The following is a 115,343-nucleotide window of genomic DNA, read 5'->3' on the forward strand; positions in this document are numbered from 1 at the left end:
GAGGGATGGGGGCATCGCAGTGGGCGGCAACGGCGCGAGCGGTACGGCTGCGGACAAGCGTCCCAATGAGCTGCTCGGCTCGTGGTTCGTGCGAAGTGGCTGGTCGAAGGGCGAGCTGGCGCGTCAAGTGAACCGCCGGGCACGGCAGTTGGGTGCCAGTCACATCTCCACCGACACCTCGCGGGTGCGCCGGTGGCTGGACGGCGAGAACCCGCGTGAACCGATTCCGCGGATCCTGTCCGAACTGTTCTCCGAACGCTTCGGCTGCGTGGTCGCGGTGGAGGACCTCGGCCTGCGCGCCGCCCACCAGTCGCCCTCCGTGTCCGGGGTCGACCTGCCGTGGACCGGACCGCAGACCGTGGCGCTGCTCGGGGAGTTCTCCCGCAGCGACCTGATGCTCGCCCGGCGCGGCTTCCTCGGCAGCTCGCTCGCTCTCGCGGCCGGGCCGTCCCTGGTCGAACCGATGCAGCGCTGGCTGGTGCCCACGCCCGGTGGCGGCGGCGCCCAGGCGGCCGATTCCGCCGGTGCCCGCCGCGGCGGCAAGCTCTCCCCGCCCGAGCTCGAACTCCTGGAATCCACCGCCGTGATGTTCCGCCAGTGGGACGCCCAGTGCGGCGGCGGCCTGCGCCGCAAGGCGGTCGTCGGCCAGCTGCACGAGGTCACCGACCTGCTCCAGGAGTCCCAGCCCGAGCCCACCGCGCGGCGCCTGTTCAAGGTCGCGGCCGAACTCGCCGAACTGGCCGGGTGGATGAGCTACGACGTGGGCCTCCAGCCCACCGCCCAGAAGTACTTCGTGCTCGCCCTGCACGCCGCGAAGGAGGCGGGCGACAAGCCGCTCGGCTCGTACATCCTGTCCAGCATGAGCCGCCAGATGATCCACCTCGGCCGTCCCGAGGACGCCCTGGAGCTGGTGCACCTGGCGCAGTACGGCAGCCGCGACTGCGCGGGCCCGCGCACCCAGGCCATGCTGCACGCGATGGAGGCGCGGGCATACGCCAACATGGGCCAGCCCGGCAAGTGCAAGCGTGCGGTGCGGATGGCCGAGGACACCTTCGAGGACGCCGAGGAGTTCACCGAACCCGAGCCGGACTGGATCCGCTTCTTCTCCCGCGCCGAACTGCACGGCGAGAACGCCCACTCCTACCGCGACCTCGCCTATGTCGCGGGCCGCAGCCCCACCTACGCCAGCCTCGCCGAGCCGGTGATGGCGAGGGCGGTGGAACTGTTCGGCAAGGACGAGGAGCACCAGCGTTCGTACGCGCTGAACCTCATCGGCATGGCCACCGTGCATCTGCTGCGGCGCGAGCCCGAGCAGAGCGCGGACCTGGCGGCGCAGGCCATGACCGTCGCCCGCAAGGTCCGCTCGGAACGCGTCAACACCCGGATCCGCAAGACCGTCGACACCGCGGTGCGCGAGTTCGGCGACGTCACCGAGGTCGTCCAGCTCACCGAACACCTCGCGCTTCATCTGCCCGAGACGGCCATGGCCGTCTGACCCGAGCACCACCCCCACGGCGCGCGGCCCGGCCCGCGCGCCACCCCCCGGCCCCGGCCGCGGCGGCCTCACCTACGGACCGACTCGGCTCCCCCGCCAGTCACCCGAGGCCCGCCGCGGCCGGTCGGCGTTCACGTACGGCCGCCTTCGTAAACACCCTCGGCCCCGTTCGTATGCGGTCGGCCCGCTGCCGCATCCCGGGCCCACGCCCGGCGAGCCGCTCCGATCCGCGCACTCAAGGTTGCGCCACGATAACGATCGGCGGTCGTACCCTCCGGCGGTTCATCCACGCGTAACACCGCCGCTCCCTTCGTCACCGCGGCGAAACATCGAGCGGCATCGTCCGAAACGGCGCTGCGCGAATCTCGACCGTCATAACCGGCCCGCCCCATCCGCTCAGGCATCCCCGCACGGGCCGTACGACAACGAGGAGACGCCGATGCCCCCAGGCATCACGCTTGCCGCAGACACGCCGCAGCTGTCTGCCGCCAACACCGGGTTCATGCTGATCTGTTCCGCCCTGGTGATGCTCATGACCCCGGCCCTGGCCTTCTTCTACGGAGGCATGGTCCGCGTCAAGAGCACCCTGAACATGCTGATGATGAGCTTCATCAGCCTGGGCATCGTCACCCTCCTGTGGGTGCTCTACGGGTTCTCGATGGCCTTCGGCACCGACAAGGGCAGCCTCATCGGCTGGGAGTCCGACTACGTCGGTCTCAGCGGCATCGGCCTGAACCAGCTGTGGGACGGCTACACGATTCCGGTCTATGTCTTCGCGGTCTTCCAGCTGATGTTCGCGATCATCACGCCCGCCCTGATCAGCGGTGCGCTCGCGGACCGGGTGAAGTTCACCGCCTGGGCGCTGTTCGTCGCGCTGTGGGCCACGATCGTCTACTTCCCCGTCGCGCACTGGGTCTGGGGCACCGGCGGCTGGGCCTTCGAGCTCGGCGTCATCGACTTCGCCGGCGGTACCGCCGTGCACATCAACGCCGGTGCGGCCGCCTTCGGCGTGATCCTGGTGATCGGCAAGCGGGTCGGCTTCAAGAAGGACCCGATGCGCCCGCACAGCCTGCCGCTGGTCATGCTCGGCGCCGGTCTGCTGTGGTTCGGCTGGTTCGGCTTCAACGCCGGATCCTGGCTCGGCAACGACGACGGCGTCGGCGCGCTGATGTTCCTCAACACCCAGGTCGCCACCGCCGCCGCCATGCTGGCCTGGCTCGCCTACGAGAAGATCCGCCACGGCGCGTTCACCACACTCGGCGCCGCCTCCGGCGCGGTCGCCGGTCTCGTCGCGATCACCCCGTCCGGCGGCTCCTGCTCCCCGCTCGGCGCGATCGCCATCGGCGCCATCGCCGGTCTGCTGTGCGCCATGGCCGTCGGCCTGAAGTACAAGTTCGGCTACGACGACTCCCTCGACGTCGTCGGCGTCCACCTGGTCGGCGGCGTGGTCGGCTCCGTACTCGTCGGCTTCTTCGCCACCGGCGGCGGCCAGTCCGACGTGGCCGGCGTGTTCTACGGCGACCACGAGTTCGACCAGCTGTGGAAGCAGCTCGCCGGAGTCGGCGGCGTCCTGGCCTACTCCTTCGTGGCCTCCGCGATCCTCGCCTTCCTCGTCGACAAGGCGATCGGTATGCGCGTCAGCGAGGACGACGAGGTACTCGGCATCGACCAGGTTGAGCACGCCGAGACCGCATACGACTTCAGCGGTGCGGGCGGCGGCGCCTCCCGCGGCGTGGCCCCCGCCCAGGCGGCAGACTCCAGGAAGGTGGACGCATGAAGCTCATCACCGCGGTCGTCAAGCCGCACCGGCTCGACGAGATCAAGGAGGCCCTGCAGGCCTTCGGGGTGCACGGGCTGACCGTCACCGAGGCCAGCGGATACGGCCGCCAGCGCGGTCACACCGAGGTCTACCGGGGCGCGGAGTACACCGTCGACCTGGTGCCCAAGATCCGTATCGAGGTCCTCGCCGAGGACGGCGACGCCGAACAGCTCATCGACGTCGTCGTGAAGGCCGCCCGTACCGGCAAGATCGGAGACGGAAAGGTCTGGTCCGTCCCCGTCGAGGAGGCGGTACGGGTGCGCACCGGCGAACGCGGACCGGACGCCCTGTAGGCCCTGCCGTCAAATTCCCGCCTGCCCCGCGACGCCTGGCACGCACTCTCGGCGCACCGGCCAAAAGCCCAAGTAGGTCCACTACGAGGGCATTCGGCCGGCACGCCGAGAGCACGCACCAGACGCCGCAGAGCCGCCCTCCGGGCGACGGCGGGAATGTGACGACAGGACCTAGGACCCACAACCGAAACGGGAGTCGCCAGGTGACGAGTGTGCGGGAAGGTACGGAAGACACCGGCATGACTGCGGACGAGACGAACCACGGCGACACCCCACCCGGCTATGCGGCGGCCCGGCTGCTCCTCCTCAACCAGGAGGAGCAGCAGGGGCCGCCGCGGCGCGCGGCCCTGGCGGAACTCACCGACACCTGGCTGCAGCAGCTCTTCGCCCAGGCCGCGGACGGGCTGCGCGGCGTCAGCCTGCTCGCCGTCGGCGGCTACGGGCGCGGCGAACTCTCCCCGCGCAGCGACCTCGACCTGGTGCTCCTGCACGACGGCAGCGCCGACCCGGCCGCGCTCGCCGCCCTCGCCGACGGCCTCTGGTACCCGGTCTGGGACCTCGGCCTCGCCCTCGACCACTCGGTACGCACCCCCGCCGAGGCCCGCAAAACCGCCGCCGAGGACCTCAAGGTCCAGCTCGGCCTGCTGGACGCCCGCCATCTCGCGGGCGACCTCGGCCTCACCGCCTCGCTGCGCACCACCGTCCTCGCCGACTGGCGCAACCAGGCCCCCAAACGACTGCCCGAACTCCAGGAACTGTGCGCCGAGCGGGCCGCACGCCAGGGCGAACTCCAGTACCTCCTGGAGGGCGACCTCAAGGAGGCCCGCGGCGGACTGCGCGACGCCACCGCCCTGCGCGCGGTCGCCGCCTCCTGGCTCGCCGACGCACCCCGCGGCGGACTCGACGAGGCCCGCCGCCACCTCCTCGACGTACGCGACGCCCTGCATCTGGTCACCGGGCGGGCCACCGACCGGCTCTCCCTCCAGGAACAGGACCAGGTCGCCGCCGCCCTCGGACTGCTCGACGCCGACGCCCTGCTGCGCCAGGTCTACGAGGCCGCCCGCACCATCTCCTACGCCAGCGACGTCACCTGGCGCGAGGTCGGCCGGGTCCTGCGCGCCCGCTCCGTACGCCCCCGGCTGCGCGCCCTGATCGGCGGCAAGCAGACGCCCGAGCGCTCACCGCTGGCCGAAGGCGTGGTCGAGCAGGAGGGCGAGGTCGTCCTCGCCCGCGGCGCACGGCCCGAACGCGACCCCGTACTGCCGCTGCGCGCCGCGGCCGCCGCGGCACAGGCCGGGCTCCCGCTGTCCCTGCACGCGGTGCGCCGCCTGGCCGCGGGCACCGCCGCGCTGTCCACGCCATGGCCCGCCGAGGCCCGCGAACAACTCGTGACACTGCTCGGCGCGGGCCGCCCCACCGTCCAGGTCTGGGAGGCGCTGGAGGCCGAGGGACTGATCAGCAAACTGCTGCCGGACTGGGAACGCGTGCGCTGCCGCCCGCAGCGCAACGCCGTGCACACCTGGACCGTCGACCGGCATCTGGTCGAGACAGCCGTACAGGCCGCCGAGCGCACCCGCCGCGTCCACCGGCCCGACCTGCTCCTGGTCGCCGCGCTGCTGCACGACATCGGCAAGGGCTGGCCCGGCGACCACAGCGAGGCCGGGGAGATCATCGCCCGGGACGTCGCCGCCCGCATCGGCTTCGACCCGGCCGACGCCGCCGTCCTCGCCACCCTGGTCCGCCACCATCTGCTGCTCGTGGAGACCGCAACCCGCCGCGACCTCGAGGACCCGGCGACGGTACGCGCCGTCGCCGACGCCGTGGGCACCACCTCCACCCTGGAACTGCTGCACGCGCTGACCGAGGCCGACGCCCTCGCCACCGGCCCCGCCGCCTGGTCCGCCTGGCGCGGCTCCCTGGTCGGCGAACTGGTGCGCCGGGCCGCCGCCCTGCTCAGCGGCGAGGAGGTGCCGGCGGTCGAGGACCCGGCGCCGACCGCCGAACAGGAACGCCTCGCGGTGGAGGCCCACCGCACCGGCGGTCCCGTACTCGCCTTGCGCGCCCACAGCGAGACCCCGCCCGCCGCCGGCAACGCCAGCAACGCCGACAACGCCGACAACTCTGACCCGCCGCCCGCCGGACCCGAGCCGCTCGGCGTGGAGCTGATCATCGCCGTACCCGACCAGCCGGGCGTACTGCCCGCCGTGGCCGGGGTGCTCGCCATGCACCGGCTGACCGTACGAACCGCCGAGCTGCGCGCCCTCGACCTGCCGGAGCAACTAGGAGGCGGGGGCCGCGAGAGCCGGGCGACGGCGGACTGGGCCGACCGAGCAGGCGGGACCGGCGGCGCCACCGGGACCGGCGACAACGCCTCCGGCGCCCCGGTGCTGCTGCTCGACTGGCGGGTCGCCGCCGAGTACGGCTCGCTGCCGCAGGCCGCGCGGCTGCGCGCCGACCTGGTGCGCGCCCTGGACGGCTCCCTGAACATCGCCAGCAGGCTCGCCGAACGCGACGCCGCCTATCCGCGCCGCCGGGGCACCGTCGCCCCGCCGCCGCGCGTGAGCCCCGCCTCGGACAGCTCGCACCGCGCCACCGTCATCGAGGTCCGCGCCCACGACGCCCCCGGGCTCCTGCACCGCATCGGCCGCGCCCTGGAGGAGTCCGGCGTACGGGTACGCAGCGCGCATGTGTCCACCCTGGGCGCGAACGCCGTCGACGCCTTCTACGTGACCGGGGCCGACGGCCGTCCGCTGGGCGACGACCAGGCCGCCACCCTGGCCCGCGACCTGGAGAAGACTTTGCGTTCCTGACCTCCTCCGGCGGTTGTGAGGAATCCGGCCGTGCACGGGGTGCAGACCGCTTCCCGGACGGCCGGATACCCTGGAGGACGACCTGTACGTCCTGTCAGCTTCCCGAGCCCTGAAACCGGGGCGGGTAGGCGCCTTCGACCCGAGGATTCGCGACCGCCGTGTTCGACACTCTTTCCGACCGCCTCGCAGCGACATTCAAGAGCCTCCGCGGCAAGGGGCGCCTCAGCGAGGCGGACATCGACGCCACGGCGCGCGAGATCCGTATCGCCCTGCTCGAGGCGGACGTCGCGCTGCCGGTGGTGCGGGCCTTCATCAAGCAGATCAAGGAACGCGCGCTCGGCATCGAGGTCTCGCAGGCCCTGAACCCGGCCCAGCAGGTCATCAAGATCGTCAACGAGGAACTCGTCGGCATCCTCGGCGGGGAGACGCGGCGCCTGCGCTTCGCCAAGCAGCCGCCCACCGTGATCATGCTGGCGGGTCTGCAGGGTGCCGGTAAGACCACCCTGGCCGGCAAGCTCGGCCGCTGGCTCAAGGGCCAGGGCCACGCCCCGCTCCTGGTGGCCTGTGACCTCCAGCGCCCGAACGCCGTCAACCAGCTCGCGGTGGTCGCCGAGCGCGCCGAGGTCGGCATCTACGCGCCCGAGCCGGGCAACGGCGTCGGCGACCCGGTGCGGGTGGCGCAGGACTCGATCGAGTACGCGCGCACCAAGCAGCACGACATCGTCATCGTCGACACCGCGGGCCGCCTCGGTATCGACCAGGAGATGATGCAGCAGGCCGCGGACATCCGGGACGCGGTCAAGCCGGACGAGATCCTGTTCGTCGTCGACGCGATGATCGGTCAGGACGCGGTCAACACCGCCGAGGCCTTCCGCGACGGCGTCGGCTTCGACGGCGTGGTGCTCTCCAAGCTCGACGGCGACGCCCGCGGTGGTGCCGCGCTGTCCATCGCGCACGTCACCGGCCGCCAGATCATGTTCGCCTCCAACGGCGAGAAGCTGGACGACTTCGACGCGTTCCACCCGGACCGGATGGCCTCCCGCATCCTCGGCATGGGCGATGTGCTCACGCTGATCGAGAAGGCGGAGCAGACCTTCAGTCAGCAAGAGGCCGAGAAGATGGCCTCCAAGCTGGCGAGCGCCAAGGGCAAGGACTTCACCCTCGACGACTTCCTGGCCCAGATGGAGCAGGTCAGGAAGATGGGCAGTATCAGCAAGCTGCTCGGCATGCTCCCGGGCATGGCCCAGGTCAAGGACCAGATCAACAACCTCGACGAACGCGATGTGGACCGTACCGCCGCGATCATCAAGTCGATGACGCCCGGCGAGCGCCAGGAACCGACGATCATCAACGGTTCGCGCCGTGCCCGTATCGCCAAGGGCTCCGGTGTCGAGGTCAGCGCGGTCAAGAACCTCGTCGAGCGCTTCTTCGAGGCGCGCAAGATGATGTCGCGGATGGCCCAGGGCGGCGGCATGCCGGGAATGCCCGGGATGCCGGGCATGGGTGGCGGCCCCGGCCGTCAGAAGAAGAAGCAGAAGCAGGCCAAGGGCAAGCAGCGCTCCGGCAACCCGATGAAGCGCAAGCAGCAGGAGCAGGAGGCCGAGCTGCGCCGCCAGCAGGCCGCGGAGAACGGCGGGGCCTTCGGCCTCCCGGCCGGCGAGCCCGGCAAGGACTTCGAACTCCCCGACGAGTTCAAGAAGTTCATGGGCTGAGTCGGGCCGAGTCTGGCTGAGTCGGGCTGAGTCCGCCTGGCGGGAGCGCGTCGTGCGGTGCGTGCGGCTCGCTCTCGCGGGTGGTCGGCGGCGAAGTTGTCATTTGTTGCCAACTTCGCGGCGCCGTACGGCCGTTGTCGTACGACCCTCGTCTGCCCGTACGAGCCCTCCCGGGCGCCGGACCGCGCCCTGCGGCGTGCGTCCGATGGGGAGTGCGCCGTCGAGTGCGCGCCCGCCCTGTGCTCCGATGCGCCGGTGCCTCTGACCTGGGGTGGGAGGCGGCCGTGGAGCGGGCGGCGCGGGCGTTCGCCGGATGGCCGGAGTGCGAGGGGTGAGTTGGTGCGGCCGGGGCCCCGGCCGGTACCCTCTGCGTCTGGCCATGACCCCGGAATCGCAACCTCCGGACATCCGTGCAGGCAGGAGCCTTGCGGCGGTGTGCGGGGTGGTCCGGACGCCGGTCCGGAATGCGGAGATGCGGCCCTTGTCGGCGGATGGATGCGCCTACGTACGGGCCTGCCCCGGAGCGTGCCGGTTGCGGAGCCCCTCGGGCAAGCGTGCGGTCTCGGCGCAAAGACGCCAACTGACTGGTAGGTGCAAAATATTTGGGATGGCCCGGAATAGGAACACGAAGGCCTCCCCGCTCGTTGTCACGACGTGAGCACGACACCACCTGTTCTCGCAGCGGAACTGGCACAGGCGTGGGCCGACATTCAGAGGTTCCACCCCGAGCTGCCGGACCTGGCTGCGCCCGAGTCCCTGATCGGAGAGTCCTCGTCCGCCTGCGGCGCCGAGCTCTCCTTCGAGAGGCTGCTCCATGAAGCAGTCCATGGCATTGCCGCGGCCCGCGGAGTGCGTGACACCTCACGTGCGGGCCGCTACCACAACCGCAGATTCCTGTCCGTGGCCGAGGAACTCGGCCTGGACCACCCGGCCGAGCCCCACCCGAGCAGCGGCTTCTCCCTGGTGACCCTCAACGCCGAGGCGCGCAGACGCTACCGCCCCACCATCGAGCGGCTGCAGAACGCGCTGCGGGCACACCGTGCGGCCACCGCCGCCGACAGCCCGGCCGGATTCCGCGGGCCGGCGGCACGGCACGGCTCCTCGGGCGGCGGCGTACGCGTCAAGGCGGTCTGTGACTGCGGACGCAACGTACGCGTCGTCCCCTCTGTCCTCGCCCAGGCGCCCATCGTCTGCGGCGGCTGCGGAAAGCCCTTCCGTATCCCCGAGGTGGTCGGAGCGGGCGCCCGCTGACACCTCTCGGCCGGGGCTCGTTCCATACGGACGGCCCCCGGCCGGGCCTGCCGTGGTGCGCGACGGCCCGGGAAGTCGGACCTTTTCCGTGTGGCACAATGGGCAGCTGTACTCGACAGCCGCACAGGACCCCTCTCTCCTCCGGCTGACGCGTCCATCGGGCCATCGGGTACCGCAACCCCACGCGGCATCCCGCTGTGCTCAAACACGTCAAAACCAGGAGAATCCACTCCCGTGGCAGTCAAGATCAAGCTGAAGCGTCTGGGCAAGATCCGTTCGCCTCACTACCGCATCGTCGTCGCCGACTCCCGTACCCGCCGTGACGGCCGGGCCATCGAGGAGATCGGTCTGTACCACCCGGTGCAGAACCCCTCGCGCATCGAGGTCAACGCCGAGCGCGTGGCGTACTGGCTCTCCGTCGGCGCCCAGCCGACCGAGCCCGTGCTCGCCATCCTGAAGAAGACCGGCGACTGGCAGAAGTACAAGGGCGAGCCCGCCCCGCCGCCGCTGCTGCAGCCGGAGGAGAAGGCCGCGCGTCCGGTCTTCGAGTCCCTCAGTGGTGAGGACGAGCCCAAGGGCGAGGCCATCACCCAGAAGGCGAAGAAGGCCGACAAGAAGGCGGACGAGGCCGCCTCGGCGGACGCGTCCACCGAGTCGACCGAGGCCTGAGCATGCTCGAGGAGGCTCTCGAGCACCTCGTGAAGGGCATCGTCGACAACCCCGACGACGTGCAGGTCGCTTCGCGCAACCTGCGCCGAGGGCGCGTCCTCGAGGTCCGGGTCCACCCCGACGACCTCGGCAAGGTGATCGGCCGCAACGGCCGCACCGCGCGCGCACTGCGCACCGTCGTCGGCGCCATCGGCGGCCGGGGAATCCGCGTCGACCTGGTTGACGTAGACCAGGTCTGAGACGCCGCCCGTGGCACTGTGCCGCGGACGCGTTTCGAGCAAGGCTGAAGTTCGGGGCCGGAGGCAGTTCGCTGCCTCCGGCCCCTTTCTTCGACAGCGGTGACAGCAACGACAGCAGCAACAGCGGTGACAGCCGCGTCAACGTCGGCAGCATCGACGGCAGTAACAGCAACGACAGCAGGAGAGCAACCCAGGTGCAGCTTGTAGTAGCGCGGATCGGGCGCGCCCACGGCATCAAGGGCGAGGTCACCGTCGAGGTGCGCACCGACGAGCCCGAACTGCGGCTCGGCCCCGGCGCCCGCCTCACCACCGACCCCGCCTCGGTGGGACCGCTCACCATCGAGTCGGGCCGGGTGCACAGCGGACGCCTGCTGCTGCGCTTCGTCGGCGTCGCCGACCGCACCGCCGCCGAGGCCCTGCGCAACACCCTGCTGATCGCCGACGTCGACCCGGAGCAACTGCCCGAGGACCCCGAGGAGTTCTACGATCACCAGTTGATCGACCTCGACGTGGTCACCACCGACGGCACCGAGATCGGCCGGATCACCGAGATCTCCCACCTGCCCTCGCAGGACCTGTTCATCGTCGAGCGGCCCGACGGCAGCGAGGTGCTGATCCCGTTCGTCGAGGAGATCGTCACCGACATCGACCTCGGCGAACAGCGCGCCGTCATCGACCCGCCGCCCGGCCTCATCGACGACCGCGCCGAGATCGCCTCCGCGCGCGGCGACGACTCCGCCGCCCCCGAGCCCGCGGCCGACGCGCACGAGGCCGCCGCGCAGGAGGCCGACGGGGCGAACCGGGACGGCGACTGATGCGGCTCGACGTCGTCACCATCTTCCCCGAGTACCTGGAACCGCTGAACGTCTCCCTCGTCGGCAAGGCCCGCGCCCGCGGCCAACTCGGCGTCCACGTCCACGAACTGCGGCAGTGGACCCACGACCGGCACCACACCGTCGACGACACCCCCTACGGCGGCGGCCCCGGCATGGTCATGAAGACCGAGCCCTGGGGCGAGGCCCTCGACGAGGTCATCGCCGACGGCTACGAGGACGGTGCCACCGAGCCCCTGCTCGTCGTGCCCACGCCCAGCGGCCGCCCGTTCACCCAGGAACTCGCCGTCGAACTCTCGGCACGGCCCTGGCTGATCTTCACGCCCGCACGCTACGAGGGCATCGACCGACGCGTCATGGACGAGTACGCGACCCGGCTGCCCGTCTGCGAGGTGTCCATCGGCGACTACGTGCTCGCCGGGGGAGAGGCCGCCGTACTCGTGATCACCGAGGCCGTCGCCCGGCTGCTGCCCGGCGTGCTCGGCAACGCCGAGTCCCACCGCGACGACTCCTTCGCCCCCGGCGCGATGGCCAACCTCCTCGAAGGCCCCGTCTACACCAAGCCCCCCGAGTGGCGCGGCCGTGCGATCCCGGAGGTGCTGCTCAGCGGCCACCACGGGAAGATCGCCCGCTGGCGCCGCGACGAGGCCCTGCGCCGCACCGCCACGCACCGCCCCGAGCTCCTGGAGCGCTGCGAGGCAACCGCCTTCGACAAGAAGGACCGCGAGACACTCGGCATCCTGGGCTGGTCCCCGGACGCCGAGGGCCGATTTTGGCTGAGGCCGAAGGCCGTGGAAGAATAACCAGCTGCTGTACGTCGTCCGGCGCGCGCCCCTGCCACAGGGGGACACGACGCCCGCCCCGACGCGGACAGCCCCGCGAACTCATCACCTCTCCCGTCGATGACCTGTGGCATCGGCGAAGAAAGCAGACGAACATGTCCCACCTGCTCGACACCGTCGACGCCGCGTCGCTGCGCAGCGACATCCCGGCCTTCCGCCCGGGTGACACCGTCAACGTCCACGTGCGCGTCATCGAGGGCAACCGCTCCCGTGTGCAGCAGTTCAAGGGCGTAGTCATCCGCCGCCAGGGCGCCGGTGTCCGCGAGACCTTCACGGTCCGCAAGGTCTCCTTCTCCGTCGGCGTCGAGCGCACCTTCCCGGTGCACACCCCGATCGTCGAGAAGATCGAGCTCGTCACCCGCGGTGACGTGCGTCGCGCCAAGCTCTACTACCTGCGCGACCTGCGCGGCAAGGCCGCGAAGATCAAGGAGAAGCGCGAGAACTGATCTCGCGCCGGTGTCACAGCGAGGCCGGATACCATCTCGCTGCCATGGACACCGAAGCACAGCACACGGAGCGCGACCGCTCGTGCGAACCCACCGCCCCCGGCGGCTGCGAGGACCTCTCCCCGCAGCCCCCGAGGGCCGGACAGGACGCCGAACGGTCGTGCTCCGCTTCGGTTTCCGGTGACGGCCCCTCGGATGGCGACGCAGATGACCACGCGGACGGTGACGCCACGGCCGAGGACGGGAACCCGGCCCTCGAGCAGGGCGCGGACAAGGACGAGCAAGAGGCCTCCGTGCCCGCGGGCCTGCTCGCCCGGCTGCCCGGCGGACGGCTGACCCTGGCCTTCCTGCTCGGCCTGGTGCTCCTGGCCGCCGCGTCCCTGTTCGTCGTACAGCCCTTCCAGATCCCGAGCGATTCAATGGAACCGGCCTACCGCGACGGTGATCGCGTACTCGTCAACAAGTTGGCGTACCGTTTCGGGGCGGACCCCGAACGCGGAGACGTCGTCGTCTTTGACGGCTCCGGCTACTTCGGGAACGGCGACTACATCAAACGCGTTGTCGGCGTGAGCGGCGATCGTGTGACCTGCTGCGACGGACGGGGGAGGATCGCGGTGAACGGCCGAGCGGTGGACGAGCCCTATCTGTACCCGGGCGACAGGCCCTCCAAGGTGCCCTTCGACGTCGTCGTGCCCGAGGACAGCCTGTTCGTCCTCGGCGACCACCGCAGCGCCTCCCGCGACAGCCGCGACCACCTCGGCTCACCCGGCGGCGGCATGATCCCCGTCGACCAGGTCGTCGGCCGCGTCGACTGGACGGTGTGGCCGCCGTCCCGCTGGACCTCCCACGACCGGCCCGATGCCCTCACCCGGGTACCGGCACCGGGCGGTGCCCATGGGTAAGCGCGGCATACCGCGCGGCGGCGGACACCGCAAGGGAAGCCCGCCGCCGAGCGCTCCGGACAGCGGCGGCCGGGCCGAACGGCGCCGCCTCGCCCGTAAGGTCAAACGCCGCCGCAGGCGCAATACGATCCGTGAGATCCCGCTGCTCATCGGCGTGGCCCTGTTGATCGCCCTGCTCCTGAAGACCTTTCTGGTGCAGGCGTTCGTGATCCCCTCCGGCTCCATGGAACAGACCATCAAGGTCGGCGACCGGGTACTGGTCGACAAACTGACACCGTGGTTCGGCTCCAAGCCCGAACGCGGCGACGTCGTCGTCTTCAAGGACCCCGGCAGCTGGCTCGACAGCGAGCGCCGCAACAAGAAGAAGAAGGACGACCCCGTCGTCATCAAGCAGGTCAAGTGGGCGCTGACCAACGTCGGCCTGCTCCCCTCCGACGACGAACGCGACCTCATCAAACGGGTCGTCGGCGTCGGCGGCGACACCGTGAAGTGCTGCGACAAACAGGGCCGCGTCACCGTCAACGGCACCCCCCTCAAAGAGCCGTACCTGCACCCCGGGAACAAACCCTCCGAGTTCTCCTTCGAGGTCAAGGTCCCCAAGGGCCGCCTCTTCGTGCTCGGCGACCACCGCGCCAACTCCGCCGACTCGCGCTACCACCGCTCCGAGAAGTTCGGCGGCACCGTCTCCGAGGACGAGGTCGTCGGCCGCGCCATGGTGATCGCCTGGCCCTTCGGGCACTGGCGCAGCCTGGAGGAGCGGGCGACCTACGCGCATGTGCCGGACGCGGACACCGTCGCGTCGGGAGCCCCCGCCCCGTCGCATAGGCTGGGATCAGCGGAACGAAACGGATTGATCCCGCTCCCGATCCCTGCGGAACTCCCGCTCGTTATGGGAGTGGTGGGCCTTCGTCTCACCTGGAACAGACAGCGCAACGGACTGAGGAGTGGATGTGGGGGATTTGGCGGTCGGCGCACGATCCGGACACGAGGGCCCCGAAGAGCGGCCCGAGAACCGGCAGGATCCGCCCCTGACGCCCCCACCGAGCGAGCAGGGCAGGGGAAGCGCTGAATCCGCTCACGACGTCCCCGGCGCCTCGGTGCCCGGCCCCGCCGCGGAGTTCGCGGCGGGAAACCCCGGCGAGCCCGCCCCGGAGCCGGCCGACGACGGCGAAGGCGACGGCCGGGCCGCGCGCCGCAGGAGGAGGCAGACCCGCTCCTTCTGGAAGGAGCTCCCGCTCCTCATCGTCATCGCGCTGGTGCTCGCCCTGGTGATCAAGACCTTCCTGGTGCAGGCCTTCTCCATCCCCTCCGACTCGATGCAGAACACCCTCCAGCAGGGCGACCGGGTACTCGTCGACAAGCTGACCCCCTGGTTCGGCTCCGAACCCGAGCGCGGCGAGGTCATCGTCTTCCACGACCCCGACAACTGGCTGGCCGGGGAACCCACCACCACCCCCAACGCCCTGCAGACCGTCCTCAGCAAGATCGGCCTGATGCCGTCGGCGGACGAGAAGGACCTGATCAAGCGGGTCATCGGAGTCGCCGGGGACACCGTCGAATGCAAGGGCACCGGACCGCTGAAGGTCAACGGCAAGCCCCTCGACGAGCCGTACATCTACCCCGGGAACACCCCCTGCACCGTCGACGAGCTCGGCGGACAGTTCAAGGTCATCGTGCCCAACGGCAAGGTCTGGGTGATGGGCGACCACCGCCAGAACTCCCTCGACTCCCGCTACCACCAGAAGGACAAGTACCGCGGCATGGTGCCCGTCGACCAGGTCGTGGGCCGCGCCGTCGTCATCGCCTGGCCGCCCACCCGGTGGGACACCCTCCCCGTGCCGGACGCCTTCGACAAGCCCGGCCTCAGCAGCGCGATGGCCACCGCCCCCGGCGCGGTCGGCCTCGCCGGTGCGATCCCGCTGGTGCTGTGGCGCAGGCGACGACTCCTCGCACGTGACAGCAGGGTTTCTGCTACGAGTACCGCCGGGTAGGGTGCCGTCCCAGAACGCCGATGGCCCGCGCCGCGCCGCGGGCCGGGCCGCAAAACTGGGGGAGCACCTCGATGACCAGCGCAGCACGAACCCCTCAGGGCCGCGGGCGGCTCGGCAGCAAGCTGTCCGGAATCGCCGTGGCCCTGGGCTGCGTCCTGTTCCTCGGCGGCTTCGTCTGGGGCGCGCTCCTGTACCAGCCGTACACCGTTCCCACCGACTCCATGTCGCCCACCATCAGTGCCGGTGACCGGGTCCTGGCCGAACGCATCGACGGCTCCGAGGTACGCCGCGGCGACGTCGTCGTCTTCAAGGACAAGAACTGGGGCGACCTGCCCATGGTCAAGAGGGTCGTCGCGGTCGGCGGGGACCGGGTCGCCTGCTGCACCGACGGCAAGCTGACGGTCAACGGCAAACAGATCGACGAGACCTACCTGAAACCCGGAGAGCCCGCCGCGACCAGCGGGATCCCGACCGTGACGGTGCCCGAGGGCCGCCTCTTCCTCCTCGGCGACGAACGCAGCGGCTCCCTGGACTCCAGCGCGCACCTCAAGGACGTCGGCCACGGCACGGTCGAACGGGCCAACGTCGACGCCCGCGTGGACGCCGTCGCCTGGCCCCTGGACGGCATGCTGCCCAGCCCCGACGGCTTCGCCGACCTCCCCGGCGGCACCTCGCAGCCCGGACCGCTGCGGCTCCTGGTCGGCGCGGTCGTCCTCGGCGCGGTGCTCGTCCTCGGCGGCGCGGCCTACGGCCCGATCGCGGGACGGCTCGGACGGCGGCGGGCAGGAACGGAGAGGGAACTCGCCGGTGTCGGCTGACAGCGAGGCGTCACCTCACCGCGCGCGAACCCGGACGCCGCGGGGAGTCGGAGACGCGGAACCGGCCGGTTTTCCCGGCGACGAGGGACGGCCGCTGCGCCAGGTCTCCCGAGTGATCCTCCTCGACGCACAACAGCGCATCCTGCTCCTGCACGGCCACGAGATCGACGATCCGACCGACGACTGGTGGTTCACCCCCGGCGGCGGGCTGGAGAACGGGGAAACCCGCGAACAGGCCGCACTGCGCGAGCTCGCCGAGGAGACCGGGATCACAGACGTCCGCCTGGGGCCCGTCCTGTGGCGCAGGATCTGCTCCTTCCCCTTCGCCGGACGGCGCTGGGACCAGGAGGAGTGGTACTACCTCGCCCACACCACCCAGACCGCCGTCACCGCCCACGCCCTCACCGACCTGGAACAACGCAGCATGTCCGGTGCCCGCTGGTGGACCTGCGAGGAACTGACACAGGCACATGAGACGGTGTACCCGACCAGACTCGCCGGGCTGCTGCGCAGGCTGCTCGACCACGGCCCTCCGGCCAGTCCCGAGGTCCTCGACACCGAAATCGTCTAGAGGCCGCCCGGGCTGGCGCACAATGGGGGGACGCACGGCTGAAGGGGAACATGCCATGAGCGCCGAGGACCTCGAAAAGTACGAGACCGAGATGGAGCTGAAGCTCTACCGGGAGTACCGCGACGTCGTCGGACTGTTCAAATACGTCATCGAGACCGAACGCCGCTTCTACCTCACCAACGACTACGAGATGCAGGTGCACTCGGTCCAGGGCGAGGTCTTCTTCGAGGTCTCCATGGCCGACGCCTGGGTCTGGGACATGTACCGGCCCGCGCGCTTCGTCAAGCAGGTGCGGGTGCTCACGTTCAAGGACGTGAACATCGAGGAGCTCAACAAGAGCGACTTGGAGTTGCCGGGCAGCTGAGCGGTTCGGCGGGTGTGGGGCTGAACGGCGGCTCGCTGAGGCTGAGCGGTGAATGGGCCGATCAGCGATGCCCCTGTTCGGACGCGGAGGGCGGGGCGCGGCTGTGCTTGACGACCCGCGCTTGATCGGCCTGTGCTTGATCGATCTGTGGTTAGACCTCGTGGGCAGCTGATCGCGGGGTGCTGATCACGGCGGGGTGTCGAGCGGGTGGAGTCCTGATCAGTTGGGGTGATGATCAGACGCAGGGACAGTCGGTGGGCTGCGGAGTCAGCTTACGGCTGGGTGGGCGAGGGTTTTGACCGTCCTCGGCTCGGGCTTCGGCCCCGGCGAGGGTCCGCCACAGCGGCTTTGGCCCTGGCTCAGCGGTTCGGGCGTACGGTCGGTGCCCACATAGCGTCGGCGCGTGGCGAGGAACGGACTCACCGGAACGAGTGACGGAGTTATCCACAGTCGGCCGGTTATCCACCAAGATCAACAAGGTTTTCCCTTCCGGGCCAAAGTGAGCGCCGGAGGTGGACCCATGACCAAACAGATCGCAGCGCAGACACAGACCACTGCAAAGACCACCGCACAGACCTCAGCGAAGACCGTGGCGCGAAGCTCGGCGCTCACCCGCGACGTCCACACGGATGTAAGGGATGTAGCGGATGTACACGACAGCGCAGGCACGGCTGCACGCACTGAGGGCACACGCAGGGTGGCACGCACCGAGGGCGAACGTACGGCGGCTCGCACCGAAGGTGCACGTACGGCCGCACGTCCCGACAACACCCGCCCCGACGCCGCACGCCGAGATGTCGTGCGCCAGACCCCCGCGCCCCCGGGCAGCCCGACCCGTCGAGCCCTCGGCGCCTACGGCGAGGACCTCGCCGCCCGGCTGCTCACCGACGCCGGAATGACCATCGTCCGGCGCAACTGGCGCGCCGGGCGCATGGGCGAGATCGACATCGTCGCCACCGACGGCGACACCCTCGTCGTCTGCGAAGTGAAAACCCGCCGCGACCAGGGCTTCCAGCACCCCATGGCCGCCGTCACCCCGGCCAAGGCACAGCGACTGCGGCTGCTCGCCGAACAATGGCTGCACCAGAACGGCGGCCCGCCACCGGGCGGCGTCCGTATCGACCTCGTCGGCATCACCGTCCCCCGCCGAGGCGCACCTCTCGTCGAACACGCGAGCGGAGTGGCCTGATGGGATTCGCCCGTGCTTGTTCCGTTGCCCTAGTCGGCGTCGAAGGGGTCGTCATCGAGGTCCAGGCCGACCTCGAACCGGGCGTTGCCGCCTTCACCCTCGTCGGACTGCCCGACAAGAGCCTCAGCGAAAGCCGCGACCGCGTACGCGCCGCAGTCGTCAACTCCGGTGCCGAATGGCCCCAGAAGAAGCTCACCGTCGGCCTCAGCCCCGCCTCCGTCCCCAAGAGCGGCAGCGGCTTCGACCTTGCCGTCGCCTGCGCGGTGCTCGCCGCCGCGGAACGCCTTGACCCCAAGGCCCTCACCGACATCGTCATGATCGGCGAACTCGGACTCGACGGGCACGTCCGGCCCGTACGGGGCATCCTGCCCTCCGTACTGGCCGCCGCAGAGGCAGGCTGCCGACAGGTCGTCGTCCCCGAGAGCGCCGCCGCCGAAGCCGCCCTCGTCCCGGGCGTCTCCGGCCTCGGCGTCCGCAGTCTGCGCCAGCTCATCGCCGTACTCAACGACGAACCCGTACCCGACGAAGACCCCGCCCCCTACTCCCTCTCCACGACCGGCCCCCTCGGCGCACCCGGCCTCGCCACCCTCGGCACCGGGCTCGGCGGACCCGGCAACCGCGCCGCCAAAGACCTCGCCGACGTGGTCGGACAGCACACGGCACGCCTCGCCATGGAAGTCGCCGCGGCAGGCGGCCACCACGTCCTGTGGACAGGACCGCCCGGTGCCGGCAAGACCATGCTCGCCGAACGCATGCCCGCGATCATGCCGCCCCTGACCCGCGTGGAATCCCTCGAAGTCACCGCCGTGCACTCCATCGCCGGGATCCTGCCGCCCGGCAAACCCCTCGTCGACACCCCGCCGTACTGCGCCCCGCACCACTCGGCGACCATGCAGTCCCTCGTCGGCGGCGGACACGGCGTGGCCAGACCCGGAGCCGTCTCCCTCGCCCACCGAGGCCTCCTCTTCCTGGACGAAGCCCCCGAGTTCAGCGGACACGCCCTCGACTCCCTGCGCCAGCCCCTCGAATCCGGCCACGTCGTCATCGCCCGCAGCGCCGGAGTGGTACGGCTGCCCGCCAAGTTCCTCATGATGCTCGCCGCCAACCCCTGCCCCTGCGGACGCAGAGGCAGCGGCCCCGGCGCCGGGTGCGAATGCCCCACCGCGGCCGTACGCCGCTACCAGGCGCGCCTGTCCGGACCGCTCCTCGACCGAGTGGACCTGCGCGTAGAAGTCCGGCCGGTCACCCGGGCCGAACTCGCGGGCACGGGCATTCCCGGCGAATCCACCGCGACCGTGGCGGCCAGGGTCCTCGCCGCCCGCGAACGCGCGGCGGCCCGCCTCGCCCACACCCCGTGGCGCACCAACAGCGACGTGCCGGGACACGAAATGCGCACCCAGTGGCCACCTGCCCCGGGAGCCATGCACAAGGCGGAGGCCGGTCTCGAAACCGGACGGCTCACCGCCCGAGGACTCGACCGAGTCCTGCGCGTCGCCTGGACCGTCGCCGACCTCACCGGACACGACCGCCCCGACGAACAGGACGTCGCCCTCGCCCTGCAACTGCGCACCGGCATCCCCCAAGGCGTCCCCCTGACCCTCGGGGCCCGGCCATGACCACCGCACACAGCGAGGAACGCGCTGCCCGCGCCCTGCTCACCCGCGTCGTCGAACCGGGCGACGAGACCGGCGGCCGCTGGATCCGACACTTCGGCGCGGTCACCGTCTCCGAGCGCCTCGCCGACACCGACCGGCCGCTGCCAGGAGTGACCCGCGCCCGCTGGGACGGCCTGTGCAACCGCGCCGCCCACGCCAGAACACTCGACGACCTCGGCACCGCCCGAGCCCTCGGCATCCGGCTCGTCTGCCCCGGCGACAGCGAGTGGCCCGCCCAGCTCGACGACCTCGGCGACACACGCCCCGTCGCCCTGTGGGTACGCGGCCTGCCCTCCCTGCGCATGTGGGCACTCAAGTCCGTGGCCCTGGTCGGAGCGCGGGCCTGCACCGAATACGGCGCCCACATGGCGGCCGCCCTCGCCTCGGGCCTCACCGAACGAGGATGGGTCGTGATCTCCGGCGGGGCCTACGGGGTGGACGGCGCCGCACACAGGGGAGCCCTGAGCGCCGACGGCGCGACCGTCGCCGTCCTGGCCAGCGGCGTCGACCAAGCCTACCCGCGAGGCCACACCGAACTCATCAGCCGCATCGCGGGACAGGGACTTGTCGTCAGCGAACTCGCGCCCGGCGACCACCCCACACCGAGCCGCTTCATCCTGCGCAACCGCGTCATCGCGGCACTCACCCGCGGCACCGTCGTGGTGGAGGCCGCCCACCGCAGCGGAGCCCTGGCGACCGCACGCAGCGCGACGAGACTCGGCCGTATGACGATGGGAGTACCGGGACCGGCCACCAGCGCCCTCTCCGCAGGAGTGCACCAGCTCCTGCGCGGCGAGGCCGCCCTGGTCACCGACGCTGCGGAGATCATCGAACTCGTCGGCGACATCGGCGAACTGGCCCCCGAACACCGCGGCCCCGTCGTCCCACGCGACCTCCTCGCCCCGGCCACCGCCCGCGCCCTCGCCGCACTCCCACCGGCGGGCACGGCCACCACCGAGGACCTCGCACGCGCGGCGGCCTCCACCCCCGACGAAGTCACGGGTCGGCTCTACGAACTGCGGTCACTGGGTTTCGTCGAACGGGAGGGCGGGGGCTGGCGATTGACGGGGCGTGGGCGGGGTGCGGGGCGGGTTGGAGTGGGTGAGGTGGCTGAGGTGGCTGAGGGAGAGGGGGAGTAGTTGGAGTGAGCGGGGTGGGGGCGGCAGGGGTGGGCGGGAGCTGGGAGTGCGGTGAGGTGGGGGTGCGGAGAGGGGCTTGGGCGTGCGGTGTTGATGGGGTGGGGGCGGTGGGGCAGAGGGGATGAGGGCGGAGGGGAGGGAGGGGGAGGGGGAGGGGCGGCCCCCTGCGCGATTGACTGCGCCTTCGGGGCGTTCAGCCAAGACCGCCTCCCACTCGTACGTGAGCGCGTACGCACCCCCCGTTCCCCGAGGAGAGTCATTCGCCCGCCGACCACCTGCTCGAACGACACCACGGCAATGGGTAGTTGACACGCCGGGTGGAACTGTCGGACTGCGGTGGTGCTCAGGTTGACCATGACCGAACGTGATGCGCCATCCGGATGAACTCCGATTCCCTTGGGATTTCCGGCAGTTGGCGGCACGCGGTGATCACTCAAGGTGACGCGTCGGGTGGTCGGGGGTCCTCGGCGGAACGTATCTGCGTACCAGGAACGCAAGCTTCCTCGCACATTGCGACCCGCCAGTCACGCTACGCTCACGACCATTCGGCACGACAATCACGCAAGACCCCGTCCGGCCGACAGGCAGCGGACATCGGCGAGTTCACGGCAGAACGGCACAAGGCGACGCATGCCCCAGCACACTTCCGGTTCTGACCGGGCAGCAACTCCACCTGCTGCCCGTTCCGGCGTGCAAGCTCCCGCCCCCTCGACCCTCGACGAGCTGTGGCGGTCGTACAAGTCCACCGGCGACGGCCGACTGCGTGAGCAGCTGATCCTCCACTACTCGCCCCTCGTCAAATACGTCGCCGGCCGTGTCAGCGTCGGCCTGCCGCCCAACGTCGAACAAGCCGACTTCGTCTCCTCCGGAGTCTTCGGACTCATCGACGCCATCGAGAAGTTCGACCTGGAACGGTCCATCAAGTTCGAGACGTACGCGATCACCCGTATCCGTGGCGCGATGATCGACGAACTGCGTGCGCTCGACTGGATCCCCCGCTCGGTGCGCCAGAAGGCACGCAACGTCGAACGCGCTTACGCCACACTCGAAGCCAGCCTGCGCCGTACGCCCTCCGACACCGAGGTCGCCGCCGAAATGGGGGTGAGCCTCGACGAACTGCACGCGGTGTTCAGCCAGCTCTCGCTCGCCAATGTCGTCGCCCTGGAGGAACTGCTCCACGTCGGCACCGAGGGCGGCAGTCGGCTCAGCCTCATGGACACGCTCGAGGACACCGCGGCCGACAACCCCGTCGAAGTCGCCGAGGACCGCGAACTGCGCCGCCTCCTCGCCCGGGCCATCAACACCCTGCCCGACCGCGAGAAAACCGTGGTCACGCTCTACTACTACGAAGGCCTCACGCTCGCCGAGATCGGCCACGTGCTGGGCGTCACCGAGAGCAGGGTCAGCCAGATCCACAGCAAGTCGGTACTGCAACTGCGAGCCAAGCTGGCCAGCTTCGGACGCTGACGCAGTCCATGGTCGAAGTGGTCGGCGTCCGTGGCTCCAGTGGGCTGGGAGTGGGAGGCCGAGCGGACAGCGAGGGAACCGGTCGGGGTGCGGTGGGCGGGTGGCCGCGGGTCGGCGACAATCATGATGTCGGTGACGCTGCGTTCGCTCGCCGAGAGGCGTGGGTCGGCGAGCAAGGGCTCGGGTTCTGCGTACGGGACTTGGCGGTACGCGGCGGCCCGTACCGCCCGAAGCCTTCGGGGGCGGTGCTCCCGGACTACGGCGTCTCCCGAACCGGCGGCTCAATCCGTAAAGTGGACGGGTGCCAAGGATTCGAGCGGCCTCCGTGGCCGAGCACCGGACGATGCAGCGCGACGCCCTGCTGGACGCCGCCCGGACTCTCCTGTCCGAAGGCGGCACCGAGGCGCTGACCTTCCCCGCCCTCGCGGAGCGCACCGGGCTGGCCCGGTCGTCCGTGTACGAGTACTTCCGGTCCCGCGCCGCGGTGGTGGAAGAGCTGTGTGCCGTCGACTTTCCTGTCTGGGCGGCGGAGGTCGAGAGCACGATGAGGCAGGCGGCCGACCCGGAAGCCAAGGTCGAGGCCTACGTACGCAAGCAGTTGGCGCTCGTCGGCGACCGGCGGCACCGTGCCGTGGTCGCCATTTCCGCGAGCGAGCTCGACGCGGGAGCGAGGGAGAAGATCCGCGCCGCCCACGGCGGGCTGATCGCGATCATCGTCGAGGCCCTCGGTGCGATGGGGCACGCCGAGCCCCGACTCGCGGCGATGCTGCTCCAGGGAATCGTCGACGCGGCGGTACGCCGTATCGAGCTCGGCGCGGCGGAGGACCCCGAGGTGATCACCGAAGCAGCGGTGGGCATGGCGCTTCGAGGGGTCGGGGGCTGACGGGCTGGGCGATGGGAGGGGCGGTCAAGTCGGTCGCGGATGAGCCGGTTGGACGGGTGGATCGGCCTGGGGGCGTGGGTTGGGGAGCTGAGGAATGAGGTGCTGACGCCTCGTCCCGCGCAAATTTTGGACCGTGTCCCCTGGGCCCCTCCCCCCCGCCCCCTCCCCACCCCACCCACGCCTCACCACCTCCCCCAGCCCGCCCATGACGGACCAGCCTCCAACGCCCCTCCACCCCACCCTCACTCCCGCAGCTCTCCACCCGCTGCGCGCCTACCTGCCCACCCGCCCCGCAACCGCACTGCTCAACCCGCCCAGCCCCTCACCCCTCCACCGCCACCCCCCAAACCGGCAACAACCGCGACGGCCCCTTGCACAGCAGCCACGGCGGCATGATGGACAACGGGTCCAGGTACCGCGTGCCACGGCGTAGCCCCCAGTGCAGGCAACTCGTGCCGCCGCAGTGTGAACCCGGCCGTTGCAGGACACCGAGCCGTTGCCCGGCGGCCACACGGTCCCCCTTATGGACCTTCGCCGTCACTGGCTCGTAGGTCGTCCGCAAGGCTGGGGCGCCCGTGTGCGCCAGGTCGACCGCCACGACGCCGCGTCCCGCCACCACTCCCGCGAAGGTCACGGTGCCCTCCGCGACAGCACGTACCGGGGTCCCGGCGGCACCGGCCAGGTCCACGCCGCGATGGCCGCGGCCGTACGGTGTCGCGGGCGGATCCCAGCCGCGCAGGACCGCGGGCCGCACGCCGACCGGCCACACTCGTGCCACCTTCGGGACATTCTCGGCGGAGGATTCCTGCTCAGGGCCGGCGGACGGCTCCCTCTCAGGATCAGCGGCTGCCCTTGCCCCGGGCCCAGCCGGTGCATCCTCCCCAGGCTCGACAGCTGCCCCCTCCGAAGCTGCCCCCTCCGAAGCAGCCACCCCAGCGACCCAGGCCCTCCCCGCCTCACCATCCCGCCCGTCCCGACCCACCACCTCCGCTGGCACACCCACCGAACCGGCACCCACCGAACTGACACTCACCGACCCCACACCCACCGCACCAACCACACCCACACCCAACACAGCCCTCGCCAACAACCCCCCGCCCCGTAAGCCAGCCCCTGCCGTACCCCGCCCTACCGCATTCCGCACCGCCCTCCACCGCACCGCCGTAGTCCGCACCGCGCTCCTCCGCACCGCCGTATTTCGCATGCCAGGAGGATGAGGCAAGGACAGGGAGCAAAGGGGATCTTGGTCGTGATCTGTGGATTACTGGCGGGTTGTGGACAACGGCGTCACCCGGTGCCTCCTGGGTCCCGTACACTTCTGATGGCGATCCGGGTCACCGGGTCGACTTCGCACGCCCCGACATTCAGCCCTTGTGGCGATGTCCGCGCTCCTCGGTCCCTTGTGGCACAGCGCGCCGGGGCGTCAGGCGCACCGGCCGTCCGGGTGGTGCGACAACCGAGCACATAGGAGAACACGGCCATGGCCGTCGTCACGATGCGGGAGCTGCTGGAAAGCGGCGTCCACTTCGGTCACCAGACCCGTCGTTGGAACCCGAAGATGAAGCGTTTCATCTTCACGGAGCGCAACGGCATCTACATCATCGACCTGCTCCAGTCGCTGTCGTACATCGACCGCGCCTACGAGTTCGTCAAGGAGACCGTCGCCCACGGCGGCACGGTCATGTTCGTCGGTACGAAGAAGCAGGCGCAGGAGGCCATCGCGGAGCAGGCCACCCGCGTCGGCATGCCCTACGTCAACCAGCGCTGGCTGGGCGGCATGCTCACCAACTTCTCGACCGTCTACAAGCGCCTGCAGCGCCTGAAGGAGCTCGAGCAGATCGACTTCGAGGATGTGGCCGCGTCCGGCCTCACCAAGAAGGAGCTCCTGGTTCTCTCCCGCGAGAAGGCCAAGCTGGAGAAGACCCTCGGCGGTATCCGCGAGATGCAGAAGGTGCCCAGCGCCGTCTGGATCGTGGACACCAAGAAGGAGCACATCGCCGTCGGCGAGGCGCGCAAGCTCAACATCCCGGTCGTCGCCATCCTCGACACCAACTGCGACCCCGACGAGGTCGACTACAAGATCCCGGGCAACGACGACGCGATCCGCTCCGTCACCCTGCTGACCCGTGTGATCGCCGACGCCGTCGCCGAGGGCCTGATCGCCCGTTCCGGCGCCGGTAAGGCCGAGGGTGAGAAGGCCGCGGGCGAGCCGCTCGCCGAGTGGGAGCGCGACCTGCTCGAGGGCGAGAAGAAGGCTGACGAGAAGCCGGCCGACGAGGCCGCCGAGAAGCCGGCCGAGGCCGCTGCCGAGGCTCCGGCCGAAGCCGCTGCCGAGGCTCCCGCCGAGAAGCCGGCCACGGACGAGCAGGCCTGACCCGTACAGGTTCGGTAGCTGACGGCGGGGGCTGCCTCACAAGGGCCCCCGCCGTTGCTCCGTGGATCCGCGCGGAGTGCGCGGATCTCGATGTTCCAGACTTCGAGGAAAGATTCTCTTCAATCATGGCGAACTACACCGCCGCTGACGTCAAGAAGCTCCGTGAGCTCACCGGCGCCGGCATGATGGACTGCAAGAAGGCGCTGGACGAGGCCGAGGGCAGTGTCGAGAAGGCTGTCGAGCTGCTCCGCGTCAAGGGCCAGAAGGGCGTCGCCAAGCGCGAGGGCCGTTCGGCCGAGAACGGCGCGGTCGTCTCCCTCATCGCCGACGACAACACCTCCGGCGTCATCGTCGAGCTGAAGTGCGAGACCGACTTCGTCGCCAAGGGCGAGAAGTTCCAGAGCGTGGCCAACTCCCTTGCCGCGCACGTCGCCAAGACCTCCCCGGCCGACATCGAGGCGCTGCTCGCCTCCGAGATCGAGCCCGGCAAGACCGTCCAGGCGTACGTCGACGAGGCCAACGCCAACCTCGGCGAGAAGATCGTCCTGGACCGCTTCGCCCAGTTCTCGGGCACGTACGTCGCCGCGTACATGCACCGCACGATGCCCGACCTGCCGCCGCAGATCGGTGTTCTGGTCGAGCTGGACAAGGCCGACGCCGAGACCGCCAAGGGCGTCGCGCAGCACATCGCCGCCTTCGCGCCGAAGTACCTGTCCCGCGAGGACGTTCCGGCCGAGGTCGTCGAGACCGAGCGTCGCGTCGCCGAGGAGACCACCCGCGCCGAGGGCAAGCCCGAGGCCGCCCTCCCGAAGATCGTCGAGGGCCGGGTCAACGGCTTCTTCAAGGAGGCCACCCTCCTTGGTCAGCCGTACGCGCTCGACAACAAGAAGTCCGTCCAGAAGGTCCTGGACGAGGCCGGTGTCACCCTGAAGCGCTTCTCGCGCATCAAGGTCGGCATCTGAGTCCTGGCCGCGATTGCTCCGGGACCCCGCTAGGGTTCTGGACAGTCGCCCGCGTACGGACCGCCGCACGCGACGGACGACCGCAGATCTGACGAGGAGGCCATTGCCGCGCATGGGTTGCGAACGACACCCCACCGGCAGTGGCCTTCTTCGTATGCGCACCACGAGGAGAACCCCATGACCAAGGCCGACAAGGGCGAGAACACCGACGGCAAAGTAGCCGGCCGTTTTCTGCTGAAGCTCTCCGGTGAGGCGTTCGCCGGTGGCGGTGCGCTCGGCGTGGACCCCGACGTGGTGCACGCCATCGCCCGGGAGATCGCCGCGGTGGTACGGGACGGTGCGCAGATCGCCGTCGTCATCGGCGGCGGCAACTTCTTCCGCGGCGCCGAACTGCAGCAGCGGGGCATGGACCGTGCCCGCTCCGACTACATGGGCATGCTCGGCACCGTCATGAACTGCCTGGCCCTCCAGGACTTCCTGGAGCGGGAGGGCATCGACTCCCGCGTCCAGACCGCCATCACGATGGGGCAGGTCGCGGAGCCGTACATCCCGCTGCGCGCGGTGCGGCACCTGGAGAAGGGCCGTGTGGTCATCTTCGGCGCCGGTATGGGCATGCCGTACTTCTCGACGGACACCACCGCCGCGCAGCGCGCCCTGGAGATCGACGCCCAGGCACTGCTGATGGGCAAGAACGGTGTGGACGGCGTCTACGACTCCGACCCGAAGACCAACCCCGACGCGGTGAAGTTCGACGCCCTCGGTTATGGCGAGGTCATCACCCGCGACCTGAAGGTCGCCGATGCCACGGCCGTCACGCTGTGCCGGGACAACAAGCTGCCCATCCTCGTCTTCGAGCTTCTGGCCGAGGGCAATATCGCCCGGGCCGTGAAGGGTGAGAAGATCGGCACGCTCGTCGGCGACCAGAGCACCCGCAGCTGACCCGCCGGGGGATGGACAACCCCCTGCCGGTCCGACACCGTGCAGGGAAAGACGCGACGCAGCCTGCCGCCCAGTGGACGGCGGACCCACTCAAGACACGCAGGAGCCAGTGGTGATCGAAGAGACCCTCCTCGAGGCCGAGGAGAAGATGGAGAAGGCCGTCGTGGTCGCCAAGGAGGACTTCGCCGCGATCCGCACGGGACGTGCGCACCCGGCGATGTTCAACAAGATTGTGGCCGACTACTACGGCGCGCTGACCCCGATCAACCAGCTCGCCTCGTTCTCCGTGCCCGAGCCGCGGATGGCCGTGGTGACCCCGTTCGACAAGAGCGCGCTGCGCAACATCGAGCAGGCGATCCGCGACTCCGACCTCGGCGTCAACCCGAGCAACGACGGCAGCATCATCCGGGTGGTGTTCCCCGAGCTGACCGAGGAGCGCCGCAAGGAGTACATCAAGGTCGCCAAGGGCAAGGGCGAGGACGCGAAGATCTCGATCCGTTCCGTGCGCCGCAAGGCCAAGGAGTCCATCGACAAGCTGATCAAGGACGGCGAGGTCGGCGAGGACGAGGGCCGCCGCGCGGAGAAGGAGCTCGACGACACCACCGCGAAGTACGTCGCCCAGGTGGACGAGCTGCTCAAGCACAAGGAATCCGAGCTGCTCGAGGTCTGATGAACGACTCTCCTTGGGGCGCGCCGTCGCGCACCGGCCACCCCTCGGCGTGGCCGGAGCCCGGGCAGGACACCGCCTGGGGGGCAGCACCGGCGGGTCCCCCCTACGAAGCGGGGGGAGCCCATCAGACTCGGCCCATGCCCACCGTGCCCGAGGTGCCCGCGAACGGCCGAGACGGGGAGGACGACCCCGGGGCTGCCGCGCCGGGCGGCCCGCTGTTCAGGGAAGACCCGTCCCAGCCCGCCCGCGACGGCACACCGCCGTCGCGCCCGACCACGCATCAGCCGCAGGAGCCCATGTCCACCGCGACCCCCTCCGCTCCGGCCCCGCAGAAGAAGAGTGCGGGCCGGGACCTCGGCGCGGCGATAGGGGTCGGGCTCGGCCTCGGCGCGGTGATCCTGACGTCGCTGTTCATCGTGAAGGCCGTCTTCGTCGGTGTGGTGGCCGTCGCCGTGGTCGTCGGGCTGTGGGAGCTCACCTCCCGTCTGAAGGAACGCAAGGACATCCACGCGCCGCTGGTGCCGCTGGCGCTCGGCGGCGCCGCGATGGTCGTCGCCGGATACGTCAGCGGGGCCGAGGGCGCCTGGGTGGCGATGGCGCTCACCGCGCTCGCCATCCTGGTGTGGCGGATGACCGGGCCGCCCGAGGGTTATCTCAAGGACGTCACCGCGGGCGCGTTCGCCGCCTTCTACGTGCCTTTCCTGGCGACCTTCGTCTCGCTGATGCTCGCCGCCGACGACGGCTCCCGCCGGGTGCTGACCTTCATGCTGCTCACCGTCGTCAGCGACACCGGCGCCTACGCCGTCGGCTGGCGTTTTGGCCGCAACAAGCTCGCCCCGCGCATCAGCCCCGGCAAGACCCGCGAGGGCCTCGGCGGTGCGGTGCTGTTCGCGATGGTGGCGGGCGCGCTGTGCATGGAATTCCTGATCGACGACGGCGCCTGGTGGCAGGGCCTGGTCCTGGGCCTGACCGTCGCCGTCACCGCCACCCTCGGCGACCTCGGCGAATCCATGATCAAGCGTGACCTCGGCATCAAGGACATGGGCACCCTGCTGCCCGGCCACGGCGGCATCATGGACCGCCTGGACTCCCTGCTGCCGACCGCGCCCGTGGCATGGCTGCTGATGGTGCTGTTCGTGGGGTCGGGCTGAACCGCCCGGGCCACCCCCACACTCCGAACCCGCGCGCCGGGTCCGCTCCGCGACAGGCGGCGGGCCCGGCGTCCGTGTGAGCGGAGCAAGGCTCGTGCGCCCGCGCTCACGCTCGCGTACGAGCCCGCGCGTACGACCGTAAAACGCTTGTCCCCGCCCCCTCCCGCGCCCCTACGCTGGCCGTCATGATCACTGCGACCGTCCGCGACTGGTACGAGGAAGAGGGCTGGGGCGTCCTCGACTGCCCCGAGACTCCGGGGGGCTGTTTCGCCCACTTCTCCCACATCGAGATGTCGGGGTTCCGCTCACTCACCAAGGGGCAGGTCGTCGGTCTGGAGTGGGAGGCCCTCGACTTCAAGCAGGACGGGTACGACTACGCGGCGATCCGCGTAGTGCTCCAGACCTGAGCCCGCCACCTGCCACCCACACCGCTTTGCACCCGGCCCGCGCACCCTTGTCCACAGGCGGCACGGCCCACCCCCGACGATCTGCGACACTGGTGCAGTTATGCCTGCACCCGGAGAACTCACCTTCATCGCGCCCCGCGGAGCCAAGAAGCCGCCGCGGCACCTCGCCGATCTCTCGCCCGCCGAGCGCAAGGAAGCGGTGGCCGGGATCGGGGAGAAGCCGTTCCGTGCCAAGCAGCTTTCGCAGCACTACTTCGCGCGGTACGCGCACGACCCGGCGCAGTGGACGGACATTCCCGCCGGGGCGCGCGACCGGCTCAAGGAAGCGCTGCTGCCCGAGCTGATGAGTGTGGTGCGGCACATCAGCTGTGACGAGGACACCACCCGCAAGACGCTGTGGCGGCTGTTCGACGGGACGCTCGTCGAGTCGGTGCTGATGCGCTACCCGGACCGCGTCACCATGTGCATCTCCTCGCAGGCGGGCTGCGGCATGAACTGCCCGTTCTGCGCCACCGGACAGGCCGGTCTGGACCGGAACCTGTCCACCGCGGAGATCGTCCACCAGATCGTCGACGGTATGCGCGCCCTGCGCGACGGCGAGATCCCCGGTGGGCCGGCGCGGCTGTCGAACATCGTGTTCATGGGAATGGGCGAGCCGCTGGCCAACTACAACCGGGTCGTCGGCGCGATTCGCCGCCTGACCGACCCCGAGCCGGACGGGCTCGGCCTGTCCCAGCGCGGCATCACCGTCTCCACGGTCGGCCTGGTGCCCGCCATGCACCGCTTCGCCGACGAGGGCTTCAAGTGCCGCCTCGCCGTCTCGCTGCACGCACCCGACGACGAACTGCGCGACACCCTCGTCCCCGTCAACACCCGCTGGAAGGTCCGCGAAGTCCTCGACGCCGCCTGGGAGTACGCGGCGAAGTCGGGACGCCGGATCTCCATCGAGTACGCGCTCATCCGCGACATCAACGACCAGGCCTGGCGCGGCGACCTGCTCGGGCGGCTCCTCAAGGGCAAGCGCGTGCACGTCAACCTGATCCCGCTCAACCCGACCCCGGGCTCCAAGTGGACCGCCTCGCGCCCCGAGGACGAGCGCGCCTTCGTCGCCGCGATCGAGGCCCACGGTGTGCCGGTGACCATCCGCGACACCCGCGGCCAGGAGATCGACGGCGCCTGCGGACAGCTCGCCGCCGCCGAACGCTGAGCGCCCGCCGACCACCAGGGGCCGCCCGGTACCCTGGGCGGCGTACAACCGCATAAGCACACCCGCCTTTCACTTTCCGACAGGGGAGCGCCACAGCGCTGAGAGTGCGGCACGGCTCACGTCCCACCCAGCCGTCGGCCGCAGACCCTCTGAACCTCGCCCGGGTCATTCCGGGTAGGGAGTTCGGACGTAACTCGAGCTGTTGCGCCCTGCCCCGCGAGCCCCGGCCGCGGGGCAGGGCCGCGTCTCTTCCTGGAGCGCCCAGGAGGAATCGAAGTTGAGCACCGTCACCAGCCGCACCACATACGTGGGCGTCGCCCTCGCCGCCGCCGTGGGCCTCACCACGCTGACCGCCTGCGGCGACTCCGAGGACTCCTCGTCCGGCGGCAAGTCCAAGGACGTCACCCTCGTCACCCACGACTCCTTCGCCGTCTCCAAGGACGTACTGAAGGAGTTCGAGCGCCGCACCGGCTACAAGGTGCACCGCCTCAAGGACGGCGACGCCGGACGTGCCGTCAACAAGGCCCTGCTCACCAAGGACAACCCGCAGGGCGACGTCTTCTTCGGCGTCGACAACACCCTCTTGTCGCGGGCCCTGGACGGCGGCCTGTTCCAGCCCTACCGCACGCCCGAGCTGTCCTCGCTGGACGCGGCGACCCGGCTCGACAAGGAGCACCGGGTCACCCCGGTCGACACCGGCGACATCTGCGTCAACTACGACAAGAAGTACTTCGACGAGCACCGGATCAAGCCGCCGAAGACCCTCGAGGACCTGACCCGTCCCCAGTACAAGAACCTCCTGGTCACCGAGAACGCGGGCAGCTCCTCGCCCGGCCTCGGCTTCCTGCTCGGCACGGCCGCCGCCTATGGCGACGAGGGCTGGCCCACGTACTGGAAGAAGCTCAAGGCCAACGGGATCAAGGTCGTCGACGGCTGGGAGCAGGCCTACAACCAGGAGTTCTCCGGCTCCGCGGGCGGCCGCAAGGCCGGTGGCGAGCGCCCGCTGGTCGTCTCGTACGCGTCTTCGCCGGTCGCCGAGGCCGTCTACGCCGACACCCCGCCCAAGACCGCGCCGACCGGCGTGGCCACCGGCACCTGCTTCCGCCAGATCGAGTTCGCCGGACTGCTCAGCAACGCGAAGAACCCCGAGGGCGGCAAGGCCCTCATCGACTTCCTCGCCTCCAAGCGGTTCCAGGAGGACGTGCCGCTGAACATGTTCGTCAGCCCGGTGCGCGGCGACGCCAAGGTGCCCGCCGAGTTCACCAAGTACGGGACCGTCGTGCGCGAGCCGTACACCATGGCGCCCGACAAGATCGCCGACAAGCGGGACGACTGGGTCAAGTCGTGGAACACGCTCGTCCTGAAGTGACCGCCGCGCGCAAGGCTGCCCGGCGGCTGTGGCCGAAGGGGAGCGCGGCGCGGCTCGGCCTGGCCGCCGTGCCCGCCGCGTTCTTCGCGCTGTTCTTCGCCTACCCCGTGACCGCCATCGTCCTGCGCGGGCTGCGGGAGGGCGGCCACTGGCAGTTCGGGCGCCTCGGCGAGGTGCTCGGCGATCCGGGGATCCGGCACGTCCTGTGGTTCACCACCTGGCAGGCGCTGGCCTCCACCGCGCTCACCCTGCTCGTCGCGCTGCCCGGCGCCTATGTCCTGGCCCGGCTCGACTTCCCCGGCAAGGCGCTGCTGCGCGCCCTGGTCACCGTGCCGTTCGTGTTGCCCACCGTCGTCGCGGGCAGCGCCTTCCTCGCGCTGCTCGGGCGTGGTGGCCTGCTCGACGACCTGTGGGGCCTGCGCCTGGACACCACCGTGTGGGCGATCCTCCTCGCGCACGTCTTCTTCAACTACGCCGTCGTCGTACGCACCGTCGGCGGCCTGTGGGCGCAGCTCGACCCACGCCAGGAGGAAGCCGCGCGGATGCTCGGCGCCTCCCGCCTCACCGCCTGGCGCACCGTCACCCTGCCCGCGCTCGGACCCGCGGTGGCCGCCGCCGCGCTCATGGTCTTCCTGTTCACGTTCACCTCCTTCGGCGTCGTCACCATCCTCGGCGGACCCACCTACGCCACCCTCGAAGTGGAGATCTACCGGCAGACCGCCGACGTCTTCGACCTGCCCACCGCCGCCGTGCTCAGTCTGATCCAGTTCGCCGCCGTCGCGCTGATCCTGCTCGTGCACGCGTGGACGGTGCGCCGCCGGGAGTCCGCCCTGCACCTCGTGCCGCCGGCGGCCACCGCCCACCGGCCGCGCGGCGCCGCGCAGTGGACGCTGCTCGCCGGTGTCCTGCTCACCGTGCTCGTGCTGCTCCTGCTGCCGCTCGCGGTGCTCGTCCAGCGGTCCTTCGACACCGGCGGCGGGCCCGGTCTCGGCTACTACCGGGCCCTGACCCGCAACGACGACGAGGTCTTCCTCGTGCCGCCCGTCGAAGCCATCGGCAACTCCCTGACCTACGCGCTCGCCGCCACCGCGATCGCCCTGGTCATCGGCTGCCTCGCCGCCGCCGCGCTCACCCGGCCCGGCGGCGCCGGACGCCTGCTGCGCGGATTCGACGCACTGCTGATGCTGCCGCTCGGGGTGTCCGCCGTCACCGTCGGCTTCGGTTTCCTCATCAGCCTGGACGAACCCCCGCTGGACCTGCGCGCCTCCTGGATCCTGGTGCCGCTCGCCCAGGCCCTGGTCGGGGTGCCCTTCGTGGTGCGGACCATGCTGCCCGTACTGCGCGCCATCGACCCGCGGCTGCGCGAGGCCGCCCGGGTCCTGGGCGCGGCCCCGCACCGGGTGTGGCGGGAGATCGACCTGCCGCTCGCGGCGCGTGCCCTGCTCGTCGCCGCGGGCTTCGCCTTCGCCGTCTCCCTCGGCGAGTTCGGCGCCACCGTGTTCATCGCCCGCCCCGACAACCCGACCCTGCCGGTCGCCGTGGCGCGACTGCTCGGACGGCCCGGAGAGTCCAACTACGGGCAGGCGATGGCCCTTTCCACCCTCCTCATGCTGGTGTGCGCGCTGTCGCTGCTGCTGCTCGAACGCGTCCGGCCCCGCGGCCGCGACGCCGCCGACCGTCCGGCCGTCCCCACCGGAGAGATGTGACCATGCTCCAACTCGACCGCGCCACCGTGCAGTTCGGCGACCGCCCCGTCCTCGACCGAGTGGACCTCGACGTCACGGCCCACGAGACCGTGTGCGTCCTCGGCCCCAGCGGCAGCGGCAAGTCGACCCTGCTGCGCGCCGTCGCCGGACTCCAGGAACTGACCGCCGGACGCGTCCTGTTGGACGGCCTCGACCAGCGCGGCGTACCCGCCCACAAGCGCGGCGTCGGCCTGATGTTCCAGGACCACCAGCTCTTCCCGCAGCGCGACGTCGGCGGCAACATCGCCTTCGGACCCCGCATGCACGGCGCCCCGCGCGGTCAACAACGCGCCCGTGTACGGGAGTTGCTCGACCTGGTCGGACTCGCGGGCGCCGCGAGCCGCCCCGTCGGACAGCTCTCCGGCGGCGAACAACAGCGCGTCGCCCTCGCCCGTGCCCTGGCGCCGAGCCCCCGGCTGCTCATGCTCGACGAGCCGCTCGGCCAGCTCGACCGCTCCCTGCGCGAACGTCTGGCTGTCGAACTGAGGGAGCTCTTCCACCAGTTGGGCACCACCGTGCTCGCCGTCACCCACGACCAGGGCGAGGCCTTCACCCTCGCCGACCGCGTCGTGGTCATGCGCGAGGGCCGTATCGCCCAGTCGGGCACGCCACTCGAGGTCTGGCAGCGTCCCGCGGACGCCTTCGTCGCCCGCTTCCTCGGCTTCCACAACCTCACCGAGGCGACGGTACGCGGCGAGCGGGCCCACACCCCCTGGGGCGAGGTGCCCGTACCCAAGGGCGCCGCACAAGGCCCCTGCACCGTGCTCGTACGGCCCACCGGGATCCGGCTCGACCCCGCAGGCGAGGGCCTGGACTGCACCGTCACCGCCCGCACCTTCCTCGGCAGCCATGTCGCCGTCCACCTCCAGCCCGAGGGCGCCCCACGCCTCGAAGCCGCCTGCCCCCTGCACGGCGCACCCGAACCGGGCACCCGCACCAAGGCCGTCTTCCACGGCGCCGACCTGGGAGAAATCGTGGTGCTCGCGCCGTCGGCCGCCGCATAGGGTGCGCCCATGACGCCACTCCCGTACGAACGCTACTGCGCCGAAATCCTCACCCAGACCGAGGAATTGAGGGCGGTGGTCACCTCCGGCACCCCCCTGACCACCACGGTGCCCACCTGCCCCGAATGGACCCTCGAAGACCTCGTACGGCACACCGGCGGCGCGCTGCGCTGGGTCGAACACCTCGTCCGTACCCGGGCCGAGAACAACGTCCCCGACGAGGAGATCCCCGGCTTCGGCGGACCCGCCGAACACACCCCCGAGGCGCTCGACCAGTGGCTCGCCGAAACCGGCGACGCCCTCGTACGCACCCTGCGCGAGGCCGGACCCGACCTCAAGGTGTGGACCTGGTCCTGGCAGCACGACAGCGGATTCTGGGCCCGCCGCATGACCCACGAACTCGTCGTCCACCGCGCCGACGCCGCGCTCACCGCGAAGGCCGACTACCGGCTCGCCCCCGAGATCGCCGCCGACGCGATCGACGAATGGCTCCGGATCGTCGAGTACGTACAGGAGATCGACGCCAAGGACAGCGCCGCCGAACTGCGCGGCGCGGGACGCAGCATCCACCTGCACGCCACCGATGCCCCCGAGGGACTCGACGCCGAGTGGCTCATCGACTTCGAGGAAGAGGGCTTCACCTGGCGCCGCGACCACGCCAAGGCCACCGTCGCACTGCGCGGCCCGCTCACCGAGGTCCTGCTCGCCTTCTACCGCCGTCAGGCCCCCGCCTCCGGCGGCCTCGAAGTCCTCGGCGACCGCGCGCTGTTGGACTTCTGGCTCGAACGCGCCTCATTCGCCTGACACCAACGCGCCGAGTTCGCCGGCGAGTTGGGCGGGCGCGGCACGCAGGCCCCGCCTGGCCGGGGCCTCAGCTTTCGGCCAGGCGGGCCAGCGCCGCGGGCACCTCGTCCACCGAGTCGACCAGGGCGATCCGGGTGTCCATCGACCGCTCCCGCGCCAGCGAGCACAGCAACGGCCAGGCCGGCAGCCGCTCCGTCCAGTGGGCCCGGTCGACCAGGACCATCGGGGTCGGCTCGCCCCGGGACTCGTAGTAGTTCGGCGTCGCGTTGTCGAAGATCTCCTGCACCGTGCCCGCGGCGCCCGGCAGGAACACCACACCCGCGGTGGAGCGGGCGAGCAGCCCGTCCTCGCGGGTGGCGTTGGAGAAGTACTTCGCCAGGTGCGAGGCGAACGCGTTCGGCGGCTCGTGCCCGTAGAACCAGGTCGGAATACCCACCGAGACGCCGCCGCGCGGCCAGCGCGCACGCACCTCGAAGGCGGCCGCGGCCCAGTCGGTCACCGAAGGCGTGAACGACGGTGCCTTGCCGAGGAGTTCGAGGGACTCCTCCAGCATCTCGTCGGCGAACGGGGCCGCGTAGGCGCCCAGATTCGCCGCCTCCATCGCACCCGGACCGCCACCCGTGGCCACGGTGAGAGAGGCCCGCGCCAGCGAGCGGCCGAGCCGTGCGGCGCCCGCGTAGGCGTCCGTGCCGCGCCGCATCGCGTGACCGCCCATCACGCCCACCACCCCTGCGCCGACGAGGAGTTCGTCGAGGGCGTCGGAGATGGCGTCGTCGTGCGCGGCGCGCAGCATCGACGAGAAGATGTCGCCGTCGGACCCGGTCCGGCGGAACCAGTCGTAGCAGCGCGCGTCGGGCGTTCGCTCGTAGCCCTCGTCGAGCCCGGCGAACAACTCCCCTGGCGTGTAAAGGAATCCGCGGTACGGATCGAAGGGCAGCCCCGGCACGGGCGGGAAGACCAGAGCGCCCGCGGCACACACCCGCGCCACCGCCTCGGGGTCCATCGCGCAGCCGAGGAAGACGGCGCCGTCGACCGGGACGCTCAGCAACGCCTCGGTCCGTGCGGTCAGATCGACGGCCTGGACCCGGAGGCCCGCCAGCGAACCGAACGCGGCGAGCCTGCTGTCGAACTCCACGAGCGACTCGACCTCACGGTCCTCGCCGCCGTCCAAGTCGGGCCCAGCATGGGCGGGTTGAGGTATGTGCACCCGCCCATGCTAGGCGTGCCCGGCCCCGGGTCGAGCTCAGCCCTGCTCCTCCACGGCGGAGGTGTCCATCCACATGACCTCCCAGGTGTGGCCGTCCAGGTCGTCGAAGGAACGCCCGTACATGAAGCCGTGGTCCTGGGCCCGGTCGTTGTCCTTGCCGCCCGCGGCGATCGCCGCGTCCACCAGCTCGTCGACCTTCTCGCGGCTCTCGGCGCTCAGACACAGCAGCACCTGGCTGCTCTTCGTGGCGTCGACGATCTCCTTCTTGGTGAAGTCGGCGTAGCGCTCGTGGCTGAGCATCATCGCGCCGATCGTGTCGCTGACGATCACGTAGGCGCAGTCGTCGGTGGTGAACTGCGGGTTGAGCTCGTAGCCGAGGGCGGTGAAGAACTTCTTCGAGCGCTCCACGTCCTTGACGGGAAGGTTCACGAAGATCATCTGCCGGTACTCGTACATGGGGTGTCTCCTTGCGGGGCCGGTTCCGGATGCGTCGTGGGCCGCTGTCGTTGCGAGCCCTTCGCGTCATCCTCGCTTGCTTTACACACCTCAGACCGTGGGACCCGAAAGAACTCATCGCTGCCGGGGAAAAAATTTTCGACGATGTGCGAACCGGGCTCCCCGAGCGCCGCGTTGGGGCGGCGGTCGGACCGGATCCGAGGCCCGTCGGGACGGGCCGGGCGGCCGGTCCGCTCATGCTCCGGCGGCCCGGCCGCTCACGTCAGCGGCAGCGCGGCCAGCACCGCGACCAGCCACGTCACCGGGCCGAAGACGGCCAGCAGCGTGCCCGCCCGCAGCAGTACGGCGCCCCGCAGCAGGGTCGGCGCGGCGCCCAGGTCGAGCAGCGCCGCCCGGAACGGCTCGCGCTCCTGGCGGGCCTCGGCGACCGCGGTGAGCAGGGCCGCGAGCGCGCACACCGCGACGAGCAGTGCGCCGAGAGCGCCGAGCGGGCCGGGCCCGGGGCCCCGGTCGGTGTACAGCGTGGCGGCGGCGAAGCCCGCCGAGGCCACCGCGCACAGCACACCCAGCGGCCTGCCCACCCGCGCGGCCTCCTGTTGCAGCACCCGCCCGGCCAGCAGCCGCATCGCGCCGGGCCGCACCGCCTGCAGGGCCCGCCCGCACTGGTACGCGAGCCCCGGCCCGGCGAGCACCAGACCCACCGTGGTCAGCGCCCAGCCGCCGACGACCCCGGCCGGGCTGTCCGCGAGCGCGCCCGGCACCAGGGCCGAGGTGTCCGGCGAACCGTGCGTGTAGGCCTCCACCGCGAGACCGGCGGCGAGCAGGGCGACACCCCAGGGCAGCCCGGCGGGCGCGGAGTCGGGGGCGGGCGCCTCGTCGTCGTCCGCGGCCGCCTCCGCGCCACGGGACCGGGCCCGCAGCGCGAGTCGGCAGGCGGCGCCGACCGCGACCGGCGTGACCAGCAACAGGGTTCCGATGGCGGCCAGCGGGAGCGGGCGGTCGTGCGCGAGCAGGCCGGAGGCGGCGCCGCTGTAGGGGAGCGAGGGGAGATCGCCGCGCAGCAGCAGGAACAGGAACAGGGCGAGCGCCGAGCCGAGCGCGCAGGCGACGCCCGCCGACACGGCGGCCAGCAGGGCAAGGCCGCTCGGGCCGAGCCCGGCGGCGCTCAGCGCGGAGCGGGGCCGTACCCCGGGATCGGTACGGGCCACGGCCAGCGCGTAGTGGACCGTCGCCGCGAGCGGCACCGCGCACCAGGCGAGACGGAGCGCCGCTTCGGTCGCCGAGGCGGGGTGGCCCATCGCCCAGCCGAGCGCGCACAGGAGCAGGAAGCCGGTACCCGCCGAGGCCGTCGCGAGCAGTGCGCGGCGCAACTGCACGAGCGGGCGGGCGCCTCGGGCTAGACGGAGAGCGAGCACTCGGCCCGGCCTTCCGACTCGCTGCCGGTGGCCTCCACGGCGGCCACCCGCTGCCCGTCCACCAGGGCGATGTGCCGGTCGGCGAACTCGGCGGTGACCGCCTCGTGGGTGGCGAGCACGACGGTGATGCCGTGCGAGCGGGCCGCCGTCGTCAGGGTGCGCAGCGCGTGAGCCCCGTCCGCGCGGTGCAGCGGCGCCGTCGGCTCGTCCGCGAAGAGGACCGCGGGCTGGCCGGTCAGCGCGCGGGCGATCGCCACCCGCTGCCGCTGCGCGCGGGTCAGCGCGTGCGGCCGCTTGCGTGCCACGTCACCGGCGTCGAGCCGCTCCAGCCACTCGTGCGCCGCCGCCCGCGCCGCCCGGTGCGAGGTGCCGCGCAGCAGTAGTGGCAGCGCGGTGTTCTCCCAGGCCCGCAGTTCCGGTACGAGGCGCGGCTGCGGTCCGATCCAGCCGAACCGGTCGCGCCGCAGCCGCTCGCGCAGGAGCGGCCCCATGGTGTGCACGGGGGAGCTGTTGAACCAGACCTCGCCCTCCTGCGGCACCAACTGGCCGGACAGACACCGCAGCAGGGTCGTCTTGCCGCAGCCGCGGGGGCCGGTGACCGCGAGGATCTCCGCCTCGCGGACACCGAGCGAGACCCCGGCGAGTGCCGGAGTGCCATTGAGGTCCACGTGCAGGGCACGAGCCCACAGCACGTCGTTGTCCGGCGGGGCCACCATGAGCGAACACCTCGGTTCTGGTCGGATTCCTACCCCCGTCCGGGGGAACGAAGACGCGGGCGATCGGTCACTGGGCACCGTAGGTATTCGCCGCCGAGCGGCCACGCAGCACGCGGCGGCCCCGGCCGCCATCACTCGAAGGTGTGGGCTGCTTCGGCGTGGCGGGCGGCTCATTGCCGTACGTGGGGGAGCGGCGCACCGCGGCCCGCCGGACCGGATCCGGCTACTTCTCGCCAGCTCTTGTCCGCCCGTCGCGTTCGCCCGACCTGTCGACGGGCGGACAAGAGCGCAGCGCGGGCGCGCGCCTCGGTCCGCCGTCAGTGCGCGCTGCACGCCCGCGCCCGAGCCCGGCGCGCACAGAGCGCGGGCGCCCGTGCACTCGCGGGCGCCCACGCCCTCGCGCGGGTGTGGTGCGCGCCGGGCGGGGGAAGGTTGTCCACGCCCCGTACCACCCCCGTCACCGCACGTGTCGCCCGTGCCACCCCGCCCCCGCGCCAACCTTGCTCCCGAACCCGTACCTGGAAATGGTTTGTGCGCCGAAACCGAGCTCGTACGGGAAATTCTTCGCCGAAATCGCCATCGGGCCACCGCTGCCTATGTCGCCGATGGCCGCTGCGGGCTAGGGTGGAGATCTCATTCACTGGACACCGTCAGGAGGGGCCGGAGTGACCACCGAGACCGGTCGGCTGCGCAAGCTTCGCAATTACATCGGCGGCGAGTTCCGCGACGCCGCCGACGGACGGACCTTGGAGGTCGTCAACCCCGTCACGGGCGAGGCGTACGCGACCGCGCCGCTGTCCGGGCCGTCGGACGTCGACGCCGCCATGAAGGCCGCCGCCGAGGCGTTCCCGGCGTGGCGGGACCTGATCCCGGCCGAGCGCCAGAAGTACCTGCTGAAGATCGCGGACGCCTTCGAGGAGCGCGCCGAGGAGCTCATCGCCGCCGAGGTAGAGAACACCGGTAAGCCCACCGGTCTGACCCGCACCGAAGAGATCCCGCCGATGATCGACCAGATCCGCTTCTTCGCGGGCGCGGCGCGGATGCTCGAAGGGCGCTCGGCCGGTGAGTACATGGACGGCCTGACCTCGATCGTGCGCCGCGAGCCGCTCGGCGTCGTCGCCCAGGTCACCCCCTGGAACTACCCGATGATGATGGCGGTCTGGAAGTTCGCCCCCGCGCTCGCGGCGGGCAACACGGTCGTCCTCAAGCCCTCCGACACCACCCCGGCTTCGACCGTGCTGATGGCGGACATCATCGGCTCGGTCGTACCCAAGGGCGTCTTCAACGTCGTCTGCGGCGACCGCGACACCGGCCGCGCCATGGTCGAGCACCCGGTGCCCGCGATGGCCGCCATCACCGGTTCGGTGCGCGCCGGTTCCCAGGTCGCCGAGTCGGCCTCCAAGGACCTCAAGCGCGTCCACCTCGAACTCGGCGGCAAGGCCCCGGTCGTGGTCTTCGACGACGTACGCGGCGAGCACCTCGCCAAGGCCGTCGAGGACATCAGCGTCGCCGGGTTCTTCAACGCCGGTCAGGACTGCACCGCCGCCACCCGCGTGCTGGTCCACGAGTCGCTGCACGACGAGTTCGTCCAGGCCCTCACCAAGGCCGCCGCCGAGACCAGGACCGGCCTGCCCGACGACGAGGACGTGCTGTTCGGCCCGCTGAACAACGCCAACCAGCTCGCCCAGGTCTCCGGCTTCATCGACCGGCTGCCCGCGCACGCCCGGGTCGAGACCGGTGGTGAACGCGTCGGCGACAAGGGCTACTTCTACGCCCCGACCGTCGTCTCCGGCCTCAAGCAGGACGACGAGATCATCCAGAAGGAAGTCTTCGGACCGGTCATCACCGTCCAGTCCTTCCGCGACGAGGCCGAGGCCATCGCCTTCGCCAACGGTGTCGAGTACGCCCTGGCCTCCTCGGTCTGGACCCGCGACCACGCCCGCGCGATGCGGCTGTCCAAGGCGCTCGACTTCGGCTGTGTGTGGATCAACACCCATATCCCGCTGGTCGCCGAGATGCCGCACGGCGGCTTCAAGAAGTCCGGCTACGGCAAGGACCTCTCCGGCTACGGCTTCGAGGACTACACCCGCGTCAAGCACGTCATGACGTCCCTGGACTGACCCACGGCGCACAGCCCGCGGACACGCAGGTCACAGCCTGCCGAGACGCAGGCCGAGGGCCCCGGACGGTTTCGCGTACGCACGTCTCGTACGCGCAGCCGCACCGGGGCCCTCGGCGTGTCCGGTCGGTCCCAACGCGCGCCGGGGCGCCCGGAGTTCGGGCGCCCCGCGACTCACCGACCGGCAACCGCCCCCGCGCGCAGCGACAGGAGTGTGTCGAGCCGGTTCGTGGTGATCGAGTCGACGCCGAGGGCGAGCAGACGGCGCATCGTACGGCGCATGTCCGGGGTCCACACCGACAGCAGATGGCCGCCGTCGTGGACCCGCTTGGCGAGGTCCCGGTCGACAAGGCCGAAGCGGTAGTTGAGCCAGCGCGGGGCGATGGCGTCCAGCACGGCGGGGCGCGGCGGGGCCAGCGTCGTCCAGGTCAGCGCGATCTCGGCCTGAGGGTCGGCCGCGCGGACATGGAGCATCTGCTGCGCCGCCGCCGTGTAGTAGGAGCGCTCTGCCGCCCCGCACTCGTGCACCACGGACACGATGTGGCGTACGTCCACCGCCGTGGCGCCCGGCACGTCGAGCATCACCCGCGACCTCCCGGTCGCCTCCAGCGCCTCGGCGAGCGTCGGCACCCGGCCGCCGGTCAGTTCCGCGACCTCCTTGGCCGTCAGCGACCGCAGCGCACGCTTGTGCCCCCACAGCCGTTCCAGCGTCTCGTCGTGGAGCACCACCGGGAGCCGGTCGCGGGTCAGACGTACGTCGAACTCCACCGCGTCGGCACCCATGTCGAGCGCCAGACGCAGCGAGTCGAGGGTGTTCTCACGGGCAAGGTAGGGCACACCGCGGTGGGCCACGGCAGTCACGGTCGGCATGAGCGCATTGTGCCCGCCGCGCGGCTCAGGGCGTGAGCCAGCCCGCCGTGTAGGTGTCGATCTCGGTGACCAGGCGGTTCTTGCCCGCCGTGTCCAGGAAGGAGAACTCCACGGCGTTCTTGGCCAGTTCGGCGAGCCCGCGCTCGTCGAGGCCGAGCAGCCGGGCCGCCACCGCGTACTCGGTGTTCAGGTCGGTGCCGAACATCGGCGGATCGTCGGAGTTGATCGTCACCGGGACGCCCGCCTCCACCATCCGCGCCAGCGGGTGTTCCTCCAGGCTCGGCACCGCCCGCGTCGCCACGTTCGACGTCGGGCACACCTCCAGCGGGATGCGGTGCTCGGCGAGGTGGGCGAGCAGCTTCGGGTCCCGGACACTGCTGGTGCCGTGCCCGATCCGCTCGGCGCCGAGGTCGTTCAACGCGTCCCAGACCGTCTGCGGCCCGGTGGTCTCGCCGGCGTGCGGCACCGAGCGCAGGCCCGCCGCGATCGCCTGGTCGAAGTACGGCTTGAACTGCGGCCGGGGCACGCCCACTTCGGGCCCGCCGAGACCGAAGGAGACCAGACCCTCCGGGCGCAGACTCTCCGTCACCGCGAGCCGCACCGTCTCCCTGGCCGATTCCAGACCCGCCTCGCCCGGGATGTCGAAACACCAGCGCAGGACCACCCCGAGTTCCGACTCGGCCGCCTTGCGCGCGTCCTCGATGGCGTCCATGAAGGCGCGCTCGTCGATGCCGCGCCGCGTCGAGGACCAGGGCGTGATGGTCAGCTCCGCGTACCGGATGTTCTGACGTGCCATGTCCCGCGCGATCTCGAAGGTCAGCAGCCGCACGTCGTCGGGGGTGCGCACCAGGTCCACCACCGACAGGTACACCTCGATGAAGTGGCCGAAGTCGGTGAACGTGAAGTAGTCGACGAGCGCCTCGGGGTCCGTGGGCACCTTGGAGTCCGGGTGGCGGGCGGCGAGCGCGGAGACGATCCGCGGCGATGCCGAGCCCACGTGGTGCACGTGCAGTTCTGCCTTTGGCAGTCCGGCGATGAAGGCGTGCAGATCGGTCAAGGCAGGTCCTCCGCGATGCGGGCGCCCTCGGGGCGCGGGTGATCGGCTGATCGGTGGTACGGGCACCATCGTACGGCGGTGCGTGGGGCGGCAGAGGCGCCCCGTAACATGACGAACACGCACCGTTGAAGGGAGCGGCCGATGGCCGTGGATCCGCAGCAGCCGGGCATGCGCGGCTCCGCCGAGGGACCGGAATACCTCGACACCTCCGCACCCGCACCCGTACCTGCGGCCGAGCCACAGGACGCCCCGCCACCCGGCTACGGAGCCGGGTACACCGAGCCCGGCATTCCCACCGACGCGATACCCGGCGCCGGGGCCGTCGCGGAACCCGAGGACCCGGTCGGGGGCGGCCCGTTGACGGACTCCGTGGGCGGTGGCGACGATGCGCGGTCGGCGGACCCGCCGGACGACACGAGTGTGCACAGCCAGCCGACCTTGACCGCCCTGCCCATCGACGGTCAACTCCTTTCGGGCGGGGGACAGTTGCCCGGGCACTCGGGCAGCGGCTCGCCCGGCTCCACCGGACACACACCACCGCCGGGACAGCAGTCCGGGGCGCCCGCCTCCGGCACGCACGCCGTCCCGGCCGCGCACCTCGCGCACGGCACGCACACCGGTCCCGGCACCTCCGGCAACTCCGGCTGGGCGGCGCCCGCGTACCCGTCCACGGGCGGCTACGGCTCCGGACAGTTCGCCCCCGTGACCTCCGGGCACGCTGCTGCGCAGCCGCCGATCGCGCCGGGCGGCCCCGGTCCTGCGGCACCCCCGCTCGGTGGACCGTTCCCCGGGGCACCGGCGGGATACGGCTACCCCGCCGCCGGTCCGGGTCAGGTTCCGTACGGTCCCGGTCAGGTTCCCTACGGGGCCTACGCCACGCCCTACCCGCCGAGCCCGTACCACTGGCACGGACCGCTGCCCGCCCCGCCGAGCGACGGCATGGGCACCGCCTCCCTGGTCACCGGGCTGCTCTCGGTCCTCGGCTTCTGCCTGTGGCCGGTGTCGATCCTGCTCGGCATCTGTGCCGTCGTCTTCGGTGTCGTGCAGCGCGGCAAGGTACGCAGGGGAGAGGCCACCAACGGCGGTCACGCGCTCGCCGGAATCATCTGCGGAAGCGTCGGCGCCTCACTGGCGCTCATCTTCCTGATTCTGCTGATTTCGTCGGGGAGTCTGGTCTGAGCGACCAGATCCCCCTCAACTCCCTTTGTCGGACGCCTGCTTGTGCCCCCGGGCCACGGCTCCGATACTCCAGGTGACATCTCGGTCCGCCGCCGCGCTCGTAGGACGCGCACCCTCGCAGACCACGGCGCCGCAGCTCGTCCGGACACGCCTGGCTCACCTGTCCCGGATCACGGAGCACTTGGGCAACCCCCGCCCGTCGGTCCGGTGACGACCCACCGGGAGGCACTCATGCGACTCAGACCCACCCCTCTGCTCGCCGCGACCGCCGCCGCGTTGATGACAGCGACGCTCCTGCTCGTCCCCGGAGCGGCCGCCGCGCCCGGGCAGCCGCACCGGCAGCCCGGCGCCGCCGCGACCGGTGCGATCGCCGAACAAGCGGCGGACGCCGTACGGTCCGCCGACGTCCGCGGCACCGCCTGGGCCGTGGACCCCGCCACGCGACGGCTCCGGGTCACCGCCGACTCCACGGTGAGCCCCGCCGACCTGGACCGGCTCCGCCGTGCGACCGCCCCGTACACCGACTCGGTGCGGATCACGCGGATTCCCGGTCGGCTGCGGCCCCATGTATCCGGCGGCAGCAGTGTGTTCAGCACCGCCGGACGGTGCACCGCGGGGTTCAACGTCCACAGCGGGAGTACGTACTACTTCCTTACGGCGGGCCACTGCACCTCGGGTGCCCAGAACTGGTACGCCGACCCGGCACGCACCGTCCTCATCGGGCCCACCGCGGGATCGAGCTTCCCGGGCAACGACTACGGCCTGGTGCGCTACCAGAACCCGGCCGTGCCGCACCCCAGTGACGTCCGCAACGCCACCGGCGTGGTCACCCAGATCACCGGTGCCGGGCACGCCACCGTCGGCCAGCGGGTCTGCACCACCAACGACCAGATGACCGGCGTCCTCTGCGGGACCGTCACCGCGCTGAACGCGACCGTCAACTACGGCGACGGCACGGTCGTTTCGGGTCTCGCCCAGACCACCCTCTGCTCCCAGCCGGGCGCGAGCGGCAGCCCGGTGTTCTCCGGCACCACGGCGCTCGGCCTCATCTCCGGCGGCTCCGGCAACTGCACCAGCGGAGGCGTCACGTACTACCAACCGGTCACGGAGGCGTTGAACGCGTACGGGCTCACCATCTGACCGTCCCCGCGCCGACCGTCCGTACGCGTACCCGGGTTCGGTGCAAGGCGCTGTAATACCCGCCCGGCCCGGAGCGTGAAGTGCCCCGGGCGGGTGGGGTGTTCGGACCCGCCCGGCGACCGTACCCCCGTACCGGTCGCCGAGCGGGCCTGTTTCATGGGCCCCGTCAGGGGCCGGGTATCTCCTCCGGGCGCGGGGCGCCGGAGAGATCGGGTGCGCGCAGCCGGTCGCGCGCGACCATCAGGGCGAAGCCGAGGAGGTTGGTGCCGGGCCAGCGCCCGGGATCCGCGGCGGCTTCGTCGTCCGCGGCGAGACCGATGCCCCAGATCCGGTCCGTCGGGCTGGCCTCGACCAGGACCTTGTCGCCGGTGGCGAGCAGGAAGTCGCGCAGCTCCGGATGGGCGGCGAACTTGTGGAAGCTGCCCTCCACGACCAGCCCGAAGCGGTGCCGGGACCATGCCGTTTCATCGAAGTCCCGCACCAGTCGGCCCACATGCTTCGCGGCGCCGGGGCTCGACGCCCGCAACACCTCGCGCTCTGCCTCGGCGTCGCCGAAGAGCCGGGCCTTGCCCGCCATCATCCAGTGCTCGGCCGTCGCGTACTCCACGCCGTCGACCGTGAACGGCGCGGGCCACCACTGACTGAGGCAGCCTGCCCCGATCCGTCCGTCCGGCCGCGGCCGGTGGCCCCAGAAGTGCAGATACCGCACGTCGGCGCCCGCCCGGACCGACCCGGCCAGCCGCTCGCGCAGCCCCAGTCCGTCCTCGATGGTCACCATGCCCGCGAGTCTGCCAGCCGCCACTGACAACGCCCCGGGAATTTTCGCTGAGCAGACGGCCGGAGGGGATTTTCCGAACTCGCGTAATGCCCCGCCCCCTTGGCGCTCTCTACTCAGTGACCGCACACGAAGGCGCAGGTCGGCACGGACCGGGCGGCGCCCAACGGAAGGGATGGTGGCTGAAGATGACCGGCTCGGGGGCGGGTTCCGCGGTGGACTGGCTGGTGTCCGCGGCGCCGGATCCGCAGCGCTGCAAGCGACTGTGGGAACGCGACCCGCTCGGGGTCGTCCTGCTGCCCGCCGGACGCCTGTGGGACGTACTTCTGCTGCCGGGCGAACTGGGCCGCCCCACCCTCGACGTACTGCTGCGCTGCACCGACCGGCCCGGGCCCGTCCTCGCGGGGACACGCGACGCGCGCACCTGCTTCTTCGTCCCGCCGGGCACCGCCGACCGCTGGCTCGGCAAGGGAGTCCGCAGCGCGGGGGAGGGCACCTGGATCGCGGTGCCGCACCCCGAACGCCTGGCCACCGCCGTGCGCTGGCTGGTCCTGCCGGACGGCGACGGCAGCCTCAACGACCCGGCACTCCTCGAACTGGCCATGCACGAGGCGGCCGCGTCGGGGGCGCTGCGCCGGGGCCGGTGACCGGTCGGCCCGTACTCCCGACCGCGATCGACAGTCGCCGGGGTCGGCAGCGTGGAGGATGCGCCGCCCGGGTCAGGGCCGTGTGAACCGGGCGCACGCCCCGGCGAACGCGGCCAGGATCAGCGGGCAGAGCAGCCAGCTGCCGACCACGTCGAGCGGCCAGTGGTAGCCGCGCAGCACAAGACCGCAGCCGACCGCCAGATTGAGCAGGACACCTGCCGCCAGGAGCAGGCGCCGCCACAGGGCGCGCAGCAGCGGGAGGGCGAGGAGTACGGCGATCCCGTAGGCGACCATCGCCGTCGCGGTGTGGCCGGAGGGGTAGTAGCCGCCGGAAGGGTCCGTGCCCGTGCCGGTGCCCGGCGGGCCCGGCCGGTCGATGAGCGCCTTGAGCGGCGCGACAAGCAGCGGCACCGCCGCCATGGCCAGGGCCCCGGCCGCCGCGGGCAGCCACCAGCGGCGGGCGCCCCGCGCGCGGGCGTGCAGGGCCGACGCGAGCAGGACGAGCAGCAGGAAGGGGCCCGCGACCAGGACGCCCCCGAGGTCCGCGAAGAACTCCGCGAGGCCGCCGGGGCCCTCACCGGACAGCGCACGGCCCAGCTTCTCGTCGGCCGTGATCAGCGGGCCGCCGACCGCGACCGCCACGCTGAGCAGGACGAACAGCAGGCCGGAGGCGGCGAGGAGTCCATAGACGTAGTACGGCCGCCCTGGAACGGGGGGGAAGGTTCCGGGGCGGCCGTCCTGACCGGTCAGCCGCGCGCCCCGGGGGGTCTGGGGCGGGCGGCGGTCCGATCGGTGAGGAAATCCGGAGCCGGATGCCCCGGTTGCGTGCGCGAAGGCACGGCCGGTTCGTGACTGGGGAGGCCACGCGCCGGAGTCGCCCGCAGAGCCCCGCGGGCGGGGTGATTCACTCATCTGAGCCAAAGCTACTTCAGGGTCAGGACGGACGACAGGGGCAGCGGAAAGCCGCCATGTTGCTCCCACACCTTCTTCACACCGTCTGCGACGGGGCGGAGACTGTGAAGCGGACGAGCCGCCCCGCCGAGCCCGGCCCCGGCGCGGTTCGCGCTGGTCCAGGGCGTGCGGGGCGGCCGCGCCTCACAGCTCTGTGAACGCGCCCTCGAGGATGTCGAGGCCTTCCTTGAGCAGGTCCTCACCGATCACAAGCGGCGGCAGGAAACGCAGCACATTGCCGTACGTGCCACAGGTCAGCACGAGCAGTCCGGCCGTGTGACAGGCCTTGGCCAGAGCCGCCGTCGCCTCCGGGTTCGGCTCCTTGCCCGCCCGGTCCCGTACGAGTTCGATCGCAAGCATCGCGCCGCGGCCGCGGATGTCGCCGATGATCTCGAACTTCTCCTGCATGGCGGCCAGGCGGCCTTTCATGACCTCCTCGATGCGCTGGGCGCGGGCGTTGAGGTCGAGCTCCTTCATCGTCTCGATCGCCCCGAGCGCGCCGGCGCAGGCCACCGGGTTTCCGCCGTACGTACCGCCGAGCCCGCCGGCGTGCGCGGCGTCCATGATCTCGGCGCGGCCGGTCACCGCGGCGAGCGGCAGGCCGCCCGCGATGCCCTTGGCGGTGGTGATGAGGTCCGGCACGACGCCCTCGTCCTCACAGGCGAACCACTGGCCGGTACGGCAGAAGCCGGACTGGATCTCGTCCGCCACGAAGACGATGCCGTTCTCCGAGGCGAACCGGCTCAGCGCCGGCAGGAAGCCCTTCGCGGGCTCGATGAAGCCGCCCTCGCCGAGCAACGGCTCGATGACGATCGCGGCCACGTTGTCCGCGCCGACCTGCTTGACGATCTGGTCGATGGCCTGCTTGGCCGCCTCGGGGCCGCAGTTCTCGGGGCCGGTCGGCCAGCGGTAGCCGTAGGCGACCGGAACCCGGTACACCTCGGGCGCGAACGGCCCGAAGCCGTGCTTGTACGGCATGTTCTTCGAGGTCAGCGCCATGGTCAGGTTCGTACGGCCGTGGTAGCCGTGGTCAAAGACCACCACGGCCTGCCGCTTGGTGTACGCACGGGCGATCTTGACGGCGTTCTCGACGGCCTCGGCGCCGGAGTTGAACAGCGCGGACTTCTTCGCGTGGTCACCGGGCGTCAGCTCCGCGAGCGCCTCGGCGACGGCCACGTAGCCCTCGTAGGGCGTCACCATGAAACAGGTGTGGGTGAAGTCGGCGAGCTGCGCGCTCGCCCGGCGCACCACGGCTTCGGCGCTCGAGCCCACCGAGGTGACGGCGATGCCGGAGCCGAAGTCGATGAGCCGGTTGCCGTCGACGTCCTCGATGATGCCGCCGCCGGCCCGCGCGGCGAACACGGGCAGCACCGAGCCCACGCCCGCGGCGACGGCGGCACTGCGCCGGGCCTGGAGTTCCTGGGACTTGGGGCCGGGGATGGCGGTGACGACGCGGCGCTCCTGCGGGACTGCGGTCATGAGGGGCTCCCGGGGGTGTGGGCCAGTGGCCGAGGCGTGGCGGGCTCCGAGCCCGCTCGCTGTCTGTGTCTGTCTGCTGTCTGGTGCGTGTCTGCTGACGTGTTGTCTGCTTTGTGGGCAGGCTAGGGCCGCGCCCGCACCCCGGGCATGCTCCAGTGGGGCGTTTTTCCCCGGTGTCGTTGTCCGCCGTGGACATGGCTCGAACCCGGCGCCCGGCCCCGTATGCGGTGAACTCCCCACCCGCTGGCACTAGATTGACCTGCGAACTCAACAGACCGGCTGGTCAGGGGGCAGGCCATGCACACCGACGGCACCGACGGCACGCAGGACGCACGGGGTACGCATGAGCGCGCGGTGCCGCGGCCTGCGGGCGAGCCCCGGCCGCCCGCCGCCCGACCGCCTTCCGCCCGAGTCCCCGAAGAGCCGCCCCCGCCGCCCGCGCTGCCCCCACGGCCCGCCGCGGCGCCCGGCCACATGGGCGAGCCGGAGTCCTCTTTTGTCGACTGGCTGCGCACGCCGCGCCCCGCCGCCGCCCCCGGCGTGTGGCGGCTCGGCTACGAGCCCAGGCCCGAGGTGGAGCCCGAGGTCACCCCGGCCCGGCAGCTGGTGAGCGGCGCGCTGATCGCCTTCCTGGTGGGCTGGCTGATCTGGTCGCTGCTGTGGAACGGATACCTGGGGAGCTGGTGGCTGCTGCCGCTGTTCGCGATGATCCCGGACTCCTGGGCAGAGCCGCACTCCTTCGCCTCCGTCGTGGTGGTCTACGCGTACTACGCGGCGGTCGGCCTCGGCATCGTCATCGGCGTCGGCCGCCTTGGCCGGTGGGGCGAGCTGTGGCGGCGCTTCGGCTACCCGGCGTGGACCAGTGCCGCCCGCCCTGCCGCTCCCGTCGCCCCCAGCCCCGAGGAAGACCCCGCCGCCTGGCCGCGACTGCGCTCCGCCGGCGCACAGGAGGCCGCCGACCGGCTCGCCGCCGACGCACGCGCCGGTCGGATGAGGGACGTGGACGTGGCCCGTATCGCCCGGGCCTGGCAGGGCGTACGCAGCGGCAGGCACAGCATGGCGACGTTCACCTCGGCCGTGCTGCGCGAGGGTGCCGCCGCCTGCCCGCATCCGTCGGGCGCCCGCGACCTCTCCGGTCGCTTCGCCACGCACGACATGGTCACCGCGCAGGTGCGGATCGGCAGGTCCGCGGACGACGCGCGCAATCCGTACCAGTACCGCGGCGTCGCGCTCGCGCTCGGCCCCGACCTGCTCGCCACCTCGCTGCTCGCGGTCGGACCCTCCGGCTCGGGCAAGACCGGCAGCCTGATGTGGCCGCTCGCCGAGTCGCTGTGCCTGGGCGCGCTCGCCGGGCGTGCGGCAGTCGTCGTGGTCGGCGCGGCCGGTTCCGGCCTCGGCCCGGAGGACGCCTACGACGTGGTGATCCGCATCGGCCACCCCGACTCGGTGCACGACCTCGACCTGTACGGCGGCGCCTCGGATCCCGACGAGGCCGCCGCCGTCCTCGCCGAGGCACTGGTCGGCGACCTGACCGACCCGCACCCCGGCAGCGACAGCCGCCGCTCCACCACCGTGCTCGCCCAACTGCTCGGCCCCTACCGGGCGGTCCACGGCCGCTTCCCGTCCGTGCCCCAGCTGCGGCGCCTCCTCGACGGCGCGCCCGACGAGATCGCCGCGCTGCGCAAGGCGCTCACCGACTCCGGGCAGGGCGCGATGGTGCGTGAACTCGACGCACGGGAGCGGCAGTCGGCGCACCCGGGCGATGTGGCGGCGGTGCTCGCGGACCGGGTGGCGCTGCTCGACCGCCCGGCCTTCGAGGGCTTCTTCGACACCTCGGATCGCAGCAGGCCGTTCTCGCTGCAGGCACTCGACCACCCGGTACGGGTACGGATCGACCTGCCGCGGCGTGGCCACGCCGACGCCTCGCGGATCCTCACCCGGCTGGTGCTCGCCCAGTTCACCGCCGGCGTCACGGGCCGTGAGGACCGTTCGCTGTTCGCCTGTCTGCTGCTCGACGACGCCTCGGGTGTGATCACACCGGAGGCCGTACGCGGTGTGCAACGGCTGAGGTCCGCCAACGCCGGTGCGGCGCTGGCCCTGCGCACCCTCGACGACGTACCGCGTCCGCTGCGTGGGCCGCTGCTCGGCGCGGTCGGCTGCCGGGTGGCGCTGTCCGGCCTCACCCCCTGGGACGGGCAGGACTTCGCGGAGGTCTGGGGCAAGGAGTGGACGGAGGCCCGCGACGTGACCGACCGACAGATCATCGCCGAGACCCCGCTCGGCAAGACCGTGCACGCACTGCGTCGCGCCATCACCGGCCGCGCGCCGACAGCACGCGCGGTCACCGTCCGGCAGGTCGAGCGCGAGCGCTGGTCCGCCTCCGAACTCGCGCACGCGGTGCCACCGGGGCACGCGGTCATGTCCCTGATGAACGCCCGTGGCGAGCACGCACCCCCGCTCCTGGTAGACCTCCACACCTGACCCACCCCGCGACGCCCGCCCCCCTCCCCCGAAGTGGGACACCCCCGCCCCCCCAGCGCCGCTCACCGATCGGTGTTCCCGCCGGTGCTCTGCCGACCCCGCGAGGCTGCGTCGCTGGTGAGGGGCATGTGAAGGCTGTGGTTCCGGTGCGAAGGGCGGGCGCTCGGTGCCAAACCGTCGCGAGGCGTGCACCAATGCTCATACAGTGAGGCAGAATCGGTAGCAGCCGTTCATACGTGGCGGCGAAATGATCCGGCTTCGTCCTGCCTGCCCGGACACCGACAGCAGTGCGACAGCATCGACGGCGCTCCATGACATCGATGACGCCGACGGTGCACAGGCGTCGAGGTGGTACAGCGCCGACCGCCGCCGAGCTCAGCAACCTCCGTAGTCCCGAAATCCCGCAGTCTTCGTAGTCCCCCCAATCCCGCAGCCATGGCAGTTCCAGCATTCTCCGCAGTCTCAGAAGGGCCCATGCCTCCGACGCTCGCCTCGCTCGTCCAGCACACCGCCCTCAAGCTCACCGTGCGCGCGGGCGAGGACCGGCTGGAGACACCGGTCCGCTGGGCGCATGCCAGTGAACTCGCCGACCCCGTCCCGTACATGGAGGGCGGCGAGCTGCTGCTGATCACCGCGCTCAACCTGGACGCGGAGGACCCGGCGGCCATGCGGCGCTACGTGAAGCGGCTCGGCGCCGCGGGGGTGGCCGGACTCGGCTTCGCCGTCGGGGTGCACTACGCCGACATCCCCGCCGCCCTCGTCGAGGCGGCCACCGAGGAGGGGCTGCCGCTGCTCGCGGTGCCGCGCCGCACGCCGTTCCTGGCCATCAGCAAGGCCGTGTTGGCGGCCATCGCGGCCGACCAGTACCGGGCGGTGACAGCCGGATTCGCCGCCCAGCGCGAACTGACCAAGCAGACCCTGCAACGCGGTCCCGAGGGCCTGCTCACCGCGCTCTCCGGTCAGGTCGACGGCTGGGCCGCGCTGTACGACGCCGCCGGGACCGTCGTCGCCGTGGCCCCGGACTGGGCCCAGCGCCGCGCCGCCCGGCTGACCCCGGACGTGGAACGGCTGCGCGAGCGGCCCGCCCCGGCCAGCGCGGTCGTCGGGGGCGCCGAGGACCGGATCGAGGTGCACACCCTGGGCACCGGACGACTGCCGCGCGCCGCACTCGCGGTGGGCACGGCCGGGGCGCTCGGGACCGCGGAACGGTACGCCGTGCACGCCGCCATCGCCCTGCTCACGCTCACCACCGAACGCTCCCGCTCGCTGCACCGGGCCGAACAGCGCATCGGCGCCGCCGTCCTGCGCATGCTCCTCGCGGGCGAGCCGGACCACGCCCGCGCGGTCGCGGGCGACCTCTACGGCTCGCTGCTCGACGCCCCGTTCCGGATCATCATCGCCGAGCCGGTGACGGCCGCCCGCAAGGAACCGGAGATCCCCCACGCCGCCGCCCGCCGCCCCCAGAGCGACTCCTCGGGCGGACCGCTCGCGGAGCTGTCGGATGTCGTGGAGTCGGCCGCGGCACGCGCGGGCGAGGCGTTGCTCGTGGTGCCCGAGGGCGAGCGTCTCGTGCTGCTCGCCGTGGACGGGGGAGCGGCGGTGGCCGCCTGCGGCACGTACGCGGCGAGCCTGGACGGGGACGGCGAGGACGCCACCGACCCCGGGCAGCAGGACGAGGGCCTGGTGGCCGGACTCTCCGCGCCCACCGGACCGATTGCCGCCCGGTCCGCGTACAAGCAGGCCGACCAGGCACTCTCGGTCGCCCGCCGCCGGGGCCGCAGCCTGGTCGAGCACGAGGAGGTCGCCGCGGGCTCGGTGCTGCCGCTGCTCGCGGACGACGCGGTACGCGCCTTCGCCGACGGGCTGCTGCGCGCCCTGCACGAGCACGACGCCACGGGGCGCGGCGACCTGGTGGCCTCGCTGCGCGCCTGGCTCTCGCGGCACGGCCAGTGGGACGCGGCGGCAGCCGACCTCGGCGTGCACCGGCACACCCTGCGCTACCGCATGCGCCGGGTCGAGGAGATCCTCGGCCGCTCCCTCGACGACCCGGACGTCCGTATGGAGCTGTGGCTCGCCCTGAAGACGACGGCGCCGGACTGAACGGCGCGACGGGGTGCGCGCCCGGCGCGTCCGCTCGCGTGGTGCGCTCCCGCCGGAACACGCCCGCCCGCACCACCCCCGCGCCTCTCCCACCCGCGCCGTGCACGCCCCGGCGCCCACCGCCCGGCTGAGGCCGCGCAAGCCTTCCCCCACACCGCCCGGCCCAGACCCCGCATGCCCCTCACCTCCACCCCCCTGCCAAAGCGTCGAAGACCCCCGCGCCACTCCTCCGTACCGGACAAACTCACAAGCGGACCCGCAGCCCTACGGTGGAGGCACGGGCTCCGCACCCGAGAGCCGCACCACCCGCACCACAAGCACCACGCACATCACCCGCACCACACATCACCCGCACCACCCACCACTGACGACTTCGCACACCACGACCGCGGAAGGGCCGGGATCCGAGATGGAGAATCAGGCAGCCACGCACGCCTTCTGGCTGGCCGGACGCCGGACGGCCGGGGAGGAACTCCTCGATGTGACCTCTCCGTGGGACGGGCGGCTCGTGGGCCGTGCCGCGGTGCCCACCGAGGCCGAGGTCGAAGAGGCCGTCGCCGCGGCGTACGCGGTGCGCGAGGAGTTCGCCGCGACGCCCGCGCACGTACGCGCCGCCGCCCTGGACCACGTCTCGCGCCGGCTCGCCGAGCGCACCGAGGAGATCGCCGCGCTGATCTCCGCCGAGAACGGCAAGCCGATGAAGTGGGCGCGCGGCGAGGTCGGCCGCGCGGTGTCCGTCTTCCGGTTCGCCGCCGAGGAGGCCCGCCGCTTCAACGGAGGTGAGGCCCAGCGTCTGGACACCGACCCGGGCGGCGCGGGGCGGCTTGCCTTCACCCGCCGCTTCCCGAAGGGCGTCGTCCTCGGTATCGCGCCGTTCAACTTCCCGCTGAACCTCTGCGCGCACAAGATCGCCCCGGCCCTCGCGGTCGGCACCCCGATCATCCTCAAGCCCGCGCCCGCCACCCCGCTGTCCGGACTCCTGCTCGGCGAACTGCTCGCCGAGACCGAACTCCCGGCCGGTTCCTGGTCGGTGCTGCCGGTGCCCAACGACCGGATGCCCGCGCTCGTCCAGGACGAGCGGCTGCCGGTGATCTCCTTCACCGGCTCCGACAAGGTCGGCTTCGCGATCATGGACTCGGTGCCGCGCAAGCACTGCACCCTGGAGCTCGGCGGCAACGGCGCGGCCGTCGTCCTCGGTGACTGGTCCAGCGACGGGGACCTGGACTGGGCCGCCACCCGGATCGCGGCCTTCGCCAACTACCAGGGCGGCCAGTCCTGTATCTCCGTCCAGCGGGTCGTCGCCGACGCCGCGCTGTACGACCGGCTGGTGCCCCGCATCGTCGAGGCGGTGGCCGCCCAGGTCACCGGCGACCCCTCCGACGACGCCACCGATGTCGGCCCGCTGGTCAACGAGGACGCCGCCCGCCGGGTGGAGTCCTGGGTCGAGGAGGCGGTCGCCGCGGGCGCCAAGCTGCTCACCGGCGGCAAGCGGGACGGTGCCGCGTACGCGCCCACCGTGCTCGTGGACGTCCCCGGCGATGTCACGCTCTCCTGCGAGGAGGTCTTCGGACCGGTCCTGACGGTGCAGCGCGCGGACACCGAGGCCGCCGCCTTCGCCGCCGTCAACGACTCCAAGTACGGCCTACAGGCAGGGGTGTTCACGCACGACGTGCAGACTGCCTTCCGTGCGCACCGCGCCCTGGAGGTCGGCGGCGTGATCGTCGGCGACGTGCCCTCCTACCGCGCGGACCAGATGCCCTACGGCGGCGTCAAGCAGTCCGGTGTGGGCCGTGAGGGCGTGCGCTTCGCCATGGACGACTACACCTACGAGCGCGTGATGGTCCTGACGGGCCTGGACCTGTAGGACCGGACCTCCAGGACCGGACCCGTAGGACAACGGGCCGCGCGGGCCGGCGCGGACCGACCGAGGGCAAGGGGCCGGAACTCCCGTACGGGGGTTCCGGCCCTTGTCGTACGGCCGGACCCGCCGTATGCCGAGGGCCCGCGAAACGGAGTGCGGCCGCTCGGCCGAACGGCCGCGCGAAATCTGGTGGGGCGCGGCGGAATCGGGTACATACGACCGGGTAGCACCCTGTAAGCGGAACACCGGACGGTATCCGCCGGACCGGTCCCGAACAGCCGATTCGCGGCGAGGTGAGCCCTCATGACCGCAGCAACCACACCCCCGACGCCGACCGACAGGCCGACCGTCACCGAGCAGGAGGCGCGACGCGTGGCCGAGGCCGCGCGCGAGAGCGACTGGCGCAAGCCGAGCTTCGCCAAGGAACTCTTCCTCGGCCGGTTCCGGCTCGACCTGGTGCACCCGCACCCGCTGCCCGCCGAGGAGGACGTACGGCGCGGCGAGGAATTCCTGAACCGTCTGCGCGAGTTCTGCGAGACCAAGATCGACTCGGCCCGGATCGAGCGCGAGGCGCGGATCCCCGACGAGGTCATCGCCGGACTCAAGGAACTCGGCGCGCTGGGCATGAAGATCGCCCCCGAGTACGGCGGCCTGGGCCTCACGCAGGTGTACTACAACCGGGCCCTCGCGCTTGTCGGTTCGGCGAACCCGGCGGTCGGCGCGCTGCTCTCGGCGCACCAGTCCATCGGTGTCCCGCAGCCGGTCAAGATGTTCGGCACCGAGGAGCAGAAGAAGGCCTTCCTGCCGCGCTGCGCCCGCAGCGACATCTCCGCCTTCCTGCTGACCGAACCCGACGTCGGCTCCGACCCGGCACGCCTGGCCACCACCGCGGAACCGGTGGGCGCGACCGGTGCCGGGGAGCCCGAGGAGTACGTCCTCGACGGGGTGAAACTCTGGACGACCAACGGCGTGGTCGCCGACCTGCTCGTCGTGATGGCCCGGGTGCCCGCCCGCGAGGGGCACAAGGGCGGCATCACCGCCTTCGTCGTCGAAGCCGACAGCGAAGGCATCACCGTCGAGAACCGCAACTCCTTCATGGGCCTGCGCGGCCTGGAGAACGGCGTCACCCGCTTCCACCGGGTACGGGTGCCCGCCGCGCACCGTATCGGCCGCGAGGGCGCGGGCCTGAAGATCGCCCTGACCACGCTGAACACCGGCCGTCTCTCGCTGCCCGCGGTGTGCGCGGGCGCCGGGAAGTGGTGTCTGAAGATCGCCCGCGAGTGGTCCGGGGCCCGCGAGCAGTGGGGCAGGCCGGTGGCGCGGCACGAGGCCGTCGGCGCCAAGCTCTCCTTCATCGCGGCGACCACCTTCGCACTGGAAGCCGTTCTGGAACTCTCCTCGCAGATGGCGGACGAGGACCGCAACGACATCCGTATCGAGGCCGCCCTCGCCAAGCTGTTCGGCTCCGAGATGGCCTGCAAGATGGCCGACGAACTGGTCCAGATCCGTGGCGGGCGCGGCTACGAGACCGCCGAATCCCTCGCCGCCCGCGGTGAACGTGCCGTCCCCGCCGAGCAGTTGGTCCGGGATCTGCGCATCAACCGCATCTTCGAGGGCTCCACCGAGATCATGCATCTGCTGATCGCCCGCGAGGCCGTCGACGCCCATCTCTCGGTCGCGGGCGACCTCATCGACCCGGACAAGTCCCTCTCCGACAAGGCGAAGGCGGGCGCGAAGGCGGGTGGCTTCTACGCCCGCTGGCTGCCCAAACTGCTCGCCGGACCCGGCCAACTCCCGGTCAGCTACCAGGAGTTCCACCCCTCCGGCCACGCCGACCTGGCCGTGCACCTGCGCTACGTGGAACGCACCGCCCGCAAACTGGCCCGCTCCACCTTCTACGCCATGTCGCGCTGGCAGGGCCGGATGGAGACCAAACAGGGCTTCCTCGGCCGCATCGTCGACATCGGCGCGGAGCTGTTCGCGATGAGCGCCGTCTGCGTCCGCGCCGAACTGCTGCGCAGCCGTGGGGAGAACGGCAAGGAGGCCTACCAACTCGCCGACGTCTTCTGCCGCCAGGCCCGCATCCGGGTCGAGGAACTCTTCGGCAGGCTCTGGACCAACACCGACGACCTCGACGGCAAACTGGTCAAGTCCCTGATGAAGGGCGCCTATACGTGGCTGGAGGAGGGCGTCATCGACCCCAGCGGCGAAGGCCCCTGGATCGCCGACGCCACCCCCGGACCCTCCACGAAGGAGAACGTCCACCGTCCCATCCGCTGAACCCACGCTCCCCGGCCCCTCCCTGCGGAACTCCACACGTGCCCCAACCACCCCTGGCAGTACGGCACTTGGGCGTCGAATCCGTGTACGTACGTACCGGCAAAGGCAGTTAGCCTTGCTCACCGTCACAGCGGATCGACGCAGGGTTCCCGGGAGGGGGCCGGGGGAGAGCATCGTGGGAACGGCAGACGAACGGCACGCGGCTGCGGTCGAGCGGGATACTCGGGAGCGCCACCGCACAGCCGGGACGATCACGTACCCGCGCGGCGCCTTCGGTCTCACGGTGCGGGAGCAGCCGGCCCGTACGGACAGCGCATGACCGTGCGGGTGCCGGCGGCACGCCGTACGGCGACCCGGCGAAGGTCAGGAATGGGTGACACCTGGGGACGGACCGTCACGGCGGCCGCGGCCGCACGACACAATGGAGCAATGAGCGAAAGCCCTGCCCCTCTCGCGGACCCGCATCTCGTCTTCGACCCCGTCGACGGACACCGGGACATCGTCATCCTCGGCTCGACCGGCTCGATCGGCACACAGGCCATCGACCTCGTGCTGCGCAACCCCGAGCTCTTCCGGGTCACCGGGATCTCCGCCGCCGGCGGCAAGGTCGCTCTGCTCGCGGAGCAGGCATACCGGCTGCGCGTCAACACCGTGGCCGTGGCCCGCGAGGACGTGGTGCCCGCGCTGCGCGAGGCGCTCGCCGAGCAGTACGGGGGCGAGCCGCTGCCCGAGATCCTGGCCGGACCCGACGCCGCCACCGCGCTCGCCGCCTCGCCCTGCCACACCGTTCTCAACGGCATCACCGGCTCCATCGGGCTCGCCCCGACCCTCGCCGCCCTGGAGGCGGGCCGCACCCTCGCGCTGGCCAACAAGGAGTCGCTGATCGTCGGCGGCCCGCTGGTCAAGGCGCTCGCCAAGCCCGGCCAGATCATCCCGGTGGACTCCGAGCACGCCGCGCTCTTCCAGGCGCTGGCCGCCGGGACCCGGGCCGAGGTGCGCAAGCTCGTGGTGACCGCCTCCGGCGGCCCGTTCCGCGGCCGCGGCAGGGCCGACCTCGCCGGGGTCACCCCCGAGCAGGCTCTCGCCCACCCGACCTGGGCGATGGGCCCGGTGATCACCGTCAACTCCGCGACCCTGGTCAACAAGGGCCTCGAGGTGATCGAGGCGCATCTGCTGTACGACATCCCCTTCGAGCGCATCGAGGTCGTCGTCCACCCGCAGTCCTATGTGCACTCCATGGTCGAGTTCACCGACGGCTCCACGCTCGCCCAGGCCACCCCGCCGGACATGCGCGGGCCGATCGCGATCGGTCTCGGCTGGCCCTACCGGGTGCCGGACGCGGCCCCGGCCTTCGACTGGTCCAAGGCCTCCACCTGGGAGTTCTTCCCGCTGGACACCGAGGCCTTCCCCTCGGTCGGGCTCGCCCGGCACGTCGGCACCCTCGGCGGCACCGCCCCGGCGGTGTTCAATGCCGCGAACGAGGAGTGTGTGGACGCGTTCCTGGCCGGGTCACTGCCCTTCAACGGCATCATGGACACTGTCACGGAGGTCGTCGCGGAACACGGCGTGCCCGCCGCGGGAACTTCCCTGACCCTCGCGGACGTCCTCGAAGCGGACACCTGGGCAAGGGCCCGGGCGCGCGAACTGACCGGCAAGGCGACCAGCAAGGACCGCGTATGACGGCACTGATGATGATCCTCGGCATAGTCGTCTTCGCGGTCGGCCTGCTCATCTCGATCGCCTGGCACGAGCTGGGGCATCTGTCGACGGCCAAGATGTTCGGGATCCGGGTGCCGCAGTACATGGTCGGCTTCGGGCCGACCATCTTCTCGCGGCACAAGGGCGAGACCGAGTACGGCATCAAGGCCGTCCCGCTCGGCGGCTACATCCGCATGATCGGCATGTTCCCGCCCGGCCCGGACGGACGGGTCGAGGCCCGCTCCACCTCGCCCTGGCGCGGCATGATCGAGGACGCCAGGTCCGCCGCCTTCGAGGAGCTCAAGCCCGGCGACGAGAGCCGCCTGTTCTACACGCGCAAGCCCTGGAAGCGCGTGATCGTGATGTTCGCGGGCCCGTTCATGAACCTGATCCTCGCCGTCGCGATCTTCCTCGGCGTGATGATGACCTTCGGCATCCAGACCCAGACCACCTCGGTCGGCAAGGTCTCCGACTGCGTCATCCAGCAGAGCGAGAACCGCACCACCTGCGAGAAGGGCGACCCGGCCGCACCGGCGAAGGCCGCGGGCCTGGAGCCCGGCGACAAGATCGTCGCCTTCGACGGGCAGAAGATCGACGAGTGGGGCGCCCTCCAGGAGAAGATCCGCGCCAACCCGGGCAAGGAGATCACGCTCACCGTCGAACGCGACGGCGCGGTCAAGACCCTCGAGGCCAAGCTGATCCGCAACCAGGTCAGCAAGACCGACGGGGACGGCGGCTACGTCGAGGGCAAGTACGTCACGGCCGGGTTCCTCGGCTTCACCCCCGCCTCCGGCATCGTCCAGCAGGGCTTCGGCGACTCCGTCGAGCGCATGGGCGACATGATGGAGAACGGCGTCGAGTCGCTGATAGCGCTGCCCTCCAAGATCCCCGCGCTGTGGGACGCCACCTTCGGCGACGGGGAACGCGAACAGGACTCCCCGATGGGTGTGGTGGGTGCCGCACGCGTCGGCGGTGAGGTCTTCACGCTGGACATCCCGCCGGAGAACCAGATCGCGATGATGCTGTTCCTGGTGGCGGGCTTCAACCTCTCGCTGTTCCTGTTCAACATGCTGCCGCTGCTGCCCCTGGACGGCGGCCACATCGCGGGCGCCCTGTGGGAGTCCGTACGTCGGCACACCGCGCGCGTCTTCAAGCGCCCCGATCCGGGCCCGTTCGACGTGGCGAAGCTCATGCCGCTCGCCTATGTGGTCGCGGGGATCTTCATCTGCTTCACGCTCCTCGTGCTCATCGCGGACCTCGTGAATCCGGTACGGATCTCCTGACCCGCGCCACAAGTGCGCCCCCGCGCCCCCGAGTCCATCGAACGAGTGGAATCGGGGGCGCGGCCTTGTCCGGCCGCCCGGCTCGGGCGACGGTCTGACGACCGGCCCGGGCACCGTCACCTCCGGCTGCCCTCGCCGGGCGGTGCACCGGGTAATCTCGGTGGCCGGAGCCCGCTGATGCGGGACCTCGATCCACACCTTGGGGTTGCACAGCAGATGACCGCGATTTCTCTCGGCATGCCGTCCGTTCCGACCAAGCTCGCCGAACGCCGCAAGAGCCGGCAGATCCAGGTCGGAACCGTGGCGGTGGGCGGCGACGCCCCCGTCTCGGTCCAGTCGATGACGACCACCCGTACCTCCGACATCGGTGCCACTCTCCAGCAGATCGCGGAGCTCACCGCCTCCGGCTGCCAGATCGTGCGGGTGGCCTGCCCGACCCAGGACGACGCCGACGCGCTGGCGACCATCGCCAGGAAGTCGCAGATCCCGGTGATCGCCGACATCCACTTCCAGCCCAAGTACGTGTTCGCCGCGATCGAGGCGGGCTGCGCGGCCGTCCGCGTCAACCCGGGCAACATCAAGCAGTTCGACGACCAGGTCAAGGAGATCGCCAAGGCCGCCCGCGACGCGGGCACCCCGATCCGGATCGGCGTCAACGCGGGCTCCCTGGACAAGCGCCTGCTCCAGAAGTACGGCAAGGCCACCCCCGAGGCACTCGTCGAGTCGGCGCTGTGGGAGGCGTCCCTCTTCGAGGAGCACGACTTCCGCGACATCAAGATCTCGGTCAAGCACAACGACCCGGTCGTCATGGTCAACGCCTACCGGCTGCTCGCCGAGCGCTGCGACTACCCGCTGCACCTCGGCGTCACCGAGGCGGGCCCCGCCTTCCAGGGCACCATCAAGTCGGCGGTCGCCTTCGGCGCCCTGCTCAGCGAGGGCATCGGCGACACCATCCGCGTCTCGCTCTCCGCGCCGCCCGCCGAGGAGGTCAAGGTCGGACTGCAGATCCTGGAGTCCCTCAACCTCAAGGAGCGCGGCCTGGAGATCGTCTCCTGCCCCTCCTGCGGGCGCGCCCAGGTCGACGTGTACAAGCTGGCCGAAGAGGTCACCGCGGGCCTGACCGGCCTGGAGGTCCCGCTGCGCGTCGCGGTGATGGGCTGTGTGGTCAACGGTCCCGGCGAGGCCCGCGAGGCCGACCTGGGTGTGGCCTCCGGCAACGGCAAGGGCCAGATCTTCGTCAAGGGCGAGGTCATCAAGACCGTTCCCGAGTCGAAGATCGTGGAGACCCTGATCGAGGAGGCGATGAAGATCGCCGAGCAGATGCAGGAGGACGGCGTGGCCAGCGGCGAGCCCGAGGTGGCCGTCAGCTGACGCCCGCGCACATCCGAACCCCGCCGGAGACGGTCCGGCGGGGTTCGGCGTTCTGGCGGCGCACGCGAGGTCCTGCACGCACACTCCGCGACCGGCCGTTCGCTGTCCGCCGTAGCCTGAGCGGCCCGGCGGACCTGCGGGTACAGTTCCAGGACCAGCAGACCGCAGTGATGAGGCCCCATCGACCGTGTTGACGCAGACCACCAGCAGGGTCCTCGAACCCAGTGACCTCGACGCCGCCCTCGTGGTGCTCGACCGCGATCCGGTCGCCAATGCCTTCGTGACCGCCCGGGTGCAGGTCGCGGGCCTCGACCCGTGGCGTCTCGGCGGCGAGATGTGGGGCTGGTACGAGGACGGCATGCTGGTGTCGCTGTGCTACGCGGGCGCCAATCTGGTCCCCGTGTGCGCCACCCCCGAGGCGATCCGCGCCTTCGCCGACCGGGCCCGCAGGGCGGGCCGCCGCTGCTCCTCGATCGTCGGCCCTGCCGAGCCCACCGCCCTGCTGTGGAAGCACCTCGAACCGAACTGGGGACCGGCCCGCGAAGTCCGCGCGCACCAGCCGCTCATGGTCACCGACCGGCTCCCGGCCGACATCGAACCTGACCCCTACGTCCGGCGCATCCGCAAGGACGAGATGGAAACGATCATGCCGGCCTGTGTCGCCATGTTCACCGAGGAGGTCGGCGTCTCGCCGCTGGCCGGTGACGGCGGACTGCTCTACCAGGCCCGGGTCGCCGAACTCGTCGGCGCGGGACGGTCGTTCGCCCGGATCGACGAGGACGGCAAGGTCGTCTTCAAGGCCGAGATCGGCGCCGCCACCGGCAAGGCTTGTCAGATCCAGGGCGTGTGGGTGGCCCCCGAACACCGTGGCAAGGGCCTGGCCGCCCCCGGCATGGCCGCCGTCCTGCGCTACGCGCTCACCGAGGTCTCCCCGGTCGTCAGCCTCTACGTCAACGACTTCAACGAGGCGGCCCGCGCCACCTATCGCAGGACCGGCTTCGAGGAGATCGGCTCCTTCATGAGCGTCCTGTTCTGACCTGCGCGGACGGCTCCCGGCACCTGACCGGTGCCGGGGGCGCGAGGTACCCTCCGGGCATGCTGCGCATCTGTGCCCCCGGCAGGGCCTCGGACATCCTGATCGGACCGCTGGACCTCGCGGCCCGCGTGGACGAGGCGCTCGCGGTCCAGGCGGAGGCCTTCGGCCTCGGGCCCGAGGAGGTCGGCGTGCGGCGGCAGATCGTCCTGCGGCACATCACCTTCCCCGGCGCCCGCGCCCTCGGCGCCACCACCGAGGACGGCACACTGGTCGGTTTCGTCTACGGCATGCCCAACGACCGCGGGCACTGGTGGTCCACCGTGGTCGAGCCGTACCTGCACACGCAGGGGCAGGCCCACTGGCTCGACGACTCCTTCGTCATCACCGAACTGCACGTCCACCCCGCGCATCAGAAGCTCGGTATCGGACGCGCACTGATCACCCGTATCACCGACGGGGCCGCACAGCCGCGGTCGATCCTCTCCGCGATCGACGTGGAGAGCCCCGCCCGCGGCCTGTACCGCTCCCTCGGCTACCAGGACCTCGCGCTGCGCGTGCACTTCCCGAGCGCGCCGCGGCCGTACGCGGTGATGGGCGCGCCGCTGCCGCTGCGCAGACGGTGAATCCCTGCCCACGGGCCGGGCGCGGGAGCGGATTTGATTTCGTCGGGGAGCGGTGGCCCGGCTAACCTCTCGCCATCACCCTTTCCCAGCAGGAGTTCACCATGGCCCAGGTCCAGCGCATGTCCCGGTTGATGATCAAGACGTTGCGCGACGACCCGGCGGACGCCGAGACGCTGAGCCACAAGCTGCTCGTGCGCGCGGGCTACGTACGCCGTCAGTCCGCCGGTGTGTGGACCTGGCTCCCGCTCGGCATGAAGGTCCTGGAGAACATCTCGCGCGTGGTGCGCGAGGAGATGGACGCCATCGGCGCCCAGGAGGTCCTCCTCCCGGCGCTGCTGTCCAAGGAGCCCTACGAGCAGTCGGGCCGCTGGGAGGAGTACGGCGACCTGCTCTTCCGCCTCAAGGACCGCAAGGGCGCCGACTATCTGCTCGGCCCCACCCACGAGGAGATCTTCACCCTCCTGGTCAAGGACCAGTGCACGTCCTACAAGGACCTGCCGGTGATGCTCTACCAGATCCAGACCAAGTACCGTGACGAGGCCCGTCCGCGCTCGGGTGTGCTGCGCGGGCGCGAGTTCCACATGAAGGACTCGTACTCCTTCGACACCACCGACGAGGGGCTCGTCGAGTCCTACCGGCTGCACCGCGAGGCCTACCGCCGGATCTTCGAGCGGCTCGGCCTGGACTACCGCATCGTCTCCGCGGTCTCCGGCGCCATGGGCGGCTCGGCCTCCGAGGAGTTCCTGGCCCCGGCGGCCGCCGGTGAGGACACCTTCGCCGACTGCCCGAACTGCGACTACGCCGCCAACACCGAGGCCGTCACCTTCGCCGTGACGCCCGTCGAGGGCGCCTCGCACCCCGCCGTCGAACTGCTCGACACCCCGAACACCCCCACCATCGAGAGCCTCGCCGACCACCTCGGCGTGCCCGCCTCGGCCACCCTGAAGAACCTGCTCGTCAAGGTCGACGGCGAGATCGTCGCGGTGGGCGTGCCCGGCAACCGCGAGGTCGACCTCGGCAAGCTCGGCGAGCACCTGGCGCCCGCCGAGGTCGAACTGGTCCTGGCCGAGGACTTCGAGGACCGTGACGACCTGGTCCGCGGCTACGTCGGACCGCAGGGTCTGGACAAGGTCCGCTACCTCGCCGACCCGCGCGTCGCTCCCGGCAGCTCCTGGATCACCGGGGCCAACGCCGAGGGCAAGCACGCCAGGAACGTCGTCGCCGGGCGCGACTTCGAGGTCGACGAGTACCTGGACGTCGTCGTCGTCGAGGAGGGCGACCCCTGCCCCAAGTGCGGCACCGGCCTCAAGCTGGACCGCGCCATCGAGATCGGCCACATCTTCCAGCTCGGCCGCAAGTACGCCGACACCTTCCAGCTCGACGTCCTCGGCAAGGAGGGCAAGCCGGTGAGGGTCACCATGGGCTCGTACGGCATCGGCGTCTCGCGCGCGGTGGCCGCGCTCGCCGAGCAGAGCGCCGACGACAAGGGCCTGTGCTGGCCGCGCGAGGTGGCCCCGGCCGATGTGCACGTGGTCGCCGCCGGCAAGGCCCTGCAGACCGAACTGGCCCTGGAGGTCGGCGAACGCCTCGGCGCGGCCGGACTGCGGGTACTGGTGGACGACCGCGCGGGCGTCTCGCCCGGTGTGAAGTTCACCGACGCCGAACTGATCGGCGTACCCACCATCCTGGTCGCGGGCCGCCGCTCGGGCGAGGGCGTCGTCGAGCTGAAGGACCGCCGTACCGGCGAGCGCGAGGAGCTCACCGTGGACGAGGCCCTGGCCCGCCTGACGAGCTGATCGCGGGGCCCGCTTTCGACGGGCGACGCAGTGACGCGGTACTGCCTGGTCGCTCCCTTCGCAGGGGGCGGCCGGGCAGTTGTGTCGTAGGGCGATGGTCGAGCCCCGGCGGGCCCACCCCCTACAGCCAGCCCGCGAACTCCAGCAGCAGATCGGCATCCTGGGCCCGGCCCACCCGCCGTGCCCGTACGCCCGACTCCACGGCCCGGAACAGGGTCCAGCCGCGCAGCCGTTCCTGGTCGACGTCCAGGGACTCGGCGAGGCGCTTGACGCGGCGGCGGGTGATCGAGGGACCGGCGGGCGCGGCGATCACGTCCTCCACCCGGTCGCGGACCAGCCGCGCCAGGTCGAAGGCGCACTCCCCGACGACCGGGTCGGGGCCCACCGCCAGCCAGGGGGAGCGCTCGGCGGCGAGTACCTTGCTCTGCCGGAAGGTGCCGTGCAGCAGCCGCTGTTCGCCCGGCGCCGCGAGCAGTTCCTCGCGGGCCGCGAGCGCGGCCTCGACCAGCGGCGCCGCGGCCGGGTCGAGGACGGCGTCGGCGCGCATCGCCTCGGCCTGCCGGGCGGTACGGGCGGCCACCGACTCGAAGCCGTGCCCGGCGGGCGGCTCGACCCACAGGCGGCGCAGGGTGCCCGCCGCCTCCAGCATCGACTTGGCCTCGGGCAGGGTGCGCACCGAGACGTCCGGCTGGAGCCGTTCGAGCAGCAGCACACCGCCCGGCCCGGCCGCCGGGTCCTCGTCGAGCGGCCGGACCGCGCCGAGGCCGTTCCAGTGAGCGAGGGCGGCGCGCTCCGCGTCCGGGCGGGCGCGCGGGGGCGCCAGCTTCAGCACCGCGGGGCTGCCGTCGGCACGCCGGACCAGCAGGACCAGGCTGGTGCGGCCACCGGGCACATGTACCCGTTCCAGGCTCAACTCCCTTGCGGCGAGCGCCTGTTCGACCAGCTCCGGCAGACCGCCGAGCCAGGCGGCGGTCGTATCGGGCGCCGCGTGCCCGGGGGCACCGCCCGGCGCCCCGGTCCCGGCGGCGGGCGCCTCGGCCGGTGCGGGCAGCGGTGAACGCGTCTCGCCGAGAGCCCTGACCAGGCGGCGCGGCGGTTCGAAAGCCATACGTGCGTTGTTCCTTCCCTGCCGCCGCCCCGGCGGATTCAGCTTGCGGTTCCGCGGCGGGTGCTGCCCGCCCCGGCGGATGTCCCCCTCCGCCGGGCCTCCCCGGGGCCTCTCGTACGGATCCCGTGGCGCGTCGCGGGCCGCGCGTACCGCGGGCGCCACGACCGGGCCGGGCGAGAGACCTACGCGCCTGGGCCGTCGGTCGAAACCTTCCGCGCCGGGCGCTCGGTGAGACCAGGGAAGGCTACGCTCCCCGCGCGCCAGCGCGCCGCCCGCACCGCCGCCTCGCGCAGCGCACGCGCCGCCTCGCCCCGCGCACCACCGGTGGCCGCGCGCACCAGATCGGAGTAGACGGCGGCGACCCGGTCCTCCAGCTCGGCCGCGAGCCGCCGGGCGGCGGCCGGATCCTCCACCGGGAACGGCAGCGCGTACCCGGCCGCGGCCGGACGCGGTGACGCGCCCAGGTCGCGCACGCTGCGCCGCAGTACGTCGCGCCTGGCGCGGTGCGCCTCGTAGCACTCCCGCGCCTGCGCCCTGTCGGCCTTGCCGATCCGTCCGCCGACCACGCCGTAGCCGTACACCGCCGCATGCTCGGCGGCCAACGCCGCCTGCACAGCGGCGAGTTCGGCGTCCCGCGCCTTCTCTTCCCCGCTCCGCACCCGCTCCACCGCGCCCATCGCGCTCACCGGCCCTTCGTCAGCAGATACGTGTGCACCGCCCCGCTGGCCGCGACGGAGGCGAGCAACCGGGCCGTCTCGCCCTGCACTTCGAGCAGAGCCTCCTCCCGGCGCCGGGTGAGCGTGCGCTCCGCGTCGGCGAGGTGGGCCAGGGCCTTGTCCGGGTCGGCCGGTACGTCGGCGTCCGGGGCCGGGGAGTCCAGCGCGGCCGAGGGGCTGGGCGTCACGGCCCGGGCGCCCGCCCGGGCGAGGTTGCCGCCGAAGGCCGTGACGTGCCGGGCCACTTCGGTACGCAGCGGGACCAGACGTGCGGTCAGCGCGGGGTGGGCGGCGATCGCCGCGTCGTACTGGGCGAGCAGCAGTTCGCTGTCGCGCGCGGCACGGGCGCGGGCACGGGAGTCGGCGGAGGGGGCATCGGTCCCGTCCCCGCCGGAACCGGCGGTGCAGCCCGTCAGCAGGGCGGCCCCCATGCCACCCGCGCAGACCAACAGGGACCTTCTTCGCGGCCCGAAGCGGGCGGACGAGAGGGAGTGCGGCACGGCTTACGTCCTCGGGATGCGCTCAGTGGACAGCGATGGGTGGAGACGGTGACGGGTGGAGACGGCGGTGCGGGGCAACAGGGACCAGAGACAACAGTTGGTGTGATTGCGTGATCACCGTACCTTCGGATCTCCCTCTCGGCCGCCAGCGGCTCGTGCATGTACCGACACCGCCCGAGCGGCCGATGCGGGACACCCCGTCGCCGGTGACACAGCGGGGCGCCGCCGCGTCAACGGTGGCCGCGACACCCCTCGCGACCCGATACCCTTGACCAACACGCGACCTTCCCACAACAGCACACGCGGCCGAGGAGTCACCCGGATGAGCACCACCCAGAGCGAGAGGCTGCGAGAACTGCTGGAGCCGCTCGTCACCTCCAAGGAGCTCGATCTCGAGGAGATCGAGGTGACCCCGGCCGGCAAACGCCGTGTGCTGCGCATCGTGGTCGACTCCGACGAGGGCGTGCTTCTGGACACCTGCGCCGAGCTGAGCCGTGAGATCTCCGACCTGCTCGACGCGCGGGACACGATGGGCGAGGGCGAGTACGTCCTGGAAGTGACCTCGCCCGGCGCCGACCGGCCGCTCACCGAGCACCGGCACTACGTCCGCGCGACCGGCCGCCTGGTGAACTTCAAGCTGGCCGGGGGCGGGGAGTTGACCGCCCGGATCCTCAAGACGGACGACGAGGGCCTCGACCTCGAAGTGCCCGGCGTGAAGGGCCGCAAGCCCACCGCCCGCCGACTGGCCTTCGACGAGATCGACAAGGCACGTGTGGAGATCGAGTTCAACCGCAGGAACAGCGCGGCGGGTGCCGAGGGCGCCGAGGACGCGAAGGCAGAGGAGGCGTAGCCGTGGACATCGACATGAGTGCCCTCAGGGGCTTGGTGCGGGAGAAGGAGATCTCCTTCGACCTGCTGGTCGAGGCGATCGAATCCGCGCTTCTGATCGCCTATCACCGCACCGAGGGCAGCCGCCGCCACGCTCGCGTGAGGCTGGACCGCAACACCGGCCACGTCACCGTGTGGGCCAAGGAGGACGCCGAGGACCTCGAAGAGGGCCAGGAGCCCCGCGAGTTCGACGACACCCCCTCCGACTTCGGCCGGATCGCGGCGACCACCGCCAAGCAGGTCATCCTGCAGCGTCTGCGTGACGCCGAGGACGACGCCACGCTCGGCGAGTACGCGGGCCGCGAGGGCGACATCGTCACCGGAGTCGTCCAGCAGGGCCGCGACCCGAAGAACATCCTGGTCGACATCGGCCGGCTGGAGGCCATCCTGCCGGTGCAGGAACAGGTCCCCGGTGAGGAGTACCCGCACGGCATGCGACTGCGCTCGTACGTGGTACGTGTCGCCAAGGGCGTGCGCGGTCCCTCGGTGACGCTCTCGCGCACCCACCCGAACCTGGTGAAGAAGCTCTTCGCCCTGGAGGTGCCGGAGATCGCGGACGGCTCGGTGGAGATCTCCGCCATCGCCCGCGAGGCCGGACACCGCACCAAGATCGCGGTGCGCTCGGTGCGCTCCGGACTGAACGCCAAGGGCGCCTGCATCGGCCCGATGGGCGGCCGGGTGCGCAATGTCATGGCCGAGCTCAACGGCGAGAAGATCGACATCGTCGACTGGTCCGACGACCCGGCCGACATGGTGGCCAACGCCCTGTCCCCGGCCCGGGTCTCCAAGGTCGAGGTCGTGGACCTGGCCGCCCGCTCGGCGCGGGTCACGGTGCCCGACTACCAGCTCTCGCTGGCGATCGGCAAGGAAGGCCAGAACGCCCGGCTCGCGGCCCGGCTGACCGGCTGGCGGATCGACATCCGGCCGGACACCGAGCAGCCCGAGCAGGATGCGCGGGGCCGGGACGGCGGGGCGGGCGGATCCGGCGCGGACGGCGAGCGCGGCTGACGCCGCCGAAGCCGCCCCGGGTCGGCCCCGGCCGGCCTCGGCCGACCGCGAGAAAATCGCGGGCGGTCCGGTGCCGAGGCGCCGTATCGTGCCCCTGATCGCCGAGATCAGGTCATGTTTCGCAGACATCCGTTCGATTTCCGCCCCGGGGGGAAGCACCCGCCCCGGCAGCCCCGAGAGTGGGGGAAGGTGGGGTCGGTCCCAGGAGGTAGACTTGACCGTGTCTGGCCGGACGCACGCCCGGTCCTGCCCCGAGCGCACCTGCCTGGGGTGTCGGGAGCGAGCGGCCAAGAGCGATCTGCTGCGGATCGTGCTGAGCGGGGACGAATGCGTTCCCGATCATCGCGGTACGCTGCCCGGCCGGGGTGCGTATGTGCATCCCGCCCCGGTCTGTCTCGACCTGGCGATCCGTCGCCGGGCGTTCCCCCGGGCCTTCAAGGTCAAGGGGCCGCTCGACACCGCGGCCCTGAGCCGGGTGGTCGAAGACAGCAGCCGCTCCACCGCCGAGAACGGCGGCTGACGCGGCGACACCGCACAACATGTCGTACGGAAACCCCCGTACGGCCTGGTACCTCGCGAGTTGGAAGTAGGTCGAGATTGCGATGAGCACTCGATGAGTACGCGATGAGTACGCCCATGAAGTAGCGACGGTCCGGCGCAACCCGGACCTAAAAGGAGCGAAGTGGCTAAGGTCCGGGTATACGAACTCGCCAAGGAGTTCGGTGTGGAGAGCAAGGTCGTCATGGCCAAGCTCCAGGAACTCGGTGAATTCGTCCGTTCGGCGTCCTCGACAATCGAGGCGCCCGTCGTACGCAAACTTACTGATGCATTCGAGCAGGGCTCGGGCTCCGGCAAGTCCGCGAAGCCTGCCCCGCGCAAGACCGCGCCCGCCAAGAGCGCGGGCAGCGCCCCGACGCCCGCACCTCCGGGTGCGGCGAAGCCCGGTGGCGCACCGCGTGCCGACAAGCCGGCGGGCGACCGTCCGGCGGCACCGAAGCCGGGAGCGCCCAAGCCCCCGGCCGCGGAGAAGCCGGCGGCGGCAGCCCCCGGCCCGCGTCCCACGCCGGGTCCCAAGCCGCCCGCGGCGCCCAAGCCCGCGTCGGCCCCGGCCGCCTCGGCCGGTGCCCCGGAGTTCACGGCACCGCCTGCCGCGCCCTCCCCGGCGCCCTCGCGTCCGGGCGGTCGTCCCGGTGGCGCGCCCAAGCCCGGTACGGCCCGTCCGGCCACGCCCGGCCAGGGTCAGGCTCCCGGCCGCGGTGACCGTCCGGCTCCCGGCGGCGCTCCGCGTTCCGGTGGCCAGGCGCCCCGTCCCGCAGGTCAGGCCCCGCGTCCCGGTGGCCGTCCGGCAGGCCCGCGTCCGGGCAACAACCCCTTCACCTCCGGCGGTTCCACCGGCATGGCGCGCCCGCAGGCGCCCCGTCCGGGTGGCGCCCCGCGTCCCGGCGGCGCCGGTGCGCCCGGTGGTGCCCCGCGTCCGGGTGGTCCCGGTGCGCCCGGTGCTCCCCGTCCGCAGGGCGGTCAGGGTGCGCCTCGTCCGCAGGCCGGTCCCGGCGGCGGTCGTCCGACTCCGGGCGGCATGCCGCGTCCGCAGGCGCCCCGCCCCGGCGGCGGCCCCGGCGGTCCGGGCCGTCCGAACCCCGGCATGATGCCGCAGCGTCCGGCCGCGGGCCCCCGCCCCGGCGGCGGTCCCGGTGGCGGTCGTGGTCCCGGCGGCGGTGGCCGTCCGGGTGGTGCAGGTCGTCCCGGTGGCGGCGGCGGCTTCGCCGGTCGTCCCGGCGGTGGTGGCGGCGGCGGTCGTCCCGGTGGCGGCGGCGGTTTCGCCGGTCGTCCCGGTGGTCCCGGCGGTGGTGGCGGCTTCGGCGGTGGCGGCGGTGGCCGTCCCGGCTTCGGCGGTCGTCCCGGTGGTCCCGGTGGCCGTGGTGGCACGCAGGGCGCCTTCGGTCGTCCCGGCGGTCCGGCCCGTCGTGGCCGCAAGTCGAAGCGGCAGCGGCGCCAGGAGTACGAGGCCATGCAGGCCCCGTCGGTCGGCGGTGTGATGCTGCCTCGCGGCAACGGCGAGACCATTCGCCTGTCGCGCGGTGCCTCGCTCACCGACTTCGCGGAGAAGATCAACGCCAACCCGGCGTCGCTCGTCGCGGTCATGATGAACCTCGGCGAAATGGTCACCGCGACCCAGTCCGTCTCGGACGACACGCTGGAAATGCTGGCGTCGGAGATGAACTACACGATCCAGATCGTCAGCCCCGAGGAGGAGGACCGCGAGCTTCTCGAGTCCTTCGACCTGGAGTTCGGCGAGGACGAGGGCGGCGAGGCCGCGCTGGTCTCCCGTCCGCCGGTGGTGACCGTCATGGGTCACGTCGACCACGGTAAGACCCGACTCCTCGACGCGATCCGCAAGACGAACGTCATCGCGGGCGAGGCCGGCGGCATCACCCAGCACATCGGTGCCTACCAGGTCACGACCGAGGTCAACGCCGAAGAGCGACGGATCACCTTCATCGACACCCCGGGTCACGAGGCGTTCACCGCCATGCGTGCCCGTGGTGCCAAGTCGACCGACATCGCGATCCTCGTGGTGGCGGCCAACGACGGTGTGATGCCGCAGACGATCGAGGCCCTGAACCACGCCAAGGCGGCCGAGGTGCCGATCGTGGTCGCGGTCAACAAGATCGACGTCGAGGGCGCCGACCCGACCAAGGTGCGCGGTCAGCTGACCGAGTACGGCCTGGTGGCCGAGGAGTACGGCGGCGACACCATGTTCGTCGACATCTCCGCCAAGCAGGGTCTGCACATCGACAGCCTCCTGGAGGCCGTCATCCTCACCGCGGACGCCTCGCTCGACCTGCGTGCCAACCCGGAGCAGGACGCGCAGGGCATCGCGATCGAGGCCCACCTGGACAAGGGCCGCGGTGCCACCGCGACCGTCCTGGTCCAGCGCGGCACCCTGCGGGTCGGCGAGACGATGGTCGTCGGCGACGCCTACGGCCGCGTCCGCGCGATGCTCGACGACCTCGGCAACAACGTCGAGGAAGCGGGCCCGTCGACGCCGGTCCAGGTCCTGGGTCTGACCAACGTCCCGGGCGCCGGCGACAACTTCATCGTCGTCGACGAGGACCGTACGGCCCGTCAGATCGCCGAGAAGCGTGCCGCCCGCGAGCGCAACGCCGCCTTCGCCAAGCGCACCCGCCGGGTGTCCCTCGAGGACCTGGACAAGGTGCTCAAGGCGGGCGAGGTCCAGCAGCTCAACCTCATCATCAAGGGCGACGCGTCCGGTTCGGTCGAGGCCCTGGAGTCCTCGCTGCTCCAGCTCGACGTCGGCGAAGAGGTCGACATCCGGGTGCTGCACCGCGGTGTCGGTGCGGTCACCGAGTCGGACATCGACCTGGCCATGGGCTCCGACGCCATCGTCATCGGCTTCAACGTGCGCGCCGCCGGGCGTGCCACGCAGATGGCCGAGCGCGAGGGTGTGGACGTCCGCTACTACTCGGTCATCTACCAGGCGATCGAGGAGATCGAGGCGGCCCTCAAGGGCATGCTCAAGCCGGAGTACGAAGAGGTCGAGCTCGGTACGGCGGAGATCCGCGAGGTCTTCAAGTCGTCCAAGCTGGGCAACATCGCGGGTGTTCTCATCCGCTCCGGCGAGGTCAAGCGGAACACCAAGGCCCGCCTCATCCGCGACGGCAAGGTCATCGCGGAGAGCCTCAACATCGAGGGTCTGCGCCGCTTCAAGGACGACGTCACCGAGATCCGCGAAGGCTTCGAGGGTGGTATCAACCTCGGAAACTTCAACGACATCAAGGTCGACGACGTCATCGCGACCTACGAGATGCGCGAGAAGCCGCGCGTCTGACGGGGCCGCAGGCGGTACCCGGTCCGCCCTGCGCGGCCGGGTCCCGCGAGCAGCAGCCGAGCAACCGGTCCGGGGCCGGTCGGCGGGAGAAATTCCCGTCGATCGGCCCCGGCCGCTGCGTGTACGGTTTGGCTGTCCCTGCCACACCAGGGCAGGGCGCCGATCCCGTACCGGCGGGTCATCCGGACATCTATGTATGTGGGGACTCTGTCCTTCGATCTGCTTCTCGGCGACGTACGGTCGCTGAAGGAGAAGCGTTCCGTGGTCCGCCCGATCGTCGCCGATCTCCAGCGCAAGTACGCGGTGAGCGCGGCGGAGGTCGAGCACCTGGATCTGCACCGCAGGGCCGGTATCGGCCTTGCCATGGTGTCCGGCGACGCCGGGCATCTGAACGACGTGCTCGACCGCTGCGAGCGTCTGGTGGCGGGGCGGCCCGAGGTGGAACTGCTGTCGGTACGACGGCGGTTCCACGGCGAGGACGACTGATGCGGCGCCGTGCGCGCCGCGGGCCGGGGCGCGGCACGAGTCCCCCGGCGAACGAACAGGGAAGAAGAGGGAGACGGACCAGTGGCCGACAACGCGCGAGCGAAGAGGCTGGCGGACCTCATCCGGGAGGTGGTGGCCAGCAAGCTCCAGCGGGGCATCAAGGACCCCCGGCTCGGGACGCACGTGACCATCACGGACACCAGGGTCACCGGTGACCTGCGGGAGGCGACCGTCTTCTACACCGTGTACGGGGACGACGAGGAGCGCGCGGCGGCGGCCGCGGGCCTGGAGAGCGCCAAGGGCGTGCTCCGCAGCGAGGTGGGCCGGGCCGCGGGTGTGAAGTTCACCCCGACCCTGACCTTCGTCGCCGATGCCCTCCCGGACACTGCCCGCACCATCGAGGACCTCCTGGACAAGGCACGCGCCTCCGACGAGAAGGTCCGCGAGGCCTCCGCCGGTGCGGCGTACGCGGGCGGGGCGGATCCGTACCGCAAGCCGGAGGACGAGGACGACACCGAGGACGGCGACGCCGCTTCATGAGCGAGCAGAAAACCAGGACGCCCGACGGCCTTGTGATTGTGGACAAGCCGTCGGGCTTCACTTCGCACGACGTGGTGGCGAAGATGCGCGGGATCGCCAGGACCCGCCGTGTCGGTCACGCCGGAACACTCGACCCGATGGCGACCGGAGTGCTCGTCCTCGGCGTCGAGCGCGCCACCAAGCTTCTCGGGCACCTCGCGCTGACCGAGAAGGAGTACCTCGGCACCATCCGGCTCGGTCAGGACACCGTGACCGACGACGCCGAGGGCGAGATCACCTCCTCGGCGGGAGCCCACGGCCTCGCCCGCGGGGCCGTGGACGCCGAGATCGCGAAGCTCACCGGCGACATCATGCAGGTGCCGTCCAAGGTCAGCGCGATCAAGATCGACGGCAAGCGCAGCTACAAACGGGCCCGCGAGGGCGAGGAGTTCGAGATCCCGGCCCGGCCGGTCACGGTCTCCTCCTTCCTCGTGCACGATCTGCGGGAGGCCACCGCCGAGGACGGCACCCCCGTCGTCGACCTGGTCGTCTCCGTGGTCTGCTCCTCGGGGACGTACATCCGCGCGCTCGCCCGGGACATCGGTGCCGCGCTCGGCACCGGTGGACATCTGACCGCTCTGCGGCGCACCCGCGTCGGCCCCTACCGGCTCGCCGAGGCGCACAGCCTCGAAGCGCTCCAGGAGGAGCTGACCGTGATGCCCGTGGCGAAGGCGGCCGAGGCGGCCTTCCCGCGCTGGAACGTCGACGCGCGCCGCGGCGAACTGCTCGTCAACGGCGTCCGCCTGGACATGCCCGAGCAGTACGCGGGCCGGGGCGCCGTCGCCGTGTTCGGTCCGGACGGCCGTTTCCTCGTTCTCGTCGAGGAGTCGAAGGGCAAGGCCAAGAGCCTGGCCGTGTTCGTCTGAGTTCGCCCGAGCGCTGTCTCGGCCCCCCGTCGCCCTTCCCCGTCCGCGCCGCGGCAACCCTCGCGACCTGCTCGTTCACCTCATCGTGCAGGCGCTCGGAGTGAATCGGGGAGTGGCGGGGGGCGCGTTCTCCCGCACCTCTGGTCCCGCTGATCAACTGCCGCCTACCGTCGAGTCGAACGGGGGCGCACGGGCGGTGGCGGGGAGGCGAGGACATGACGGTACGGGACGGGCTCGGCGAGAAGACGTCGGAACTCGGCGGGGTCCTGGTACGGATCTGCGATCTCGCGGGCCGGGTGCGCGGCATGGGCTTCGCCGCGGACGAGCAGGGCACCGTGATCACCAGTCACGAGGCGGTGGACGGGCTGCCGCGCCTGGTGCTGCACGCGCCGGGCGACCGGGTCTGTGTGGTCACACCCGAGGCGATCACCGAGGTCCCGGGCTCGGATCTGGCCCTGATCGGCACCGAGGGCCTCGGCCTGCCACCACTGCCGGTCACCGTGCGCGACAGCATCCCCGCGGGCTCCTACGTACGGATGGCCGCGCACGGCTGGCGGGACGCGCGGGTGCTCGGCCGCTCACCGGTCACCTACACCTCCACCGACCGCTTCCACCTGGTGACCGGCGCCGTCGAACTGGCCGTCGGCGCCGAGGGCAGCCAGGCGCTCAGGCTCGGCGGACAGGCGGCGGGCGGGCCGGTGCTCGACGCGGCGACCGGATCGGTGCTCGCCGTCCTTGGCAGCGCCCTCCAGGCCGGACACGGCGCGGCCGGATTCGCGGTGACCCTGCGGGACGCGGCCGCCGCCGAACCCACCGGCCCGGTCGCCGAGCTGCTGCGGCGCAACGCCGCGACCGTGCCCGGCTTCGGCGCCGATCTCAACCTCGCGGGAGTCCTGCACCTCACCGCCACCGCGACCGGCTCCGACGGCCCGCGCCCCTCGCCCGCACACACCGAGGGGCATGTGGAACGCCCTTGGCTGACAAGGGAGTTCGACGACTTCGTACGGGGCGAGAGTGCGGTGCTCGCACTGGTCGGCGTGCCCGGCAGCGGGCGTACCACCGAACTCGCCGCGCTCGCCGCGAGCCGGCTCGGCGGATCGGCGCCCCAGCCGACGCTGTGGCTGCGCGGCGCCGACCTGCTGGCGGAGGACGACTCCTTGGCCGACGCCGTCGCCCGGGCGCTGGACCGCGCGGCCCGTATCCTCGCCGCCTCCCAGGACGGTGCGCCGCTCGCGGACGGCGGGCCCCGGGACACGGCGGGGGCGGGCGGAGCGCGGGGGAGGGGCGAGGAACGGGGGCGGAGCTCCGGCTCGGGCGGCCCGGCCGCCCAGCGCTCCGGAGCGGACTCCGGTCCGCGCCACCGGCCCGCCGCCGAACGCCGTCCGGAGCGACTGACCGGTCCCACCGGGCATCCTGTCGCCTTCGGGGACATCTCCCCGGAGCGGGTCGCCCGGCTGTCCGCCGACGCGGGGCGGCCGCTGCTGCTCCTGCTCGACGGACCCGAGGAGATGCCCGTCGGGCTGTCCCAGCGCCTCGCCGAGTGGAGCGCCGGGACCTCGGGCTGGCTCCGGGACACCGGTGCCCGGCTGGTGGTCGCCTGCCGGGGCGAGTACTGGGAGCAGGCGGGCGCACACTTTCCGGCCAAGCAGTTGCACGGAAGCGCCGACGAGCGCCTGCCCGCCTGCGTACGCCTGGGGCCGCTCGGCGAGATCGAGGCGAAGAGCCTGCGCACCCGTTGCGACCTGCCGGAGCAGCTCGTTTCCGAGACCTGTGCGCGGCATCCGCTGGCGCTGCGGCTGCTCGGCGATCTGCGGCGCACCCTGCCCGGCGAGGTGCCGGGGCGGCCCTCGCGCGAGGAGGTCCTGTCGGCCTGGCTGGATCTGGCCTGTCTGCGGGCCGCGGTGCGGCTGACGGAGCAACGCCCGTGCGCGGGCGGAGCGTTGCGCCGCCTCGCCGCCCGGGTCTGCGGACAGGTGCACGAGGCCGCACGGCGCTGCCTCGGCGCCGGACAGGGCTCCTTGGACCGGCTCGACTTCGAGGAACTGTTCCCCTGGCGTACGGGCTGGGCGGCCGCGGTGCTCACCGAGGGGCTGTTCGTCCCCGCGGGCGAGGGCTACCGCTTCGCCGACGAGGAGTTCGGCGACTGGATCCAGGGCTTCCACCTGGACCTGGACTCCGCACTGTGGGCCCTGGTGCACAACCGGCGCCGCCGGACGGACACCTCGCCGCACCGGGCGCCGGTTCCCCAGCAGCGCAGGCGCCGCACCCACCGCAAACGCCCCCCGCTGCCGCACCGTCCACTGCCCCTGCCACGGCACCGCATCGGCCCCGTGGCACAGGCCATGCTGATGCTCGGCCGGGACCGCGGGGACGCCGAACTGGGCGACAGGCTGGCCGAGTTGACCGAGGCCCTGGACGAGCTGACCCAGCTCGGCGAGCACGCGCCGCCCGGCGCCGGGGACGCCGTCTGGTGGTCCGCGCATCTGCTGACCGAGGTCTGCTCCCGGCTACCCGACGCCACGCCCCAGCTGAACGTGCTGCGGATGCTGGCCGGACGGGTGGTCGCCTGGCGCACCGAGGGCCGCCGGACCTGTGCCGAGTTCGGTCCGGACTTCTGGGCCGGGCTGCCGCTCGCCGAGGAGGAACGGTTCGACCTGTTGCGACGCCTGGTCGTGGCGGACGGCTCGCCCGGCAGCGACAGCCGCTACCTCGACGCGGCCGCCGATCTGCTGCGCGCCGACCCGCCCACCGGCCAGCGCAGGCTCACCGAGTGGTTCACCGACGAGCGCAGACTCGCGGCCACCCCACAGGCCGCCGTCGCCGAGGCCGCCCAGGCACTCCTCCACACGCACCGCGGGCTCGCCCTGGACGAGCTCATCGAGGCACTGGTGGACTGCGCGCACGGCAGGGCCGACGAACTGCTCGCCACCCTCGCCCAGGAGGAACCTTCCGCCCTGTGCCGGGCCGTGGACCGCTGGGCCCACGACGAACGCCCCGACCGTCACGTAGCCGCGGCCGCCTACGCCACCCTCGCCGCGCGCCACGCCCACCTGGAGGCCGACCGTGAACTCCTGCGCTTCGCCGCGCTCACCCTGCTCTCGCGCACCGGCGACTGCACCCTGCACGGCAGCGCGCTGGCCCTGCTCGTACGCGATCCGCTGACCCGCGAGCGCCATCTGCCCGAAGCCCTGCGGCACTTCGCCTCCGGCCAGGCCCGGGTGCCGGTCGACGCGCTGCTCGTCGCCCTGCCCTCGGACCCCGAGGCGGTGCTCGCCGCCTGCCGCACGCGGCTGCTGCTTCCCGGCCACCTCGCCGAGGCGACGGAACTCCTCGACGCCCTCGCCCAGGTCACCTCGCCCGCCTCGTCCCGGCGCGTGGCCACCCTGGTCCAGGACGTGGTGCGGCGCCGTCCGCAGACCGCGGCCGCCGTCGCCGCGTACGCCGAGCGCAGGCTGGAGCAGGGTGCCCACGCCAGGTCCGTACTGCTGCCACTGCTCACCGGGCTGCTGCGGGAGGAAGGCCCCGAGGTACGGGCAGCCCTCGCGCTGGTCGCGGTGCGCCCCGGCACCGCCGCGTCCCGGCCGCTGCGCCGGGAGATCCTCGACGTGTTCCTCGCCCACGAGGAGGACCCCGAGGTCCTGTACGCACTGATCGCCGCACTCGCCGAGTGCGCCCCGCAGCGCGGCGACGAGGAGAGCCACGACCTGGTCCATCGCACCGGAACCCTGCTCGCCCGCACCCCGCAGGGAGCCTCCCGCCTGGACCGCGGCCTGGTGGAGCTCGCCCGCGCGACCCCCGGCTTCGCCGCTCTCCTCTCCCGCTGGCTCACCGACTACCCGGCCTCCTGGTCCCCTCTGCTGGGCCCCGGCACCCGGCGCACGATCGAGAACCTCGCGGCGGAGCCGGTGGGGGTGTGACGCAGGGGCGCGCGGGCACGGGCGGGTGCCGGTGGGCCGGGCGCACGCCGCGCCCCTTCTCGTACGGCCCGCCCGTCAGGCCACCACCTGTACGCGACGGCCGAAGACGCCCTGAACCGCCCCGCCCGCGCGGGGCAAATCCTCCCGAGCCGCCCGGAGCCCGTCCCCGCCCCGCACCGACCCCTGTGCTCCGCGCCTCACCGCCCCATGCCGGTGCGGGCCGTACCGCGTCGGCATGGCACTCTTAGAGCTGCGGAAGAGGCAATCACGGACACGGGTTCGAGGAGCGGTCAGAGTGCAGCGCTGGCGTGGCTTGGAGGAGATCCCCGAGGACTGGGGGCGCAGCGTCGTCACCATCGGGTCCTACGACGGGGTGCACCGCGGTCACCAGCTGATCATCGGCAGGGCGGTGGAACGCGCGCGTGAGCTCGGCATCCCCTCGGTCGTCGTCACCTTCGACCCGCACCCCAGCGAGGTGGTGCGCCCCGGCAGCCACCCGCCGCTGCTCGCCCCGCACCACCGCAGGGCCGACCTGATGGCCGAACTCGGCGTGGACGCGGTGCTTGTCCTCCCCTTCACCCACGAGTTCTCGAAGCTTTCGCCCGCCGACTTCGTCGTGAAGGTGCTCATCGACCGGCTGCACGCCAAGAGCGTCGTCGAGGGCCCCAACTTCCGTTTCGGGCACAAGGCCGCGGGCAATGTCGACTTCCTGCGCGAGCTCGGCGCGACCTACGACTACGAGGTCGAGGTCATCGACCTGTTCGTCAGCGGCGAGGCGGGCGGCGGAAAGCCCTTCTCCTCCACGCTGACCCGTGCGCTGATCGCGGAGGGCGACGTCGCGGGCGCCGCGGAGATCCTCGGCCGCCCGCACCGCGTCGAGGGCATCGTGGTACGCGGCGCCCAGCGCGGCCGTGAACTCGGCTTCCCCACCGCCAACGTGGAGACGCTGCCGCACACCGCCATCCCCGCCGACGGTGTCTACGCGGGCTGGCTCCAGGTCGACGGCGAGGCGATGCCCGCCGCCGTCTCCGTGGGCACCAACCCGCAGTTCGACGGCACCGAGCGCACCGTCGAGGCGTACGCCATCGACCGGGTGGGCCTCGACCTGTACGGGCTGCACGTCGCAGTCGACTTCCTCGCCTTCGTCCGCGGGCAGGCCAAGTTCGAGTCCGTCGACGTCCTGCTCGACGCGATCGCCGACGACGTACAGCGCTGCCGCGTGCTGCTCGCCGACGCCGAGGCGCCGCGCGTCTGACCCGTCGCGAGGACCCGGCGTACGTACCCGAACGGCGGGCCAACCCCCCTGGCCCGCCGTCCCGTTGAACCGGTCCTATCCCTTGGCGCCGTCGGCCTTGTCGCCGCCACGTCGCCCCCGCAGCGCCGCCCAGTGACAAGCGACCTGGGTCGCACCACCGCCGGCAAGGACCGGCAACTCCACGGTCCGGCAGGCCTCGGCCACGCCCGACCGCTGCGCCTCGCCGCTCGCAAGTACCTGACAGCGGGCGTGGAACCGGCAGCCGCCCGGGATCCGCGAAGGGTCCGGCGGCTCGCCGCTGAGCACCACAGGCTCGCCCGCGGCCTCCGGGAGCACGGACAACAGCGCCTGGGTGTACGGATGTTGAGGCTCGGTCAGGATCTGCTCGACCCGACCCGTCTCCACGATCCGTCCCAGATACATCACCGCGACCCGGTCGGCGATGTTCCACGCCAGACCCAGGTCGTGCGTCACCACCAGTGCGGACAGGCCGAGTTCCTCGCGCAGGCCGAGCAGCAGGGCGAGGATCTCGCCGCGTACCGAGGCGTCCAGAGAGGCCACCGGCTCGTCGGCGACCAGGAGTTCGGGCTCCAGGACCAGCGCACCGGCGATCACCACCCGCTGCCGCTGGCCGCCCGACAGCTCGTGCGGATAGCGCAGGAAGAAGCGCTCCGGCGGACGCAGCCCCGCGCGCGCCAACGCCTCGGCCACGGCGGCCTGTTCGTCCCCGGCGCAGCCATGGATACGCAGCCCCTCGGCCACCGCGTCGTACACGGTGTGCCGGGGATTGAGCGAGCCGCTCGGGTCCTGGAGCACCAACTGGACACGTTTGCGGTAGGACTTGAGGGCCCGGCCCGAGTAGTCGAGGGGCTTCCCGGCGAAGGTGACCCGGCCGCCGGTGGGCGGGACCAGACCGAGCAGCGACCGTGCGAGCGTGGTCTTCCCGCAGCCGGACTCGCCGACCAGGGCCACGATCTCGCCCGGAGCGATGTCAAGGTCCACACCGTCCACGGCCCGGGCGGGCAACTCCCCGCGCCTGCCCGGGAATCCGACGTGCAGCCCCTGAGCGGTGAGCAGCGGCGCCGCGCCGCCGGTGGTCGTCGTCATGAGCCGCTCCTCGCATCCTCGGCGCCCGCGTGCACACAGGCCGCCTGCCGGTCCTCGCCCGCGCCGCGCAGCAACTGGTCCTGTGTGGCGCACACTTCGACGGCCACCGGACAGCGCGGATGGAAGGTGCAGCCGCCGGGCAGCTCCGACGGATCGGGCGGATCCCCGGGCAGCCCGCGCGGCGCGAACCGGGAGGCGATGTCCCCGATCCGCGGGAACGCCGCCGACAGCGCCCTGCCGTACGGGTGCCGCGCCGACTCGTAGACCTCGCGGGCCGGGCCCTCCTCGACCACGCGGCCCGCGTACATCACGGCGAGCCGGTCACAGGTGTCGGCGAGGACGGCGAGGTCGTGGCTGATCATGATCAGTCCGACGTCCTGCTCGGTGACCAACTGCTCGATCAGGCGCAGGATTTGGGCCTGGATCATCACATCGAGGGCGGTGGTCGGCTCGTCGGCGATGATCAGCGCCGGATCGCAGGCGAGCGCCATCGCGATCATCACGCGCTGGCGCTGCCCGCCGGACAGCTCGTGCGGATAGGCCCGCCCGCGCGCGGCGGGCAGCCCCACGTGTTCGAGCAGCTCACCCGCCCTGCACCGGGCGGCCGCCGGGGTCGCCAGCCGGTGCAGGACGATCGGCTCGGCGATCTGCTCGCCGATCCGCTGTACCGGGTTGAGCGAGTGCATCGCGCCCTGGAAGACGACCGAGGCGCCCGCCCAGCGCACCGCACGCACCCGGCCCCACTTCATCGCGAGCACGTCCTCGCCGCCGAGCAGCACCTCGCCGCTCACCCGCGCCCCGGGCGGCAGCAGCCGCAGCAGCGCGAGCGCCAGGGTCGACTTGCCGCAGCCGGACTCGCCCGCGATGCCCAGCTTCCGGCCCGCGGCCAGGCTCAGGTCCACTCCGCGCACCGCCGCCGCGCCGCCCGCGTACGTCACTTCGAGGTTTCTGACCTCCAGCAGGAGCCCGTCCTTGGAGAGCGTCATTTGGTCACCCCCAGGCGCGGGTTGAGCACGGACTCCACGGCGCGGCCGCACAGCGTGAAGGAGAGCGCGACGAGCGCGATCGCGATGCCCGGCGGCACCAGGTACCACCAGTGGCCCGAGCTGACCGCCCCGGCCTCGCGGGCGTCCTGGAGCATGCTGCCCCAGGAGGTGATCGAGGGGTCGCCGAGTCCGAGGAAGGCCAGCGTCGCCTCGGTGAGGATGGCGCTGGAGATGCCGAGCGTGGTCTGGGCGAGCACCAGCGGCATCACATTGGGCAGGACGTGCCGCGACATGATGTGGCCGTGCCCGCCGCCGAGCGCCTTGGCCCGCTCGATGTAGGGACGCGACTCCACGGCGAGCGTCTGGGCGCGTACCAGGCGGGCGGTCGTCGGCCAGGTGGTCACCCCGATCGCGATGACCACGGTGAGCAGGGACCGGGACATCACCGTCGCCAGGGCCACCGCGAGCACCAGGGTCGGCATCACCAGGAACCAGTCCGTGACCCGCATCGCCACCGTCGCGTACCAGCCCTTGAAGTGCCCCGCGGTGATCCCCACCAGCGCCCCGATCGCCACCGAGAGACCCGCCGCGAGCAGGCCCACGAGCAGCGACACCCGCGAACCCCACAGCACCAGACCGAGCAGGTCGCGGCCGAACTGGTCGGTCCCCAGCCAGAATTCGCCGCTCGGCTCCTGCATCGGACGGCCCGGCGCGTGCGTCACGCTCTGTACGTCCGAGCCGATGGTCCAGGGCGCGGTCAGGGCGACGGCCGCGAACAGCAGGAGCAGGACCAGACCGGCCAGACCGGCGCGCTGGGCCCGGTACTGCCGCCAGAAGCGGGACACCGAACGCCTGCGCCGCTGCCAGGCCAGCGAGCGCGGACCGGCCGGGGGCCGGGGATTGTCCTTGCGGGCGCCCGGAGAACCGTTCGCGGGCGGCGGGTCCGGGCTGGTCCGCTCGTCCCCGGCGGTGGATTCGGTCGTCATCGGCCCACCCTCGGGTCGAGCAGCGGATAGATGATCTCGGCGAGGGTGTTCATCACGATCACCGCCGAGGCGAAGACGAGGAACAGGCCCTGCACCAGCGGCAGATCGGGCACGCTCAGCGCCTGGTAGAACAGGCCGCCCAGGCCCGGCCAGGAGAACACCGTCTCCACCAGGATGACGCCCGCGACCAGACGGCCCAGATTGACGAAGATCAGTGTCACGGTCGGCAGCAGCGCGTTGGGCACCGCATGCCTGCGCCGCACCAGGTCGTCCCGCAGCCCCTTGGCCCGCGCCGTCGTCAGATAGTCGCTGCCCATCTCGTCGAGCAGCGCCGACCGGGTCACGAGCAGCGTCTGCCCGTACTCGACGGCGACCAGCGTGAGCACCGGAAGCACCAGGTGGTGGGCCACGTCCAGGACGTACGCGAAGCCCGTCTCGCCGCCGGACTCCATGCCGCCGGTCGGGAACATCCCGGGCACCGGGCCCATGCCCACCCCGAAGACGATGATCAGCAGCAGCCCGAGCCAGAACGAGGGCACCGAGTACAGCGTCAGCGCGATCCCGGTGTTCATCCGGTCGCCGAGTCGCCCGTTGCGCCAGGCGGAACGGGTACCCAGGAACAGCCCGAGCGCCGTGTACAGCACGAACGCCGTCCCGGTCAGCAGGAGCGTGTTCGGCAGCGCCTCGGTGATCTTGTCGATCACCGGGGCCCGGAACTGGTACGAGGTGCCGAGGTCCCCGGTGAGCGCCTGGCCGCAGTAGTGGGTGAACTGCTCCCACACCGGCAGGTCCAGACCGAACTCCTCGCGGAGCGAGGCGATCTGCTCGGCGGAGACCTGGCGCCCGCCGGTCATCGTCTTGACCGGATCACCGGGGATGAGACGGAACAGGAAGAAGGTGGTGACCAGGACGGCGAACAGCGAGACGACCGCGCCGCCCAGCTTCGCCGCCACGTACCGCAGATACGCCCTGGTGTCGCCCGCCCGGGGACCGCGCGCCGACGGCCCGGCCTGCGCCGGGCCGTCGGACTTCGCCTCCCCGGCGAGCGAGGGACTGCTCTCAGCTGCTGCCATGCCGTGTTCCCTCCGGCGGGGCCTGGGTGACAACGGAACGAACGCTCGTCGGGCCGGGCGAACCGGGGCCCGGTCGGCCCGACGGACCGTTCCGCCGCCACCGCGGGCCCCTTGGTTCGCGCTCGTGGGTGCGGTGGAGCAGGTACTACTCGCGGTCGTCCGCGGTGGAACGGCGCCGGATCGCGAAGAACGCCGCTCCGGCTCCGAGGACGATGACGACCCCGACGATGCCGATGATGACCCCGGCCGAGCCCGAGGAGTCGGACGACGCACCGGAGTTCGCGGGAGCCGCCGACCACCAGCTCCAGTACCCGTCCTGCCCGTAGATGTTCCCGGCGTCCGAGGGCATCGTGGTGATCGACCCGATCTGGTCGGTCCGGTAGGCCTCCACCGCGTTCGGATACGCCATCACGTTCATGTAGCCCGTGTCGTAGAGCCGCGACTGGATCTGCTTCACCAGATCCGCCCGTTTGCCCTCGTCGTACTCGGCGAGCTGCCGCGCGTACAGGTCGTCGTACTTCTTGTCGCAGATGAAGTTGTCCGTCGCACCGGTGTCCGCGGGCGTCGCGGGCAGCGCGCCGCAGGTGTGGATCGACAGGACGAAGTCCGGGTCGGGGTTGACCGACCAGCCGTCGAAGGCCAGGTCGTACTTCCCGGCCAGCCACGGGTCGGTGACGTTGTCCAGGCAGTTCAGCTCCAGACCGACGCCGAGCTCGCTCCACCACTCCTTCAGGTACTTGCCGACCGCCTTGTCGTTCGGGTCGGTGGCGTGGCACAGCATCCGGTAGTTCAGCGGCTTGCCGTCCTTGCCGACCCGCTTGCCGTCACCGTTCTTGCGGTAGCCCGCCTCGTCCAGGAGCCTTCCGGCGGCCTTCGGGTCGTACGCCCACTCCTGAGCGCTCTCCGGCTGCCAGTAGTACGTACTGAAGCGCGGCGGGATGTAGCCCTTGCCCTCGACCGCGTGGCCCTGGAAGACCTTGTCGACGATCGTCTTGCGGTCCACCGCCATGAACAGTGCCCGGCGCACCTTCTGGTCGAGGAGCGAGGGGTGCCCGTCGCCGAACTTCTCGCCGCCCTTGGTCCGCGCCCCCGGGTTGGTGGCGATGGCGTAGAAACGGCGGCCCGGCGCGTCGTTGACCTTGATGTTGCCGTTGCCCTCCAGCGCCTCGGCCTGGGCGGGCGTGAGGCCCTGGACGAAGGAGACCTCGCCCTTCTGCAGCGCGGCGACCGCGGCGTCGCCGTCCTTGTAGTACTTGAAGACCAGCTCGTCGAACTTCGGCGCGCCCCGCCAGAAGGACTTGTTGGGCTTGAGGGTCACATAGCTGTCGGCCTTGTAGCCGGTGACCACGAAGGGGCCGTTGCCGACCAGCGGGAACTTCTTGTCGTTGTTGAACTTGGAGAAGTCGTCGACCTTCTCCCAGACGTGCTTGGGCACGATCGGCACGTCGAGCGCCGCCATCGTCGCCTGCGGCTTCTTCAGCTCGATGACCAGCTCGGTCGGGCTCGGCGCGGTGACCTTCTCGAAGTTGCCGACGAAACTGCCGTTCGCGGTCGCCGCCCCGTCGTCGCTCATCATCTTGTTGAAGGTCCACGCCGCGTCCTCGGCGGTGACCTGCTTGCCGTCCGACCACTTGGAGTTGGTGCGGATGGTGTACGTCCAGGTCAGCTTGTCCGGCGAGGGCTCCCACTTGGTGGCCAGGCCCGGGACCGCGTGGTTGTCCTTGGGGTCGTAGTTGGTCAGGTACTCGTACATGAGCCGGTGCACGCTCGTACTCACCAGCCGGGTGGCGAGGAACGGGCTCAGCGAGTCGACGCTCTGCGCGACGGCGACGGTGAGGACCTTCTTGTCCTTGCCCCCGCCCTCGCTCCCGTCGGCGTGGGCCTGCTGCGGGCCGGGACCCAGCGGGGTGACCGCGGCCGCCGTCAGGGCCAGGGCCGCCGCGCCGGAGGCCAGCAGCACCTTGGCGCGGCCGTTGCGGAGGCGGCGGGAGGACGGTGCGGACGGTACCGGGGATCGGGTCGTGCCGTGTGGATCGTGTCTGTCGAAGCTATCCATGGGGTTGACCTCGCGTCATCACTCGCGCCGGGATGGCTGATCGATCATGGGACGCCGACTGGTTGATGTGGATGTTTATCAGCGGCCGTCATCACCCGTCAACGGCGCGTGAACCCCATGTGGCCTGCGGAAATAACGAGTTGACCAGTGATCAGCACTCATTGGGCCAGACCGGTGAAAGCCGCCAGGTCACGGGGTGACGGTGAGGGGTGGGCGGCTGGGGTCGGTGGTGGTGGAAGGGCCAGTGGGGCGCCTGGGGCGAGGGGCTCCGGGACGGGCGGGGAGGAGCTTCGGGACGGGCGGGGAGGGGGAGTTGGGCGTGCCGGTCAGTGGGCGGGGCCGGTGGTCGGTGGCGTTTCGGCCGGGCCAGGGGGTATGGCGGGGCCGGTGGCGGGCGGATTGTGCCGCATGCGGCGAGGGCCCGCATCGTGGTGACGACGCGGGCCCTCGGGGGACCGAACGGGCGAGGGGCGGCGCGCTGCGGGTTACCGTGCGCGGACCCTGACCCGGGTGTTGTTACTGGTGTGGCTGGCCGGTGCCGCCGGGCGGTATCGGGCCGTGCAGTCCTGCGGGCGGAACCGGCTGGCCCGGCGCCCTCTGCTGGTCCGTGCCCTGGCCGCCCGGGGGCAACTCGTGCTGCGCCTGCGGCTGTTGGAAGGGCTGCCCGGGTCCGGGCTGCTGGTAGCCGGGCCTCTGCTGGCCCGGCCCGGGTATGCCGGGCTGCGCCTGTCCCGCCGGGCCCTGCCCCTGCTGGCCGGGGGCGCCCCAGCCCTGACCGGCGCCGGGCTGCTGAGGCTGCCCGGGCTGCGGCTGCCCCGCCCCGCCCTCGAAGCCCTGCCCGGGCGCGGGCGCGTAACCGCCCTGTCCGTGACCGGGGTAGCCCTGGCCGCCCTGGCCCGGATAGCCCTGGCCGGGGTAGGGCTGACCCTGGCCCGGGTGGGGCTGGCCGGGCTGCTGGCCCGGATACGGCTGACCGGCGCCCTGTTGCGGCGCGCCCTCGTACGGGCCCTGCTGGCCCGGCATCGGCGGAGCCATCTGCGGCGGCGGGTTGTTGTTGCCCTCCGAGGTCCACAGACCCTGCGCCTGCTGCGCCCGCGAGAAGTCCTCGGCGACCATCGCGGAGAGGTTGAAGTACGCCTCGCGCACCTTGGGCCGCATCATGTCCAGATCGACCTCGGCACCGGCCGCCAGATGCTCGTCGAACGGGACCACGACCACACCGCGGCACCGCGTCTCGAAGTGGCTGACGATGTCCTCCACCTTGATCATCTTGCCGGTGTCGCGCACGCCCGAGATCACCGTGATCGATCGCTGGACCAGGTCCGCGTAACCGTGTGCGGAGAGCCAGTCGAGCGTGGTCGAGGCGCTGCTCGCGCCGTCCACCGACGGCGTGGAGATGATGATCAACTGGTCGGCCAGGTCGAGCACCCCGCGCATCGCGCTGTACAGCAGGCCGGTACCCGAGTCGGTCAGGATGATCGGGTACTGCTGGCCCAGGATGTCGATCGCCCGCCGGTAGTCCTCGTCGTTGAACGTGGTCGACACGGCCGGGTCCACGTCGTTGGCGAGGATCTCCAGACCGGACGGCGCCTGCGAGGTGAACCGCCGGATGTCCATATAGGAGTTCAGGTACGGGATCGCCTGCACCAGGTCGCGGATGGTCGCCCCGGTCTCCCGGCGCACCCGGCGGCCGAGCGTACCGGCGTCCGGGTTGGCGTCGATCGCAAGGATCTTGTCCTGCCGCTCACTGGCCAGGGTGGCGCCGAGTGCGGTGGTGGTCGTCGTCTTGCCGACGCCGCCCTTGAGGCTGATCACCGCGATCCGGTAGCAGGAGAGCACCGGCGTACGGATCAGCTCCAGCTTCCGCAGCCGCTCCGCCTCCTCCTTCTTGCCACCGATCTTGAACCGGCCGCCCGCGGACGGCTTCTGGCTGCGCACCTTCTGCCGCTTGGTGTTGACCAGCCGGTCCGAGGACAGTTCCGTCGCCGCCGTGTAGCCCAGCGGCGCCCCCGGGTTGGTGGGCTGCCGCTGCTCGTGCTGCACCGCCTGCGGGTAGGGCGCACCCGTACGCGGATCGATCTGCTGCCCCTGCCCCGGCTGCTGACCGGGAACGAAGGGCTGTCCGGGCTGGAACTGGCCCTGGGGGGTGTGGTGTTGAGGGGCCTGGTGGTGCGGGGTGTGGTGTTGCGGCGTGTCCTGTTGAGGATTCTGGCCCTGCGGGGACTGGCCGTGCGGGGCTTGGCCGTGCGGGGCTTGGCTCTGTGCCGCTTGACCCTGCGGGAACTGTCCGGGCTGCTGCTGTGCCTGCTGACCCGGGAACTGCGGTTGCTGCGGCGGGACTTGGGCCTGTCCCTGTACCTGGTCCTGTCCGTGTCCCTGGCCGCCCGGGGTGAACGGCCGGCCCGGCTGTGGCTGCCGGCCGGGCTGCTGCCCCTGGTAATCGGGGTGTCCGGGGTGGGGCTGCTGTCCGTGGGCCTGCTGCGCGCCGGGAGCCGGGGCCTGGCCGGGGTAGGCCTGGCCCAACTGTTGGGCATCCGGGGTCGGTTGACCGGGCTGACCCGGAACCGGGTACTGCTGACCGTGCGGCAGAGCGGCACCCGGCTGCCCGCCGGAGAACGGCCCGCCCGGTTGCGGGGCGGCGCCACCCTGGGCATTGCGGTCGACGGTCGCGGGGAGGTTGGCACCCGGTTGTACGGCGGAGGGCTGTCCGGTGGGCTGTTGTCCGGCGCCCGGCTGCTGGCCGTAGGCGCCCGGGGCTGCGTTGCCCTGGCCCGCCGCGGGCGGCTGCTGTGCCGAGGGCAGCGGCTGTACGGGGTACTGCTGCTGCGCGCTCTGCTGCTGCCCCTGGTCCTGGCCCTGCCCCGGCTGTGCGGCCTGCTGTTGGCCCGCATCCGGACCCTGCGGTGCGGCGGCGGACTGGTTCACCGCAGTGGGGAACGGCGCCCGGCTGGTCGGCTGCGAGTGCACCGAGGCGTCCGGCTGCGACTGCCCGGGGCCGGACGGCTGCGGGAACCCGTATCCACCGAGAGCCTGGCCATCTTGCCCCTGGCCCTGGCCCTGGCCCTGGCTCTGTGCCTGGGGATGCGGGAAGCCATAGCCGCCGGGGAGGGGCTGCGCGGGCTGGCCGGGGGCTGAGGTTCCGGCAGGGTGCGGGAATCCGTATCCGCCGGGCTGGGCAGCGGGGCCGGTCTGCGGGAACCCGTAACCGCCGGGCTGCGCACCGGAGTTCGGCTCGGCGGCGGCTGCGGGGTTGGGGAATCCGTATCCGCTGCCCGGCTGTGCCCCGGGGGTCTGCGTGGTGCCTGCGGGGTTCGGGAATCCGTAACCACTGCCCGGCTGTGCGCCCGGGTTCGGCTCGGAGGCCGCGGGCCGCGGGAAGCCGTAACCGCCCGCCTGCCCCTGCGCGTTACTGCCGGGCGACTGCGAACTGTCCTGCGGAGCAGGCGTGTTGATCGCGCCACCGGGGCCGGGAGTGGGCATGCCGTATCCGCCGGGGCGCGAAGGCGCGCCGGGGGCGAAGGGGTTGCGCGGTACGTCGTCGGACTCGGGCAGCGCCTGGCCCGGACCCTGCGGGGAGCCGGACTGCTGTGCATCGGACGGGCCCGGAGCCCCGGCCGTGCCTGACGCTCCTGCCGCGATCGGAGTACCCGAAGGAGGTGTACTGCCAGGTCCGGCGGCCATGCTCGGCTCGCCCGCCGATGAACCCGCCTGCGGGGCAGGGGAGTTGCGCGGCGGTACGGCGGCCTTGGGCGGCTGCCAGGCCTGCGGGGCGGGCTGGGGCGCCTGCGGCTGGTAGGCCCCGGCGGACTGGCTCGCGGCGGAGGACTGCTCGTTCCCGGGCGTTGCGGGCTGGTCCGCCTGCGCGCCCGCGGGCCACGGCGCCGCGCCGACGGGCCACTGTGCCGCACCCGCGGGTGCGGCGGGCTGGAAGTCCGGAGGCAGCGGGGGCAGCCCGGACTGCGGAACGGGCGGCGGGGCCCACGCGGGCGGGGCGTCCTGCGGTTCGTCCTGCGGTTCGTCGGGGCGGTAGCCGGAGGGTACGGCGTCCTGTGGTTCGGACTGCGCGGCGCCCGTATAGCCCGCTTCGGAGCCCGCCGGGACGCCGGGCCCCGTGAAGCCGACCGAGGGGGCGTCGTCCTGTGCCCGTCCCGAGGCGCGCTGGGCGGAACGTCCGCCCAGGTTGATCCGCATGGTGCTGGGGGAGGAGAGGTCACTCGGGTCGTCGAACTCCTCTGCTTCTACCTCCTCCTGCTCCTTATGGGTTTGGGGCGCGTGCGTTGTGTGGGCCGCCAGCGGGGCGGAGGTGTCCGTAGCGGCGCCCTCATCGGTGTCGCTGTCGCCGGTGGACTCCTCTGCGGAGTTGGCGAGGTCGGAGAGGTCAACAGCGTCGGCGGTGCCGGACGGGCCATCCGCAGTCGGCTGCGGCTCGGCGTCGACCTCGTCGGTCTCGTCGGTCTCGCTCGGGAGGGGGATGTCCGCACCCTCGCCAAGAGCCGAACCGCTCAGTAGCGGGCCGGAGTTGGTGTCTACCGGCTCAGGGCCGCCAGGGGACTGGCTGTCCGAGGTCTCGCTCTCCGAGGAGTGGCCCTCCGGAGACTCGCCTTCCGGAGACTCGCCTTCCGGGGACTCGCCTTCCGGCTGGTCCACGTCCCCGTCCGCAGCGCCGCCTACGTTGGTCTCCCGCTCGCCGTCCTCATCCTCGTCGCTGCCGTCACCGGCCTCGCTGGCCGATGCCTCCGTGTCCGCCGACTGCGCGGCCGACACGCGGGTACGGGCGAGGAAGCGGTCCAGAGCGCTGGGCTCCGACTCCACATCCGAGGCCCCGTCGTCCGAACCTCCGTCGCCTGAAACGGCGTTGTCCGAAACCTCGGCGTCCGAAGCCAGGGATGCGTCGGCCTCCGCCCCTGCCACCTGGTCGGAGGCGGGCCCGGCCTGGAACTCCGGCGCCGTTCCGGGCACAGCCCCTCCGAGGTCCGTGCCCTCAGCCGCAGCTTCGTCCGCGTCCGGGCCGTTGGCCTCGTCCACGTCCACGTCTACGTTCATGTCCACGGCCGAACCGGCGAGATCTGCCGAGGAGTTCGGGAGCGCAGGGCTCGTAGTCCCCGTCGGCTCGGCTCCGCCGCTCACGGCGTCGGCTTCGGCACCGGGCTCGCCGACCTCGGCTCCTGCCTCCGCAACAGCCCGCGCTTCCGCTTCGGCTTCCGCCTCCGCCGCCTTGCGCTCTTCGAGCTCGCGCAGCTCCTGCTTCAGTGCAGACGCGCTGAACCGCATGGTGGCACCGCTCTCCAGGGCGCCATCACCCGAAGCACTCTCCGCACCCGTACGTGAGTCGGCGTCCGTACCGGAGTCTGTCCCCGTCCCCGCCACCGCGAAGTCGGAAGCGGGCGGCGCCGCAGGCGGAAAGTTCCCCGGCAACGGGAAGCTCGGCACCGCGGTGGGGTCCGCGGCACTCCCGGGCATCGAAGGGTTGGTGTCCGCCGAACCGGCCCCGCCCCAGGGCCCGTTGACCGGCGTACCGGCGGCCGGACCGCCCAGCACACTGGCGAACCCGTACGCCGCCGGACCACCGGCAGCATCCGGGCCCTGACCCTGATCCCCCTGCGGACCCTGCTGAGGAGCGGCCCCCGGGTACTGCGGAGAGGCCGGACCGGCAGGGCCCTCGCCGCCCTGCTGCGGAGGCATCGGCGCGCCCCAGTGCGGCGCCTGGTCCTGGCCGTACGACCCACCGGGCGGATTCGCCCCGACGGGAGGCGGCAGCGGTGCGCCGACCGGCGGCGGGGGCGACCCCGCACCCACCGGCCCGGGCTGGGGAGTGCCCTGCGGCGGAACGCCCGCATGGCCGGTGGCGGTGTCCGGGCCGTCCGCGGCGTCCGAGGCGTTCTGGGTGTACCAGGCAGGCGGGGCGTAGTCGATGGTGAACTCGCCCGTCGTCTCCATGGGGGACTCGGCGTCGGACTGGTCATCGCCGGGTGTGGCCCAGCCCCCGCGGTTCCCGTCCCGATCGCTGCTCACAATTCCTCCTGCTGGTGTGGTCGAGCACCCTCGTGCGCCGCCAGCACACAGCCGCTTCCGCTGATCGGAAGCCACCGTCGCTGCCGGATTCCCCTCGGAGCACGACGGTCCTTTCGCTCTCACCGCAGCCGGACCCACACGCCGCACCCCACCCCAGCCTAATCACCGCCCGCACCCCGCTGTCAGGTCCGTCCGATGACCGGTACCGGGCTGGTACATGAGGTCGTAGGACATCAACAGAAGCCGGTATCAATGCCGGATGATGCCCACATGTCCAGAATCTGGCCATAAGGTGGCTGAATTGAGGGCATTCATGCATCGATGCGTGACGTCGGGCTCGGCGCTGCGGGGCGAGAGACGACACGGCACCCGCACCCCCGACCTCCGACCTCAGTCCATCCGGCGCGGCGTTCCCAGCAGCCCCGACTCGGCGTCCGTCGCCTGCGTCATCACGTACTGCCGGTCCCGGTCGGCGCACCACAGCGTCACGCCGTCGGCGAGGGTCGGCAGTGAGGCGACGTCCGCCTGGGGCAGCCCGAGATGGCGGCCGATCTCCCGTGCCTCGTCCGGGGACACGCGCTGCACACCGACGAGCCGGGCCTGCCGTACGAGCCGAGGAGCGACCGGACTCAGATAGGGCAGCAGCGTCAGCACCGACTGCCACGGACCGGAGGTCACCCGGCCGCGCGGCGGGCGCATCCCGCAGTCCCGGATCACCAGCGCGGGGCTTCCGGCCGAGGCGCCCTGCGGCGGAACCCGGCCCACCTCGTGCAGGGTCATACACGGCTGGCCCGCACCGACCGCCTGGACCAGCGGCGCCCAGGACTGCGCGCGGCCCGTCTCCACCGCCACCCGCGCTCCGGTCGCCGCCGCCCGCAGGCTGAGCACCTGCGCGGTCCACAGCCCGCCGATCAGCACGATGTCGTACGGAGTGGGCCGGTTGACGCCGAGCACGGCGGGCCGCGACTCCGCGTCCACGCCTATGACCACACCGTCGTCGCCTATCGGCAGGGTCAGCGAGTCCACCTCGTCGGCGAGCAGCGTGTGCCGTCCGTGGCGCGGGCCCTGCAAACCGAGCCGTTCGCGCACGCGCGCCCGCAGCCTGGCCACCAGGGCGGGATCCACCGTCTCGGGTGACGGCTGCGGGCCGCCCTGGGCCGCCCCGCCCGTGACCGGACCGGGCTGGGGCGAGCCGTGCCGAGGAGTCGTCATGGCCATCAGCGGGTGCCTCCGAGCGGCAAGGTGGCGAGAACTCCCGGGAGTTGCTCGCGGTCCAGTCGGGCCAGCGCGACCTTGCCCCGGCGGGCGGCCTGCTCCAAGTCCCTTCGTGCCGCGACGAGTTCGGCGTCGCCGCGACCGGTGACCCGGACATGGCCGCGGATCGTGGTCTCCCGGTTGTCACCCCGGGCGAGCGTCAGACTGAAGGTCGTCGCAAGCGCCGGAGTGGCGCTGAGCGCGGCCACCAGTTGCGGCAGCGACGCGCCGCCGGAGCCGAGCCCGGGCCAGCGGCGTATCCAGTAGGTGGTGTGCCTGCGGTTGTCGCAGCGCCAGGAGCGGGCGCTCTCCTCGGTCCGGCGCGAGGGCAGTTCGTCGCGTCCGGCCTGGGCCGTGACCAGGGGATTGGCGCAGGCGGACGTCGCGACGGCCGCCGCGATCCCCTCTTCGGTGAGCACCGTGGTCCGGAACCCGGCACCCGTGAGACGGCTCGCCAGATGGTCCGTCACCCGCACCAGACACTTCTGTGCGCCCGTCAGGCCGCCGCCCCGGGCCGCCACCGCCTCCGCGCACAGCTCCGGGTCCAGCTTCAGCGCGATCCAGCTGATCCGGACCGCGGGCGCACCCGACTGCGCTTGCAGAGGTGCGTAGTTGGTGACCGCGATCGAGTTCTGCGGAAGGTGCAGCGCCGGGGCGGGCTGCGTGTGCAGCACGATCTGCGCCGACTCCAGCCGGATGTCGTCCACTTCGAGGGCGTCCCGCACGAGCGCGACCGGGAGCGGCCGGGCACCCCGGTCCGCCCGTATGGCCGTCGCATCGGTCTCCACCTGGAGCACCGCCGTCACGAACCCGCCGTCGCCGAGCATGCCCACCGAGCGGCGGTCGCGTCCCCCGAAGGAGTACGTACGCAGGGCCGGATCGCACTCCACCGCGGGCGCGAAACCGGGCTCGGTGCCCGGCGGCACCGGGGTGCTCGCCGCCTGCCGTCTGCGGGCGCGCAAGGCAGCCGTCGTGGCGAACCAGTCTGGCAGCGAACGACCTTGACGACGTATCAGTGCCACCACCACGAGCACCGCCGCCAACGCCCCCGCGGGCACCAGCCACAGCCCGCCCGCGACCCACCCGGCCAGCACCGCGGCGGCCGCCGCCTGAACCAGTACGAGCTGCCGCAGCAGACGCGAACCCGGCCCGCCCGCAAGTGACTTGAGCCGCGGCGAGACGGGCCCCGGTGCCGGGGCCGACGCGGCGGTCGCCGCCGCGGACCGGTCACGGTCGTCGGAACGCGTACGGGACGACGAACGCTCCCTGGTGGCAGTGGCCATCCCTGCAAACCCCCCGAACTCTCCCGAATCACCCGGCACTTCGGCCTGTTGAGGCCCGTGCACCCTACCCAGTGCACACGCGCACTCACGCAACAGGCATAGTAGGGGCCCGGTCCGACAACGAAGGGCGGGGGCTGTCAACCCCCCGGCGCGGCACGGGGAGTGCGCTCACAGATGGCATCACGGCGGGACGAACTCAACGCCTACACCTTCGCGAAGCGCCGCACGCTGGCGTCCTTCGTCCAGCCTTCCCCGACGGGCTCGGAGGAGGGCGCCCCCAAGCCGCTGCGGGCCGTGCTGCCCGGCTCCATCGTCGGCGTGATCCTCCTCGCCGGCTTCGGCGCCTGGGGCATGTTCAAACCGACGGCACCGAAGGGCTGGGACGAGCCCGAGGCGAAGGTCATCATCGCCAGCGACTCCACTACGCGGTACGTGATCCTCAGGACGGACGGCAAGAAGCAACTGCACCCCGTCCTCAACATGGCCTCCGCCAAGCTGCTCCTCGACCCCGACAAGGGCGAGGTCGTCAAGGTCAAGGAATCCGTCCTCGACAACGGCAAGATCCCGCACGGCCCCACCATCGGCATCCCGTACGCACCCGACCGCCTTCCCAAGCCCGACGAGGCCGCGGCCGACAAGCACTGGGCGGTCTGCGAGCGCCCCGGCGACGGCGGCCGCGCCATCCAGAAGGCGGCGTTCGTCTTCGCGGAGCGCGACAAGGAGAGGGTCGCGGGCAAGCGGCGCCTGAACGGCGGCCAACTCCTCTACGTACAGGGGCCCGACCCCGACCGGCAGCGCTACATCGTCGACGCGGGCGGCACCGCGTACGAGGTCGGCGACGACGAACTGCTGCTGCGCACACTCGTCGGCGACGGGCGCAAACCGCAGCGGGTCTCCGAGGAATGGCTCAAGACCGTGCACGACGGCGAGGAGATCACCTTCCCGCGCGTCGAAGGAACGCCCGGGGACCCGGCCGGTGTCCCCGGCAACCTCGACGAGACCGGGAACCGCATCGGCATGGTCCTGTCGGCCGGTGACGGGAACCGCAGACAGCACTACGTGGTCCTGCGCGGCCGTGTGGAGCCCGTCTCGGACTTCACCGCACGCCTGCTCCTGAACAGCAAACAACTCGGATCGCTCCGCCAGCACGGGCGCGCCCACCCGGCGGGCGCCCAGGACTTCGACCCGGAGGACAAGCACTTCGCCGCCGACCGCCGCTGGCCCACCCGGACCCCGGCGCCGGTCAACTCCGTCGCGGGCGGGCCCGGTGACCGGGACACGGTCTGCAACGTCCTGCGCTCCGTCGACGACGACAGCGGCCGGACCACTCTCTCCACTTGGGCCGGCAGTGACTTCCCGGCGCCACTACCCGAGGGGTCGAGCAGCGCCTATGTCACCCCCGGATCAGGGCAGTTGTACCGGCAGATCGACGGATCGGCGACGGACGCCGGCGCGGTGTTCCTGGTGACCGACACGGGCCTGCGCTACGTACTGCAGTCCAACAGCGACAGCGGCGGCGACGACGCGGGCATCGGCCGCGACAAGAAGAAGGAAGACGACAAGGACAAGGCGGCCCAGGAGGAGGCCGAACAGGCCAAGTCGCGGCTCGGCTACGCCGACGTCCGGCCCGCTCTCGTCCCCCAGGACTGGTCGGAGTTCGTACCGACGGGACCGCGACTCTCCACCGGCGCCGCACGCCAGCCGCAGGGGTCGTGAGCGGGACGTGAGCCGCGCCCTGAACGAGACGAAGCACGCCCCGCGCCCCGTACCGCGCCCCACAACTCCCGTACTCCGTCCGGCGATCGGACGAACCGGCGCCGTACTCGCCGCCGCGGTGGCGCTGACGGCCACCCTGGCGCCGCCCGCCGCGGCCGAGGGCGAACAGTGCACCTTCCCCGCCAAGAAGTACGAGGGGCGGCCCTGGTCCCTGCAGCGCGTGCTGCTCGACGAGCTGTGGGAGCAGTCCGAGGGCGCGGGCGTACGGGTCGCCGTGATCGACACCGGCGTCGACGTGAAACACCCGCAGCTCGCCGGGGCCGTCGACGCACGCAGCGGCACCAACACCCTGCCGAAGAAACTCAAGGACAAGGACGGCAGGACCGTCGACCGCGGGCCGCAGAACGGGACCGGGGACACTGTCGGGCACGGCACGAAGGTCGCAGGCATCATCGCGGCCCGCCCGGCGAAGAAGACCGGCTTCGTGGGTCTGGCCCCCAGGGCGAGGATCATCCCGATCCACCAGAACGACGCCGAGGGAAACGGCACCGCCGAAACTCTCGCGAAGGCGATCGACCACGCCATCAAGGCGAAGGCCCGCGTCATCAACATCTCCCAGGACACGGCGAAGGCGGTCGCACCGGCGCCCGCCCTCCAGCAAGCCGTCAACCGTGCCCTGGCCGAGGACATCGTGGTGGTCGCCTCGGCCGGCAACGACGGACTGGGCGGCAACGTCAAGAAGACATACCCCGCCTCCTTCGAAGGCGTCCTCGCGGTCGCCTCCTCCGACCGCAACAACGAGCGGGCGGCCTTCTCCCAGTCAGGGGACTTCGTGGGCGTGGCGGCACCCGGTGTCGACATGGTCTCGACCGTCCCCAAGGGCGGCCACTGCGCCGACAACGGCACCAGCTTCTCCGCCCCCTACGTCGCCGCCGTGGCAGCCCTGATCCGGGCCAAGCACAAGAACTGGACGCAGGAGCAGATCGTCGCCCAGATCCAGCAGACCGCGGAACGCTCCGTCGCCGGACACGACCGCTACGTCGGCTGGGGAGTCGTCGACCCGGTGCGCGCCCTGACGGAGGACGACACTCCGGTCACCAGCCCCTCCGCCCACGAGGGCGTCACTCGGGCAAAGCCTCCCACTCCGGCAGAACTCCCCACGGGTGAAACAGCCGCAGAGCGCAACAGCCGCCTGGGTACGTACATCGCCCTCGCCGCGGTCGTTCTCGCCGCCGCGATCAGCGGCGTGGCCATCGCCCTGCGCGACACCCGCAGAAGGGCACAACGACTGCGTGACACGGGGTGAGCCGCCTTGTTGTCCGGAGTAGGTACCGATACTCATACGTCGTACACGCGGGCTCGCTACTGTGTCCCCGGTCAGCAGCCGACTACCGATGAAACGTCAACTCCACGCCGTTGACCGGAAGTCGATGTGACCGACACATCAATTGACGCCTGCAAAAGATCAGTTGGAACTGTCATACCCAGTCACTACAGTGATTACTAGGCGGTACGGAACGGCCGCGCTCCGCGTTCGGGGGGACAAGCGGAGCACACTCGGGGAGGGAAGGCAGCGTGAGTGCTGCACAGAGTTCGGCAGGGGGCAGACCCGACGGGGTCGACCACTTCGGCGGCAACGCGATCAGCTTCCGGGACAGCCGCGGTGAGTCGGCGTCCACCACCGGCTTCGGCTCGGACGGCGGCAACGCGGACCTCTTCCGCGGCGTCGAGGCACTGAAGAACTTCAAGACCAGGATCGACACCGTCCTCACCGACTTCGAGGCCTCGGCGGGCGGCTCCGGCAAGGTGGGACAACACCTGCTCGCCCGCGCCTCGTTCAGCGGCGCGGACATCCCCTTTCCCGAGGCGGACGACCTCCACTCCGCCTACAACCAGGTGCACGAACGGCTGACTTCGCTCTCGCGGATGTTGGGGGATCAGATCGAGGCGATGGGTATCGCGGTCCAGGGCGCGGACATCGGTTTCGACAACCTGGACGAAGAGATGCGGCGGCGGTTTCACACGATCCAGACGCGGACGTACGAGGACCGCGAACTCTACGGGCCGGACCGTGAACGCGAACACACGGTCGCGCCCGGCCAGGAAACCCGCGACGGGGCGACCGAAGGAGGCTACGCCTGATGGCCGGTCAGAACACGGGAGCCGCCGGCTCCTCCCACTTCGACAGCCTTCGCCTCAACGACATGATCGACCTGGTGGAGAACTCCTACCCCGAGGACCTGGAGCACACCGGTGCGGCGCTCAGGCGCGCCTGCGAGGCCATCGGTGCCGCTGCAACCGAGCTCGGCAAGCACATCGACAACGTCGACTGGGAGGGCGAGGCGGGCACTGCCTTCCGCAAGTGGGGCAGGAAGTTGGTCGAGAAGACCCACAATCTGGCCGACTACGCCGAAACGGCAGGCACCCACATGGTCACGGCGGCCACCGGTCTTGCGTCGGTGCGCAGTTCGATGCCGCCGAGGGACATGCGCACGGACCCGAAGACGGTCGACGAAATCCCGGTCACCAAGCGCGTCGAGGGCAACCCGGAGTACGAACAGGCCAAGGCAGGCGAACAGAACCGCCAGGAGGCCATCAACCAGATCCAGCGGTTGTCGTCGTTCTACCGGACTTCACAGACGGAGTTGGTTCGGCAGGAGGCGCCGGTTTTTGAGGTTATGCCGGAGGTAGGGGTGCCGTTTCCAACGGGTGAGGATCGACACGATCCGAGGTTCTCGTCAGGAGGGGCCGCCACGACTGAGATCCCCAATGCTCCAACCGCCCCAGGGGATGGCAACACTATTGAGCCTGCCTCACTCGACCCGGCAACGCCACTTCCAGTTCGTCCCGTTGACACTGTCGGCACAGAGATCGATACGGTCTCGAGCCCGCCGTCGCCGAAACCGGTGGCTCCTTCGCCGCAGCCTGCCCCGACGAGTCCGCCCCCGACTGGGCCGAACCTCCCCATTGGGCCGCCGATCGTATCCGGCTCCCCTCCGTTGTCGCACATGCCTGGTCGCACCAAGCCTGGACTGCCCACTACCCCGGTGCGGGGCGTTCCGCCCGCCCAGAGCCATTTCAAAGCTCCGACTGAACGTGGCCCTGGTGCTCCGGTGGGCCGTCCCCCGACGAGCGGCGGTCCACCCACTGGGACCGGTCGGCAGGCGCCGATCACGGGACGTCCGGTGGGTATGAGTCAGCCCAGAGGGAGGGCTGTACCTGGAAGCGGGCGTACGACCGGGATCGTTGGCGGTACGCCGCAGCAGCCCACAACTGTGCGTCCCACTTCGGCAAGCAGTGGTCCTCGGACAGGGGGCAACACGATGGGGCCAAGGCGATCCCCACAAGGAGTGTTGGGACAAGGCCGCGCTGTTGGAGGGGAGCCTTCACGCGCAAAGCCGCGACTGCCCCGGAGCGGGGCGACTCCTCCCGATGGTGTCAGCGGTAAACCCGTGACAGATCCCACGAAAGCCGGAGCACGGGGCGACGCATCGGCTTCGCGGCTCACGCCCTCGCAAAGTGATGCAAAGAGGTCGGAAACGGAAGGCGGAAGCGGCAAAGGAAAACGGATGACGTGAGCCAGCCTCCGCAGGCGAAAGGCTCCTCAGAGGGCAACGTTCCACCCGTAATCGAATAGCCAGGCTAGGAAGAACACTGTGAAGACGACTGGTAGCCGCCAGTACGGAACGCGGAGTCCGCGGATGACCGCCGCCAAGGCTCGTGTTGGTGCACTGGTTGCCTCAACCGCGCTGACAGCGGCTCTCGTTGGGCATGGTTCGCCCGCCAACGCCGCCGACGTCCAGAGCCAACAGTGGTATCTGAACTCAATGAACGCGGAAGGGCTCTGGAAGGTCAGCACCGGGCGAGGCATCACCGTAGCCGTCGTCGACAGTGGCGTCGGAAAGACTCCGGGCCTGCAAGGGAAACTGCTGGCAGGTGAAGACGTGACGGGCACTCCCGGGGGTCCGAACGACGACTTTAATGGTCACGGCACGACCATGGCGGAGCTTATCGCCGGATCGGGTGAGGGCGGCGGAATCAGGGGCTTGGCGCCAGACGCCAAGATTCTTCCCCTCCGCAAGAGCGCAAAAGGCTATGGGGCGGACAGCGGTGACAGCCACAAGGCCATCCGAGTTGCCGCCGACAGCGAAGCGAGGATCATCAATCTCTCATTCGGTGGACCTGAGTGGTACCAAAGCTTGGAAGATTCCATTCGGTATGCCATATCGAAGGGAAAGTTGGTGTTCGCGGCCGTTGGAAACAGCGGAGACGGCGAGAATAAGAAAGAATATCCCGCTGGGCTACACGGAGTGGTAGGTGTCGGTGCGTCCGACAAGGACGGAAAGGTCGAGAAGTACTCTCAGCACGGCAACTATATTGACCTCGCTGCACCGTCAGGGCAGCTTCCTGGTTATTGCGACAAGTCGCTTACCAAGTACTGCACCAGCAGCGGCGGCACAAGCTCCGCCACCGCCATCACCTCAGCCGCCGCAGCCCTGATCTGGTCCAAGCACCCTGACTGGACCGCCAATCAGGTTCTCCGCGTATTGATCGACACGGCAGGCCGTGACTGGCCGAAAGATAATCCGAGCATCTACCTCGGCTATGGCCTCATCCGTCCGGCCCGCAACATCCTGAAGAATCAAGGAAACCCAGGCCCGGCCAATATCGACCCGATCTCGGGTAAGTCGACAATTGCTGAGCCCTCCAAGCCCGTCGGTTCTCCGGAGCCGAGTGCTGCGGAAGGCTCCTCCGAGGGATCGGCCAAGCCGTCTGTGAATCCGGAGGCGGCAAACGCTTCCAGCTCGTCGGGCGACAGTGGAAAGTACTGGCTGATCGGGATCGCCGCCGCGGGCGTACTGGCTCTTGGGGTGGCAGTCGTTGCCAGGCAGCGCCGTGGCGTGTGAAACCAGAATGTCCGTGCCGCGAGCTCACCCCTGAAAACGACCAATCGCAACTAACGAGGAGGAATTATGGTCGATAAACAGAGTGTATCCGACCAAGAAATTCGCGAAGCGACGGACGTAGTGACGCGCACGTACGACGATGTCCGGAAGAGTGTCCATAACCTGAATAACATCATCGATGGCATTCAGGGTGCCTGGGAAGGCGTCGGTGCGCGCGCCTTCCAGCAGAAGCAGAACGAGATCAACTCAAGCATGGTGCGCATTAACCACCTTCTTGAGGGCTTCTTGGAAGCTATTGCGCAGAACAAGAAGATCAATGATCACACCGAGGATTTGGTCCGATCTGCGGCGCAAAAGGTCGAGGTTAGCCCTGCTGGGCAGTCTGCGTTCAACTCGTACTGATCTTCGTGGCATCCGTAACCACCAACAGGAAGGCAAAGGCATGTCCGTTCCCGACCCCGGGCGATTGACAGTCACGTACAGCAACCTCGACACCGCAGCCACGGATCTCGTGCGGGAAGCACGGACGCTGGAAACATCTCTCGACATGATCCAGCGAAAAGTGCAGAGCCTCGCCGGACTCTGGGAGGGTGAAGCCTTCAATACCTACTCCCGGCAACAGCGGGAGTGGGACAAGGAGGCCGCAGATATTCACCGGGCGCTCAAGGAAATCGCGAAAGTGGTGCACGGTGCCGGCGGTGACTATCGTGGCGGCGATCTCAAAGCGGCAAGGTACTACGAGATCATGTGAGTCATGGTGGAGACTCGAGGGGGGGAAGTCGCTCAACCTGGCTTCCCCCCTCTGCTGTCGCGAGCCAGTGATCGACTCCTTTGGGCCCGACACGTTGGGCTTCTGTCCGGGTCACTGGCCATGGTCTCAGCAGCGGTCTCACTCCATTCGACGTGTAAACGCGGGGTTGCGGCTCACATACTCAATCCTTGAATGCATTTTGCCTCCATTCGCGGGCTGAGTGTCCACGTGCTTCCGGCTCCGTCGCTTTGTTGGTCATTGCGGCTCGATGACCCACACCGAGGGGTCGTCCTCGTCATCAGTCTGCGTCGCGCCGATGGCTAGTCGGCCCCGGTGGTAAACGAGATGAGTGCCATCGGGTTCGAAGAAGTCCCAGTCCTCTGTCTGGATGTAGTAGAAGGGGGTCTTTTTGCCGGTGACGGGGTCGAGTTCGAAGAGCACACCCGGCTCTGACACCATCCCTGTTTGGTAGGCGAGCGCCTTGCTGCCGTTGGCCTGTACGACCTGGATCGGCGCAAGGTCGCGTCCGTCGAACTTCTTTCCGCTCTTTCCGGTGGCAAGGTCGTAGGCGATGACCTCGTTCGAGGGCGCGTCTCCGAGCTCGATGCGTTTCTTCGAGGCGATGAAGAGGTGCGTCTCGCTGACGACGACGGACGAGCACTGGTCGACCGCGAAGTAGTCCGGGACCTGCTTGCCGCAGGTGATCGCATTCCACTCCTGGTCGCCCGGCATGGTCGAGCGCACCTTGCCCGCATCGTCCAGGTGGATCAGCAGCGACTCGTACTCGCCCGCTTCCTTCAGGACAGACAGAACAACAGGGGCAGTCGAGACGACGTGGACCTGCTTGAGACCTTCACCGGGGGCGTAGGTCCACTTCGGCTTCCCGGTACGAGGGTCGATCTCTTCCACCTTCAGCTTCATCCGGTCGATCTCACCGCAGCCGACCACTGCCAGCATCCTGCGTCCACCGGCGAAACCCTGGTCTGTGCACTCAGAGGGCTGCGTGTCGGCCCATAACCGTTTGCCACTTCGCAGGTCGTAGGATGCGGAGCCAATCCCCCAGGCGGCCACTGCGGTGTCCTGCGAGATGGTGACGCTGCTGGGGTTGCCGTACCTGCCGCCTCCCGCGGACAGGGCGCCCGGCAGCTTCTCGTCCCACAGCTTCTTGCCCTTGTTGAGGTCGACACCGATGATGCGCCCGCACACCGGATCGCCGTTACGGTCACGAGTCATGACAAGCACGGCTGTGCGACCGTCCACAGTGAGGTGCTGGGTGGCACTGCATATGCTCGCGCCGAAGTCGAGCTTGTACAGGCCCTTCTCCTTCGCAGGGCCGCGCTTCCGTGTGAGCTTCCACCCCTCCAGGACGGTTCCGCGGGCTTCTACGAGGCGCGTGTCGGTCAGCCACAACCCGGGGTAGTCGACCATCTCGTTCTTCTTCAACGGCCCCTCAAGCAGGCTCAGCAGCTCTGTTCCGCCCTGGTTGCGCGGCCGGGTGGCGACCTCTTCGCGTACGTCGCCGGGCAGTTGACGGGGTCGGAGGTCTCCGTGGAGGCCCACAGGATCCGAGGCGGCGGGGGACGAGAGCCACAGCCAGCCGCCGAGGCAGGCAGCGAGAAGAGTGAGGCAGAGGCCGCCGACCGTGATGAGGCACAGTGCCCTGCGGCGCCGGTCCTTGTCGGCGGCTTCTCGCCGTGACTGGGTGTAGAGGGAGGCCGGGGGCCCGAAACTCACGGCACTGTCCCTTCTCGCCGTGCCCGGAACATGTGACCGGGGCGTTTGCTTACTGTGGCTGATCGAATCCCAAGCGTAGTGAATGCCTCTGATGAGGCGTTCAGCGGGTTCGGAGGTTCAGCGTGCATTTGCCATGTGCTGGAAGGGAGTTGCGCGGTGAGTCTTCGGGAGTCCACTGCGAAGCGCATGATGGGCAAGGCGAAGACGCACAGGGGGCAGGCTCGTGCGGCCTCGTCCCGATGGTCAGGTGCACTGGCCGGATGCCGTCCGCGAGCAGCTCAGCCTTCACCACGGGCGGGCCGTCCAGGACGAGCAGCAACGGCGTAGCGCTGTCCGAACTCGTGTATCCAGGTGAACAAGCTTTAGAGACCAGGCGTGATCACTCATGACCACGGCTTCCTTTGGCTGCCCCAATTCGCCCCGTACTCACCGCACGTGACAGGAGCAGGCCGAGCGTAGCCTGACCTGCCCAAGTCCGAAGGCCCCGCCTAACTCACAACTTGCTGAAGACCACGCCGCGCCAGGTCCAGCCCGACTTGAGCACGGCGTTCCGCAGAGGGTTGCGCAGTTCTGCGCTGTCAAAGTGGAAAATCTCCGTCGCTTCGAGACGGCCACTGTCACCTCGCTGGATCTTCCAGTCGCGGGTGACTGTCCTGTTCGGCCCTCGCGAGTACTCCGACGAAATCTCAAGCCTGGGTGGGTTCCCGACTCGCGTGACCTCCCACTGCTCCTCCAGGGCACGCACCTCATGGTTCTCCTGGACCAGGCGCATCCGGATCCGGACGGCGCGAGTCAGCTGGGACTCGATGAAGAAGGTCTGCCAGGCAGGCTCCGCCATCCGCCATTCCGCCACCAAGTCAGCGTTTTCCGCAGCGCCGTCGCGGACGATGTACGGGACATCAGACCGGTTGAGGTTGAGCAGGGCTGCCCGAGTCTGCTCGGCTGAGACTGGCGCAACATCGTCGGCAGGGCGCTGGGTTCCGGTTAGTTTGTCGAAGAGTCCCATGAAGCCAACCTATGAGGGATCCGATTTCCGATTCAGTATTCGTCGCTGAGAGATGTGTTACGTCGGTCCGTCGGCGCCCGGACGGACCGTGCGCACAAAGTCCTGGAAGTCGGCCAGGACAGTGGGGTATTGAGAAGCAGTGCAGGTGAGGGCCAGGCGGATCACCGCACGCTTGCGCGGATCGGCGGCGTCCAGCATGGACAAGTACACCTGAGACTGGACGAGTTCGCGGCTCACCCCACCGACCATGGCAGAGAAGGTCAGCGTCTGTGTGAGGCCCGGAACATCTACGGAGTCGGCCTCACGGCGGCCAGCGACGGCAATCGACGTGACGGCCTGGCGCAAGCGCTTCACCGATTCGTCAGCGATCTCGGGCAGCGTTGCTGAATCTGGGCGGAACTCACCGTCGATGGTGATGTTTGAGGTGAATCCGGCATCCGGCGGCAGATGTCCCGCGACGAACGCTGCTCCAGGGGCGTTGACTTCGTCCGGTGGTGCGGCGCGCCAGCCTTCCGGCAGTGCAAACTTGATCGGGACGGGCAGAGTCGTGGCCATGTCGAGCCTTCCATGCTGGGAGAATGCACCCGCACACAGTGGTTTGAAGGTGATGAAGGTCAGAACACACTGCCGACGCTGCCGATACCATCGCCGATCGCATTCACCCCCTTGCCGAGACCGTCGGCCAAGTCACCCGCGGTGTCGGTGACCCTCCCGGGGTCGACGCTGAACTCGAAGGCCACGCCTCCACCAACGCCGGGGGAGACGCCCAATCTGGGCCTGAGGTGCCATACGCCGTTGCTGTCCTTTCCGAAGCCCAACCCGGCCTCCGCACCGGGGCCGAGCCACCCTTCGGCCGTGACGCCCGCCCCGATTCCCCCAATGTCCGCACCTTGGGTGACGCTTCCCTTCACGCCGGCGAAAGCCTCGGCCCCCGCCTGCACGCCATCGACACCTGCCCCCGTGTTGACATCCGCCGCAGCGCCGGCCATGGTCTCAGCCCGTGCGTAGATGCCGACAGGACCGGCATCGGCCCTGCCTTTGGCCGAGGCCTCACCTCCGACCAGTAAACCTGTTTGGCCTTGGACGCCCTCCGTGGTGATGAGCCAAGCGGCGGAGCCCTTGGCGCCCGCATAGGCTTCGGCCCCTCCAGAAAGTTTCAGCGGGCCGTTGGCGATCGACCCCTCCGCGGTCGCGCGGCCCAGGTCGGCATGCTTCTCAGCCTCACGCAGCTTGCCGGCCCCGGTGTCCGGACCCGTGACTGAGCTCCCGACATCGGGGCCTGACGCAGAGGCGTCACCTTCAGCGACCCAACCGGATGTCTTCATGCCAGGGTTGGGTTCCGGCTTCCCTGCCGTCGCAAGGTCACCGACGGCGTTCGCGTTGAATCCGCCGAATCCGGTGCCGTCCAGTGAAACGTCGCTCGTCGCACGGGCCAGGGCCCGCTTGACACTCTCATCGGTGTCGTTGACGGCCTTGACGGCTTTGGCGATGTCGTCAGTCCAGCCCTGCGCCTTCTTGCGGGCATCAGCCAGGAGTTGTGGGTAGTCAGGGGCGTGCTTGAGTGTGTACCGCTCCTGCTCGGACAGCATGTCGTACCCGATGTAGTCCGCGTTGCCGGAGTTGTCGACCCTGAACTTCTTCTCCTCGGCGTCATGGACCAAGTCCTTCACCGCCTTCTGCAGGCGAGTCAGTTCGGTGTGCGCATCTGTGAGGAGACTGGCAATTGCGAGAGCCTCTGCCTTGGCCGCTCCGTACTCGAAGGCTGTGGCAGATGCCTTCTGCTGCTGCACGCCGTGCGCGACCCCCTGCCAATTCCCATTGTCCAGCACGGCCTGCACATGCTTCTCGTAGTTGGTCTTCAGCTCACCGAAGCGCTCGCCCATCTTCTTCCACGCCTCGGCCACGTCCGTAAGTGGAGACAGATCGGCTGTCATCACGTCGTTATAGCTCAGAGCCGTGGACCTCTCCCGTCACATTCCGTCGAAACTGCTGGGGGGCCTCACCGAAGCCGCCTGCGCACCGATGCCGACGTCCTGGTTTTGGAAGATGTTCTTCGTGCCATGCAGCGCGTTCAACTCCTGCTGCAGCCGCGCCATCAGCCGGTTCGCCTGCCCCTGCCATGCGGTCAGCGCGTCAGAGACCCCCTGGTCCAGAGTCCAGTTGGAAAGCCGTTCCAGCCCGGTGTCCTGCTTGATCAGGGGGCTCGTGGGGGCCGCTGGGGCGAACAAGGGGGGCCGTACCGTTCCGCCGCCCTCCGCCATGTGGGTAGCCAACTGGGTGCTTGGCATGAGGGCCTCTGTCAGGTATTTCGCCGCACGCTGCTTGTCGCCACGCGAGCTCGCAAGAGTCTGCTCATCGCCGATTCCGACTCCCATACACAACTCCGATACGTTTGTGTCTCGTTAGATTCACTTCCAGCAAGCGGATCGCTGAAGCTGGCCGTGTGCAATATCAGCTACGCGCGGCATGAATGCTCGCCTGGCCTGAATGAGGTCGTGCAAGTTGCGGCCGAGGATGCGAAGGATCCGCGCTGTGCAACTCGGCGGACGTGATGCCGTTGTTGACGGCCCGTTGACGTCGAGGATGTTGGATACGTTCCAGTGAGCCTGGCTGGCGTCATGCCAGGAGTGGTCCGGCCAAGTATGCTTCCGGCGTCTTCTTCTTGTTATCCCCAACGCCGGAGTCCCCATGACCACCAACCGGTTGTCTGCTGCTGCTTCGCTCCTCTCGGCCGTAGCCACCAGTGTGCTGCTGGTCGGGTGCTCGGCCTCAGCCGATGTTGGAACGTCGACACCGGAAATGTCCTCGGGCAAGCTCTCCGCACTACTCGCCGAAAGGCTCGCCGCTACAACGGGCCAGCCAAAGCCGAACATTGACTGTCCCGAGGACCTCGTAGGTGAGGTCGGTGCCACCACCCGGTGTCGGCTCATTGCGGACGACGGCAGCACCTTGGGCGTAACCGTCAAGGTGACATCCGTCGACGGAGACCAGATCCAATTCGACTTCAAGGCAGACGACACGGCTTCCCCTGCTCCGAACTGAGCACCGCGCCGAACCTCAGCAACCTGTAGTCGGGAGCCCTGTTCCTTTGTCAACCTCAATACTCCCGAACCCACCCCGTCTGCACCATCGGCTTCCCCCGCCGTCGTGACACGAAGGTGCCTCGCCCCACAGGCATGGGCCTCGGTCGCACCCCCGCCAGCAGGTCGCCCTCGGTCGGGTCCCCCGACAACACCAGCCCCTGTGCCCCCAGTTCCGTCATCCGCTGGATGAACGGTTCATAGGTTGCCCGTCCTGCCCCCGCCGTGTTCCGAGCAATGATGAACCGCACCCCCACATCCCGTGCGAACGGAAGCTGCTCGGCAAGCGGGGCCAGGGGATTGCCGCTCGATGTCGACACCAAGTCGTAGTCGTCGACGACCACATACACCGTGGGGCCTCGCCACCAGCTACGGTCCTTGAGTTGTTGCGCCGTCACATCCGCAGTGGGCGCCCGTCGTTGCATCAGATCCGCCAGAGCGCCGACATGGTGCTCCATCGCGTTGGACATCGGCACGTACTCCGCAAGGTGCGACCCAGGCGTGGCGTCGAGCAGCCCACGGCGGTTGTCGACCACGAAGAACTTGCAGGCGTCGCCCGTATACCGCCGGCTCAACTGCCCAATCAGCAACCGCAAAAGATTCGTCTTCCCCGACTCGCTCTCCCCGAACACCAACAGGAACGGGTCCTGGTCGAAGTTGACGAACACCGGCTCCAGGTTGTTCTCGTCGATCGCGAAGGCGACTCCCCGCTCCGGATGCTGATGACCCGCCGGAAGCACCTCCGCCCCCAACTCCCGCGGCAGCAACCGCACCGCGGGCGCGCCCGTACCCCGCCAGTGCCGCGCGACCTCCGCACCCAACGCGGCTGTGGCTTCGGCCAGTTCGGTATCCGAGTTCAGGCCGTCCATGCGCGGCACGGCCCCCATGAAGTGCAGCTTCTGCGGTGACTGACCCCGCCCGGGCACGCCGCTCGGGACGTTCGCGGCGACCTTGCGGTCGAACTCCGAGTCCATGGTGTCGCCCAGGCGCAGTTCCAGGCGGTTCATCAGGTGGTCCTTGAGGTTGGCGCGTACCTCCATGGAGCGGGAGGCGGTGAGGACCAGGTGGATGCCGTAGCCGAGGCCGCGGGCGGCGATGTCGAGGACGGCTGTTTCCAGGGCCTCGTAGTCGGTGCGGAAGTTGCCCCAGCCGTCGATCAGGAGGAAGACGTCACCCCACGGCTGGTCCGTCACCGAGATCTGGCCGCGGGCGCGGCGGGTCCGGAACTCACCGATGGACGAGATACCAGACGCGCGGAAGTACTCCTCTCGGCGGGTGAGGACGCCGTAGACCTCGGCGACGGTGCGGCGTACGCGTTCCGGGTCGAGGCGGGAGGCGACGCCGCCGACGTGCGGGATGTTGGTCAGGGCGGCCATCGAGCCGCCGCCGAAGTCCAGTGCGTAGAACTGCACTTCCTGAGGGGTGTGGGTGAGGGCGAAGGCGCAGACGAGGGTGCGCAGGAGGGTCGACTTGCCGGACTGCGGGCCGCCGAGGATCTGCATGTGGCCGGCCGCGCCCGAGAAGTCGCACCACAGGGCGTCCCGGCGCTGTTCGTAGGGCTTGTCCACCAGGCCGACGGGGACCACGAGCCGTCCCGCGCCTTCGTAGCCGGGCTGGGTCAGGCCGCGGCCCTCGACGGGGGCGAGGCCGGGCAGCAGCTGGTCCAGCGAGGGCGGGCTGTCCAGGGGCGGGAGCCAGACCTGGTGGGCGGCCGGGCCCTGGCCCTCGATGCGGCGTACGACGACGTCGAGGACGGTGTCGGCGAGGGCGTCGTCCGGGCGGTCCGGCTGCGACGGGCGCTGGGCGGGGACCGTCTGCCGTACGTAGCGCACCGGCACTTCGGCGGCCGTGAAGAGGGCGGGTGCGCGGTCCACGGGAAGCGGTCCGCCGAGGGCGGCGGCCTGTTCGGCGCTGGAGCGGTAGACGCCGGAGACGTACGCGGCCTTGAAGCGGACCATCTCGTCGGTGCCGAACTTGAGGTAGCCGGAGCCGGGGACGTTGGGCAGCTGGTAGGCGTCGGGGACGCCGAGGGCGGCGCGGGACTCGGCGGCGGAGAAGGTGCGCAGGCCGATGCGGTAGGAGAGGTAGGTCTCAAGGCCGCGCAGGCGGCCCTCCTCCAGACGCTGCGAGGCGAGCAGCAGGTGCACGCCGAGCGACCGGCCGATACGGCCGATCTGCACGAACATCTCGATGAAGTCCGGCTTGGCGGTGAGGAGTTCGCTGAACTCGTCGATGACAAGGACGAGCGAGGGGATCGGCTGGAGCGCGGCTCCGGCGGCGCGGGCCTTCTCGTAGTCGTGGATGTTGGCGTAGTTGCCCGCGTCGCGGAGCATCTCCTGGCGCCGGTTGAGCTCGCCGCGGATGGAGTCGCCCATACGGTCGACGAGGGTGAGGTCGTCGGCGAGGTTGGTGATGACGGCGGCGACGTGCGGCATCTGGGCCATGCCCGCGAAGGTCGCACCGCCCTTGAAGTCCGCGAGGACGAAGTTGAGGGTCTCCGAGGAGTGGGTCACCGCGAGGCCGAGGACGAGGGTGCGCAGCAACTCGGACTTGCCGGAGCCGGTGGCGCCGACGCACAGGCCGTGCGGGCCCATGCCCTCCTGCGCGGCCTCCTTGAGGTCGAGCATGACCGGGCGGCCGTCCTCGCCGACGCCGATGGGGACGCGCAGCCGTTCCGCCTGGGCGCGGGGACGCCAGGTGCGGCGGGTGTCGACCGAGGCGGCGTCGCCGAGGTTCAGCAGATCGGTGAACTCCAGGTTGGCGAGCAGGGGTTCGTCGTCGTCGGATCCGGATGCCATGCGCAGCGGGGCGAGTTGACGGCCGAGCGCCTCGGCGGCCTGCGGGGAGAGCTCGTCGGGCGTGCCCTCGTAGACCATGCCCTGCCCTGATTCCAGGCGGAGTTGGCCCGGGTGCACGGTGACGGCGAGGGAGCCGGGGCCCGCGGGCCGGGTGCCGCGGCCGAGTTCGAGCAGGGTCACGCCCTGGATGCCCTCGGGGCCGGCGAGCAGGGATCCCGGTGGCAGGAAGACACCGTCCAGTACGACGACGAGGTGCGGCTTGTCGGGCAGGGGGCGGCCGCCGGGGTGGAAGCGGGGGCGTTCCGCGAGGCGGGCGGCGAGCAGGTCCTCCGCGGCCATCGGGTCGGCCGTGATCAGGCGTCGGCTTCCGGCGCCGTCGGCCGATTCGGCGGACTGGGCGTGTGGCAGCCACTTCACCCACTCCCAGTGCGGGGCGCCGTCCTGCGCGGTGAGCACGGCCACCACCAGGTCCTCGGGGGAGTGCAGGGCGGCCAGCGAGGCGATCAGGGAGCGTGCCGTGGCGCGTACCGCATCCGGGTCGCCGTCGATGCCCACGTGGTAAAAGGCCCGTAGGGACACCGCCATGGGCAGGTCTTCCAGAGTGCTGTGGGTGGCCAGGAAGCGCTGCATCGCTCCGGCGGTCAGCGGTTCGAGGTCGGTCACCGGGGCGGTCTGCGGGGCGACCAGCGGCGCGGCGAGCGACTGGGCACCCAGGCCGATCCGTACCTGCCCGAAGTCCTCGTCGCCCGCCCGGCGTTCCCAGACCCGGCTGCCCTCGGCCACCAGCGCCCACAGCTGCTCCGGCGCCGGATGCAGATAGAACTGCGCGTCCCGCTGGGCCTGTGCGGTCGTCTGCACCTGGCGGCGGGTCTGCGCGAGATGGCTCAGATAGTCCCGGCGCAGATCCGCCAACTGCCCCTGGGTGCCGCGCCGGTAGCGCACGAGCATGGCCACCGCCATGGCCACGGTCGACGCCACCATCACCAGACCCATGATCCTCATGAAGGGATGGGCGCCCGGCATGAAGAAGAACACCACCGAGCCGCCCATGCCGAGCATGGGCAGGATCTGCATCAGCGCGCCTTCCTGCTGGCCGCGCGGCAGTTCGGGCGGTGCCTGGAGCACGATCTCCTCGACCGGCACCTCGGAGGGCAGCGCGCGGGGCGGGCGCTTGACGACGATCTGGCTCACTGCTCACCGATTCCTGGCCGACGCGTTCCGACAGGTGGGGCCATACTCTGCGTGCAGTCATGGCGACCGTTGGGTGATCCTACTGACGCGGTCACGGAACGGGGGCGGTAGGGTGCGCTACGCATCCAACCGCTGTGAACAAGCCGCTGATACAGGGCAATTGGCGCATGCCGGAGCGTTCTACGGCGTAAGTCGGGCCGTATGGCCGGATGTTGTACGTGGGAACCGGTAACGGCCGAACACCCACGTGGGGTTGGAGCGAGGGCGCAAGGCGCATCAGGTGCGGGCGAGAGGGAGCAGCAGGTGAGTATGACGGCGTCGTCGGCGGCCACCGGAGTGGCCGGGCCCGGCCGCGGAGGGCAGGCCGCCGGAACGGGGCTCGGCTTCAGCCGCGTCACGATCGTCGCGCCGGACAGTCGCGTCGACGTGGCCCTGCCCGACGACGTCCCGGTCGCCGACCTCTATCCGGAGATCCTGCGGCTGACCGGGCAGCGGCCCGGCGAGGGCGCCCCCGTCGGCTACCACCTGGTGCGGCGCGACGGCACGGTGCTCGACGGCGCGCTGACCTTCGCCGCCCAACGCATCCTCGACGGCGAACTGCTGAGCCTGCGGCCGTTCGCGGAGTCACTGCCGCCCGCGGTCTTCGACGACGTCTCCGACGCGGTGGCCTCCGCGGTCAGCCGCGACCGCACGCTGTGGACCGACGCGATGACCCGCACCGCCGGACTCGTCGGCGGCGGCACACTCCCCTTCCTCCTCGCGTACGTGGCCTGGACCTCGGGCTCGGGGCACGACATGCACGGGCTGCCCGGCATCGTGGCCGCCGTCGCCGGAGTGCTGCTGCTGACGCTGGCGTGCGTACGGGCCCGGGTGTACGACGACCGCGCCTCGGCCCTCGCCCTGGGGCTCGGCGCGCTGCCCAATGTCGCGGTGGCCGGCTCCGGGCTGCTGCCGCTCGCGGACGGCGAAGGTGTCGGCAGGCTGCAAGTGCTGCTCGCCTGCGTGGCCGTCTTCCTCGGATCACTGGTGCTCGCGCTGGTCACACCCAGCGGGGACGGGCCGTTCGTCGCCTTCGTGACGGCGTCCGCGGTCGCCGCCGCAGCCGTGTTCGCGGCCATCCTCGCCGAGTTCGAGCCGGTCGAGACGGCCGCGATGTGCGCGCCGGTCGCGGTCGGGGCGCTGGCCTTCCTGCCCGGACTCTCGATGCGCTTCGCCCGGCTGCCCATCGGCTTCGAACCGCCGCACGTCAGCCAGCGCGGCATGGGCCTGGAACCCGCCGAGGGCGAGCCGGTCGACGCCGAGCGCATCGCCGCCCGGGCCCGCCGCGGACACGAACTGCTCGTCGGTCTGGTGGGCGGCTGCGCACTGCTCGCGGTCGGCTCCTGCGGTGTGCTGGGCTTCGCCGGGAACACCTGGGGCCAGCTCCTCGCGCTCGCCACCGGCGTCGCCATGCTGATGCGCGCGCACCTGTTCCGCTACACCGCCCAGGTGGGCGCCGCGCTCGCGGCCGGGCTCGCCTCCCTCGGCCTGCTCGGCCTCGGGTTGTGCCTCAACCCGCCCGACTCGCTCGCCGGAGACGCGTCGGCGACGGACATCCGCACTCTGTGGCTCGCGGCCGCCGTCGCCGCGGCCGCCGCCCTGGTCACCGCCCTCGGCCTCGTCCTCCCCCG

General features: G+C 71.1%; 92 protein-coding genes and 1 riboswitch (1 of these 93 running past the window's edge). Of the genes, 65 read left to right on the forward strand and 27 right to left on the reverse strand.

Annotation, left to right across the window (positions count from 1 at the left end; genetic code table 11):
* Nucleotides 1-19 precede the first annotated feature (19 nt).
* The 22 genes from HUT18_RS26700 to HUT18_RS26805 all read left to right on the forward strand — a co-directional run bounded on the left by HUT18_RS26700 (nt 20) and on the right by HUT18_RS26805 (nt 23,388).
* Nucleotides 20-1,495, forward strand: coding sequence for a hypothetical protein (locus HUT18_RS26700; RefSeq protein ID WP_176103081.1), 1,476 nt, complete (start codon nt 20-22; stop codon nt 1,493-1,495).
* 439 nt (nt 1,496-1,934) lie between these two features.
* Complete coding sequence (locus tag HUT18_RS26705; protein ID WP_176103082.1) at nt 1,935-3,272, forward strand: ammonium transporter; 1,338 nt, start codon at nt 1,935-1,937, stop codon at nt 3,270-3,272.
* The gene (locus HUT18_RS26710; protein ID WP_176103083.1) at nt 3,269-3,607 is read left to right on the forward strand and encodes a P-II family nitrogen regulator; all 339 of its coding nucleotides are present in this window, start codon (nt 3,269-3,271) and stop codon (nt 3,605-3,607) included. Before HUT18_RS26705 ends, HUT18_RS26710 begins: the two co-directional genes overlap by 4 nt.
* A gap of 239 nt (nt 3,608-3,846) precedes the next feature.
* Nucleotides 3,847-6,417, forward strand: coding sequence for a [protein-PII] uridylyltransferase (locus tag HUT18_RS26715; protein WP_176103084.1), 2,571 nt, complete (start codon nt 3,847-3,849; stop codon nt 6,415-6,417).
* Between the two features lie 158 nt (nt 6,418-6,575).
* Nucleotides 6,576-8,129 carry a signal recognition particle protein gene (ffh, locus tag HUT18_RS26720; RefSeq protein WP_176103085.1) on the forward strand — a complete coding sequence of 518 codons (1,554 nt, stop codon included), beginning with the start codon at nt 6,576-6,578 and terminating at the stop codon, nt 8,127-8,129.
* 654 nt (nt 8,130-8,783) lie between these two features.
* On the forward strand, nt 8,784-9,380 hold the full coding sequence (locus HUT18_RS26725) for a hypothetical protein (RefSeq protein WP_176103086.1): 597 nt from the start codon (nt 8,784-8,786) through the stop codon (nt 9,378-9,380).
* 234 nt (nt 9,381-9,614) lie between these two features.
* On the forward strand, nt 9,615-10,049 hold the full coding sequence (gene rpsP / locus HUT18_RS26730) for a 30S ribosomal protein S16 (protein ID WP_176103087.1): 435 nt from the start codon (nt 9,615-9,617) through the stop codon (nt 10,047-10,049).
* A gap of 2 nt (nt 10,050-10,051) precedes the next feature.
* Nucleotides 10,052-10,288, forward strand: a complete 237-nt coding sequence (locus tag HUT18_RS26735; protein ID WP_040247777.1) for an RNA-binding protein — start codon at nt 10,052-10,054, stop codon at nt 10,286-10,288.
* A 194-nt stretch (nt 10,289-10,482) separates the two neighbouring features.
* Nucleotides 10,483-11,103: a ribosome maturation factor RimM gene (gene rimM, locus HUT18_RS26740; protein ID WP_176103088.1), complete on the forward strand. Its 621-nt coding sequence runs from the start codon at nt 10,483-10,485 to the stop codon at nt 11,101-11,103.
* Nucleotides 11,103-11,924 carry a tRNA (guanosine(37)-N1)-methyltransferase TrmD gene (trmD, locus tag HUT18_RS26745; RefSeq protein ID WP_176103089.1) on the forward strand — a complete coding sequence of 274 codons (822 nt, stop codon included), beginning with the start codon at nt 11,103-11,105 and terminating at the stop codon, nt 11,922-11,924. Before rimM ends, trmD begins: the two co-directional genes overlap by 1 nt.
* 134 nt (nt 11,925-12,058) lie before the next feature.
* The gene (gene rplS / locus HUT18_RS26750) at nt 12,059-12,409 is read left to right on the forward strand and encodes a 50S ribosomal protein L19 (RefSeq protein WP_176103090.1); all 351 of its coding nucleotides are present in this window, start codon (nt 12,059-12,061) and stop codon (nt 12,407-12,409) included.
* 44 nt (nt 12,410-12,453) lie between these two features.
* A complete protein-coding gene (gene lepB, locus HUT18_RS26755; protein ID WP_176103091.1) occupies nt 12,454-13,311 on the forward strand; it encodes a signal peptidase I in 858 nt (285 codons plus the stop codon).
* Complete coding sequence (gene lepB / locus HUT18_RS26760) at nt 13,268-14,380, forward strand: signal peptidase I (RefSeq protein WP_254878822.1); 1,113 nt, start codon at nt 13,268-13,270, stop codon at nt 14,378-14,380. Before lepB (HUT18_RS26755) ends, lepB (HUT18_RS26760) begins: the two co-directional genes overlap by 44 nt.
* A complete protein-coding gene (gene lepB / locus HUT18_RS26765; protein ID WP_176103092.1) occupies nt 14,262-15,302 on the forward strand; it encodes a signal peptidase I in 1,041 nt (346 codons plus the stop codon). Before lepB (HUT18_RS26760) ends, lepB (HUT18_RS26765) begins: the two co-directional genes overlap by 119 nt.
* Before the next feature lie 71 nt (nt 15,303-15,373).
* The gene (gene lepB, locus HUT18_RS26770) at nt 15,374-16,120 is read left to right on the forward strand and encodes a signal peptidase I (protein ID WP_176103093.1); all 747 of its coding nucleotides are present in this window, start codon (nt 15,374-15,376) and stop codon (nt 16,118-16,120) included.
* A gap of 94 nt (nt 16,121-16,214) precedes the next feature.
* Nucleotides 16,215-16,691, forward strand: a complete 477-nt coding sequence (locus HUT18_RS26775; protein WP_176104823.1) for an NUDIX hydrolase — start codon at nt 16,215-16,217, stop codon at nt 16,689-16,691.
* Nucleotides 16,692-16,746: 55 nt separating this feature from the next.
* Nucleotides 16,747-17,055 carry a DUF2469 domain-containing protein gene (locus HUT18_RS26780; RefSeq protein ID WP_005311352.1) on the forward strand — a complete coding sequence of 103 codons (309 nt, stop codon included), beginning with the start codon at nt 16,747-16,749 and terminating at the stop codon, nt 17,053-17,055.
* 799 nt (nt 17,056-17,854) lie between these two features.
* Nucleotides 17,855-18,244 (forward strand): YraN family protein, encoded by a 390-nt coding sequence (locus tag HUT18_RS33980; protein ID WP_254879099.1) that lies wholly within the window; start codon nt 17,855-17,857, stop codon nt 18,242-18,244.
* Complete coding sequence (locus HUT18_RS26790; RefSeq protein ID WP_176103095.1) at nt 18,244-19,860, forward strand: YifB family Mg chelatase-like AAA ATPase; 1,617 nt, start codon at nt 18,244-18,246, stop codon at nt 19,858-19,860. The genes HUT18_RS33980 and HUT18_RS26790 overlap by 1 nt, the downstream gene beginning before the upstream one ends.
* Nucleotides 19,857-21,038, forward strand: coding sequence for a DNA-processing protein DprA (gene dprA / locus HUT18_RS26795; protein ID WP_176103096.1), 1,182 nt, complete (start codon nt 19,857-19,859; stop codon nt 21,036-21,038). The genes HUT18_RS26790 and dprA overlap by 4 nt, the downstream gene beginning before the upstream one ends.
* A gap of 630 nt (nt 21,039-21,668) precedes the next feature.
* Complete coding sequence (gene whiG / locus HUT18_RS26800) at nt 21,669-22,505, forward strand: RNA polymerase sigma factor WhiG (RefSeq protein ID WP_176103097.1); 837 nt, start codon at nt 21,669-21,671, stop codon at nt 22,503-22,505.
* 325 nt (nt 22,506-22,830) lie between these two features.
* Nucleotides 22,831-23,388, forward strand: a complete 558-nt coding sequence (locus HUT18_RS26805; protein WP_176104824.1) for a TetR/AcrR family transcriptional regulator — start codon at nt 22,831-22,833, stop codon at nt 23,386-23,388.
* A gap of 322 nt (nt 23,389-23,710) precedes the next feature.
* On the opposite strand, the gene HUT18_RS33985 is transcribed toward HUT18_RS26805, so the two are convergent.
* Complete coding sequence (locus tag HUT18_RS33985; protein WP_254878823.1) at nt 23,711-24,166, reverse strand: M23 family metallopeptidase; 456 nt, start codon at nt 24,164-24,166, stop codon at nt 23,711-23,713.
* A 702-nt stretch (nt 24,167-24,868) separates the two neighbouring features.
* On the opposite strand from HUT18_RS33985, the gene rpsB reads away from it, so the two are divergent.
* From rpsB to HUT18_RS26865, 11 genes are all read left to right on the forward strand, one after another.
* A complete protein-coding gene (gene rpsB / locus HUT18_RS26815; protein ID WP_176103099.1) occupies nt 24,869-25,762 on the forward strand; it encodes a 30S ribosomal protein S2 in 894 nt (297 codons plus the stop codon).
* A gap of 125 nt (nt 25,763-25,887) precedes the next feature.
* Nucleotides 25,888-26,724, forward strand: a complete 837-nt coding sequence (tsf, locus tag HUT18_RS26820) for a translation elongation factor Ts (RefSeq protein WP_176103100.1) — start codon at nt 25,888-25,890, stop codon at nt 26,722-26,724.
* Between the two features lie 177 nt (nt 26,725-26,901).
* On the forward strand, nt 26,902-27,663 hold the full coding sequence (gene pyrH / locus HUT18_RS26825) for a UMP kinase (RefSeq protein WP_176103101.1): 762 nt from the start codon (nt 26,902-26,904) through the stop codon (nt 27,661-27,663).
* A 112-nt stretch (nt 27,664-27,775) separates the two neighbouring features.
* Nucleotides 27,776-28,333 carry a ribosome recycling factor gene (frr, locus tag HUT18_RS26830; protein ID WP_176103102.1) on the forward strand — a complete coding sequence of 186 codons (558 nt, stop codon included), beginning with the start codon at nt 27,776-27,778 and terminating at the stop codon, nt 28,331-28,333.
* A complete protein-coding gene (locus HUT18_RS26835) occupies nt 28,333-29,484 on the forward strand; it encodes a phosphatidate cytidylyltransferase (protein WP_176103103.1) in 1,152 nt (383 codons plus the stop codon). The genes frr and HUT18_RS26835 overlap by 1 nt, the downstream gene beginning before the upstream one ends.
* Nucleotides 29,485-29,669: 185 nt before the next feature.
* Nucleotides 29,670-29,891: a cold-shock protein gene (locus HUT18_RS26840; RefSeq protein ID WP_176103104.1), complete on the forward strand. Its 222-nt coding sequence runs from the start codon at nt 29,670-29,672 to the stop codon at nt 29,889-29,891.
* Nucleotides 29,892-29,991: 100 nt separating this feature from the next.
* On the forward strand, nt 29,992-31,098 hold the full coding sequence (gene rlmN / locus HUT18_RS26845) for a 23S rRNA (adenine(2503)-C(2))-methyltransferase RlmN (RefSeq protein WP_176103105.1): 1,107 nt from the start codon (nt 29,992-29,994) through the stop codon (nt 31,096-31,098).
* A 71-nt stretch (nt 31,099-31,169) separates the two neighbouring features.
* Nucleotides 31,170-31,297: riboswitch (TPP riboswitch) on the forward strand.
* A 78-nt stretch (nt 31,298-31,375) separates the two neighbouring features.
* Nucleotides 31,376-32,467 carry a thiamine ABC transporter substrate binding subunit gene (locus HUT18_RS26850; protein WP_254878824.1) on the forward strand — a complete coding sequence of 364 codons (1,092 nt, stop codon included), beginning with the start codon at nt 31,376-31,378 and terminating at the stop codon, nt 32,465-32,467.
* Entirely contained in the window at nt 32,464-34,173 is a 1,710-nt protein-coding gene (locus HUT18_RS26855; protein ID WP_254878825.1) for an iron ABC transporter permease, read from the forward strand. The genes HUT18_RS26850 and HUT18_RS26855 overlap by 4 nt, the downstream gene beginning before the upstream one ends.
* A gap of 2 nt (nt 34,174-34,175) precedes the next feature.
* Nucleotides 34,176-35,216 carry an ABC transporter ATP-binding protein gene (locus HUT18_RS26860; RefSeq protein WP_176103107.1) on the forward strand — a complete coding sequence of 347 codons (1,041 nt, stop codon included), beginning with the start codon at nt 34,176-34,178 and terminating at the stop codon, nt 35,214-35,216.
* 9 nt (nt 35,217-35,225) lie between these two features.
* Complete coding sequence (locus HUT18_RS26865; protein WP_176103108.1) at nt 35,226-36,020, forward strand: maleylpyruvate isomerase family mycothiol-dependent enzyme; 795 nt, start codon at nt 35,226-35,228, stop codon at nt 36,018-36,020.
* A 67-nt stretch (nt 36,021-36,087) separates the two neighbouring features.
* Here HUT18_RS26865 and HUT18_RS26870 read toward each other — a convergent pair whose 3' ends face one another.
* The 4 genes from HUT18_RS26870 to HUT18_RS26885 form a co-directional block, all read right to left on the reverse strand.
* On the reverse strand, nt 36,088-37,227 hold the full coding sequence (locus HUT18_RS26870; RefSeq protein ID WP_254878826.1) for an LOG family protein: 1,140 nt from the start codon (nt 37,225-37,227) through the stop codon (nt 36,088-36,090).
* Between the two features lie 36 nt (nt 37,228-37,263).
* Entirely contained in the window at nt 37,264-37,683 is a 420-nt protein-coding gene (locus HUT18_RS26875; protein WP_176103109.1) for a VOC family protein, read from the reverse strand.
* 257 nt (nt 37,684-37,940) lie between these two features.
* Nucleotides 37,941-39,098: a hypothetical protein gene (locus HUT18_RS26880; protein ID WP_176103110.1), complete on the reverse strand. Its 1,158-nt coding sequence runs from the start codon at nt 39,096-39,098 to the stop codon at nt 37,941-37,943.
* Nucleotides 39,080-39,814 (reverse strand): ABC transporter ATP-binding protein, encoded by a 735-nt coding sequence (locus HUT18_RS26885; RefSeq protein ID WP_176103111.1) that lies wholly within the window; start codon nt 39,812-39,814, stop codon nt 39,080-39,082. Before HUT18_RS26885 ends, HUT18_RS26880 begins: the two co-directional genes overlap by 19 nt.
* Before the next feature lie 665 nt (nt 39,815-40,479).
* Between HUT18_RS26885 and HUT18_RS26890 the strand changes: the two genes are divergently transcribed.
* Complete coding sequence (locus tag HUT18_RS26890; RefSeq protein WP_176103112.1) at nt 40,480-41,934, forward strand: gamma-aminobutyraldehyde dehydrogenase; 1,455 nt, start codon at nt 40,480-40,482, stop codon at nt 41,932-41,934.
* A 173-nt stretch (nt 41,935-42,107) separates the two neighbouring features.
* Here the strand turns inward: HUT18_RS26890 and HUT18_RS26895 are convergent, their stop codons facing one another.
* Both HUT18_RS26895 and HUT18_RS26900 read right to left on the reverse strand, forming a co-directional pair.
* Nucleotides 42,108-42,803: a glycerophosphodiester phosphodiesterase gene (locus HUT18_RS26895; protein WP_176103113.1), complete on the reverse strand. Its 696-nt coding sequence runs from the start codon at nt 42,801-42,803 to the stop codon at nt 42,108-42,110.
* A gap of 25 nt (nt 42,804-42,828) precedes the next feature.
* Nucleotides 42,829-43,860 (reverse strand): adenosine deaminase, encoded by a 1,032-nt coding sequence (locus tag HUT18_RS26900; RefSeq protein ID WP_254878827.1) that lies wholly within the window; start codon nt 43,858-43,860, stop codon nt 42,829-42,831.
* Between the two features lie 141 nt (nt 43,861-44,001).
* On the opposite strand from HUT18_RS26900, the gene HUT18_RS26905 reads away from it, so the two are divergent.
* Nucleotides 44,002-45,039, forward strand: coding sequence for a DUF4190 domain-containing protein (locus HUT18_RS26905; protein ID WP_176103115.1), 1,038 nt, complete (start codon nt 44,002-44,004; stop codon nt 45,037-45,039).
* A 231-nt stretch (nt 45,040-45,270) separates the two neighbouring features.
* On the forward strand, nt 45,271-46,179 hold the full coding sequence (locus tag HUT18_RS26910) for a S1 family peptidase (RefSeq protein WP_176103116.1): 909 nt from the start codon (nt 45,271-45,273) through the stop codon (nt 46,177-46,179).
* A 166-nt stretch (nt 46,180-46,345) separates the two neighbouring features.
* Here the strand turns inward: HUT18_RS26910 and HUT18_RS26915 are convergent, their stop codons facing one another.
* The gene (locus tag HUT18_RS26915; protein ID WP_176103117.1) at nt 46,346-46,957 is read right to left on the reverse strand and encodes an NADAR family protein; all 612 of its coding nucleotides are present in this window, start codon (nt 46,955-46,957) and stop codon (nt 46,346-46,348) included.
* Nucleotides 46,958-47,142: 185 nt separating this feature from the next.
* On the opposite strand from HUT18_RS26915, the gene HUT18_RS26920 reads away from it, so the two are divergent.
* Nucleotides 47,143-47,601, forward strand: a complete 459-nt coding sequence (locus HUT18_RS26920) for a bifunctional DNA primase/polymerase (RefSeq protein ID WP_176103118.1) — start codon at nt 47,143-47,145, stop codon at nt 47,599-47,601.
* 72 nt (nt 47,602-47,673) lie between these two features.
* Here the strand turns inward: HUT18_RS26920 and HUT18_RS26925 are convergent, their stop codons facing one another.
* Both HUT18_RS26925 and gabT read right to left on the reverse strand, forming a co-directional pair.
* A complete protein-coding gene (locus HUT18_RS26925) occupies nt 47,674-48,243 on the reverse strand; it encodes a phosphatase PAP2 family protein (RefSeq protein ID WP_254878828.1) in 570 nt (189 codons plus the stop codon).
* Nucleotides 48,244-48,696: 453 nt separating this feature from the next.
* Nucleotides 48,697-50,031 carry a 4-aminobutyrate--2-oxoglutarate transaminase gene (gene gabT, locus HUT18_RS26930; protein ID WP_176103120.1) on the reverse strand — a complete coding sequence of 445 codons (1,335 nt, stop codon included), beginning with the start codon at nt 50,029-50,031 and terminating at the stop codon, nt 48,697-48,699.
* A 297-nt stretch (nt 50,032-50,328) separates the two neighbouring features.
* Here gabT and HUT18_RS26935 point away from each other — a divergent pair, with 297 nt between their 5' ends.
* The 11 genes from HUT18_RS26935 to HUT18_RS26985 all read left to right on the forward strand — a co-directional run bounded on the left by HUT18_RS26935 (nt 50,329) and on the right by HUT18_RS26985 (nt 66,560).
* Nucleotides 50,329-52,512: an ATP-binding protein gene (locus HUT18_RS26935; RefSeq protein ID WP_176103121.1), complete on the forward strand. Its 2,184-nt coding sequence runs from the start codon at nt 50,329-50,331 to the stop codon at nt 52,510-52,512.
* Between the two features lie 474 nt (nt 52,513-52,986).
* The gene (locus HUT18_RS26940) at nt 52,987-54,612 is read left to right on the forward strand and encodes a PucR family transcriptional regulator (protein WP_176103122.1); all 1,626 of its coding nucleotides are present in this window, start codon (nt 52,987-52,989) and stop codon (nt 54,610-54,612) included.
* Nucleotides 54,613-55,021: 409 nt separating this feature from the next.
* Nucleotides 55,022-56,476, forward strand: a complete 1,455-nt coding sequence (locus tag HUT18_RS26945) for an aldehyde dehydrogenase family protein (RefSeq protein ID WP_176103123.1) — start codon at nt 55,022-55,024, stop codon at nt 56,474-56,476.
* A 300-nt stretch (nt 56,477-56,776) separates the two neighbouring features.
* On the forward strand, nt 56,777-58,753 hold the full coding sequence (locus HUT18_RS26950; RefSeq protein ID WP_176103124.1) for an acyl-CoA dehydrogenase family protein: 1,977 nt from the start codon (nt 56,777-56,779) through the stop codon (nt 58,751-58,753).
* Nucleotides 58,754-58,928: 175 nt separating this feature from the next.
* The gene (locus HUT18_RS26955; protein WP_176103125.1) at nt 58,929-59,072 is read left to right on the forward strand and encodes a hypothetical protein; all 144 of its coding nucleotides are present in this window, start codon (nt 58,929-58,931) and stop codon (nt 59,070-59,072) included.
* Between the two features lie 110 nt (nt 59,073-59,182).
* The gene (dxr, locus tag HUT18_RS26960; RefSeq protein WP_176103126.1) at nt 59,183-60,433 is read left to right on the forward strand and encodes a 1-deoxy-D-xylulose-5-phosphate reductoisomerase; all 1,251 of its coding nucleotides are present in this window, start codon (nt 59,183-59,185) and stop codon (nt 60,431-60,433) included.
* Nucleotides 60,430-61,734 carry an RIP metalloprotease gene (locus tag HUT18_RS26965; RefSeq protein ID WP_176103127.1) on the forward strand — a complete coding sequence of 435 codons (1,305 nt, stop codon included), beginning with the start codon at nt 60,430-60,432 and terminating at the stop codon, nt 61,732-61,734. The genes dxr and HUT18_RS26965 overlap by 4 nt, the downstream gene beginning before the upstream one ends.
* 216 nt (nt 61,735-61,950) lie before the next feature.
* A complete protein-coding gene (ispG, locus tag HUT18_RS26970) occupies nt 61,951-63,105 on the forward strand; it encodes a flavodoxin-dependent (E)-4-hydroxy-3-methylbut-2-enyl-diphosphate synthase (RefSeq protein ID WP_176103128.1) in 1,155 nt (384 codons plus the stop codon).
* Between the two features lie 187 nt (nt 63,106-63,292).
* Nucleotides 63,293-64,141 carry a GNAT family N-acetyltransferase gene (locus HUT18_RS26975; RefSeq protein ID WP_176103129.1) on the forward strand — a complete coding sequence of 283 codons (849 nt, stop codon included), beginning with the start codon at nt 63,293-63,295 and terminating at the stop codon, nt 64,139-64,141.
* A gap of 59 nt (nt 64,142-64,200) precedes the next feature.
* Nucleotides 64,201-64,764, forward strand: a complete 564-nt coding sequence (locus tag HUT18_RS26980; protein WP_176103130.1) for a GNAT family N-acetyltransferase — start codon at nt 64,201-64,203, stop codon at nt 64,762-64,764.
* Nucleotides 64,765-64,865: 101 nt separating this feature from the next.
* Nucleotides 64,866-66,560: a proline--tRNA ligase gene (locus HUT18_RS26985; RefSeq protein WP_176103131.1), complete on the forward strand. Its 1,695-nt coding sequence runs from the start codon at nt 64,866-64,868 to the stop codon at nt 66,558-66,560.
* 121 nt (nt 66,561-66,681) lie between these two features.
* Here the strand turns inward: HUT18_RS26985 and HUT18_RS26990 are convergent, their stop codons facing one another.
* The 3 genes from HUT18_RS26990 to HUT18_RS27000 form a co-directional block, all read right to left on the reverse strand.
* A complete protein-coding gene (locus tag HUT18_RS26990) occupies nt 66,682-67,668 on the reverse strand; it encodes an aminoglycoside phosphotransferase family protein (protein WP_176103132.1) in 987 nt (328 codons plus the stop codon).
* 182 nt (nt 67,669-67,850) lie between these two features.
* Nucleotides 67,851-68,345: a ferritin-like domain-containing protein gene (locus tag HUT18_RS26995; RefSeq protein ID WP_176104827.1), complete on the reverse strand. Its 495-nt coding sequence runs from the start codon at nt 68,343-68,345 to the stop codon at nt 67,851-67,853.
* Between the two features lie 5 nt (nt 68,346-68,350).
* Entirely contained in the window at nt 68,351-68,815 is a 465-nt protein-coding gene (locus HUT18_RS27000) for a hypothetical protein (RefSeq protein ID WP_254879100.1), read from the reverse strand.
* Between the two features lie 391 nt (nt 68,816-69,206).
* Between HUT18_RS27000 and rimP the strand changes: the two genes are divergently transcribed.
* The 9 genes from rimP to HUT18_RS27045 all read left to right on the forward strand — a co-directional run bounded on the left by rimP (nt 69,207) and on the right by HUT18_RS27045 (nt 81,733).
* Nucleotides 69,207-69,734 carry a ribosome maturation factor RimP gene (gene rimP / locus HUT18_RS27005; RefSeq protein ID WP_176103134.1) on the forward strand — a complete coding sequence of 176 codons (528 nt, stop codon included), beginning with the start codon at nt 69,207-69,209 and terminating at the stop codon, nt 69,732-69,734.
* A 2-nt stretch (nt 69,735-69,736) separates the two neighbouring features.
* The gene (gene nusA, locus HUT18_RS27010; RefSeq protein WP_176103135.1) at nt 69,737-70,780 is read left to right on the forward strand and encodes a transcription termination factor NusA; all 1,044 of its coding nucleotides are present in this window, start codon (nt 69,737-69,739) and stop codon (nt 70,778-70,780) included.
* Between the two features lie 220 nt (nt 70,781-71,000).
* On the forward strand, nt 71,001-71,300 hold the full coding sequence (locus HUT18_RS27015) for a YlxR family protein (protein WP_176104828.1): 300 nt from the start codon (nt 71,001-71,003) through the stop codon (nt 71,298-71,300).
* A gap of 162 nt (nt 71,301-71,462) precedes the next feature.
* Entirely contained in the window at nt 71,463-74,630 is a 3,168-nt protein-coding gene (gene infB / locus HUT18_RS27020) for a translation initiation factor IF-2 (RefSeq protein ID WP_176103136.1), read from the forward strand.
* A 192-nt stretch (nt 74,631-74,822) separates the two neighbouring features.
* Nucleotides 74,823-75,116: a DUF503 domain-containing protein gene (locus tag HUT18_RS27025; RefSeq protein ID WP_176103137.1), complete on the forward strand. Its 294-nt coding sequence runs from the start codon at nt 74,823-74,825 to the stop codon at nt 75,114-75,116.
* Between the two features lie 81 nt (nt 75,117-75,197).
* Entirely contained in the window at nt 75,198-75,656 is a 459-nt protein-coding gene (rbfA, locus tag HUT18_RS27030; protein ID WP_176103138.1) for a 30S ribosome-binding factor RbfA, read from the forward strand.
* Nucleotides 75,653-76,561 (forward strand): tRNA pseudouridine(55) synthase TruB, encoded by a 909-nt coding sequence (gene truB, locus HUT18_RS27035; protein WP_176103139.1) that lies wholly within the window; start codon nt 75,653-75,655, stop codon nt 76,559-76,561. Before rbfA ends, truB begins: the two co-directional genes overlap by 4 nt.
* Nucleotides 76,562-76,776: 215 nt before the next feature.
* On the forward strand, nt 76,777-80,478 hold the full coding sequence (locus HUT18_RS27040; protein WP_254878829.1) for a serine protease: 3,702 nt from the start codon (nt 76,777-76,779) through the stop codon (nt 80,476-80,478).
* 295 nt (nt 80,479-80,773) lie between these two features.
* The gene (locus HUT18_RS27045) at nt 80,774-81,733 is read left to right on the forward strand and encodes a bifunctional riboflavin kinase/FAD synthetase (protein ID WP_176103140.1); all 960 of its coding nucleotides are present in this window, start codon (nt 80,774-80,776) and stop codon (nt 81,731-81,733) included.
* A 75-nt stretch (nt 81,734-81,808) separates the two neighbouring features.
* Here HUT18_RS27045 and HUT18_RS27050 read toward each other — a convergent pair whose 3' ends face one another.
* The 8 genes from HUT18_RS27050 to eccE form a co-directional block, all read right to left on the reverse strand.
* Nucleotides 81,809-82,840: an ABC transporter ATP-binding protein gene (locus HUT18_RS27050; protein WP_176103141.1), complete on the reverse strand. Its 1,032-nt coding sequence runs from the start codon at nt 82,838-82,840 to the stop codon at nt 81,809-81,811.
* Entirely contained in the window at nt 82,837-83,826 is a 990-nt protein-coding gene (locus HUT18_RS27055; RefSeq protein WP_176103142.1) for an ABC transporter ATP-binding protein, read from the reverse strand. Before HUT18_RS27055 ends, HUT18_RS27050 begins: the two co-directional genes overlap by 4 nt.
* Nucleotides 83,823-84,812, reverse strand: a complete 990-nt coding sequence (locus HUT18_RS27060) for an ABC transporter permease (protein ID WP_176103143.1) — start codon at nt 84,810-84,812, stop codon at nt 83,823-83,825. Before HUT18_RS27060 ends, HUT18_RS27055 begins: the two co-directional genes overlap by 4 nt.
* Complete coding sequence (locus HUT18_RS27065; RefSeq protein WP_176103144.1) at nt 84,809-85,885, reverse strand: ABC transporter permease; 1,077 nt, start codon at nt 85,883-85,885, stop codon at nt 84,809-84,811. The genes HUT18_RS27060 and HUT18_RS27065 overlap by 4 nt, the downstream gene beginning before the upstream one ends.
* Nucleotides 85,886-86,030: 145 nt before the next feature.
* On the reverse strand, nt 86,031-87,941 hold the full coding sequence (locus HUT18_RS27070) for an ABC transporter substrate-binding protein (RefSeq protein ID WP_176103145.1): 1,911 nt from the start codon (nt 87,939-87,941) through the stop codon (nt 86,031-86,033).
* A gap of 516 nt (nt 87,942-88,457) precedes the next feature.
* Nucleotides 88,458-93,953 (reverse strand): SCO5717 family growth-regulating ATPase, encoded by a 5,496-nt coding sequence (locus HUT18_RS33990; RefSeq protein WP_254878830.1) that lies wholly within the window; start codon nt 93,951-93,953, stop codon nt 88,458-88,460.
* Between the two features lie 390 nt (nt 93,954-94,343).
* Complete coding sequence (locus HUT18_RS27080) at nt 94,344-95,165, reverse strand: hypothetical protein (protein ID WP_254878831.1); 822 nt, start codon at nt 95,163-95,165, stop codon at nt 94,344-94,346.
* 5 nt (nt 95,166-95,170) lie between these two features.
* A complete protein-coding gene (eccE, locus tag HUT18_RS27085) occupies nt 95,171-96,490 on the reverse strand; it encodes a type VII secretion protein EccE (RefSeq protein ID WP_176103146.1) in 1,320 nt (439 codons plus the stop codon).
* A 174-nt stretch (nt 96,491-96,664) separates the two neighbouring features.
* Here eccE and eccB point away from each other — a divergent pair, with 174 nt between their 5' ends.
* The 6 genes from eccB to HUT18_RS27115 all read left to right on the forward strand — a co-directional run bounded on the left by eccB (nt 96,665) and on the right by HUT18_RS27115 (nt 103,864).
* On the forward strand, nt 96,665-98,206 hold the full coding sequence (eccB, locus tag HUT18_RS27090; RefSeq protein ID WP_176103147.1) for a type VII secretion protein EccB: 1,542 nt from the start codon (nt 96,665-96,667) through the stop codon (nt 98,204-98,206).
* An 85-nt stretch (nt 98,207-98,291) separates the two neighbouring features.
* Entirely contained in the window at nt 98,292-99,512 is a 1,221-nt protein-coding gene (gene mycP, locus HUT18_RS27095; protein WP_176104831.1) for a type VII secretion-associated serine protease mycosin, read from the forward strand.
* A gap of 269 nt (nt 99,513-99,781) precedes the next feature.
* Nucleotides 99,782-100,348, forward strand: a complete 567-nt coding sequence (locus tag HUT18_RS27100; protein WP_254878832.1) for a hypothetical protein — start codon at nt 99,782-99,784, stop codon at nt 100,346-100,348.
* A 1,559-nt stretch (nt 100,349-101,907) separates the two neighbouring features.
* Nucleotides 101,908-103,113 (forward strand): S8 family serine peptidase, encoded by a 1,206-nt coding sequence (locus tag HUT18_RS27105; RefSeq protein WP_176103148.1) that lies wholly within the window; start codon nt 101,908-101,910, stop codon nt 103,111-103,113.
* Nucleotides 103,114-103,179: 66 nt separating this feature from the next.
* On the forward strand, nt 103,180-103,515 hold the full coding sequence (locus tag HUT18_RS27110) for a WXG100 family type VII secretion target (RefSeq protein ID WP_176103149.1): 336 nt from the start codon (nt 103,180-103,182) through the stop codon (nt 103,513-103,515).
* A gap of 40 nt (nt 103,516-103,555) precedes the next feature.
* Nucleotides 103,556-103,864, forward strand: coding sequence for a WXG100 family type VII secretion target (locus HUT18_RS27115; RefSeq protein WP_176103150.1), 309 nt, complete (start codon nt 103,556-103,558; stop codon nt 103,862-103,864).
* A gap of 255 nt (nt 103,865-104,119) precedes the next feature.
* On the opposite strand, the gene HUT18_RS27120 is transcribed toward HUT18_RS27115, so the two are convergent.
* The 5 genes from HUT18_RS27120 to HUT18_RS27140 all read right to left on the reverse strand — a co-directional run bounded on the left by HUT18_RS27120 (nt 104,120) and on the right by HUT18_RS27140 (nt 108,979).
* Nucleotides 104,120-105,598 (reverse strand): PQQ-binding-like beta-propeller repeat protein, encoded by a 1,479-nt coding sequence (locus HUT18_RS27120; protein WP_176103151.1) that lies wholly within the window; start codon nt 105,596-105,598, stop codon nt 104,120-104,122.
* Between the two features lie 493 nt (nt 105,599-106,091).
* Nucleotides 106,092-106,604: a hypothetical protein gene (locus HUT18_RS27125; protein ID WP_176103152.1), complete on the reverse strand. Its 513-nt coding sequence runs from the start codon at nt 106,602-106,604 to the stop codon at nt 106,092-106,094.
* A 57-nt stretch (nt 106,605-106,661) separates the two neighbouring features.
* Nucleotides 106,662-107,159: a hypothetical protein gene (locus tag HUT18_RS27130; RefSeq protein ID WP_176103153.1), complete on the reverse strand. Its 498-nt coding sequence runs from the start codon at nt 107,157-107,159 to the stop codon at nt 106,662-106,664.
* 59 nt (nt 107,160-107,218) lie between these two features.
* Entirely contained in the window at nt 107,219-108,538 is a 1,320-nt protein-coding gene (locus HUT18_RS27135) for a hypothetical protein (RefSeq protein WP_176103154.1), read from the reverse strand.
* A 36-nt stretch (nt 108,539-108,574) separates the two neighbouring features.
* Nucleotides 108,575-108,979, reverse strand: a complete 405-nt coding sequence (locus HUT18_RS27140; protein WP_176103155.1) for a hypothetical protein — start codon at nt 108,977-108,979, stop codon at nt 108,575-108,577.
* Nucleotides 108,980-109,292: 313 nt separating this feature from the next.
* Between HUT18_RS27140 and HUT18_RS27145 the strand changes: the two genes are divergently transcribed.
* Nucleotides 109,293-109,646, forward strand: a complete 354-nt coding sequence (locus HUT18_RS27145; RefSeq protein ID WP_176103156.1) for a DUF4333 domain-containing protein — start codon at nt 109,293-109,295, stop codon at nt 109,644-109,646.
* 55 nt (nt 109,647-109,701) lie between these two features.
* Here the strand turns inward: HUT18_RS27145 and eccCa are convergent, their stop codons facing one another.
* Complete coding sequence (eccCa, locus tag HUT18_RS27150; RefSeq protein WP_176103157.1) at nt 109,702-113,673, reverse strand: type VII secretion protein EccCa; 3,972 nt, start codon at nt 113,671-113,673, stop codon at nt 109,702-109,704.
* Between the two features lie 309 nt (nt 113,674-113,982).
* Here eccCa and eccD point away from each other — a divergent pair, with 309 nt between their 5' ends.
* Nucleotides 113,983-115,343, forward strand: partial view of a type VII secretion integral membrane protein EccD gene (gene eccD, locus HUT18_RS27155; RefSeq protein ID WP_176104833.1) — the 5' portion only. Its footprint extends 127 nt past the window's final position; only the first 1,361 of its 1,488 coding nucleotides appear in the window; the start codon lies at nt 113,983-113,985; the stop codon falls past the right edge of the window.

It is taken from the genome of Streptomyces sp. NA04227 (assembly GCF_013364195.1).
In the GTDB taxonomy this organism is placed as follows: domain Bacteria; phylum Actinomycetota; class Actinomycetes; order Streptomycetales; family Streptomycetaceae; genus Streptomyces.

Bases quoted from the DNA above. Each gene is read 5' to 3' on its own strand.
- HUT18_RS26885 (WP_176103111.1), bottom strand. From the start codon at position 39,814: ATGGTGGCCCCGCCGGACAACGACGTGCTGTGGGCTCGTGCCCTGCAC.
- HUT18_RS26920 (WP_176103118.1), top strand. From the start codon at position 47,143: ATGACCGGCTCGGGGGCGGGTTCCGCGGTGGACTGGCTGGTGTCCGCG.
- HUT18_RS26905 (WP_176103115.1), top strand. From the start codon at position 44,002: ATGGCCGTGGATCCGCAGCAGCCGGGCATGCGCGGCTCCGCCGAGGGA.
- rpsB (WP_176103099.1), top strand. From the start codon at position 24,869: ATGGCCGTCGTCACGATGCGGGAGCTGCTGGAAAGCGGCGTCCACTTC.
- HUT18_RS26985 (WP_176103131.1), top strand. From the start codon at position 64,866: ATGGCCCAGGTCCAGCGCATGTCCCGGTTGATGATCAAGACGTTGCGC.
- HUT18_RS27080 (WP_254878831.1), bottom strand. From the start codon at position 95,165: ATGACGACTCCTCGGCACGGCTCGCCCCAGCCCGGTCCGGTCACGGGC.
- lepB (WP_176103091.1), top strand. From the start codon at position 12,454: ATGGACACCGAAGCACAGCACACGGAGCGCGACCGCTCGTGCGAACCC.
- HUT18_RS26790 (WP_176103095.1), top strand. From the start codon at position 18,244: ATGGGATTCGCCCGTGCTTGTTCCGTTGCCCTAGTCGGCGTCGAAGGG.
- HUT18_RS27135 (WP_176103154.1), bottom strand. From the start codon at position 108,538: ATGACAGCCGATCTGTCTCCACTTACGGACGTGGCCGAGGCGTGGAAG.
- eccB (WP_176103147.1), top strand. From the start codon at position 96,665: ATGGCATCACGGCGGGACGAACTCAACGCCTACACCTTCGCGAAGCGC.
- HUT18_RS27115 (WP_176103150.1), top strand. From the start codon at position 103,556: ATGTCCGTTCCCGACCCCGGGCGATTGACAGTCACGTACAGCAACCTC.
- HUT18_RS27025 (WP_176103137.1), top strand. From the start codon at position 74,823: ATGTATGTGGGGACTCTGTCCTTCGATCTGCTTCTCGGCGACGTACGG.
- HUT18_RS26945 (WP_176103123.1), top strand. From the start codon at position 55,022: ATGGAGAATCAGGCAGCCACGCACGCCTTCTGGCTGGCCGGACGCCGG.
- HUT18_RS26995 (WP_176104827.1), bottom strand. From the start codon at position 68,345: ATGGGCGCGGTGGAGCGGGTGCGGAGCGGGGAAGAGAAGGCGCGGGAC.
- HUT18_RS27040 (WP_254878829.1), top strand. From the start codon at position 76,777: ATGACGGTACGGGACGGGCTCGGCGAGAAGACGTCGGAACTCGGCGGG.
- HUT18_RS26835 (WP_176103103.1), top strand. From the start codon at position 28,333: ATGAACGACTCTCCTTGGGGCGCGCCGTCGCGCACCGGCCACCCCTCG.
- HUT18_RS26860 (WP_176103107.1), top strand. From the start codon at position 34,176: ATGCTCCAACTCGACCGCGCCACCGTGCAGTTCGGCGACCGCCCCGTC.
- gabT (WP_176103120.1), bottom strand. From the start codon at position 50,031: ATGACCGCAGTCCCGCAGGAGCGCCGCGTCGTCACCGCCATCCCCGGC.
- HUT18_RS26895 (WP_176103113.1), bottom strand. From the start codon at position 42,803: ATGCCGACCGTGACTGCCGTGGCCCACCGCGGTGTGCCCTACCTTGCC.
- HUT18_RS26950 (WP_176103124.1), top strand. From the start codon at position 56,777: ATGACCGCAGCAACCACACCCCCGACGCCGACCGACAGGCCGACCGTC.
- lepB (WP_176103093.1), top strand. From the start codon at position 15,374: ATGACCAGCGCAGCACGAACCCCTCAGGGCCGCGGGCGGCTCGGCAGC.
- HUT18_RS26980 (WP_176103130.1), top strand. From the start codon at position 64,201: ATGCTGCGCATCTGTGCCCCCGGCAGGGCCTCGGACATCCTGATCGGA.
- HUT18_RS26710 (WP_176103083.1), top strand. From the start codon at position 3,269: ATGAAGCTCATCACCGCGGTCGTCAAGCCGCACCGGCTCGACGAGATC.
- rplS (WP_176103090.1), top strand. From the start codon at position 12,059: ATGTCCCACCTGCTCGACACCGTCGACGCCGCGTCGCTGCGCAGCGAC.
- HUT18_RS26705 (WP_176103082.1), top strand. From the start codon at position 1,935: ATGCCCCCAGGCATCACGCTTGCCGCAGACACGCCGCAGCTGTCTGCC.
- HUT18_RS26735 (WP_040247777.1), top strand. From the start codon at position 10,052: ATGCTCGAGGAGGCTCTCGAGCACCTCGTGAAGGGCATCGTCGACAAC.
- HUT18_RS26840 (WP_176103104.1), top strand. From the start codon at position 29,670: ATGATCACTGCGACCGTCCGCGACTGGTACGAGGAAGAGGGCTGGGGC.
- HUT18_RS27065 (WP_176103144.1), bottom strand. From the start codon at position 85,885: ATGGCAGCAGCTGAGAGCAGTCCCTCGCTCGCCGGGGAGGCGAAGTCC.
- rlmN (WP_176103105.1), top strand. From the start codon at position 29,992: ATGCCTGCACCCGGAGAACTCACCTTCATCGCGCCCCGCGGAGCCAAG.
- HUT18_RS27105 (WP_176103148.1), top strand. From the start codon at position 101,908: ATGACCGCCGCCAAGGCTCGTGTTGGTGCACTGGTTGCCTCAACCGCG.
- HUT18_RS26865 (WP_176103108.1), top strand. From the start codon at position 35,226: ATGACGCCACTCCCGTACGAACGCTACTGCGCCGAAATCCTCACCCAG.
- HUT18_RS27055 (WP_176103142.1), bottom strand. From the start codon at position 83,826: ATGACGCTCTCCAAGGACGGGCTCCTGCTGGAGGTCAGAAACCTCGAA.
- HUT18_RS27125 (WP_176103152.1), bottom strand. From the start codon at position 106,604: ATGGGACTCTTCGACAAACTAACCGGAACCCAGCGCCCTGCCGACGAT.
- lepB (WP_254878822.1), top strand. From the start codon at position 13,268: ATGCCCTCACCCGGGTACCGGCACCGGGCGGTGCCCATGGGTAAGCGC.
- HUT18_RS26935 (WP_176103121.1), top strand. From the start codon at position 50,329: ATGCACACCGACGGCACCGACGGCACGCAGGACGCACGGGGTACGCAT.
- HUT18_RS26715 (WP_176103084.1), top strand. From the start codon at position 3,847: ATGACTGCGGACGAGACGAACCACGGCGACACCCCACCCGGCTATGCG.
- HUT18_RS27050 (WP_176103141.1), bottom strand. From the start codon at position 82,840: ATGACGACGACCACCGGCGGCGCGGCGCCGCTGCTCACCGCTCAGGGG.
- HUT18_RS26940 (WP_176103122.1), top strand. From the start codon at position 52,987: ATGCCTCCGACGCTCGCCTCGCTCGTCCAGCACACCGCCCTCAAGCTC.
- HUT18_RS26915 (WP_176103117.1), bottom strand. From the start codon at position 46,957: ATGGTGACCATCGAGGACGGACTGGGGCTGCGCGAGCGGCTGGCCGGG.
- HUT18_RS26965 (WP_176103127.1), top strand. From the start codon at position 60,430: ATGACGGCACTGATGATGATCCTCGGCATAGTCGTCTTCGCGGTCGGC.
- ispG (WP_176103128.1), top strand. From the start codon at position 61,951: ATGACCGCGATTTCTCTCGGCATGCCGTCCGTTCCGACCAAGCTCGCC.
- truB (WP_176103139.1), top strand. From the start codon at position 75,653: ATGAGCGAGCAGAAAACCAGGACGCCCGACGGCCTTGTGATTGTGGAC.
- HUT18_RS27140 (WP_176103155.1), bottom strand. From the start codon at position 108,979: ATGGGAGTCGGAATCGGCGATGAGCAGACTCTTGCGAGCTCGCGTGGC.
- HUT18_RS27060 (WP_176103143.1), bottom strand. From the start codon at position 84,812: ATGACGACCGAATCCACCGCCGGGGACGAGCGGACCAGCCCGGACCCG.
- whiG (WP_176103097.1), top strand. From the start codon at position 21,669: ATGCCCCAGCACACTTCCGGTTCTGACCGGGCAGCAACTCCACCTGCT.
- HUT18_RS26875 (WP_176103109.1), bottom strand. From the start codon at position 37,683: ATGTACGAGTACCGGCAGATGATCTTCGTGAACCTTCCCGTCAAGGAC.
- rimP (WP_176103134.1), top strand. From the start codon at position 69,207: ATGAGCACCACCCAGAGCGAGAGGCTGCGAGAACTGCTGGAGCCGCTC.
- HUT18_RS26910 (WP_176103116.1), top strand. From the start codon at position 45,271: ATGCGACTCAGACCCACCCCTCTGCTCGCCGCGACCGCCGCCGCGTTG.
- HUT18_RS27110 (WP_176103149.1), top strand. From the start codon at position 103,180: ATGGTCGATAAACAGAGTGTATCCGACCAAGAAATTCGCGAAGCGACG.
- HUT18_RS27000 (WP_254879100.1), bottom strand. From the start codon at position 68,815: ATGGGGGCCGCCCTGCTGACGGGCTGCACCGCCGGTTCCGGCGGGGAC.
- HUT18_RS26780 (WP_005311352.1), top strand. From the start codon at position 16,747: ATGAGCGCCGAGGACCTCGAAAAGTACGAGACCGAGATGGAGCTGAAG.
- trmD (WP_176103089.1), top strand. From the start codon at position 11,103: ATGCGGCTCGACGTCGTCACCATCTTCCCCGAGTACCTGGAACCGCTG.
- dprA (WP_176103096.1), top strand. From the start codon at position 19,857: ATGACCACCGCACACAGCGAGGAACGCGCTGCCCGCGCCCTGCTCACC.
- HUT18_RS27130 (WP_176103153.1), bottom strand. From the start codon at position 107,159: ATGGCCACGACTCTGCCCGTCCCGATCAAGTTTGCACTGCCGGAAGGC.
- pyrH (WP_176103101.1), top strand. From the start codon at position 26,902: ATGACCAAGGCCGACAAGGGCGAGAACACCGACGGCAAAGTAGCCGGC.
- HUT18_RS27145 (WP_176103156.1), top strand. From the start codon at position 109,293: ATGACCACCAACCGGTTGTCTGCTGCTGCTTCGCTCCTCTCGGCCGTA.
- eccE (WP_176103146.1), bottom strand. From the start codon at position 96,490: ATGGCCACTGCCACCAGGGAGCGTTCGTCGTCCCGTACGCGTTCCGAC.
- tsf (WP_176103100.1), top strand. From the start codon at position 25,888: ATGGCGAACTACACCGCCGCTGACGTCAAGAAGCTCCGTGAGCTCACC.
- dxr (WP_176103126.1), top strand. From the start codon at position 59,183: ATGAGCGAAAGCCCTGCCCCTCTCGCGGACCCGCATCTCGTCTTCGAC.
- HUT18_RS26990 (WP_176103132.1), bottom strand. From the start codon at position 67,668: ATGGCTTTCGAACCGCCGCGCCGCCTGGTCAGGGCTCTCGGCGAGACG.
- HUT18_RS27070 (WP_176103145.1), bottom strand. From the start codon at position 87,941: ATGGATAGCTTCGACAGACACGATCCACACGGCACGACCCGATCCCCG.